This window comes from Roseovarius tolerans, from assembly GCF_900109855.1.
Classification (GTDB): domain Bacteria; phylum Pseudomonadota; class Alphaproteobacteria; order Rhodobacterales; family Rhodobacteraceae; genus Roseovarius; species Roseovarius tolerans.
The window spans coordinates 1-111,066 of the sequence record NZ_FOBO01000010.1 but is presented as its reverse complement, the minus strand read 5'-3'; the positions used below and the strand labels follow the sequence as shown (position 1 = coordinate 111,066).

The following is a 111,066-nucleotide window of genomic DNA, read 5'->3' as shown; positions in this document are numbered from 1 at the left end:
TCCAGGGTCGCCTCCTTGTTGTTGAGAAACACGTCGCGCCACATGGTCGGGTCCGACGCCGCGATGCGGGTGAAATCGCGGAACCCGGCGGCGGAATACTTGATCACTTCGCTATCGGTGACGCGGCGCAGATCGTCGGCCACGCCCACCATCGTGTAGGCGATGAGATGCGGCGCGTGGCTTGTCACCGCCAGCACAAGGTCGTGATGCTCGGCATCCATCTCGTCGGTATGGCTGCCAAGCGCCTGCCAGAACGCCTCCAGCCGCTCGACGGCGGCGCGGTCGCTGCCCGCTTGCGGCACAATCAGGCACCAGCGGTTGTCAAAAAGCTCCGCAAAGCCCGAGCGCGGACCGGAATGCTCGGTCCCGGCCAAGGGATGGGCGGGCACGAAATGCACGCCCTCGGGCAGATGCGGTGCCACTGCCTCGATCACCGCCTTTTTGACCGATCCCACATCGCTGACAGTGGCACCGGGTTTCAGCACCGCGCCGATCTCGGCAGCGACGTCGCCCATGGCTCCCACGGGCACGCAAAGCACGATCAGGTCTGCGCCTTCGCAGGCCTCGGCAGCGCTCTCGCAGACCCTGTCGCACAGGCCGATTTCGCGCGCGATGGCGCGGGTCTCGGGGCTGCGGGCATATCCCGTCACCTCGCGCGCCACTCCGGCGCGCTTGATCGCATGCCACATCGACGAGGCGATGAGCCCGAGCCCGATCAGGGCCACGCGGTCATAGATCACACTCATCTGGCACCGCCTTTGAACTGCCCTACGGCATGCGCCACGCGGCGACAGGCGGCCTCGTCGCCCACGGTGATACGCAGGCAGTTGGGCAGGTTGTAGCCGGCCACCTTGCGCACGATCAGGCCCTGCGATTGCAGATAGGTGTCGCAGGCCTCGGCCTCGTCGCGGCTGCCAAAGCGGGCGAGGATGAAATTCGCGGTCGAGGTGTCCGACGGCACGCCGTGTTCGGCCAGTGCCTCGGCCAGCCAGGCGCGCAGGCGGGTGTTGTCCTCGCGGCATTTTGCGGCCCAGGCCGTGTCGCGGATCGCGGCCTCGGCGGTAACCAGCGCGGCATGGCTCAGGTTGAAGGGCCCGCGCAGGCGGTTGAGCACGTCGATCACATGGGCTGGGCCATAGCCCCAGCCGACGCGCAAGCCGCCCAGGCCATGCAGCTTGGAGAAGGTGCGGGTCATCACTACATTGTCGCGGCTCTCGACCAGGGCCGCCCCGCCATCGTAGCCCTCGACGTATTCCGCATAGGCCCCGTCGATCACCAGGAGCGCGCGGTCGGGCAGCCCTTCGGCAAGGCGACGCAGTTCGGCCTCGCCGATCATAGTGCCGGTGGGGTTGTTGGGATTTGCGACAAAGACCAGCCTTGTGGACTCGGTGCATGCGGCAAGGATCGCATCGACATCTGTCACGCGCTCGCGCTCGGGCACCTCCACGGGGGTGGCCCCGTTCGCCAGTGTACTGATCCGGTACATGGCAAAGCCGTGCTCGGTATGGATCACCTCATCGCCCGGCCCGGCATAGCCCTGACAGAGAAAGGCGATGATCTCGTCACTGCCGACACCGCAGACGATGCGCGCAGGGTCGAGGCCGTGGATCTCGCCGATAGCGGCGCGCAACTGGCCGTGATCGGTCGAAGGGTAGCGGTGCAACTCGTAGGCGGCCTTGCGAAACGCCTCCTTGGCGGCCTCGGAGGGGCCGAACGGGTTCTCGTTCGAGCTGAGCTTGACCACATTGGCCACGCCCTCCACATGCCCGGCCCCGCCCTGATAGAGCGCGATATCCATGATGCCCGGCTGTGGCGTGATCTTGGTCATGTCGTCCCCCGTGTCTTGCAGGTGGTTCTAGCTTTGACATCCCGCCTTGACCAGCATCAAAAGAAAAAGGCCGCGGCGGTTCCCCGTCGCGGCCTCTTCGCATCTGGTCAGAACGTTTAGTTCTGGGCGTAGAATTCGATCACGAGGTTCGGTTCCATCATCACCGGATAAGGCACGTCCGACAGGCCGGGCTGGCGCACGAAGGTTGCCTTCATCTTGGAATGATCGGCATCGATGTAATCGGGCACGTCGCGCTCGGCGAGTTGTACGGCCTCAAGCACGGCAGCAATCTGCTTGGACTTGTCGCGGACCTCGATCACGTCGCCCTCTTTCACGCGGTAGGAGGGGATGTTGACGCGCTTGCCGTTCACCGTGACATGGCCGTGGTTCACGAACTGGCGTGCGGCAAACATCGTCGGCACGAACTTGGCGCGGTAGACCACGGCGTCGAGACGGCGCTCGAGCAGGCCGATCAGAAGCTCGCCGGTGTCACCGCGGACACGCTCGGCCTCAGCGAAGATGCGGCGGAATTGTTTCTCGGTCAGATCGCCGTAGTAGCCCTTGAGCTTCTGCTTGGCGCGCAGCTGCAGGCCGAAGTCGGAAATCTTCGCCTTGCGGCGCTGGCCATGCTGGCCGGGGCCATATTCACGGCGATTCACCGGGGATTTCGGACGGCCCCAGATGTTTTCGCCCATGCGGCGGTCGATCTTGTACTTGGCAGACGTGCGTTTGGTCACGGCTGATCTCCTTCTCTATGTGTCGAAGGGCGTTGTCCTCTGGATTGCTCCCGACAGGCATCCCCTTGCGGGGGCCACCAACACCAATGAAGCCGCGCTTATACAGGGGTGCGTGCGGGTGTCAACCGGGGTGTTGGATGATGCGAGGCGGGGGAGCATGGGTGGCCTGTTGCTGCCGTTGGAGTTAGCCGCGCATCGTCGTGCCGCGGTGTGGCGATCTTAGGCTAGGTGGGCAGTGCTTTATTCCAGCCAAGCTCGAAAAACATCAGAGCGCAGAGCAGGCTGCAGCCAATTCGCCGCGCCGGGGGGCGGCACGGCGGTGCGCGGCGGCCTTCGGCCGCGTTTCGCGCAGGTGCGTCAATCAGAGGTCCGCTTCAGGCCAAAACCAACACCGCCCTCAGTCGGCTCTCATCCCGTTCAACCTCAGAAACAGGCTTTCCTCGTCGTCGTTGCGGAAAAACGGCACCGAGGAAGGCGGCGCGCGGTCATGTGCCCGCGCCGTGACCTCTGCCAGTACCACCTCGGTGATGAAGGGCAGATCGAATCGGCGTGCATCCGCGAGGGGCACCCATTGCAGATGGCTCAACTCCTCGCAGGCGGCAGTGAAATCATCGGGGTCACCGGCGAGCGCCTCGGCATGGACCAGAAAGAACCGCGCGTCGAACCGGCGCGGGCGGCCCGGCGGCGTGATCGCGCGGAACACAAATTGCAGCGGGTCGGCACGTGGCACGAGACCGCGCGCGGCAAAGCCCTGCCAATCGGGCGGCACCGCGCCCGGCCAGTCACCGGCCTGACCCAGGGCAAGCCCGGTCTCCTCCCACAATTCGCGCACCGCAGCCGCGGCGAGGGCGTGGGCCAAGTCGCGCGGGCTATCCTCGCGCAGACGCTCGGCGCAGAGGGCGGGCAAGGGCCGGACAAACGGGATATCGGCATCGCCCGCATCCACTGCACCGCCTGGAAAGACGAACTTGTTCGGCATGAAGGCGGCCTGCGCACCGCGCTGCCCCATCAGGACATGCGGCCGCGCCTCATCGCGCAACACGATCACTGTCGCTGCATCGCGGATAGCTGTTTTGTCGATCTCGCTCATGCCGCCCTTTCGCGCGCAAGGGCCTAGTGGCTGTCGCTGAACCCGTGCATCAACCGTGCCCATTGAAAGGCCACAATGGCCCCTTTCAGACGGGGCAGAAGGTAGAGCGAGAGTGTGATCGTGCCAATAGCGAATATCGTGAACAGCACCAGCGGCTCGGGCCGAAACTGCACGAAGGAGATATGCAGAAGCGGTGCCATCAGATGCCCGACGATCAGGATCGTCAGATAGGCGGGACCGTCGTCGGCGCGCGCATGGCTCAGATCCTCGCGGCACACTGGGCAGGTCTCACGCAGCTTGAGATAGCTCTTGAGGATCGGACCGCTGCCGCAATTGGGGCATTTACGGGAAAACCCCCGGCGCAGGGCGGGCCACAGCGGGCGGTCTGTCTGATCGGCGGTGGTGTCCTGCATGGGGTGAGGCCTTTCGTTGCGTTGGCTCGAACATGGCGAAACCTGTACGGTATTTAAAGGTGACAGCCTGCCCTTGCGGCGCGATGTCGCAAATCACCCGCAAAGCGATGCAAAAAAATCATTCCTGCGCGCCGGAAGCGCGGTCCGTGCGCGTATCACTTTGCAGAAACGGCCCGACACGGTGGCGTTTCACGACAACAGGCACGTCACAAGAGAACTGGAGATGTCACGATGAACAATATGGTTTTGATCGCAGGTCTGGCCACTGCCATCACGCTTGGCGGGCTGAGCGCCGTCGAGGCGAGCAACCACAAGGGCGGCAAGCATCATGGCGGCATGCGGATGCAGCACAGCTTCGAGGAACTTGATACCGACGGCGATGGCAAGATCACGCCCGAGGAAATGTCCGGCCACATGCAGTCCCGCTTTGACGGGGCGGATACTGACGGTGATGGGGCGCTGTCGCGCGACGAGTTGGTCGCACGGATGATGGAGCGTCGGGCCGAGCGGATGGGCAACTATGCCGACCACATGATCGAGCGGCATGATGCCAATGCCGACGGCAAGCTGAGCATGGACGAAATGCGCGCCGACCGTCAGGGCAAGATGTTCAAGCGCGTCGATGCCGATGGCGATGGTGCGATCAGCGCCGATGAGTTTGCCAAGATGCGCGAGATGCGCGGCAAGCATCACGGCATGAAGCAGGGCGGCAAGGCGTCCGAGTAAGCGCGGTCCGCGTGGCAGGCATGGCACCCGTGCCTGCCACGCTGGTCAGGGACCGGTCTGAAGGATACGCTTGGGGGCCATGACGATGCCGTTCGACGCCCATGACGACGTGCCCGATGAGGCGCTGCTCGTGCTTTTCGCCAACGGCGACAGCGCGGCGGCGCGCGTGCTGGCCCTGCGGCTCACGCCGCGTGTGATGGCGCATGCGTACCGCCTGTTGGGCAACCGGGCGGAGGCCGAGGATGTGGCGCAGGAGGCGATGCTGCGGCTCTGGAAACAGGCCGGCGACTGGCGCCATGGTGAGGCGAAGGTGACCACGTGGCTTTACCGTGTCGTGGCCAATCTGTGCATCGACCGGCAACGGAGGGCGCGGGGCGGGTCGGTTACGCTCGATGCCATACCGGAGCCTGCGGACGGGCGGGCGAGCGCCGTTGAAGAAATGCAGGAGCACGCCCGCGCCGAGGCGTTGCAGACGGCCCTGAACGATCTGCCGGAGCGGCAGCGTCAGGCGGTGGTGCTGCGCCATATCGAAGGGCTGGCGAACCCCGAGATCGCCGGGATCATGGAGATCACGGTCGAGGCGGTGGAAAGTCTGACCTCGCGGGGCAAACGCGCGCTGAGCGCGGCCCTCGCCGGGCGGCAAGAGGAGTTGGGATATGTCGATGAGCGATAAGGATCAGGCGGACGGTGGGCTCGATGTCTTTTTCGAGGCGGCGCGTGGGCATGCTCCCATACCCTCGCCGGATCTTCTGGCGCGGGTGTTCGCAGATGCCGAGACAACGCAGCAGGCTGGTCCGAGCACCGCGCCCGCCCGCGTGTCCGCCACGCCGGACGGGTTGGCGGCGCGTCTTTATCGTCTGCTTGGCGGCTGGCCTGCCATGGCCGGGCTGGCCACGGCGGCACTGACCGGTATCTGGATCGGCACCGCCTTGCCCGAGGGGCTGATTGGCACCGCCGAGGCGGCCTATCTGGTGGATATCACGCCGGAAATGGCCTTTGATCTCGCCGGGGGGGATTTCTGATGACAGATCTGAACGAGCGGCAGGACAAGCCCGGCCCGGGGCGATGGATGCGCGTGCTGCTGGTGGTTTCGCTGGCTGTGAACCTCGCGGTTGTCGGGGTCGTCGCCGGATGGGCGCTGCGCCATGGCGGGCATCACGGGCACCACCCCTCGCGGCTTGATATGGCAGGCGGGCCGTTGACCCGCGCGCTCAACGACGAGGACCGGCGTGCGATCGGGCAGCGCATGCGCGAGGTCTGGCGCGAACGCGGCGGCAACCGCGCCGGTATTCGTTCAAGTTTCGATGCGTTGGTGGTTGACCTGCGCGCCGTTCCCTTCGATCCGGATCGCGTGGCCGAGCGCATGCGCGAACAGCGCGAAGGATTTGCCGCCCGCTTCGAGATGGGGCAAGAGGTGCTGATCGCGCATCTGGCGGCGATGAGCGATGCCGACCGTGCGGCCTATGCCGATCGGCTGGAGGCACGGATCGAGGACTATCGCGCGCGGAGATCGGGAAAAGACCGCGATTGATCGAATGATCGAAAACCGTGCGGCGCTGCACTAGCGGCGGAACGCCACCGGCAGGTTGAAGCTGTGGCTGTCCCCCGGCAGAGGGGCGGGCTTGGCGGGCAGGCGCGCGCCTTGCACCGCCTTCACTGCTGCCGTGTCGAGCGCACGGTCACCCGAAGATTGCCGCACACGCACCGCCATCAGCCGTCCGTTGCCCGACACTGTCAGCGCCAGATGAACCGTACCGCTTGACCGGGTGCCGCGTGGATAGCGCTTCTGTCTCTCGATCCGGCTTCGGATACTGCCGCCCCATTGGGCCATCAGGCTGTTGCGGGCGGCGGGATCGAGCGTCGTTGCAGGTGCGGTTCTGGCCGCGCCGCCGGCCTTTTGCCCACCATCTCCGCGCGCCACTTCCTTGGGGCGAGCGGGGCTGGATTGCGCGGGCTTGGGGGTAGGTCGCTCGGGGCGTGCCGTGGGCCGTTTGCGGGATGGGGCGGGGGCGGTATCGGCTTGCGGCAAGGCGTCGGTTTGGGTGGGGCTGCTGAGCCGGGCGGTCATCGTAGCGCGGGCGGGGGCCTGTTCTGACATTGCAGTGGGCCGCGTGTGATCGGCCTGCGGATTGGGAGCCGTTGGCTGAGGCGCGCGGTCGTTCAGCTCTGGCGTGGGCAGGGGCAGGGGGGTGGCCTCGACTGCGGGGAGGTCGGGTGCATGCGCCGCGATTTGCGGTGCGGTCGGCGCCGGGCCGCTGCGTGGCGCGGTATCGGAGCGCAGGCCGACCGGGGTTGCGTCCGGGCGCGGAGGGGACGTGGGCTGTGCTGCCTCTTGCGTCAGTTCAACCGGTCGCTTCCAGGCCTCGATCAGCGCGGCAATCTGCGGGCTTGAGGCCTCCAGCGTCACGCTCTCGGACCCCTGTGCGCCGCCTGCGCCGCTGCTGCCACCCGGCGCGGCGGTCCAAACCCCGGCATGCACGGCGGCGGCAAGGGCGAGGAAACCGGTGAATTCCAGACCGCGAATCATGGTGCCCCCGTCAGAAGTTCGATCTCCGCGATGCCACGCGCCGCCAGTTCCGGCAGAAGCCGGGCAAGCGCCTGCGCCTCGAGCCGCGCATCGGCGCGGATTTGCAGGGTGGCATCGGGCGTGGCGCGGGCGGCGAGCGTGTCAAAGACCGCCTCGCCCCGCGCCGCGTTGAAGGCGAGCCGCCCTTGTGCATCCATGTAAAGCGTGTCGGTGGGCTGTGCCGCGTTCTCGCTCGCACTTTCGGGCAGGGTCACGTCGAAGGGCGCGGGCGGCGTGATCTGCGCGCTCATCAGGAAGAAGATTAGCAGCAGGAACACCACGTTGATCATCGGCACGATGGCCTCGGAGGGGCGACGGCGTCTGGGGGTCGCGAAGTCCATGCGCCTACTCCACCACGATCAGTCGCGTGAGACCGGCAACGCGCAAGGCGTCGGTCACGGCGATCAACGATTGCAGGTCGGCCCCGGGCGCGGGGCGCAGCACGACGGCGTCGCCCCTGTCCGCCATCAGCGGGGCGAGGGCTTTGGGCAGGGTGTCGAGCGTCACGGGGTTTCCGTTGAGTGTGAGCCCTTCGGCCGCGATCCCGATCAGGCGGGGCGGGCCGTCATAGGTGGCATTACCGCTGCCGCCGGTGGACAAGGGCAAGGTCATGTCGTGGCCGAAGCGCGCGGCCAGCATGAAGAACACCAGCAGCAGGAACACCACGTCGATCATCGGCGTGAGGCTGGGGCGGCGCGGCGCGCGGGGCTGGCCAAAGCTCATCATGGCGCGCCTCGCACATGCGGAGTTGTGAAGATGCGGGTGGCGGCGTCTTCCATGTCGGCCTGCACGTGGTCCGCGACGCTCTCGAACCATGTCAGCGCCATCGAGGCCGGGATCGCCACCGCCATGCCTGCAGCGGTGGTCAGCAACGCCTCCCAGATGCCGCCGGCGAGGATCGAGGGATCGGCGCTGTTGCCGCTGTCTTGCAGCGCCTGAAAGGCGGCGATCATGCCCAGAACCGTACCGAGAAGGCCGATCAGTGGCGCGATGGTGGCGATGAGTTCAAGCGCGCGCAGCCCGGAGCGCGCCTCGTTCAGCAGCGACTTGGCGATGCGGGTGGTGTCTTCGCGCGCCTCGCGTTCGCCCCAGTGCGGGGCCGTGGCCGCCTCCATCGCGGCGAGGGCGAGCCGGGCGCGCAAGCTGCGGCGCGGGCGCAGGAGGGCCGTGGCCTCGGCGCCCTGCCCGTGCTGCCAGAGGGCCACCGCGCGCTCGGTCACCGCCCCGGACCACGCGCCGGTCAACAAGAGCCGCCAGACCTTCCACAGGATCAGCGCGAGGGTCAGCACCGAAAGCGCCGCGATCACCCAGAGCGCCGGGCCGCCCCGATCCAGAAATCCGATGAGCGCGGTGCTATCCATGCTGCGCCTCCTTTGCCGGTCGGGTCCATGCCTGCGCGCCTTGCCGGACCGCGTCAAGCACCGCGCGGCCCACGGCCTCGCCCGCCTCGGTGTGCAGGCCTGCATACCGCGTGGTGCCCTCGGGTGCTGCAATGGCGATGCAATCGGTGCCGGTGCCGGTGGCGAGGCCGGTCGCAAGGCGCAGCCCCGCTTCGGTAATGGCGACGGTGCGGGCCTGCGTGGCGATGCTCATCGCCTCCAGCCGGGCCGCGTCGGTCAGGCCGGCGTCAAGCACCACCGCGATGTTGATCGTGCCCCAGCCATGCGCCGAAGGTGGCAGGCGGCGGCCCACGCGTTCGGCATTCGACAGCCCGACGGTCGCCACGGCGCGGGCGGTGACGGCACCCGCCGTGGCGCGCGCCTCGCAATAGGTGCCTATATCGCAGGAGGTGAGAAAGCAGACGGCATCGCAGGCCTGCCGCGCCGCAAGGTCCCGGTCGAGCCAATCCTCAACATCGAGATCCTCGGGCAGATCGGCATTGCGCACCTCGCGCCACAGGATACGCCGGGCCAGTACCTGACCGGGGCGGTTCACGGCCCAACTGAGCACCGGCATGTCGCGGCCCAGATCGAGCGATAGCCAGGGGCGGTCCAGGTGCAGGCGGCTCATCGGGTCACCTCGAGCGGTTGAAAGACGGGGCCTTGCGCGGTGTGCGCGTAATGCGCCGAGACATGGAAGATGCGCGCAAGGTTGTCGGGCGTCAAAACGGCATCGGGCGGGCCATCGGCGGCAATGCCGCCCTCGCCCAGCAGAATGAGCCGGGTGCAATGGCGCGCGGCCAGACCCAGATCGTGGATCGAGACGATGACGGCGCGGCCTTCCTCTGCCAGCCCGGCAAAGACCTCCATCGTGGAAATCTGGTTGGCGGGATCAAGCCCCGCAATCGGCTCGTCGGCCATCAGGAGCGGTGTGTCCTGTGCCAGAGCCCGGGCGATCAGCGCCATCGCCTGTTCCCCGCCCGACAGGCGCGTGGCGGTGCGGTCGCGCAGAGCGTCGAGCCCCATCGTGGTGAGCGCCGCATCGACATGGGCGCGGTCGGCGTCGCTGATGCCCTGTAGCCCCGACAGGTGAGGGGTGCGGCCCAGGGCGACCAGCGTCTCGACGCTCACCGGCCAGGCGATATCGCGCGCCTGTGGCATCCAAGCGGCGGCGCGGCCACGGTCGCGCGGGGGCAGGGCGGCAAGGCTGCTATGGCCGCTATGCGGGACAAGCCCGAGGATCGCGCGCAAGAGCGTCGTCTTGCCCGCGCCATTGGGGCCGATGAGGCCGACGCATTCCCGTGGCCCGACGCTGAAGCTGACATCGCTCAGGACGGGACGCGCGCGCAGCCGCACCGAGAGGCTATCGACGCTGAGCAGGGTCATGCCATCTCCGCCCGTGTCTTGTAGATCAGGTGCAGAAAGAGCGGCGCGCCGACGAGGGCTGTGAGCACGCCGAGTTTCAGGTCACGCTCGGGCAGGACCAGCCGCACGGCGAGATCGGCGGCAAGCACCATCGCCGCTCCGCCAAGCGCCGAGGCCCAGAGCAGCCGCGAGGGCCGCGCGCCCACCAGCGGCCGCAGCAGGTGCGGCACCACGAGGCCGACAAAGCCGATGGCCCCGGCCACCGCGGTCGCCGCGCCCACCACGAAGGCGGTGCCGACCACGAGCGTCAGGCGCAGGCGGGTGAGGCGAATGCCCATGGCCTCTGCCGCGTCCTCGCCCAATGTCAGCGCATCCAGACCGCGCCCGAGGGTCGCAAGCCCGACCCAGCCCACCACCATCAGCGGCAGCGCCAGCCAGACATGCGTCATCGAGCGGTCAGCGAGCGAGCCCATCATCCAGAACACGATCTCGGAGGCGGCATAGGGATTGGGCGAAAGATTGAGCACCAGCGAGGTGAGGGCGGCGGCCAGTGCCGAGATTGCGATGCCCGCCAGGATCAGCGTGATCGACGCGCCGCGTGGCCCGGCCAGCATCAGCACCAGCAGCACGCCGGTGCCTGCGCCCGCCAGCGCCGCGAGCGGCAGGCCGAGGGTGAAGGCGGCGGCAAGCCCGGTATGGATGGCGAGCACCGCGCCGAGGGCGGCGGAGCCCGACACGCCAATCAGCCCCGGCTCGGCCAGCGGGTTGCGCAGGTAGCCTTGCATCGCGGCGCCTGCAAGTCCGAGGCTTGCGCCGATCATCAGGCCCAAGAGCGCGCGCGGCAGGCGGATTTCGCGCATCACCAGCGGCAGGGGGCCGTCACCGCCGAGAAAGAGCGCAGAGAGGTCCGACAGGGTGGAGGTGTCTGACGGTCCAGTGGTGAGCGAGGCGGCGAAGAGAACCGCCACGAGGGCCGAGAGGGCGAGGGCAAGGCGGCTCATTGCCCGCCCTCCGGCAGGGCGCGGCGCGCGTCGGTCAGGCGCTCGACCGCATTCAGCACATGCGGCGTGCCGCAGATCCAGTCGGGCGAGGTGATCCGCAGCCCGGCGCGCCCCTTGCGCAGTGCATCGAGCGCGGGATGACCCAGAACCGCCTCGGAGCGCGAGGCACCGGGCAGGGGGGCGGCACTGATCAACAGATCGGGCGCGGCCATGACAAGCTGCTCCAGCGGCAGGGTGCCGCCGCCGCGATGGCCCAGCTCTGCGGCGAGGTTGCGAAAGCCCGCAGCGCGCAGGATGTCATCAGCCAGCGTGCCACCGCCGAGCGTGTAGCCGTTGGGATGGTAGAGCGCGGCGCGCGGGTGATTGCCGGCCTTGGCCTTCAGTTCCGCCAGACGCGCGTCGAACTCTGCGATCAGGGCGGTGCCCTCGTCGTCACGCCCCAGAACGCGAGCCATCTGCGCGATGCGCTCGCGGGTGTCGGTCAGCGACTTGGCGGTGTCGAACTGCTCCACCCGAAGACCCACCCGGCGCAGCATGCCGATGGTGGCGGGATCGGTATAGGCCCCGGCGACCACCAGATCGGGGGCAAGCAGATAGACCTCCTCGGCGCGGCCCTGATTGACCCGATAGCCGCGCGCGGCGTCCGCCATGGCGGAACTGTGCGGATCGGCGGCCAGATCGGAAACCGAAATCAACTGCCCCGGTGCCGCCAGCAGCATCGCCAGCTGATCGGTGCACAGGTTGATCGACACGACCCGGCGCGGGGCCGGGTCGGCCCCGGTCTCGGTTGCGGTCACGGCCCCCGCGAGGGCGAAGGCCGCGCCAAGCGATATGAGCCTAGAAAGACGCACGCAGCCCCACATAGGCGGCGCGGCCCGAGGTGTTGAACCCACCGGCTGTCTCGTAATCCTCGTCAAAGAGGTTCTCGACCCGAAGGAAAGCATCGACATTGTCTGTCACCTGGTAGGCGGCATTGATGTGGACGAGGGTGTAATCCTGCACCTTGTTTGGCGTCGGGGCAAAGGTCGAAGGGGTCACGCCGGCGATATGCTGGAGCGTGAACTGTGCTTCGAACTGTGGCGTAATCTGTGCGCGGAGGCCAAGGGCCAAATCGTGCTCTGGCACGCGGGCGGCTGCGGCTCCGTTCTGCTCGGCATCAGTATATGTGTAAGCTCCGGATAGAGTGAGGAATTCGTTGATCGCGGCCTGTCCTGAAATTTCGACGCCGCTGCCCTCAAAATCGCCAGTTTCAAAACAACCGGTATTCGGAGGAGTTGCTGCAATGCACCGCGTAGAATTGCCGTCAAAGAAGATCTGGTTGTCGATTTCTGTGGAAAACAGGGTCACGCGGATGAAATCGTCGCCATCGAGCCGCTTTTCCAGCCCGAGGTCGTAGCTGACCGAGGTTTCCGGCTGAAAAGTCGGATCGCCGAAGAACGGGTCGAGTTGCGAGAGCGTTGGCGCTCGGAAGCCGTCGGATGCCGAGGCGCGCAGGATCAGGTCGTCACGGATGCGCCATGCGAGGGCGGCACGCGCCGACAACTCGCCAGAGAATTCGGAGTGGTCGTCATGCCGAACGGAGAGGGCGAGATCGAGCGCATCGGTGGGGGCGAGCAGAAGTTCAGCCTGCAGCCCTGCGATGTCGATCTTCTGATTGAGGTCCTGTTCCTCGGTATAATCGCCGCCGAAACTGAGCGCCCAGATCCCGCCCGTATCATAGCTGCCGCGATACTCGATGCGGTCGCGTTCGCCTTTGAACGGTGTGGGGGTGCCGTTGGAGAAGCTGACGCGGTCGGTCTCGAAGGTTGAATACGCCAGTTCATGACTGACCGGCCCGGTTTCGAGCTCGGTGAAGAGCCGCACGCCTGTGACCTCGCGCTCGTTGAATTCATCGAACGGCGCGGGCCCGTCGCCGCCGAACTCGTCGAACTCCGCGCGGCTGTCGATATAGAGAGCGCTGAGACCTGCGGCGAAGATGTCGGTGACCTGGTGGCGCAGATAGAGATTGGCCTGGGTCGAGTCGAACCCGTCATCCTCGGTTCCCGCCGCAGAGGCGGAAAAGCCGTCGCTTTCGGTGCGGCTGATGGAAAAGGCCAGATCGGTGCGGTCGGTGCGGGCGGTGAGGCCCAGCACACCGCGCCGGGTGTCAAAGCTGCCTGCCTCCACCTCGGCAAAGCCGTGCACGCCGTCCTCGGTGGGGCGCAGGCTCTCGATATTGACCACGCCGGCGACGGCGTTCTGACCGAAGCGCGCCGATTGCGAACCCTTGAGCACCTCGATGCGGCCAAGCCCGGCATTTGTCAGCCCGCCGAAATCGAAACCGCCGCCGCTACTGGCGGGATCGGTCACGTCGATGCCGTCGATCAGCACCGGCACATAGGCACCGCCAAGGCCACGAATGCGCAGCGTGGAGGTGGTGCCTAGCGGGCCGTTGCCAGAGGACGAGATGCCGGGCTGAAAGGTCAGAAAATCGCCAAGTCGCGCGGTCGGGGCATCGCGTACGTCATCGGCGGGCAGCACCTCGACGGTCGAGCCGCTGCGCTCGAGCGTGGTGTCGGTCTGGTTGGCTGTCACGGTGATCGTGTCGAGTTCAAACGCATCCTGCGCGATCGCGGGGGCGGTGCAGAGCGCGCAGAGCGCACAAAGGGCGGTGGTTCGCAGATATGTCATTTATGTCCCTCAATACCGGTCTCCGGCATCGGTGTTCCAAGGTGCGAAGTCATTGGAAAGGACATGGCCCCTCCGCAGACGGTGAAGCGCCACCACTACGGAATAGACCGTTATCCACGGCGCGCCCCGCGCCCGGATAGGGTGATCACCTCGGCAGGTCTCCTGACTCGCGGGTCGCTGCTTTACCGGGCCTTCCCGTCACATGGGGTGACAGTGGCATATGCCGGTATCGCTCGCCGCTTACAGTTGCGGGGGCAGTTACGGAATTGATCCAAGACGAGGATCGCACCGTATTCCCTTTTCACCGAAAATCTGCATTCCCGGACCGAAGTAAGTCTTCGGATAATCGTGATGCGGGATTCGCGCAAGGATAAAGATATCCTCTCGGGTAGTACGGCGCGGCTGAGGGAACGCGGCGTGCCACGAAGAAATCGCCTATTCTTGAAATGATTATGGAATTGAAATGCGTCAGGCCCGAGTAGCCCCGGGCCTGTGAAGATGGTGGCCGCGTTGCGAATTGCGCGTTCAGGCCTTGGCCTGCGTGCGTGGGGTGAGGCGCATTCGGGGGGTGAGGCTATCACCATGTGTGCGACGTTGCGGCGGCATTGTCTGTGCGTCGGGTTCGTCCTCTTCGGTCAGCGCCTCTTGCAGCCCATCGAGATCGCGGCTGTGGAACACGCGTGAGGACATCACGGACAGGAAGTAATAGGACATGTCTGTCTCCGAAGATTGGCCCGGGCTCAGCCGGTGCGGGCGCTGTCGGGGTTGTGGCGGTCGGCGATGGTGCGAGTTATCGCAATCGCGTCCTTGAGGCCGAGACGCTCCTGCTTGAGACGTTTCAGCCGGGCGATATCGGGCATCGGTCGCCGCTGCTCGTCATCGATACGTGCGTCGATTTTCGCATGACGGCGGCGCAGTGTGGCAATGCGGCTGATGAGCGATTGATGAGAAATCCGGCGATGCGGCATCATGGGTCTCCTCCCGGTTGGATCGGTCGCGGTTCAGGGTGCGACCCGATAGAGATGGGGATGCATTTCGTTTAGAAAAGCCGATGTTATATTTCAGTTTGATAGGAAATTCCTATATAAGTGTCTTTAGGAATGCGGAGGGCGAGAGATCATGCAGCAGGAGGTGACGCTTCGACAGTTGCGATATTTCATCGCCCTGTCGGAGGCTGGCCATTACCGCAAGGCTGCGGAAAGGGTGGGGGTAAGCCAGCCATCGCTCAGCCAGCAGATCGCCGGTCTTGAAACCGCGCTTGATCTGCCACTTGTGGAGCGTGGGCAGCGTGGCGCTGTTCTGACGCCGGGCGGTCGCGAGGTTCTGGAGCACGCCCGTAAGGTTGTGGAAGAGGCGGAAGCCTTGCAGGCACTGGCGCATTCCAGCCGGGAAGGTCTGAGCGGCACGGTCCGGCTCGGGGCAAGCCCGACGCTCGGCCCCTATTTCCTGCCTTACGTTGTGCGCCGACTCAGGCTGGTCTGTCCCGGCCTCAAGCTGATCATCCGCGACGCGGCACCGGATGTATTGCAGGACGAACTGTTGGCCGGGCGGCATGACCTCATTCTTGCGCAACTGCCGCTACACTCGCGCGATCTTGTCTCCGAACGCCTGTTCCGCGAGCCGTTGAAGCTGGCCGTTGCGCAGGACCATCCTCTGGCCGATATGGACCGCGCGGAGGACCGGGATCTCGCGGGGCAGGATATGCTGGCCTTGCCGCGCGGCTATCCGTTGCATGCCCAGATCGTTGGCCTCTGCGACGAGATGGGTGCCCAACTGCGGCACGATTACGAGGGCACCAGCCTCGATACGCTGCGGCAGATGACGGCGCTGAACATGGGGGTGAGTTTTCTGCCCGCGCTCTACGTGCGATCGGAAGTGTCGAAGGGAGCGGGAGACGTGGCGATCCTGTCGTTTCGCAACGACCGCTTCACCCGGTCGGTCGGGGTTGCGTGGCGCAGGCGCTCGGTGCATCGGGCGCTGCTCGATCGGATTATTCCGGTGATCCGGGCGGTTCTACAGGAGCATTTTTCGGATCTAGTGACGGTGGAGGGATAAATGCTGAAATTCGTGCCGGGAGAGGATGTGGGGCTGCTCGAGCATTGGCCCTTTGACGCACCGGAAAGCGATTACGTCATGGTGGCCGGAGACCCTGTTTGCCACGGGCGTCTGGATGCCGGTGGGCCGGGGCATGACACGCGCGCCGGTATCTGGCGCTGCACGCAAGGCGCGTTCAAATGCACCGAGCAGGGCGACGAGATGATGGTGATTCTCGAGGGGCGCTGTCAGATCACGGATCACGCAACCGGCGAGGTGCTGCGCCTCGGCCCCGGTGATTGTGCCTTCGTGAAAGACGGAATGCGCGTCACGTGGGAGGTGTCCGAGACCGTCACAAAGGCGTTCATGGGGTGGAAGCCGGGCGGATACTGAGCCGGTATCGCAGGCAGAGCATCGCAAAGACCGGCTTGAAATGAAACAGGCCCCGGAGTGATCCGGGGCCTGCGTCGTGTCGGTCTCATGCCGATCAGTGGGCTGGCTGCTTGTCCCAGTCCTCACGCTTGGGGAGCTGTTCGAAGGTGTGCTCCGGCGGCGGCGAGGGCAGGGTCCATTCCAGCGTGTCGGCGTATTCGTTCCAGGGGTTGGCTTGGGTGATACGCGCCCCGCGCAGGAGCGTGTAGATCACCAGCCCGAAGAAGAAGATGAACGACGCGAACGAGATGAAGGCCCCGATCGACGACCACCAGTTCCAGACCGCGAAGGCCTCGGGATAGTCGATATAGCGGCGCGGCATGCCCTGACGTCCCAGGAAGTGCTGCGGGAAGAAGGTCAGGTTGGCACCGATGAACATCGCCCAGAAGTGCAGCTTGCCGGCCCATTCGGGGATCATGCGGCCCGTCATCTTGGGGAAGTAGAAATAGATCCCGGCAAAGATGGCGAAGACCGCGCCAAGGCTCATCACATAGTGGAAGTGAGCCACAACGTAATAGGTGTCGTGATAGGCCCGGTCTACCGATGCCTGGCTGAGCACGATGCCCGTGACGCCGCCGACGGTGAAGAGGAACAGAAAGCCGAACGCCCAGAGCATCGGCGTCTTGAACTCGATCGAGCCGCCCCACATGGTCGCGATCCAGCTGAACACCTTGACCCCCGTTGGCACCGCGATCACCATCGTCGCCAGCATGAAGTAGCTCTGCTGGGTCAGCGACATGCCCACGGTGTACATGTGGTGCGCCCAGACGACAAAGCCCAGAACACCGATCGCAATCAGCGCCCAGACCATCGGCAGGTAGCCGAAGATCGGCTTGCGCGAGAACGTCGCGATCACGTGGGAGATGATGCCAAAGCCGGGCAGGATGATGATGTACACTTCCGGGTGGCCGAAGAACCACAGGATGTGCTGGTAGAGGATCGGATCGCCGCCGCCCGCCGGGTCGAAGAAGGTCGTCCCGAAGTTGCGGTCGGTCAGCAGCATGGTGATTGCCCCCGCGAGCACCGGCAGGGCCAGCAGGATCAGCCATGCGGTGACGAAGATCGACCACGCAAAGAGCGGCACCTTGAACAGCGTCATGCCCGGCGCACGCATGTTGAGGAAGGTGGTGATCATGTTGATCGCGCCGAGGATCGACGACGCCCCCGAGACGTGGACCGCGAAAATCGCGAGGTCCATCGACATGCCCGCCTCGTTGGTCGAGAGCGGCGGGTAGAGCACCCAGCCCACGCCAGAGCCAAGCTGACCGTTGCCACCCGGCGCCAGAAGCGAGGCCACGCCAAGCGACGTGCCGGCGATGAACAGCCAGAAGGAGAGGTTGTTCATGCGCGGGAACGCCATGTCCGGCGCGCCGATTTGCAGCGGCATGAAATAGTTGCCAAACCCGCCGAACAGGGCCGGGATGACGACGAAGAACATCATCAGGACGCCGTGATAGGTGATCATCACGTTCCAAAGGTGGCCGTTGGGCGTGCATTCGGCGACATCCGACGCGATGAAGCGCGCGCCTTCCATGCACATGTACTGAACGCCCGGTTCCATCAGTTCCATCCGCATGTAGACGGTGAACATGACCGAGATGAGACCGACGATCGCCGAGGTGATCAGGTAAAGGATACCGATATCCTTGTGGTTCGTGGACATGAACCACCGGGTGAAAAACCCGCGCTGATCTTCGTGTTCGTGGCCGTGAATGGCTGCGTCTGCCATTTGATGCCTCCTGCTGATGTTGTGACGGGCACGCAGAATCCAGCGTGGCTCACACGCCCGTGATCCTCTCAGGTTTTAGAATGTCCCGCCCGGCGCGGCAATGCGCGAAATTGATGCAGATCAAAGAATTTTGTCGCACCCCCCGGCGTTTGAGGGCGGGGATGCCCGATGTGGCCTGCGCCGCTTAAGCCTGCGCGGCGTAGATCTCTGTGAGCCGTGCGGCTTCCTCGCGCAGACCGTAGGGCGGGTTCACCACGAACATTCCAGAGCCCGCCATGCGGTGTCCCGCGCGGACAGGTGGAAAGCGGACCTCGTGGCGCAGAGCTTCGGGGAAGATCGCGCCGAGATGCGTGAGCATCGCGGTGTGGATGCCGCTGGTCAGGATCGGATACCAGAGCATCAGGATACCCACGTTCCATTTTCGGGCGATCTGGGCGAAGTGGCGGGGAATGCTGTCATATTCCGTCTTCACCTCATAGCTTGGATCGGCCAGCAGCAGCCCCCGGCGCGGCATGGGAGGGCAGAGGGTTTGGGCCATGGCGAACCCGTCCTCCTGACGCAGTCGCGCGCGGTAGGGGGCCAGATGCGAGGCGAGCAGGGCATGCTCGCCCGGGTGCAGTTCCGCGAGGTGCAGGCTGTCACCCGCGCGCAGGCTGAGCGCCGCGATGAGCGGCGAGCCGGGATAGGCGTGGGCCCCGTGTTTCGCGCGTGTGGCATCAAGGCGCAGGCGGTAGGGGTGAGTGGCGGCAATCGCCGTCTCCAGCCGCCCGATGCCCTGTGCGGCCTCCCCGGTCTTGTGGGCGGCCGCATCGCTCAGGTCATAGAGGCCCCGGCCCGCATGGGTCTCGATATAGCTGAGCGGTTTGTCCTTGCGCGTGAGGTAGTCCAGCGCCCACGCCAGCAGCGCGTGCTTGTGGACATCCGCCGGATTGCCCGCGTGGTAGTGATGTTGATAGCTCAGCATGCGGCCCAATAGCAGGCGGTTCCGGACGGGGGAAGATGGCATGAGGGGCGGGGTGTCGCAATCAGGACCAGGTGACCGCACGGTGGCGGCCACCTGATTTGCTGTTGCATACCATACAGGAAACAGATCACTCTTGAATATGTTACGTCACTGAATGTGCGGGTCGCGCTGCGTGGGATGCGTGCAGCGTGTCCCCCAACAAGGCTCATATGGCGTGTGTAATGTGGCGGAAATTGGGGTCTGCGCGGGTAAGGTTTTGGCATTCGGCCACGTTCGGGGCCTTGGGTTGCAAGGCGGCGCGGGGTTGTCGCGCAGGGGTTGAAGGTGCGGAGCGCAGGCTTGTGGCACGCAAGAAAAAGAGGAGAGAGGCATGGAAATGAACCTTGGCATGCGGCCGCAGATGCAGGACTTGCTGGATCGCGTGGCGGCGATGGTGCGCGACGAGATCATGCCGCTGGAGGCCGAGTATCACGCCGAAGTGGGCAAGGGGGACCGTTGGACCTACACGCCCCGGCAAGCCGAAATCCTCGAAGGATTGAAAGCGCGGGCCAAGGCCGAGGGGCTGTGGAATTTCTGGTTGACCGACAGTGCACGCGGCTTTGGCCTGACGACAGTCGAATATGCCTACTTTGCCGAAGCGATGGGGCGCACGCCGATGGGGGCCGAAGTGTTCAACTGTAATGCCCCCGATACCGGCAACATGGAGGTGTTCGAGCGCTACGGCACCGAGGCGATGAAGGCCGAATGGCTCGCCCCGCTGCTGGAGGGGGAGATTCGCAGCGCCTACCTGATGACCGAACCGGAGGTTGCCAGTTCGGACGCCACCAACATCGCCATGTCTTGCGCGCGCGACGGTGATCACTACGTGCTGAACGGTCAGAAATGGTGGGCCACCGGCGCGGGTGATCCGCGCTGCGCCGTTTATATCGTGATGGTCCGGACGGGGGGCGATGACCAGCCCAAACACCAGCGCCATTCGATGATCGTGGTGCCCGCCGACACGCCCGGAATTGAAAAGCTGCGCCCGATGGAAGTCTACGGTCGTGACGACGCGCCGCACGGGCATATGCATTTCAAGTTCGAGAATGTGCGCGTGCCCGCCGACAACATGCTGTTGGGCGAGGGGCGCGGCTTCGAGATCGCGCAGGGCCGCCTCGGGCCCGGCCGTATCCACCATTGCATGCGCGCCATCGGGCAAGCCGAGTCCGCGCTCGAGATGATGTGCAAGCGCAGCCTCGCGCGTGAGGCGTTCGGCAAGCCGCTGGCGCAGTTGGGGGCGAATTACGATATCATCGCCGAGTGCCGGATGGAGATCGAGCAGGCGCGGCTCCTGTGTCTCAAGGCGGCGTGGATGATGGATCAGGGCGATGCCCGCGCCGCAGCCCCGTGGATCAGCCAGATCAAGGTGGTGGCCCCGCGCGTGGCCCTCAAGGTGATCGACGAGGCGGTGCAGATGTTCGGCGCGCAGGGCATTTCACAGGACGTGCCGCTGGCCGCGATGTGGACCCATGTGCGCACGCTTCGGCTGGCCGATGGTCCCGACGCGGTGCACCGTCGGCAGGTGGCCCGCGCCGAATTGCGCAAGCACACGCAGGAAAAGGTCTGAGCGTTCGGCTCAGCCCCCCCGTATGCGGCTGACCATTTCTGTCGTGTCGCGGCTGAGGTTCGGGGTGGCAAGGATGCGGTCAAGCTGTTCCGCGATCAGCGCCCGCCGGTCCGCATCATAGCGCCGCCATGTCTCGAACGCCGAACACATGCGCGCCGTGGTCTGCGGATTGAGTGGATCGAGCGCGATGAGCCAATCCGCGAGCGTCCTGTAGCCCTTGCCCGACGCGTGGTGAAAGCCTGCCGGTGACATGGCGAGCGCGCCCAACGTGGCGCGGAAGCGATTGGGGTTGCGAATGGTGAAATCGCGGTGCTCGGTCAGGCGTGCGGTGGTATCGGCAGTGTCTTCGGGGGCGGCTTGCAGGATCTGCAGGCTGAACCATTTGTCGATCACCAGACGGTCGTGCTGCCACTGTTCATAGAACGCCTGCACCGCGGCTGCGCCTTCGCCCGCCTGTAGAAGGCAAGAGAGCCCGGCAAGCTGCTGGGTCATGTTGTCCGCTGCATCATATTGCGCCTGCGCCTGCGCGCCGCCGTCGCGGCGGGTGAGGATGGCAAGCGCGGCGTTGGCGAGCGCCCGCGCGCCGGTCTGCTCGGGGTCGGGACGGTAGGGGGCGGTGACCTGATGCCGGTCGTACAGCGCGCTTGCGGTGGCCTCCATCGTCACGGCGCGGGCGTCGCGCAGGGTCTCCAGCGCGTCCCAGATGGCTTGCGGGTCGGGGGTGTGCCCCGCGTCATGCAGCGATTGTGCGAGATCGTCCTCGCTCGGAAGCCCAAGTGCGAGGGCGCGAAAGGCCGGGTCAAGCGTCTCGTCGCGGGCCATGGTATGCACGGCGTCGAGATAGGCGGCATCTGGCGCGGCCCCCTCGCGGATCATCGCCAGCAGGCCGTTGCGGGCCAGGGCGCGCCCGGCCTCCCATTTGTTGAACGGGTCGGTGTCATGGGCGAGCAGGAAGGCGCGTTCTTCATTGCTGGTCTCGCGGTCCAGGATCACCGGGGCGGAGAAATCGCGCAGGATCGAAGGGACCGGCTTGGCGGCCAGCCCGTCGAAGGTGAAACTTTGCCGCGCCTCGGTCATCTCCAGCAGTTGCGTTTCTTTGACCTCGTCGCCGTTGGGCCCCAGAAGCCCCACCGCAATCGGGATCACGCGGGGGTCTTTCACCTCCTGCCCCGGCGTGGGCGGGGTGTGTTGCTCGAAATGCAGGGTGTAGGTGCCGCCCTCGTAGTCTTCGCTGACCCGCAGGCGCGGTGTTCCGGCCTGCGTGTACCAGCGTTTGAACTGCGCCAGATCGCGGCCGGTCGCATCCTCGAACACCTGCAACCAATCCTCGATGGTGCAGGCCTGCCCGTCATGCCGCTCGAAATAGAGGTCGAGCGCGCGTGCATAGGCCTCATCCCCCACGAGCCGCTTGAGCATGCCGATCAACTCGGCCCCCTTCTCATAGACCGTGGCGGTGTAGAAATTGTTGATCTCGACAAAGCTTTCGGGCCGCACCGGATGCGCGAGCGGGCCGTTATCCTCGCGGAACTGCCGCGCGCGCAGGGCGATCACGTCGCCGATGCGCTTGACGGGGGCGGAACGCATGTCGGCGGTGAATTCCGAGTCGCGATAGACGGTCAGCCCCTCCTTGAGGCAGAGCTGAAACCAGTCGCGGCAGGTGATGCGGTTGCCGGTCCAATTGTGGAAATACTCATGCGCAATGATCGCCTCGATGCGCTCGAAATTGGCGTCGGTGCTGGTCTCGGGGCTGGCCAGCACGCAGGAGGAGTTGAAGATGTTGAGCCCCTTGTTCTCCATCGCGCCCATGTTGAAATCATCGACCGCGACGATGTTAAAGAGGTCGAGATCGTATTCGCGCCCGTAGACTTCCTCGTCCCATGTCATGGATTTCTTGAGCGCCTCCATGCCGAAGGCGCATTTGCCCTCATCGCCGGGGCGCACCCAGATGTTGAGATCGACCTCGCGGCCCGAGCGGGTGGTGAAGCGGTCGGAATGCGCGACCAGATCGCCCGCCACGAGCGCGAAGAGATAGGCCGGTTTCGGCCAGGGATCGTGCCATTCGGCCCAGCCATTGCCTTGCGCTACCGGGTTGCCGTTGGACAGCATCACCGGCGTGTCGCCCTCGATCCGGACGGTGAAGACGCCCATCACATCCGGTCTATCGGGGTAATAGGTGATCTTGCGAAACCCCTCGGCCTCGCATTGGGTGCAATACATGGCATTTTCGGTTGGCAGACTTTCGCGTCCGCTCGCGGTGCTCGCTCCCACGTTCTGCGGCGACATATACAGCCCCTCAAGCGCGGTATTGCCCGCCGGGTTGATCTCGACCTCGGCCTCGAAGGTGAAGGGTGCGTCGGGCGCATCGGCGGTCAGGCCCTCGGGGGTGACCTCGGGGGTGATCGCCGCGCCGTCGATTTTCGCACCTATGAGGCGGAGGTTTTCGCCATGCAGGAAGAACGTGTGGCTCGATGATGCGGGGTTGGGGCGAAACTCTATCTTGCTGAGAACGCGGGTTTTTTCCGGTGAGAGGCGGAAGGTCAGGTGGACCTTTTCGACCAGAAAGGCTGGCGGAGTGTAATCCGCGAGATAGATGGTTTGGGGTGAGGCGTCTTTCATCGCGGGCGTCTCCGTCGGCTGGATCAAGAGGTTTGCCGGACGTTAGGGCGATGCGCGTGCAGCTTCAATGGGGGATGCGCGCGGATGGACGCATAGGAAAGGAGCCACAATGTCGGCACCCGAGACGAATGTCGAAAAGCAGAAGAAACAGCACAAGCCCGCGTTGATGGGGATACGGGGGGCGGTGCTTTTTGCGCTCGTGCTGCTTCTGGGGCTGATCGGCTGGGTCGCCTCGCAGGGACAGACGCCGGTCGACCCGGACGTGAAGATCGACGGACGCACCGGCGAAGGAGTGGTTGTAGAATGACCGAGGTCGCCTGACATGCCCGCACCGGTGATCTGCTGGTTCAAGCGCGATCTGCGGGTGCAGGATCATCCGGCGCTCGCGCATGCCGTGCGGCTTGGGCCGGTGATCCCGCTCTATATCGTGGTGCCGGAGATGTGGGCGCAGCGGGATGCCTCGGGTAGGCACTATGCGGTTTTGCGCGAGGCTTTGGAAAGCCTGCGCGAGGCATTGTTCGGGATCGGCTTGCCGTTGATTCTCCGCGTCGGTGAGGCCGTGCCAGTGCTGGAGGATCTGCGCGCCTTGCATGGCGTGACCCATCTTGTCAGCCATGAGGAAACCGGCAACGGCTGGAGCTTTGAGCGCGACCGGCGCGTCGCGGAGTGGGCGCGCGGGCAGGGGGTGACGTGGCACGAGATGCCGCAATGCGGGGTGATGCGGCGGCTGGACAACCGCGACCGATGGCAGGGCGCGCGCGATGCGTTCATGCGTGCACCCTTGGTGCCGACGATCTCAGGCGCTGTGGCCAGAGCCGGGATCACGAGCGACCCAATGCCCGAGGCGCACGCGCTCGGCCTTGAAGACCATTGCCCCGGTCGGCAGCGCGGCGGGCGGTGGGCCGCAGAGCGTGCCTTGGAGAGTTTCCTGACCACGCGCGGCGAGAGCTATACCCGCGCCATGTCCTCGCCCGTGACCGGCGCGCGGGCCTGTTCGCGGCTGAGCCCGCATCTCGCCCTCGGCACGCTTTCGATTCGTGAGGCGGTGCAGGCGGGGTGGCGCGCACCCACCGGGCGCGGTGCAGGCTGGGCGCGCGCGATGCGCTCGTTTCAGGCACGGCTGGCTTGGCGTGACCATTTCATGCAAAAGCTGGAGGATGAGCCGTCCATCGAGCATCGTTGCCTGCACCCCGCCTATGAGGATTTGCGCCCCAAGGAGCCGGACGCCGCGCGGCTTGGCGCATGGGCGCGCGGCGAGACGGGGCTGCCCTTTGTCGATGCCTGCATGCGCTCGCTGATTGCCACCGGCTGGCTCAATTTCCGCATGCGCTCGATGCTGATGGCGGTGGCGTCCTATCACTTGTGGCTGGATTGGCGGGCGACCGGGGCGGTGCTGGCGCGGTATTTCACCGATTACGAGCCGGGCATTCACTGGTCTCAGGTGCAGATGCAGTCAGGGACAACGGGTATGAACACGATCCGCATCTATAATCCCGTCAAGCAGGGTTTGGATCAGGACCCGACCGGCGCATTCACGAGGGATTGGGTGCCAGAACTGGCCGGGGTGCCGGATGCGCATTTGCAGCGGCCGTGGGATTGGGACGGGGCAGGCAGCCTGTTGGGCAAGCGATACCCCGCGCCGATTGTCGATCCGGTGGCGGCGGCGAAGGCCGCCAAAGAGGCGGTCTATGCCTGTTGCGCGGCGCATCGCGGCGATGCCGAGACGGCGCGGATCGTGCAAAAACACGCGAGCCGCAAGCGCCCGCGCCGCAAGCCGCGCAACGATGCACAGCTGAGCCTCGACCTCTAATGCCGCGCGGCCGCCGCAAATCCGACCTGCCGGTCAAGACCTGCGCCACGTGTGGTCGCCCGATGCAATGGCGGCGCAAATGGGCCAAGGTCTGGGACGAGGTGCGCCATTGCTCGGACCGCTGCCGTAGGATGCGCACACCGGCTGGTGTGGACGGGAAAACCACGGCCGGTCGGGATGCGTTTGACCGGTGACGCGACCCCCGCCCACGGCACGCAGCATCGCGTGGAAAGGTCAAGAAACCGTGCAGGGATTTTGGGCAAACCCGCATCAGCGCACGAGAATATGTGCGCGGATTGATGTTTTGTTATTTCACTCTGCGCTATATCTTAGGCAAATGGAACGCAACGCGCCTGACCAAGAAGGACCAATATGACTCGCCCGGTCGTCGGCATCATCGCAAACCAGTATCAGATCGACAATCGCTACCCCACCCATGCGGGCGGCACGATCAACTCTTCTGCCATGGCCGATGTGGCAGGGTGCCTGCCGCTGATCATTCCCGCTGACCCGCGCTATATCTCGGTGGCGGAGCTTATGGACGTGTGCGACGGCTTTCTGCTGACCGGCGGGCGGCCCAATGTCCACCCCGAGGAATATGGCGAAGAGCCGACCGAGGCGCATGGCGCGTTTGACCGGGCCCGCGACGCGATCACCCTGCCGCTGGTGCGCGCCTGTCTGGAGCGGGGGCAGCCGTTTCTGGGCATCTGCCGCGGTTTTCAGGAAGTAAATGTCGCCATGGGCGGCACGCTGCACCCCGAAATCCGCGATCTGCCGGGGCGCGACAACCATCGCATGCCGCCCGAGGGCACGATGGATGAACAGTTTGCCCTGCGCCACAAGGTTCGGTTCACGCCGGGCGGCGTGTTCCATCGCCTGATGGGGGCCGAGGAAGTGATGACCAACACCCTGCACGGGCAGGGCATCGTGCGGCCCGGACATGGCGTGGTGATCGACGGCTGGGCGCATGACGACACGCCCGAGGCGCTCTATCTCGACGGCGCGCGCGGCTTTACCCTCGCGGTGCAGTGGCACCCGGAGTACAACGCCACCAACGATCCCGTCAGCCGCCCGCTGTTCACCGCCTTTGGCGATGCGGTGCGGGCCTGGGCGGCGGGGCAGGTGGCCCCGGTGCTGCGCAGTGCCTGACCGACACGCGGCCTAGCGTGACCACGCCGGGGCAATTTCGTCCTCGTTGCACAGCAAGGCCGCTTCGTGCCGCTTGAGGCAGGGACGCGCGATCTCGCGATGGCGCCCCGGCGCGCTGCGCAATTCCGGGAAGATCGTGAACAATTCCTCGCGGGCGGCGGCATCCACGGCTGAAAGCGCGGAGTCTCCGGCATAAAAGCTCTCGGTTGCTATGCCACCGGCATAGATCACCTCGTGGCGGTCGAACATGATGTGGATATAGGTCACTGCCTCCTGTTGGGAGACCGTCACATCGCGCCCGTTCACCAGATGCTTGGCCGCGACGAGAACCTCGCTCTCGCCGAAAAGCAGCTCGGCGCGATAGCCGGTGAACAGCAACCGGTGCTGAGGCGAAACCAACAGAGCTTCATGCCCGCCCATCACGCTTGACGCGATGGAGATGGGGGCAAAAGCCCCTGTCGCGTGCACGGTTCGCTCGCCGATCCAACGCACCGGCTGCAACCCATGGTCGCGGGTCACCACCATGTCGCCAAGCCGCAGCATCTCGATCGGGCGCTCACCCCATTGGGTGAGGATCCGGGCACCGGGGGTGAAACAGATGATATTCTCGATCTCCGAGAAATTCACCACTGCGCCATTCAGGGTGAAGGTGCCGGAAAGGCCCCCGGCCGCGTCGTCGGTATTGGTGAAGGTGATGTCGTCGCGCCCGATATCGGGGGTCAAGACCAGCGTGTCGCCCGCCGTCTCGTCACCCTCGCCGCCGATGATCGTGATGGTGCCGGTGTCGGTCTCACCGAGATCCGTCAGAATAAACACATCGTCGCCGTCGCCGCCCTCGGCACTGTCGCCCTGGCTCACGTTGATCGTGTCGTTACCGTCTTGCCCGAACAGCTGATCATTGCCGGTGCCGCCGGAAATCAGGTCATCGTCGGCCTCGCCAAAGATCGTGTCCTCCCCGGCATCGCCGGAGAGGGTGTCGTTGCCGTTACCGCCGTTCAGGATGTCGTCGCCTGCGCCGCCATCCAGCAGGTCGTTGCCGTCATCCGCGTTGACGGTGTCATTGCCAGCCCCGGCAAGGATCGTGTCATCGCCCGCCCCTGCCTCTACGCTGTCGTCATTGTTTGCGGCAAGGTTGTCGTTGGCGTCGATGCGGTCGCCCTCGGGATCGCCGATATAGTCGATATCGATGAGTTCGCCCGCTGCCGTGCCTTCGACGATTCCGTTGAGAGCGACATCGAGGACAAGATTGTCGAGGGCGATACCTGTCAGGCTGCCGAAGGCCCCTGTATCGCTCGTGGTGGAGAGCGACAGGTTGCTGGTCGTCTCGGTCGCGGTGAAGTTGAAGGTCGCGGTCTGCCAGTAGGGGGCCGTTTGCCCGGTGCTGTCGATCGGGAGTGTCAGTGTTTGCGTGCCGATGGTGACGTTCAGGTTCGTGGCGCCCGCCTGATTGCTGGTGCCGTTCGAATCGTTGACGTAGAAGTCGAAGGAAAACGTATAGGTTTGGCCAGCGACAACGGATGTGTTGAGCGTGGTCGACAGCGCCTCGCGCGCCGTTCCGCCATCTCCGAACAACGTGATATAGCCGCCGCCCGAGGCGTCGAGATCGGCGGGCATCCAGCCCTGATTGGCCCATTCGAAACTGCCGTCGGTCTGAAGATCGGGTGAGCCCGAGGTGATCGTCCAGCCAGAGGGGGACTGCGACCCAGCCGTGGCGGTGTTGGTTTCAAAGACACCGTTCGTGATGTGGTTCGCCATCTTAAATCTCGTACTCGTTCAAAAGCCTTTCTTTGCCTGCCCGATCATCGGGGCAGGATTCGGCCTGACTTGACCAGCGCATAGCCCCCGTTCGCCCGTCTCCATCTTGTGTGGCGGTGCCGCGCAGCGGGGATGATCCCGAGGGGGTAGTCGGGATGCGGTGCCCATTGCTGGTTTGTTCTGAGTTGAATGGCATAACTATTTGTTCTTCCTCGTACTTAACACACGGCATGCTGGCAGCATCACGAAGCTAGGCAAAATGTCTGTTGATCGGGTTAAGCGGTCTGTCAGGCGGGTCTGTGGTGGCAATTCGACATCTCAACGGCAGCGCGCGGCTGTATTTCAGGGTCACTCAGGTGCAGGGTTGCAAAAGACGTGCCTCATGGCGTTTCAGGCAGGGGCGCGCCGTGGGTCCGTAGGCTTCGGGATGGGTGCGCAATTCAGGGAAGATGCGGAACATCTCCTCGCGGGATTGATCGGAAATCGCGGCCAGACCGATATCTCCGGCGTGAAAGCTCTCGGTTGCGGCACCGTCGGCATAAATCACCTCGTGGCGATCGAGCATGACGTGGATATAGGTGACCTCGGCCTGTGGTGCCTCGGTGACGTCGCGCCCATCCACCAGGTGTTTGGCCGAGACCAGCACCTCGTCGCAGCCGAACAGCAGTTCGGCCTTGTAGCCGGTGAAGAGAAACCGGTGTTGCGGCGAGACCAGAAGCGGTGCTGTCGCCCCGTCAAGCACATGCGCGGCCACGCGGATCGGGGCAAAGCGCTCGATACCCGGCACCGTGCGACGGCCGGTCCAGCGCACTGGTTGAGGGCCATTGTCGCGGGTGATGACCAGATCGCCCGCCCGCAGGCGCTCGACACGGCGCAGGCCGCGCGGCGTCAGAATGCGTGCGCCGGGGGTAAAGCAGATGATGTTCTCGATTTCCGAGAAGGTGACGAGGGTGCCATCGGCCAGCGTGAACGAGCCTGATAGCCCGCCCGCGGTGTCATCCGTGTTGGTGAAGGTGATGTCGTCCGGTGTCACGTCGGCATTGAGCTGAAGCGTATCGCCGGCTGTCTCGTCCCCCTCGCCACCCACGATATTGATCGTGCCCGCGCCTGCCTCGCCGAGATCACCGATCACGAAGAGGTCGTCGCCGTCACTGCCGAACGCCACGTCGCCCTCGGCCAGAAAGAACGCATCGTTCCCGGTGCCGCCATAGATCGTATCCGCCCCGGTGCCGCCGGTCAGAGTGTCATCTCCTTCGTTGCCGAAGATCTGATCGTTGCCCGCGCCGCCGTCGATAAAATCGCCGGTTTCGTCTGCCATCGGCACCTTGAAATCGGTATCGACACGGCTCGCGGCGAGCGAGCCGTTATCGGCGCTGGTCGAGTTGAGCGAGATCGACACGATAGGCTGCGCCGAGAGCGCCGCGTTATCGGCGTTGATCGCGAGTTCAGGGGCAAGGAATGTGTCACCGGTGGTGGTCTGGAACACCACTGCTGTGATGTTCGCTGTGCTGCCATCGGCATAGGTTAGGGTGGCGTTGTAGACCTGCACGCTGTCGAGCGTGACGCTTTGCCCGCCGATGGTCACGGTTTCGGGCGTGTTGCCGTTGTCATTGTCGTCGACATTGCCCGATCCGTTAGGATCGGCGGTCGTCATGTCGAGAAGGTTGTCATAGAGCGGTGCGTCGAGAGAGCCGTAGGTGCCGAAGAGATCGGCCATGTTCTCGGAAATGCCATTGGCCTCGTTGGGATCGATATCAGCGAAATTCCCCAGGTTTATGACCTGAAACGACGTGCTGAGCGTGTTCGTGCCGCCGGTGCCGGTGAACTGTGCGGGATCGTTGCCGCCATAGAGCGTGTCGTTGCCGGAACCACCGAGGATCGAATCCTGGCCACTGCCGCCGATCACCAGATCGTCACCATCGCCTGCATCCACGGTGTCGTTGCCGGGACCTGCCTGCACCTGGTCGTTGCCGAGACCCGACGCGACGCTGTCGTTGCCTGCACCTGCGTTGACCGTGTCGTCATTGCCGTCCGGGCCGCCACCCAGTCCGGTATCGACCGAGTCGCCATCCCCGTCAGTATAGGTGTCGTCGATGACGTCTGCCCCGGCGGTTCCATCCACAGGGCCATTGGAGATAGAGAAGGTCGGCGCGTCCTGCACCGTTGCGGATGTAATCGTGTCCACCGGGCCGAAATCCGGCACGAAATAGACATTGCCGTCGGTGGCGAGGAAAAAGACGCCTGGTTCGGACGTGTTGGTGAAGGTCTGCCCGTTCCAGGTGCCGGACCAGATCCAGTCCCCCGCACCAAGTTCGGTGTCGGTGGTGAATGTCACAAGCGGGTCGACAATGCCGTCGTTCGGATCGAGCGACCCATCGCCCAATTGTACCAGATACCCGTCGGGCATACCCGTCACTCCTGCCTCGCGGGGGTGTGTCCCCCGCCATTGTGTCAGACGCGCCAAGGCTCTTTGATGGCCTTGCTTCGCTAAGACGGGATGCGCTTCATGTGCTGTTGCATCCCGTTGTTTCCAAAATGGATACACAGCGTCTGCGGCGGCAATTGGCGGGGTTTTTGGTGAATTTGCGACAGATTGAGGCGAAAGCCTGGCTTTTCGAGCTCAGGGTTGTGTCGGCTTGTCTCAGGTGACCGCGTGGCGTGTCCGGTGCTCTGGAAGGTCCCAGAGACGGTTCTGCATCACGTCGGTCAAGATGCGAATTGCGGTCTCGACCTCGGCCTCCGAAATATAGAGCGGGGTAAAGCCGAAGCGCATGATATCCGGCGCGCGGAAATCGCCCATCACACCGCGTGCGATCAAGGCCTGCATGGCAGCATAGCCTTCTTCAAAGCGGAACGACACCTGAGAACCGCGCCGTGCCGGGTCTTGCGGGCTGGCCAGTGTCAGCATCGGGCAGGCGGCCTCGACCCCTTTGACGAACATCTCGCTCAGTTCGATCGAGCGGGCGCGCAGATCGTTCATGTCGACACCGTCCCAGACATCGATCGCCGCTTCCAGGGCCGCCATGGCCAGCACCGGCGGCGTGCCGACGCGCATCCGTTCGATACCCGCGCCGGGGCGATAGGCGGGTTCAAAGGCGAAAGGCGCGTCATGTCCAAGCCAGCCCGAGAGTGCGGGAAAGGCTGTTTCTGCGTGACGAGGCGCGACATAGATGAAGGCAGGCGCACCCGGGCCGCCGTTGAGATACTTGTAGGTGCAGCCCACGGCGAAATCCGCGCCTGCGCCCGCCACATCGACCGGCAGCGCCCCGGCGCTATGCGCCAGATCCCAGACCGTGAGGGTCCCCGCCGCATGCGCGCGTGCGGTCAGGTCCGCCATGTCGTGCAACCGCCCGGTGCGGTAATCCACCTCCGTGATCAATGTCACCGCGACCTCATCGGTGATCGCGCCTGCCACCTCTTCCGGGGCGACGATGCGCAATTCATGGCCTCGATCAAGCGTACGGATCAGCCCCTCGGCCATGTAGAGATCGGAGGGAAAATTGCCACTGTCACTGAGGATCACGCGCCGGTCGGGGCGCAGTTCGAGCGCGGCGGCAAGCGCCTGGTAAACCTTGATCGACAGCGTATCGCCCAGCACCACTTGGCCCGCCTCGGCCCCGATCAGTCGCCCGATCCGATCCCCAATATGCCGCGGCTGCGCCATCCAACCGGCGCGATTCCATCCGGTGATCAGCATCTCGCCCCATTCGTCATGCAGGGTGCCTTGCATCCGCTCGATTGCCGCGCGCGGCAGTGGGCCGAGAGAGTTCCCGTCGAGATAGATGACATCCTCGGGCATATGGAACATGGCGCGCGTCGCGGTGAAATCTGTCATCGTCGTCTCCGTTTTTCTGGTCACGTCTGCCCGAAGACCGACGGCAAATCGAGAGGGTGCGTCGTTCGACACCATGCCGCGCCCGCACTTTGCAGTCGAGAGCGGATCCTGCGCCGCGCCCCCGCGACAGCCGGATCAAATAAACCTGTCAGGTGTCTTGCGGGTCGCCGCAGGCATGCCCACTTGCCCCGTCACGGCGTGGTGTCGCCCATGGGAGTTAACGGATTGGACTATCTCTATCTTCTGGCCGGTCTTGCCGGTCTCTTGATCGGTGGCGAGGCGCTCGTGCGGGGCAGCGTGGGGATTGCGCGGCGGCTTGCAATGCCGCCCTTGTTGATCGGTTTGACCGTGGTCGGCTTCGGTACGTCCACGCCGGAACTGCTGGTTTCGGTGGATGCCGCCTGGCGCGGCGTGCCGGATATCGCGCTTGGCAATGTTCTGGGCTCGAACATCGCCAATATCCTGCTGATCGTCGGGATCTCGGCGCTGGTCTGGCCGATCAGGGTACAGGGGCGTGCGCTGTCGCGCGATCTGGGCGTGATGCTGGCCGCAGCCTTGACGCTGGTGCCGATCTTTGCACTGGGGCAGATGGGGCGGCCTGCCGGTCTGATCCTGTTCGCCGGTCTTGTGGCCTATCTGGTCTGGGCGTACCGCCAGCCGGGCGAGGCTGCGCCCGATCTGCCGGGGGCCGCCGGATCGGGGCTGATGTCAGCGCTTACGGTTCTGGGCGGGTTGATCGCGCTCATGCTGGGCGCGCGGTTTCTGGTGGACGGCGCGGTTTCCATCGCGCGGGGCTATGGCATTTCAGAGGCCTTCATCGGGCTGACCATCGTCGCCGTCGGCACATCACTGCCGGAGCTTGCCACGTCGCTGATTGCGGCGCTGCGGCGGCAGTCGGAGATCGCGATCGGAAATATCGTGGGCTCCAATATCTTCAATATCCTCGGAATTCTCGGGGTGACGGCGGTCATCGCGCCAATCCCGGTGGCCGGGCGGTTTCTGGCGTTCGACCTGCCGGTGATGATCGCGGTGTCGCTGTTGCTGGCTGGTCTGCTGCTGATGCGGCCGGTCATCGGGCGCGGCGTTGGTGCGCTGATGCTGGCGGGCTATGGGGCCTATGTGTGGCTGGCGCAGGGCTGAGCCTCTCAGAACTGCCCGCCCGCGATCTCGATGGCCTGACCGTTGACGCTGCCTGATCCCGGCCCGCAAAGCCAGAGCACCGCTTGGGCCACCTCGTCGGGGGCGATCAGGCGGTTGTGGCGGTTTGCGCTGATCATCATGGCGCGGGCCTCATCGGTCGAGACGCCCGCGCGTTCGGAGATCGCGGTGACGTTGCGGCTGACGATTTCGGTATCGACATAGCCTGGGCAGATCGCGTTGAAGGTCAGCGGCGTGCCGAGATAATCCTCGCTCAGGGCTCGGATCAGACCGATCATGCCGTGCTTGCTGGCACTATAGGCCGAGGCACCTTTCAGCCCCTTGAGCCCGGCAATCGAGGAGATCGCGATGACCCGGCCCCAATCGGTCTTGCGCATGCCGGTCAGGCATTCGCGCACGGTATAGAAGGCCCCGTCGAGATTGGTCGCCATCATATGCCGCCAGAACGCCGCGTCGGTCTTGTGCAGGGCGCGACCCTCGGCGATGCCCGCGTTCGGAATGCAGATTTGCACCGGGCCGCGCGCGGCGACCGCGGCGGCGACACCCTCTACCACCTGGCGCTCGTCGGTCACGTCCATCGTGAGCGGGTGCAGGCCGCCGCCCGCCACCTCTTCAAGAATCCCGGCGCGTCGCCCGGTGATCGTGACCTCTGCCCCCTCTGCCGCGAGCGCGCGGGCAATCGCCAGACCGATGCCGCTGCCACCGCCGGTGATCAGCGCGTGTTTACCACCAAGTGCCATATTGCCTCCCTAATATCAGGCGCTACTGTAGCAACGCGCCCGAGGGTGACAACCGCAGAGAAAAGGATGCCGTGCGAATGCTCAAATGGATCGACATGCCGCCGGTCTGGCTTTTGGCGTTTCTTGTCGTCGCGTGGGCGCAGGCCACGCATTACCCCATGGGGTTTGGCTTTGGTGAGACATGGGCGGATCTGCTGGGCGGGCTTATGGTCGGGGGTGGTCTGCTGCTGATCGTGATGGCGGCGATGGAATTCCGGCGCTACAAGACCACCATCGTGCCGCATGAGACGCCCGAGCGCCTGATTCAGTCCGGTATTTTCAAACGCTCGCGCAATCCGATCTATCTCGGGGACGCGCTGATCCTCGCCGGGTTGATCCTGAGATGGGACGCGGTTTTGTCGCTGCCGCTGATTCCCGTCTTCGTCTGGGTAATCGAAAAACGCTTTGTCATTCCCGAAGAGGACCAGATGCGCCGCACATTCCGCATGGATTTCGCCCGATATTGCGAAAAAACCAGACGCTGGGTGTAGAAACCGCGACAATCTTGATATCGCCACTCGTGAAATAGTGTGAAATAACGACCTTCGGGATAAGGAAACCGGCATACCGCGATAGCGGAGCCACAAGAACACGTGATCTGCCAAGGGGGGACACAGATTTGAAGATCGGAACGCCAAAGGAAGTGCTCGACGGTGAGAACCGGGTGGCGATGACGCCCGACTCGGCCCTGCAATTGCAAAAACTCGGATATGACTGCGCCATAGAGGCGGGGGCAGGGGGTGCCGCAGGCTTCTCGGACGCCGCCTACAAGGAGGCCGGTGTCGAGGTGATCAAGAGTGCGGCACAGCTCTACAAGGCCGCCGATGTGGTGGCCAAGGTGCGCCCGCCCACCGAGACCGAGGCCAAGCGCCTGCGCGAGGGGCAATTGTTGATCTCCTTCTTCTGGCCTGCTCAGAATGAAGAGCAGATGAAGACGATCGCCGACAAGGGCACGTCTGTCATCGCGATGGACATGGTGCCGCGTATCAGCCGCGCGCAGAAGATGGACGCGCTCAGCTCCATGGCCAATATTGCGGGCTATCGCGCCGTGATCGAAGCGGGCAACAACTTTGGCCGGTTTTTCACCGGGCAGATCACCGCAGCTGGCAAGGTACCCCCCGCGAAGGTACTTATCGTCGGCGCGGGTGTGGCTGGTCTGGCCGCCATCGGCACCTCCACGAGCCTCGGTGCGATCACCTACGCGTTCGACGTGCGCCCCGAAGTGGCCGAACAGGTCGAATCGATGGGCGCCGAGTTTGTCTATCTCGATTTCGAGGAAGAGCAGCAGGACGGCTCGGCTTCGGGTGGCTATGCGTCGGTCTCCAGCCCCGAATTCCGCGAGGCGCAGCTGGCGAAGTTCCGTGAACTGGCCCCCGAGGTCGATATCGTCATCACCACCGCCCTCATCCCCAATCGCGAGGCGCCCGAGCTTTGGACCGAGGATATGGTCAAGGCGATGAAGCGCGGCTCGGTGATCGTCGATCTGGCGGCGGAAAAAGGCGGCAATTGCAAGATGACGGTGATGGACGACAAGATCGTCACCGACAATGGCGTGACGATCATCGGATATACCGACTTTCCCAGCCGGATGGCGACGCAATCCTCGACGCTTTACGCCACCAACATCCGCCACATGATGACAGACCTCACGCCCGAAAAGGACGGTCAGGTCAATCACAACATGGAGGATGACGTGATCCGGGGCGCGACGGTGACCCATGCGGGCGAGGTGACCTTCCCGCCACCACCGCCCAAGGTTGCGGCCATCGCCGCGCAAAAACCCAAGGAAAAGGCCAAGGAGCTGACGCCGGAAGAGCGCCGCGCACAGGAAGTTGCGACCTTCAAGGCGCAGACCAAGAACCAGGTCATGCTGCTCACGGTCGGGGCGGTGCTGCTGCTGGCCGTGGGTCTGGTGGCCCCTGCCAGCTTCATGCAGCATTTCATCGTCTTCGTGCTGTCGGTCTTTGTCGGCTTCCAGGTGATCTGGGGCGTCAGCCACAGCCTGCACACGCCGCTGATGGCGGTCACCAATGCGATCTCGTCGATCATCATCCTCGGTGCGCTGATGCAGATCGGATCAAGCTCGATCCTGATTACCATCCTCGCCGCTGCGGCGGTGTTCATGGCCTCGATCAACATCATCGGCGGCTTCCTCGTGACACGGCGCATGCTCGCCATGTTCCAGAAATCCTGATCGGAGGCGACAATGGATTACGGATTTACCATTGCGGCCTACGTGGTCGCGGCGATTCTCTTCATCCTCAGCCTCGGTGGTCTGAGCGGGCAGGAAAGCGCCAAGCGTGCCGTCTGGTACGGCATCACCGGCATGGCCATCGCGGTCATCGCCACGCTGATCGGGCCGGGGCAGGGGCTGTGGCTCTTGTCGCTGATCCTGATCGCGGGCGGCGGCCTGATTGGCTATCAACTGGCCACGCGGGTGCAGATGACGCAGATGCCCGAACTGGTGGCGATCATGCACTCGTTGGTCGGCCTTGCGGCGGTCTTCGTGGGCTTCAATGCCGATATCGAGCTGACCCGCGTCGCGGCGGCCTTTGCCGATGAAGGCTTTGCCTTCCCGCGCCCCGAGACAGCAGTGGCCGAGGCCACGGCCTTTGCCAAGACCTTCTCCGGCTTTGCCGCCATCGTGGCCAAGAAGACGGCGGTGGAGGTCAGCATCCTGCGGGTCGAGCTGGTGCTTGGCGTGTGGATCGGCGCGGTGACCTTCACCGGCTCGGTGATCGCCTATGGCAAGCTGGCGGGCAAGGTCGACTCGGCCGCCAAGAAGCTGCCGGGCGGGCATATGCTCAATGCCACGGCGGCGGGCTTGTCGCTGCTCTTTGCCGCGATGTATCTGGGCGGGGCTGGCATCTGGACGCTGGTGGCGCTGACGCTTCTGGCGCTCTTTATCGGCTATCACCTGATCATGGGGATCGGCGGCGCGGACATGCCCGTGGTGGTCTCGATGCTCAACAGCTACTCGGGCTGGGCGGCGGCGGCGATCGGCTTCAGCCTCGGCAATGACCTTCTGATCGTGGTCGGCGCGCTTGTGGGCTCCTCGGGTGCGATCCTGAGCTACATCATGTGCAAGGCGATGAATCGGCAATTCGTCAGCGTCATCCTCGGTGGCTTTGGCGGCGCGTCGGGTCCGGCGGCGGAGATCGAGGGCGAGCAGGTCGCCATCGACGCCGACGGCGTGGCCAACGCGCTCAACGAGTCGGATTCAGTCATCATCGTGCCGGGCTACGGCATGGCGGTGGCGCAGGCGCAGGGCGCGGTGAGCGAGTTGACCAACAAGCTGCGCGCCCGTGGCAAGAACGTCCGCTTTGCCATCCACCCGGTTGCCGGCCGTCTGCCGGGGCATATGAACGTGCTCTTGGCCGAGGCCAAGGTGCCTTACGACATCGTCATGGAGATGGACGAGATCAACGACGATTTCCCGGATACGGATGTGGTGATCGTCATCGGCTCCAACGATATCGTCAACCCGGCGGCGCAGGACGACCCCAACTCTCCCATTGCCGGGATGCCGGTTCTGGAAGTGTGGAAGGCCAAGCAGGTGTTCGTCTCCAAGCGTGGTCAGGGCACCGGCTATTCGGGCATCGAGAACCCGCTCTTCTTCAAGGAGAACACCCGCATGTTCTACGGCGACGCCAAGGACAGCATTTCGAGCCTGCTGAGCAAGGTGGAGTGACGCCCGCGTTGATACGCGACCGAGACGGGGCGTCCTGCGGGACGCCCCTTTTCATATGGGCGGTCGAGACTGTAAGGCGCTCGCCAAGGTTCGCAGACGGGCGGGATAGCCGCACGCATGGGGGCGTATGCGGCGCGGAACAGGCGCGGATCGTGTCGGCATGGCCAGAATGGGCCTTTGCGTGCGATAAAAACCTTTCACTTCCACGCGGATCGGGCCGCTTGACGACCAGTTCCGGCCTTCACGAGCTAGAGCATCGGTGCTGTCTGGCGCGGCGGCCCCTTGGATCAAGGCATCCGGCCCCGCCGCTGTTGCGACGGCGCGCCGTCATTTTCTGACAATGGTCACCCCCGTGCCATGCTCTGGCCAGAAACTGCGCTTACCGCTGGAGCCAATGCAATGGAAAAGGTGGCCGCTGTTCAGGCACGGTGATGTAGTCCTATGTTGAAAAGTATCGTCGCGCTGTCTTTCGCGATCCTCCTGCCGAGGATCCTGTTGATTCCGGTCTTCGTGATCCTGCTTGGCCTTGCGATGCTGGCGCTGGTTCTGATCACTCTCGGGCTGGCGGTGATCTCCCCCTTCATCGCGGTCATCGTCGCCGTCATTCTCGGGCTGTCGCTGGCCATGATCCCGATCATTATCGGGATCAGGCTCGGGTTCACCGCGCGGGGTCACGATGTGACGGGGACTTATGGGGGCCTTGTCCTGCCGGGGGCGATTTATGGCGCTGTCGAGGCGATCGGCTATCTTGTCGTTACGCTGTCGGCCACCGTGATCCTGGTACTGATCTCATCGACGGTGCCGCCGGCCGAGCTTCTGGCCCTGCTGCGCGCGGGCGGTGTCGAGGCCATCGAAGACGTCCTGCAGACCGGCACTTTGCCCGCGGGCATTCTGGCCGTCATCAGCTTTCTGGCGGTCTCGGCGCTGCGGGCGGCGATTTTGGGCCGCTGGCCGGGGCGGCGTCGGGGCGCGATGCCAATGGCAGCCCGCATACCCCACTGGCGGGATTCGGCACCGGCTTCGTGCCACTGACGCTGCTTGTCTGCGCCTCTTACGTGCTGTTTCCGCTTCTGATCATGGGGTTTTTCGCGCTGCTGTCCTTTCTTGGCATGGGCGATGCCCTGCAGGAGTCCATGGCCGCCCTGCGCAGGCTGGAGGAGGGTGGCTGGTCGGCGATCGGCTGGCGCGAGGGGCTGATCCTGGCAGGGGTGTGGACCTGCTGGATCTGGATCTTCTGCCTGCAATGCGCGGGGGCGGTGCTGTTTTTCCTGCGCTGCGGCGATGGGACGGACGCCGCGCCACGCGCTGTGCGGCCCGAAGTGTCGCCCGCCTCCCACATGGCGCCGCAGGATCTCCGCGCGCTGCGCAAGAGCCGCTCGCAGCTCGGCTGACGCGTCATGCCGGAAGCTGAGCTTCAGGTTCTGGCGGAACACTCGAGCGCAGATTGCCTTTCCAACACGCGCCCGGGCCGATTACCTTCGCGCCATGGCGCGAATTGTGATCGTCTACCATGCCCGCACCGGGGGCAGATGGTCGAGGCGGCGGCGCAAGCGGCACGGCGCTTTTCATCAGCCGCCTGTAAGCGAAGGCGATCCAGATGCGGCCGCCCCGGGGTAGGCGCTCTCCGGGCAGGCGCAACACCGCCAGCAGGATGAGCGGGTTCATCGGGCGCTGTGCCTGTCGTTCGGTCGGTGGGGATGCGTCTGCGGTGCTCATGGTGCCTGATATGCCGGGAACGGGGCGCAACCGACGACCCGTTTCTCGCGTATTGGGCGTGCGCATTGCACACGCATTCGCCTTTGGCAGCAGGTGGGATTTGCAGTAGTTTGACCAAGAAGACGCCCAAGCGATGTGCAGTATACGGTTGTGTCCCGCTAAATCATTGGGGGTGAAGGAAAAAACGCTTTCACGCGCACTCCGGGCGCGATAAGCAGCGGCAAGGATCAGGAGACCGGCGCATGCCCCCAATCGAAGATCACCCGCTGCGCTATGACTTGGCGAATGAGCTGCACGCCCGCCCCTTTCCGTCGCTCAAGGCGCCCTGCACGGCCGTTTTCCTAGCGATCAAGCAGCCGAGTGACGCCGCCAAGCGCGACCGCGCAGCGGATCTTGCGCATCTGACAGCGTTGCTGGATCGCTACGGGGCCAAGCACCCGCAGCCCGGTGCGACGCATTATTTCGGAGAGATCGGACGGCACAGCCTGAAATGGGAAAGCCATACCGAGATGGTGACCTACACGGTCTTTACCGAAGGCGTCAGTTCGCGCCCCTTCGATCCGGTGGATTTCGAGGTCTTCCCGGAGGAATGGCTCGCCAAGGCACCGGGGGTGCGCATCACCTCGGCGATGATCCGGGTGGTGCCGTGGGCCAGCCGCGATGCGACGCGCGCCGATATCGACAACTGGTACGTGGATGAAAGCGTCGCTATGGCGCGCGTACTTGATGATGCCGCCGTGATGGCGGGGGATTTCCGGGTCGACCCGGCGGGGCATCTGCGGTTTTCCCTGCATGTCGCGCCCTCTACCGGGGAGCGGCGGATCGGGCGGGTGGTGCAGCGGATCTGCGAGATCGAGACCTATAAGGCGATGTCGATGCTGGGCTTTGCGCGGGTGCGCGAGATGGGCCGCCAGATGGGCGAGACCGACAGCCAGTTGAGCCGCCTGATCGACGACATGACCGGTGGCACGCAGCCCGCTGAGGAGACCTTGCAGAGCCTCTTGCGGGTCTCGGCAGAGCTGGAATCGCTGGTCGCGCAATCCTCGTTCCGCTTTGGTGCGACGGCGGCCTATGAGCAGATCGTCAATCAGCGTATCGCGGTCCTGCGCGAAGAGCGGTTCGAGGGTCGCCAGACCTTTGCCGAGTTCATGATGCGGCGCTACGAGCCCGCGATGCGCACGGTGCGCGCCACCAAGGACCGGCTCTCGGCGATGGCGGACCGGGCGATGCGCGCGGGCGAGCTGTTGCAGACCCGCGTCGATGTGGAGCGCAGCGCGCAGAATCAGGCGCTGCTGGAGAGCATGGACAAGCGCGCCGATCTGCAATTGCGCCTGCAACGCACGGTCGAGGGGCTGTCGGTGGTGGCGATCAGCTATTATGCCGTGTCCTTGGCGGGCTACCTGCTTTATCCGCTGACCGACATGCTGGACGTGAGCAAGGGCATGGTCACGGCTGCGGTGACCCTGCCTGTGGTGGGCCTGGTCTGGTGGATGGTGCAGCGCATCCGCAACAAGATCCACTGAGCGGTTTTGCGCGGCGGGCCCGCGCGTCGGGGGACGCTTGGCGTCAGATCACGTAATGGAGCCGGTCAAAGCTCTGCCGCCATTGTGACACCTCCGGCAGGAGCGCGCCGGGATCGTTCCCGCGGAGAGCGCGCGCGATGAGCGCGGCCATGCGCGGCGTGTCTTCGGGCGTCACGCCCCACCGGACGAGTTCCGGTGTGCCGATACGCAATCCGTTCATGTCGCCTGCAACCGGGTCGATGGGCAGCCCGATGCCACAGGCGAGAAAGCCTGCGAGACGCAAGCGTTTCGAGGCGGCCTGCCCGCCGCCGAACGCCGCTGCCTCGAGCGCAAACTGATGCGATTGCGTGGCCGTGTCTCGGGCCTTGAAGACCGGCAGCCCTTCGGCCTCGAGCGCGGTCGAGAGCGCCTGCGCGACGGCCACCATCTGGCTTGCATAGGCGCGTCCGTACACACGCCAGTCCAGCAGCGTGACGGCGAGCGCCGCCGATTTGGCGGCATCGAAATTGGCCGTCATGCCCGGGAAGGCGATGGCGTCGAGCCGTTCGGCGAGATCGGCCTCATTGGTGACGATAAGGCCACCTGCTGGGCCGCCAAGGCTCTTGTAGGTGCTCATCGTCATCAGGTGCGCACCCTCTGTGAGTGGGTTCTTCCATGTCCCGCCCGCGATGATGCCGCATTGATGCGCGGCGTCGAAGAGCAGTTTGGCCCCTATCGCATCGGCAATCGCGCGCACCTCACGCACTGGGTGCTCGAAGAGATTGAGACTGGCACCGAGCGTGATCAGACGGGGCCTTTCCGCCTGCGCCATGGCGCGCAATCCTTCAAGATTAACGGTATAGCCATCACGGTTCACCGGGGCCTCGAGGATGCGCAAGCCGTAGAGCCCGGCGCAGCCCGGCGCGTGGTGGGTGACATGGCCACCAATGGACGCAGGCGGCGCGATGATCGTGTCGCCGGGTCGGCAGGTGGCCATGAAGGCGTAGAGATTGGCAATCGCGCCCGAAGGCACGCGGATCTCGGCATAGTGCGCGCCAAAGATCTCGGCAGCCAGTTCCGCCGCGATCACCTCGATCTCCTCGATGGCCTCGAGCCCCATTTCGTACTTGTCACCCGGGTAACCCAGCGAGGGGCGCGAGCCGATGCCCGAGGCCAAGAGCGCCTCGGCCCGCGGATTCATCACATTGGTTGCCGGGTTGAGGTTGAAGCACTCGGCCTCGTGGATGCGGCGGTTGTTCTCGGCCAGCGCCTCGATGCGGGCGGCGATCGCGCTCGCATCCTCGCTCGCGGTGCGGGTGGCAAGTGTCTGGATCAGGTCTTCGCAAAGGCTGGGCACCCAATCGCGGTGGGAAAGTGTCATGATGATCTCCTGAAGATCCGTTTCCGGCAGGATGGCGCGGCACGATGGACGGCGCAAATCAGATTATGTAAAAATGAGCGTAGAAAAACTAAGGCTAGAAAATGTCGGTATCTCCGCCCCGCCCGAAAGGGCCACCGCTCAATGCGCTCCGCGCTTTCGAGGCTGCTGCGCGGTTGGGTGGTTTTGCCAATGCCGCCGAAGAGCTTTGCGTGACCCCCGGAGCGGTTTCGCAACATATCCGCGCGCTTGAGGACTGGATCGGCGCCGATCTCTTCGAGCGTCGTTCGCAGGGGGTGCGATTGACCGCGTTGGGGGCAGAGGCACTGCCGGGTTTTGCCACGGCTTTCGATGCGATGGGAGCGGCGGTGCATGGTCTGCGAAACGCCGCGCGGCATGGCACCCTGCATATCGCGGCGCTGCCCAGCGTGGCGCAACTCTGGCTCTCGCCCCGATTGCCGGCGGTGCGCGCGGCGCTGCCTGATCTGCGTGTGTCTGTCTCGGCCATCGAGACCCCGCCCAACCTGGCGCGTGATCTCTTTGATCTCAGTCTCTTTGTGCGTCCTCCGACCGGGGCGCGGGGCGAGCGGGTGCTGGCGCAGGATATGATCCTGCCGGTCTGTGCCCCCGAGGTTGCCACGCGGCTGTGCAGCCCCGCCGATCTGGCGGGGGAGACCCTGTTGCATGATGCGCTCTGGCCCGAGGATTGGGCGCTTTGGGCGCGGTCGGTTCTGCCGGGCACCCGGCTGCCCACCAATGGGCCGCGCTATTCGCTCTATGCCATTGCATTGGAAGAGGCGCGGCACGGGGCCGGGGTGCTGATGGGGCATCAGAGCCTTGTGCAGAGCGCGTTGGAGGATGGCAGCCTGATTGCGCCGTTTGCTGCGCCTGTGCCAACGGGCAAGGCGCTGGTGCTGGAACATCCTGCCTTTGATCCGCCCCGCGCCGATCTGGCGCAGGTGTTGAAGCTGCTTGCCGGGCAAGTCACGGGCTGATCCCCTCTGGCCATTGCCGCGCGCCTGCGATATCCGGGCCGGGTTGCAACACCCCCGGAGGACACGCCTATGTCCGATACCGTTCCGTTCGAGAAACCCGGCCCCGTCGAGGCCGATCTGAGCCATGCCATCGCGCCCACCGAAGAGATCATCGCGGAGGCGCGCAAGGGCCGGATGTTCATCCTCGTCGATCATGAGGATCGCGAGAACGAGGGCGATCTGGTGATCGCCGCCGAATTCGCGACGCCGGAGGCGGTGAATTTCATGGCGCTGCACGGGCGTGGCCTGATTTGCCTGCCGATGACCGCCGAGCGGATCGACCGGCTTGGCCTGCCGATGATGGCGGTGAACAATTCCTCGCGCCACGAGACAGCCTTCACCGTGTCGATCGAGGCGCGCGAGGGCGTGAGCACCGGCATCTCCGCCGGTGACCGCGCGCTGACCATCGCCACCGCGATCAACGAGCAGAACACCATGGCAGCGATTGCTACGCCCGGCCATGTCTTTCCCCTGCGCGCGCGGCGCGGCGGGGTGCTGGTGCGCGCGGGGCATACCGAGGCGGCTGTCGATATTGCGCGGCTGGCGGGGCTGAACCCCTCGGGCGTGATTTGCGAGATCATGAAAGAGGATGGCAGCATGGCGCGGCTGCCCGATCTCATCGAGTTCGCCAAGGCGCATGACCTCAAGATCGGCACGATTTCCGACCTGATCGCTTATCGCCACAAGCATGACAACCTGATCACCGAGACCGGGCGCGAGACCGTCACCTCGAGCCATGGCGGCGAATGGCAGATGCGCATTTTCGCCGACCAGATCACCGGGACCGAGCATGTGGTGCTGACCAAGGGCGACGTGTCGGACGGCCGCCCCGTTCTGGCGCGCGCGCATGCGCTCAACGCGCTGGAGGATGTGTTGGGCATCGGCCTTGCGGCGCGTGAGGGTGCGCCGACTGGTAAACTGCCCCGCGCGATGGAGATCATCGCGCGCGAGGGGCGCGGTGCGGTGTTCCTGTTCCGTCAGCCGCGCCCCAAGCTGGCGGGCGAGATGGAGGACGACGACACGCCGCGCACCGTCAAGCAGACCGGGCTTGGCGCGCAGATCATGGCGACCATGGGCATTCACGAGTTGATCCTTTTGACCGACAGCCCGAACACGCGCTATCTGGGCCTTGATGCCTACGGGATTTCGATCACCGGCACCCAACCCCTGACCGAGGAGTGAGAGCATGGCCGAGCACGAATACACCCTGCCGCGCGCCGAGTTCGACAAGCCTGTGAAAGTGTTGATCGTGGTGGCCCCGTTTTATCGCGACATCGCCGATAACCTGATCAAAGGAGCGGTGGCCGAGATCGAGGCCGCGGGCGGCACCTACGAGATCGCCGAGGTGCCCGGGGCGCTGGAACTCCCCACCGCCATCGGCATCGCCGAGCGGATGTCCAACTTTGACGGCTACGTGGCGCTTGGCTGCGTGATCCGGGGCGAGACGACGCATTACGAGACGGTCTGCAATGACAGCTCGCGCGGGCTGACGTTGTTGGGCCTGCAGGGGCTGTGCATCGGCAACGGCATCCTGACGGTCGAAAACCGCGCACAGGCCGAGGTGCGCGCCGATCCCGAGGCCATGAACAAGGGCGCGGGGGCTGCGGCTGCGGCCTTGCATCTGGTGGCATTGGCCCGTAAATGGGGCGGCCCACGCAAAGGCGTGGGGTTCAAGCCCGCGACCGAGGAAATCCGCCTCGCGGGCGATGTGAAGGACGACCCCAAGGCATGAGCACCGACCCCGCCCTTTCCGGCAACCGCCGGCGTCAGATGAAATCCGCCGCGCGCATGTATGCCGTGCAAGCGCTGTTTCAGATGGAGCATTCGCAGCAAAGTTCGACCGCCGTGCGGCAGGAGTTTCTCTACCACCGGTTCGGGGCCGAGTTCGACGACGGTGTCGACATGGCCGAGGGCGATGTCGATCTGTTTTGCAAGCTGATTGACGACGCGGTGAACTGGCAGGCGAAGATCGACCAGATGACCGATCGCGCGCTGGTCGCCAAGTGGCCGATTGCCCGGATTGATCCCACGCTGCGCGCGCTATTTCGCGCGGCAGGGGCCGAGATGATCCAGTCCGACACGCCGCCCCGCGTGGTGATCATGGAATTCGTGGACGTGGCCAAGGCGTTCTATCCCGAGGGCAAGGAATCAAAATTCGTCAATGCCGTGCTCGACCACATGGCGCACGAGGCCAAGCCCGAAGCGTTCTGAGGTCTCAGCGCAGCCGCAGCACCGGGGCCGGGCCAATCGGGATCGGGCCGAGGAGGATGCGGCCACCCCTGAATGTCAGCGGGATATCCAGCGTCTCGCGATTGCCATTCATCCGGGCCAGAAGGTCCAGACCATTCTCAACCGTCTGCGCCATCCCTTCGCGCAATGCGCCCGAGGCCTGCGCGAGCGCGATCATGTCGCGCCAGTTCCGCGCCTTGAGGGTGATCTCGCCTTCGGGCATCCCGTCCGGTGTCACGTCCACCTCGCCCGCCGCCTGCAGGTGCAACTGTCCCCATTTTCCATCGACCAGCGCAACCTTGATACGGGTGGGCTGCGGGCGCGCGACCTCGATCGCGGTGCGGTCCCAGACCTTGTCGAACGTGACCGTCAGATCAGCGGTGAGGTTCGAGATCTGCGCGGGCAGGCTGCCATCCGGGTCAAGCAGGTCGCGCCAGGGCGGTGCCAATGTCAGACCTTCGGCGGCCAGACCGAGGCGGTAGTCGCGGTCGGTTTCCTGCTGTTCGGCGGCCAGAGTCAGAGAGGTCAGTGTGCTGATTTCCTCGGGCCGGTCCTCGGGTGTGATCTGCAGGAACTCGGCGGTGAGGGTGACGTTGCGCGGGGCGAGCCGCGTGTCGGGGGCGATGCGCAGGCTGGCCCGCATGTCGCGTGCCTCCACGCGGAATTTCTCTTGCGGGGTGGCGATGAGCTGCGTCTCGGGCCAGACTGCGATCACGTGATTGGGCTGATAGCTGAGCGCGCTCAGCTGGAAATACGGGGCCTCCCACGCGAGGCCGGTGGCCGGGTCCGCGAGGATCAGGTCGGCAAATCCGGTGTCGAAGCGGTTGGGAAAGCCCCGCACGCTCAGGTCCGAGGTTTCGGCGACCCAGCCTTCGGACCGGCGGGCCTCGAACCAGCTGGAGAACGCGGTCTGCAGCCCGCGCTGTCCAATGTACCAGTAGCCCGACCAGCCAAGTGCCGCGATCACGATGACAGCCAGCAGAACTCTCATGAGGCGCGCCCCTTTCATGCCTGTTCGGAAACGTGTTTATAGGGGCCAGTACGCGAGGAACAGGGATAATCAATATGTGGGTCTTCGGCTATGGATCGCTGGTTTGGAACCCGGGCTTTGATGTCACGGAACGCGTGATTGCGCGGCTGCCCGAATTCCACCGCAGTTTTTGCATGCGCTCTGTCCATCACCGTGGAACGGATGACAATCCCGGCCTCGTTCTGGCGCTTGATGCCGCCCCCGGCGCTCTGTGCCACGGGGTCGCATTGCGGGCCAAGCCGGAGGAGGCCGAGTGCGTGCTCGCCTACTTGCGCGAGCGGGAATTGGTGTCTTCCGCCTATCTGGAAAAGCGTCTGGAGATTGCGCTTGACGATGGTCGGCATGTCGAGGCGCTGACTTATGTGGTCGACGCCGAACATGTGCAATATTGTGGCGGGCTCGACCTTGAAGAGCAGGCGCAGATCATCGCACGCGCGGTCGGCGGGCGGGGGCCGAATACCGAGTACCTCTTCAACACTACCGCACATCTCAAACAGCTTGGTATCCATGACAAGGAACTGGATTGGCTGGTGCGCCGGGTCCGGCATCTGTGTGGATAAGTCCTTGGCTTGACGGGCCAAGACGCGTAGGGTTGGGCGCATAAATCAACGTGTCGGGAGCGTCCAGATGGACCAGCCGGACCGCGAGGTCGAGCCGCAATTCTCATACCCCTATCGCCAGATCGTGCTGATGGTGATCGTTCTGGTGCTGACCGGGCTCGGCTCCTTCGTGGCGCTGCCGCGCGTGCTGCCGGTGTTCGAGGCCAACCCTTGGCTCAACGGCTTCATCTTCCTCGTCTTCGTGATCGGCGTGATCGCGACCTTCTGGCAGGTCTTTCAACTGATCGGCTCGGCCCGCTGGATCGAAGGCTTCGCCGCGCAGGTGCCGGGCCACGAAATGACGCGCGCGCCCTCGATGCTGGCCCCGCTGGCCACGATGCTGCGCTCGCGCGGAAAGCGGATGCAGATCGCCTCGACCTCGGCGCGCTCGATCCTAGACTCGGTTGCGCAGCGCATCGACGAGGCGCGCGAGATCACACGCTATATCGTCAGCCTGCTGATTTTCCTCGGTCTTCTGGGCACATTTTACGGGCTGGCCACGACCGTGCCGGCGGTGGTCGACACGATCCGAAGCCTCGCCCCGCAAGCGGGTGAAGAGGGGGTCGACGTCTTCAACCGCCTGATGACCGGGCTCGAGGCGCAACTGGGCGGCATGGGCGTGGCCTTTGCCTCGTCGCTTCTGGGTCTGGCCGGATCGCTGGTGGTGGGCCTGCTGGAGCTTTTTGCCAGTCACGGGCAGAACCGGTTTTACCGCGAGCTGGAAGAGTGGATGTCGACCATCACGCGGGTCGGCTTTGCTAGCGGTGATAGTGATGGCGACGGCGGCGGTGAACAGGACGCCGTGGCGCATGTACTCGACCACATGTCCGAGCAGATGGACGCGCTGCAGAACATGCTCAGCCAATCGGACATGAGCCGCGCCATGGTCGATCAGAAACTGGGCGTACTGGCGGATTCCATCGAGCGCCTGACCCACCGGATGAGCGATCAGAATCCGGTGCAGGTGGCGCTGATGCGGATGGCCGAGGGGCAGGAGCGGCTGATCGAGACGCTGGAGAACCGCGAAGTGGCCCCGAACGAGGGGCTCGATGCCGAGAGCCGCATGCGCCTGCGCTCGATCGACGTTCAGATGCTGCGGATCCTCGAGGAAATCAGTGCCGGACGGCAGGAGACCATGACCGAGTTGCGCTCCGATCTGGCGGCGCTGACACGGTTGCTCGGACAGGCGCGCGACTCTGCCCCACGCCGCGTGCGCGCTGCGTCTCGCCCTGAGACGGATCGCGGCGGGGAGGGCTGAGCATGGCGCTCTCGCGGCGCACAGGAAGCCGGTTTCAAGGCGCGATCTGGCCGGGTTTCGTGGATGCGATGACCGGGCTGTTGCTGGTCCTGATGTTTGTTCTGACGATCTTCATGATGGTGCAATTCGTGCTGCGCGAGGAAATCAGCGGGCAGGAAACGCAGCTTGACGCGCTGTCGGCCGAAGTGTCGGCCCTGTCCCTTGCACTCGGGCTGGAGCAGGACCGCAACGCCACGCTGCAAGAGCGCGTTGGCGCGCTCACCACGACCTTGGGCGATGCGCGCGAGCGGCAGGAACAGCAGGCCGCCCTGATCGAGAGCCTGCGCGCGCAGAGTGCCGAGCAGGCGCAGGCCTTGCAGACCGCGCAGGGCCGCATTGCAAGTTTCGAGGAACAGGTGGCGGGCCTGTTGTCGGATCGGGAAACGGCGCAGGGGCGCATTGCCGATCTGGAAGACCGTCGCGACGCATTGCTGAGTGAGGCCGAGCAACTCAACCTCGCCCTTGCCAGCCTGCGCGATGAGGTGGACGCCCAGGCCGAGGCCGCCCGGCTTGCCGCCGCCCGGCGCGAGGCGCTCGATGCGCTGGTCGCGGATTTGCGCGTGCGCAATGCCGAGGCCGGAGAGGCGCAGGCGGCCCTGAGCGCCGAGGTTGACGATCTGCAAGCGCAGTTGAGCGAGGAAGAACAGACGCGCCTCGCCGAGGCCGCCGCCGCCGAGGCCCTGCGAAAGCGCCTGGAAGCATCGCAGGCAGAGTTGACCTCGATGACGCTCGCATTGGAGGAACAGCGCCAGCAGGCCGAGGAAACGCTGACCCTGCTGGCCGCTGCCGAGACCGCGCGCGAGGACCTGAATAGCCAATTGGCGCAGGCGCTCTTGCAGGCCGAGCAAGGGGCCGAGGCCCGCGAGGCCGAGATTGCGCGCTTGGAGGCCGCACTCGACGCCGCCCAGAGTGGCGAGGCCACGGCCACCGGCACGCTGGAGGACACCCGTGTGGCGCTTGCCGAGGCACAGGAGTGGGCGCGCAGGCTGGAGGAACAACTGGCGCAGGCCTTGGCCGAGAAAGAGGCCGTGGAAGGTGAGGCGCTAGATGCCGAAGAGGTGCGGGCGCAGTTGGTGCAGGCACTCGCGGCACAGCGCGCCGCCGAGGCGGAGACGCAAGAGCAGATGAGCGCCGCGGAGGAGCGCGCGGCGTTGCTATCGCAGGCCCGCGAGCAGCTGGCTGAGGAGCAGCAAGCAGCAAGCGCCGCGCAACGGCAGCAGGCGCTGCTCAATCAGCAGGTCGCGGCCCTGCGCGATCAGTTGTCGCAGTTGCAGGGGTTGCTGGATGAGGCCCGTGAAAGCGAGGCCGAAGCCGAGGTACAGTTGCAGTCGCTTGGCAATGAGCTCAATACCGCGCTGGCCCGGGTGGCCGCCGAGGAACGCCGCCGCCGACAGGCTGAAGAAGAACGCGCGCGCCTGCTGGAGGCAGAACGCGAGCGGTTGGAGGCCGAGAAAGAGGACTTGGAGAAGTACCGCTCGGAATTCTTTGGCCGTCTGCGCGACGTGCTGGGCGATCAGGAGGGCGTGCAGATCGTGGGGGATCGGTTCGTCTTTTCCTCAGAAGTCCTGTTTGCTCCGGGTGCGGCCGATCTTTCTCGCGCCGGGCAATTGGAGATTGCCAAGGTTTCAAACATTCTGCGCAGCGTGATCGACGAGATCCCAGAGGGCATCGAATGGGTGTTGCAGGTGGACGGTCACACTGACGACGTACCGGTCATCGAGGGTGCGCGCTTTGCCGACAACTGGGCGCTGAGCCAGGCGCGGGCCCTCTCGGTGGTGCGCTATCTCACGAATTTCCTCGGCTTTCCGCCAGAGCGCCTTTCGGCCAACGGGTATGGTGAGTATCAGCCGGTCAACCCCGCCGATACGCCCGAGGCCCGTGCCCAGAACCGGCGCATCGAGTTGAAGCTGACCACTCGGTAGCGCGCGTCAGGGCGTCACCGTGATATCGGCGTGACGCGCGGCAATCAGCGTATCGCCGCGGATGAGGCGCACATAGCCGCGATAGGCCCCGGCGCGCCAGCCCGCAGCCGGGGCCTTGCGCCCGAAGGCGCGGAAAAGCTGCACCTTGGGGGCGTCGAGCGTGATCTCGTGGCGGAAAACCTCGCCCTCGGGGCCGTGGGCCGTCAGGATCAGTTGATCGCCCGGTTGCGCGTAGAAGACATGACCGTAGAGCACCAGCGGCTGATCTCCTGCCGTCGCGCCCATGCGTGCCGCGCCGGATTGCACCGCTTCAAAGCTGGGGACAGCGGTGGAAAATCCGGCCGTGAAGAGGCCCGCGCGGGTGTACGCGAGTGGTGTTTGCCACAAGCCGCCATCTGTTGCTTCGCCGCATTGCGTGATGTTGTCGGGATGGAAGGGATCGACGATCTCACCATCCTTGAGCACGCCGAGATGCACATGCGGGGCGTTGGTCAGTCCGCTCAATCCGACCTCGCCCAAGACATCGCCGGTCATTACCTCTTCGCCTTTGCGGACTTGGATCGACCCGAGTTTGAGATGGCAATAGAGCGTTTGCCAGCCGTCGCCGTGATCGACGCGCACTGCATTGCCGCATTCGCGGCCCCGGATCGCCTCGCGCGTGGCGGCTGTGACGGTGGTATCGGCCATGTCGTCGCGGGTGGCGGCGACGGTGCCGGGGGCGGCGGCCAGAACATCAACGCCGGTCTGCATTGCCTCGAAAGACGGGAGCATGAAATCGGTGCCGCGATGGTCGTCACGGCTGTTGAGGCCACACATGTAATCACGCTGACCGGGGCCGGGATCGGTATCGACGTAATCCTCGATATAGCAGGTCTGGCCAAGGGTGCAGTCGAGCGGCAGGGCGAGCCGAAATGCGTCGGCGGCGGCCGTTTGGGCCGCCGCCAGTGTCAGTATCGAAGCGAGGGCATAAGCCCGCCGCATTATTCCGCCGTGAGTAACGGCGGCTTCTTCTTGCCGGTCAGACGGCGTGCGGCAGGGCCTTCGATCTCCAGATCGATCTTGCCATCCTTGACGCTGACCTTGACGACGCCACCCTTCGACAGCCGCCCGAAGAGCAGCTCTTCCGCCAGCGGCTTCTTGATGTGCTCCTGAATGACGCGACCCAAGGGGCGCGCACCCATCTTGTCATCATAGCCCTTGTCGGCAAGCCATTCAGCGGCCGGTTCCGTCAGTTCGATGGTCACGTCGCGATCCATAAGCTGCGCCTCAAGCTGCAGCACGAACTTTTCGACCACCTTGAGGATCACCGATTTCGGCAGCGGGCCGAAGGAGATAACGGCATCCAGACGGTTGCGGAACTCCGGTGTGAAGGTCCGCTCAATCGCCGCCGTGTCCTCGCCCTCGCGCCGGTCGCGGCCAAAGCCGATGGCGGATTTCGCCAGTTCGGTTGCACCGGCATTCGAGGTCATGATCAGCACGACGTTGCGGAAATCCACGCTGCGCCCGTTATGGTCGGTGAGCGTGCCGTGATCCATCACCTGCAAGAGGATGTTGAACACGTCCGGATGCGCCTTTTCGATTTCGTCGAGCAGCAGCACGCAATGCGGGTGCTGATCGACCCCATCGGTCAGAAGCCCGCCCTGATCGAACCCGACATAGCCCGGAGGCGCGCCGATCAGGCGCGAAACCGCATGTTTCTCCATGTATTCCGACATGTCGAACCGCAACAGTTCCACGCCGAGGGAATCCGCCAATTGCTTGGCGACCTCGGTCTTGCCGACACCGGTCGGACCGGCGAACAGATAGTTGCCGATGGGTTTTTCCGGCTCGCGCAGGCCAGCACGCGCCAGCTTGATCGCGGAACTGAGTGCAACGATGGCGTCGTCCTGACCGAACACGGTCCGTTTGAGTGCGCCTTCGAGATCCTTGAGCACCTCGGCGTCGTTCTTGGACACGTTCTTGGGCGGGATGCGGGCGATCTTGGCCACGACATCCTCGATCTCCTTGACCCCGATCGACTTGCGCCGCTTGGAGGCGGCCACAAGATGTTGCGCCGCACCGGCCTCGTCGATCACGTCGATGGCCTTGTCGGGCAGCTTGCGGTCGTTGATGTAGCGCGCCGAGAGATCGACCGCGGTGCGGATCGCGTCATTGGTGTATTTGACGCTGTGGTGATCTTCGAAATAGGGCTTGAGGCCCTTGAGGATTTTGACCGCATCCTCGACCGTCGGCTCCGCCACGTCGATTTTCTGGAACCGCCGCGACAGCGCGCGGTCCTTCTCGAAGTGCTGACGGTATTCCTTGTAGGTGGTCGATCCCATGCAGCGCAGCTTGCCGCCCTGCAGCGCGGGTTTGAGCAGGTTTGAGGCGTCCATCGCCCCGCCCGAGGTGGCTCCTGCACCGATCACCGTGTGAATCTCGTCGATGAAGAGCACCGCGTCGGGATGTTTTTCAAGTTCTGTGACCACAGCCTTGAGCCGCTCCTCGAAATCACCACGATAGCGGGTGCCTGCGAGAAGTGCGCCCATGTCGAGCGAATAGATGGTCGTGCCCGACAGGACCTTGGGCGTCGAGCCGATGACGATCTTGTGTGCGAGGCCCTCGGCGATGGCGGTTTTGCCGACGCCGGGATCGCCCACGAGGATCGGGTTGTTCTTGCGCCGACGGCACAGCACCTGAATGCAACGCTCCACTTCCGAATCGCGGCCGATCAGCGGATCGACATCGCCGGTGCGCGCCTTTTCGTTGAGATCGACGCAGTATTTCGCGAGTGCCGAATCGCCGGCTTCGACCGCGTCGCTTTCGGCCTGTTTCGTGGTGCCGTCATCATCGAGGTCGGTCGCGCCGGACACCGGGCGGGATTCGCCGTAGGCAGGATCCTTGGCCACGCCATGTGCGATGAAATTCACCGCGTCATAACGGGTCATGTCCTGTTCTTGCAGGAAATAGGCGGCGTTCGATTCGCGCTCGGCAAAGATCGCAACAAGCACGTTGGCCCCCGTCACCTCGGTCCGGCCCGAAGATTGCACATGGATCGCCGCACGCTGGATCACGCGCTGGAACGCGGCGGTCGGCACCGCCTCGGAGCCGTCGATATCGGTCACGAGATTGGCAAGGTCGTCGTCGATATATTCCACCAGAGTGGTGCGCAGTTCCTCGGTATCGACGCTGCACGCCTTCATCACGCGGGCGGCGTCAGGCTCGTCCACGAGGGCGAGCAGAAGATGTTCCAATGTCGCGAATTCGTGCCTGCGTGCATTGGCCAGAGCCAACGCCGCGTGGATTGCCTGTTCGAGTGTGTTCGAGAATGAAGGCACGGTCGTGCTCCTTCTGATCTTGGCCGGGGCGGGACGCCCACAAACCTTGGCCTCATAGTCTTAAAGTTTGGTCGATACCGGCCATGCTTCAAGGATTTTTTCGTAAAACCGGGTCACTTTTCGTGATACGGGTCGCGATTTCGATCACATCCGCCTCAGAACCGATCCTTTCTTGCACGGATTTCCGCAAAGACCATCTCCGGCGCGGCTCCGGTCATGCCGAGGTGGCTCTGAATATCTGGATCAGAGGCACGCAGGAACGGGTTGGTGGCAAGTTCCTCCGCGAGGGTAGAGGGAACGGTGGGTTTGCCGGTTGCACGCTTTGCATCGATCTCTTTGATCCTTGATTTAAGCCTTGGATTGTCGGGATCAACGGTCAGGGCGAATTTTGCATTGTTTAGTGTGTATTCATGGCCGGAATATACCACAGTTTCGGGCGGTAGTGTGGCAAGTTTTGCAAGGCTCTCGTGCATTTGCGGCATGGTTCCCTCGAATACCCGGCCGCAGCCGAGGGCCATCAGGCTGTCCGCTGTAAACACCGCGTCGCTCTGTGGAAAGTGAAATGCGACATGGCCGACAGTATGCCCCGAGACGTCGATTGCGCGACCGTCTTCCTGACCGATACGCACGGTGTCGCCTTCGGCTATCGCGATGTCGAGCGGTGGCAGGCGATGCGCGTCTGCCGCAGCCCCGACGACGCGGGCGGGTGCGAACGCGAGAAGATCGGGCAGACCCTGCACGTGATCCGCGTGGTGATGAGTCAACAGAACGTCCGAGAGCGTCCAGCCCTGTGTCTTCAACTCGGCGATAATGGGGGCCGCCTCGGGTACATCCACCACCGCCGTTGCCCCTGTTGCGGGGTCATGAGCGAGATAGGCATAATTGTCCGACAGGCAGGGAATGGTAACGATTTGCAAAGTCATGGTATTTTCCCGGTCGCCAGTTGGTGATACGGTCAGAGTGACCGATAACGGGATGCTCTGCAATGCATCTGGACGTGCAGGACTTGCGAAATTTCTACTACCGCAGCCCCTTGGGCCGCGCGGTGCAGAAGACGTTGCGCGCGCAGCTTTCCTCATTCTGGCCCGAGGCGCAGGGCCAGACAGTCGCGGGGTTCGGATTTGCGGTCCCGTTCCTTCGCCCTTATCTGGCCGATTCGCGGCGGGTGGTGGGCCTGATGCCCGGCCCGCAGGGGGTGATCGGCTGGCCGCAGGGCATGCCCAATATCTCGGTTCTGTGCGAAGAGACCCTTTGGCCGCTGGAAACCGGCCATGTCGACAAATTGCTGGTCGTGCATGGATTGGAGACTTCTGAACAGCCCGGCGCATTGCTGGAGGAATGCTGGCGCGTGCTGGGGCCGGGAGGATCAGCGCTTTTCGTGGTGCCTAACCGGGCTGGGCTGTGGTCGCGATCAGACCGCACGCCATTCGGCTTCGGGCGGCCCTACAGCCAGACACAGCTGGAAAACCAGTTGAAGCTGCACAATTTCCTGCCCGAGCGGCATGCCACTGCCCTCTATCAACCACCTTCGGACAAGCCCTTCTGGCGCAAGACTGCGGGGATGTGGGAGAAGATGGGGATACGGCTGTCGATGGTCGCGGCGGGCGGCGTTCTGATGGTCGAGGCGACCAAGCGCGTCCAGGCTCCGAGCGGGCCGGGATTGCGCGACAAGGTACGTAAACCGCTTGGTGTGTTGACCCCGCAGCCCGAGGCCAAGCCGGTCTGACGCCGCTCAGCCTTTGCGTCGGATGCCGATCTTGCGTCCTACGCCGTCGGGACGGGGAAGCGCCGCATGAGCCTGTGCCATCGCCTCGACCCGGCTGCGGACATCCTCGGGCATGGGCGTCACGCGCGGGCCGCCGAGATCGACGTGCAATGTCAGCCCTTCGCCGGTGGCGGCCAGCCATCCATCCTCGTGGTAGAGTTCCTGAAACGAATGAAATCGTTTCTCGTCGTGATCCAGAAGGTAGAACGTGCTGCGCACCCGGTCGCCCAGCTTGACCTCGCGCAGGTAGCGGATGTGAAACTCGGCGCTGAAGGTGGTGAGGTTGCGCGTTGCGACGTAATCGGGGCCGAACCCCATCTCGGCAAAGGCCTCATCGGCGCAGCGGTCGAAGAGCACGGTGTAATAGCCCATGTTCATATGCCCGTTGAAATCGATCCATCCCTCTTCGACCGCGTGGTAGCTGGAGAGAAATGGCGCGGCGTCGGACATTGGAAAGACCTTTTCAAGACCGGAATATCGCGGGCGTTCTAGGCGGTTTCATGGCATGATGGCAATGGTTGCGTGGCAAGGATGACATGCACCCCGCGTTTTCGTGATTTGGACTTGCGGGTTGCGTGCCTAAATCAAGGCGAGGCGCATCTCAGGAGGATACCATGCCAAACGTGACACGACGGAGCCTTTTCATTGCAGCGGGGGCCGTGGGCGTGGTGGCGATTGCCGCCTTTGCGTCTCAGCGGTTTCTTGGCGGGTTCGAGGAACTGGCTACGGCACCGGTCTATGCGCCGAAGGGTGTGGCGATCCGGGGCACTGATCCGGTGGCCTATTTCACCGAAGGCCGCGCCGTGCCGGGCACTCAGGCGCACAGCCTCGATTGGAATGGCGCGACATGGCATTTCGCCAGTGCCGACAATCGAGATACCTTTGCAGCGGAGCCCGCGCGCTACGCGCCGCAATATGGCGGCTTTTGTGCCTGGGCCGTGGCGGAAAAGGGTGAACTCTATTCCACCCAGCCCGACAACTGGAAGATCGTCGATGGCAAGCTCTACCTGAACTACAACGACGACATTCAGGCCCGCTGGCAAGACGACATTCCCGGCTTTATCGCGCAGGGTGACGAACGCTGGCCCAAGATTCTACAGGACGGCGTGTGACCTAACCCCAGGGCCCGTTGCCCGTGCCCGCCATCTCGCGCAGGGCGCGGATGCGGTTTTCAGCGGCGGGGTGGGTAGAAAAGAGCTTGTCCCGCGCATGGGCGTGCAGCGGGTTTATGATGAACATGTGCGCCGTGGCCGGGTTGCGCTCGGCGCTTTCATTGTCGATGCGTGACGCGAGGCCGGAAATCTTTTCCAGCGCCGAGGCGAGCCAGAGCGGGTTGCCGCAAATCTCGGCCCCCACACGATCGGCCTCGTATTCGCGGCCCCGGCTGATCGCCATCTGCACCAGCGCCGCGCCGAGCGGGGCCAGGATCATCAGTGCCAGCGTGCCAATGAGCCCGAGCGGGTTGTTGCGGTTGCCGCCGAAGAACAGCGCAAAATTCGCCAGCATGGAGATCGCACCGGCAAAGGTCGCGGTGATGGTCATGATCGTGGTGTCGTGATTGCGGATATGCGCCAACTCATGCGCCATCACCGCGGCGATTTCTTCGCGGCTGAGGTTCTGCAACAGTCCGGTGGTGGCGGCGACGGCAGCATTTTCGGGGTTGCGCCCGGTGGCGAAGGCATTGGGCTGTGCGTTCTCGATGATGTAGACAGTGGGGCGCGGCATCCCGGCGCGATCCGCCATGTCATGCACCATCTGCTCCAGCGCGCTGCCTGCCTGCCCCGAGGCTAGGTGCGCGCCGTGCATTTTCAAGACCATCCTGTCGGAATTCCACCAGGTATAGGCGTTCATCGCCACGGCGATGACGAGCGCGATCAGGGCGCCGCCCATGCCACCCAACAGTGCGCCGATCCCCAGAAACAGCGCGGTCATAGCGGCCATCAGTATGGCGGTCCGCAGATATCCCATGTCTCACCCTCTTCTTCGGTCCGTCAAATATGGCACTTGGCACGCCCCTTGCAAGAGATCGGCCCTAGGCACAAGCGAGAGGAAACGGGTCATGGTCGCGGCTTCGGAATTGACGATCAATACATCCGCCACAGCGCTGGACATGGCGCAGGCGATGTTCGGAAATGGGATCACGGTGCTCGGTGCCAGCTACACTGGGGCGAACAGCGCGTCAGGTGTCTATAGCAACGGGGACAGTATCGCGCCGACGCTCACGCCCTCTGATAGCGGTGTGATCCTGTCCACCGGCAGAGCCTCGAGCGTGACCAGTGATTTCGGTCTCGACAATCTTTTGGGCCTGACCAACGTCTCGCACGAGACATCGACGAATTTCTATCGCGCGGGGGATGCAGACCTTAACGCGATTTCGGGGCAGACCACTTTCGATGCTGCCGTACTCGAGGCGGAGTTCGTGCCCGAAGGCAGCGTTTTGACCATGCAGGTCGTGTTCTCGTCCGAGGAATATCTCGACTATGTCGGCGCCGGGTTCAACGATGCGGTCGGCGTGTGGGTCAACGGGGTGCAGGCTGAACTTACGGTCGGAAGCGGCGATATTACGGTCAACAACATCAACACCACAATCAACGAGAACCTCTATATCGATAACCCGGTTGGCTCCAATGACTATAATACCGAGATGGACGGCTTTACCGTCACGCTGACGCTAAAGGCACCGGTCATTCCCGATCAGACCAACACCATAAAGATCGCGATCGCGGATGCCGGTGACGGTAAGCTCGATAGCAATCTGCTGATCGCGGGCAATTCGGTGCAGACGGCCCTTGTGGCAGGAGATGACACCGTCGAGGGTGTGGCGGGTGACACCATCAACGCCGATCTTCTGGCCAACGATTTCAGCAGCGTCGGCGGCACGCTCACCATAGTCGAGATCAACGGTCAACCTGTCGGAATCGGTGACACTGTCGACCTTTCGACGGGCGAGAGCATCCTTCTGACCGACACAGGCATGATTTTGGCCACCGCGACACAGAGCGTCGGCAGCAACAGTTTGTCCTATACGGTACAGGACGCGGCGGGAAATACGGACGTTGCCTTTGTCACGCTGATCACGACTGCCCCCTGTTTTACCGCCGGGACGTTGATCGACACGCCTAACGGGAAAGTGGCGATTGAAGCCTTGAAGCCCGGTGACGAAGTCCTGACCTGTGACAACGGCGCGCAGCGCGTACGCTGGATCGGGCAGACGGAACGCCGCGCGGTGGGCGACGACGCGCCGGTCGTCTTTGATCGGAATGCCTGTGGCAGGCATGACGCGCTGGAGTTGTCGCCAAATCACCGTGTGCTGGTGTCGTCCCCGCTGGCAGAGCTATATTTCGCCAGCCATCAGGTTCTGGTCAAAGCCAAGGATCTGGTCAATGGGCGCACCATTCGGCGGCGGTGCGACGGGGCGCCGGTGCACTACGTTCACCTGCTGTTTGACCGGCATGAGATCATTCATGGCAACGGCTTGCCAAGCGAGAGCTATCACCCCGGTGAACAGACCCTCCGCAGCTTTGACGCCGAGACAGAGGCCGAGTTGCAGCGCCTGTTTCCCGAGTTGTTCGAGACCGGCCCAGGGGCCTATGGCCAGACCGCGCGCTACACCTTGCGCAGTTTTGAGGCGCGGGCATTGCTGGGGGCAATCCCTTTGGAGAGCATCGCCGCGCATCCGTGAAAGGGGCTGTGCGCCAGTGCGCGACCGGGTAAAGTGACCGCATGATCATCTCGCGTGGCCGAAACTACATCTTTGTCCACATCCCCAAGACCGGCGGCACATCTATGGCGCAGGCGCTGGAAGGCCGTGCCATGGCGGATGATATCCTGATCGGCGACACGCCCAAGGCACGGCGCAGGCGATCACGGCTCGACGGGCTTGTCGCGCAGGGACGCCTTTGGAAACATGCGACGCTCAGCGATATCGACGGGCTTCTCTCGCCCGCTGAAATTGCCGATGCATTTACCTTCACGCTGGTGCGCAACCCGTGGGATCGCATGGTCAGCTATTACCATTGGCTGCGCGGGCAAAGCTTTGATCACCCGGCGGTGCGACTTGCCGCTTCATGTGATTTCGGCGGGTTTCTTGAGGCCCCCGAGACGCAGATCGCCTGGGCCGCGCAACCCGCCCGGCATTACATGACCACGTCGGACGGGGTGGAGCGCTGCACGCTCTATCTACGGCTGGAGCATGTTGCCGAGGACGCCGGGCCACTCTGGTCACATCTGGGTTTTCAACTTGATCTGCCGCGTGTGAACATGTCGGCGCGGGGCGCGTATCGCAGCTATTATTCTGATGATCAGGCCGCCATCGTCGCGCGAATCGCAGCCGAAGATATCACGCGATTCGGCTATCGGTTTTGATCACGTCTGTGTGTGATTGCATCCGCCATCCGGCCCAATACGGGGCGTTGCAACCGGCTGTTCACATGTGGAAAACGCTGCCCGATTCTCGCCACAAAGCAAGCAAGAACCGAACACGTTAACCATTCTTAAAGGTTGTGTTCGAGGTGTGGGGGCATCCGTCAAGCGGGCGCGTTTGGCCAATGAGTGGACAAGTGAATGCTGGGTTGGAGTGATCTTGGAGCGAACCGCGAGGCGGGGACAACGGACGCCACCGACGTGAGCGGCGCACCGCATGCCGCGCAGAGCGGGCTGTTGTCCGGGACGCGGGTCGCAACGGCGTTTGGCTGGCGTCCGGTTCAGGCGCTTGCGGCCGGGGATCGCGTGCTGACGTTCGACCACGGCCTGCAACCGCTCGCGGACGTGACCCGGCGCTTGGTCTGGACCGGAACCTCCGCCCCTCCGCAACGCTTTTGGCCGTTGGAGATAGAGAGGGGCGTTTTGGGCAATCGTGGGCCGTTTCGGATCATGCCGGGGCAGGCTGTCATGATCGAAAGCGACATGGCCGAAACCATGTATGGCGATCCCTTCGCGCTCTTGCCGGCGCTTGCGCTCACGCAGATGACAGGGGTGGACCGCAGTCCGCCGCCGGACGGGGCCGAAGTGGTTTTGCTGCATTTCGAAGAGCCGCAGGTGGTTTTTGCCGATCACGGCATGATGTTCCTGTGCCCGGCGACACGGAACCTGCTGGACTACGCGCTTGGCGCGGCACCCGCCGATATATACGACATCCTGCCCCCGCCCGAGGCGCAGCGCCTGATTGCCGCGATTGATCGGACCGGAGCCATGATGTCGCCTGCGGAGTGTCCCGGTGGGGCCTGATCCGCTGTCAGCCGTTATTTGATCAAATATTGTTTCGCCTCTGGTCAATCCGGTGGCCGCGCATCAATGTCAGCCTCGTTGACCTGTCATGCCGGAGGACCCATGCCGAACCGTCCTATTCGCATCGCCATAAACGGGTTTGGCCGGATCGGCCGAACACTGCTGCGCATTCTCATGCAGGAGGGCAGCGAGTTTGAACTCGTCTGCATCAACGACATCGAGCCCCTCGCCACCTGCGCCTACCTGTTCCAATACGACAGTGTTTTCGGCCCCTGGCCGGGGCAGGTAGGCACCCGCGACAGTGTCCTGATCGTGGATGGCCGGGAGATCCCCTTTCACGCCGAACGCGATCTGCGGGCGCTGGATCTGTCGGGTGTCGATCTGGTGCTGGAATGCACCGGCATGGGCGGCAAGCGCGCCATGGCCGAGCGCGGGATCGAGGCAGGCGCGCGCGCGGTCCTGGTGTCGGGCCCGTCCGCGGAGGCAGACGTGACACTGGTAATGGGGGCGAATGATGACGATCTGACCGATCAGCGGATCATCTCCAACGCGTCGTGCACCACCAATGCGCTCGCTCCGTTGGCGAGGTTGCTGGACGAGGCCTATGGTATCGTCAGTGGCCAGATGACCACGGTGCACTGCTATACCGGCAGCCAGCCCACCGTGGACAAGCCCCGCGACCGGCCCGAGCGCAGTCGCGCCGCCGCGCTCTCCATGGTGCCCACCACCACCAGTGCGCAACACCAGACCGGCCTTGTCCTGCCGGGCCTGAAAGACCGGATCGAGGCGCGGGCGATCCGCGTGCCGACGGCCAGTGTCTCGTGCATCGACCTGACGCTCCAGACCCGCGAAACGGTAAGCGTGGAGGCGGTCAACGCGATGCTGCACGGCGCCGCGCAAACCCATCACTGGCTGGGATGGACGGACGACCCGCTGGTGTCGTCCGATCTGCGCGGACGGCCCGAGAGCGTGATCGTAAGCGGCCCGCAGACTTCGGTATCGACCGGTGGGCTCTTACGGGTCTTTGGCTGGTATGACAATGAATGGGGGTTTTCTTGCCGGATGCTCGACATGGTCCGGCGGATCGGGCGGCGGGTCTGAGCCCGCCGCGCGCCGTTACTTGCGCAGTTTTACATTGGAAAACCCGAGACCCTGAAGCCGCGCGACCCCGCGATCAAGCTGCGTCTGCGTCTGGAACGGCCCGGCCAGAACCAGCGTCAACTCGCGGCCGTCCCGGGTCAGCGTCCCGCGCCGTGCGGGCAGCCCTGACCGGGCGATCTTTTGCGCCGCAGCCTTGCTCTGTTCTGCATCGGCAAAGATACCGGCCTGCGCGTATCTGTGGCTGGCGGATGGAACGGCTTCGGGGGCAGAGCGGGTCGAAACCGTGGTGTTGCCGGCCGACTGCGCTGTGGCGGTGCGGGTCACCGTCGTGCCACGACGCACGGTTTGCGGATCTGACAGCACGCGGCCCTGCGTGGCGACACGGACGCCTGCGGCACGCTGATCCTCGAAGCTGGTGAACGGCGGTTGCAGGCCGGGATATTTGTGGATCACGTCCCCGCCCGTGCGCCGGTCGATCAGGCGGCGCGGTACGGTGTTGGTCCACATCACCTCCATGCGGGCCTTGCCTTCAAAGGTCTGATGCGCGCGCTGCGGGTTAAGACGGTCATCCTCCCAGACCGGTTTCATACCCTGCGGTACGTATACTCCGGCGAGGCTACGTTGCTGGCTCTCATAAACCTTGCGCGGTGCGACACGTGTCCGGGGCGGCACGGTGTCGGGCGTGGCAATGGTTCCGGGGACTGGGACGGTGGATGACGCAAAACGCCCATTGCTGCCGGTGACATAGGTCACATGCGCCGTCCGTTGCGGGCCACAGCGCACTGGAGAGCCGTTGTGCTGCACCATGTAAGCAGCGGACACCCCGGTTGCGTTGGCGCAGGCGGTGCGGCTTGGATCGGGGGGCGTGATGACCCGCGCACGGCGGGCCTGCGGGGCGACGGCGGGTGCCGGGGTCGCGACCGGCTGTGGTCTTGGGGCCGGGGCGGCAGTTGTCTCAGCCGGGGCTGGTGCGCGGCGCACGGTGCGAGCTGGTGTCGCGGTCGGACGCGGGTTCTGCACCTGAGGCGTTGTGCGGGGAACGGGCGCGACTGGTACCGCTTGTTGACGCGGGGCAGACGCAGCCTGCTGACGCGGGGCCGGTGCCGGTTTTGGTGCCGCTTCTGGTGCGGCGCGGGCCGTCAGGCTTGGTTGGAACCCGCAGAGTGGCTCCCGGTCGCGCGTCATGCGCGGCACCCAGCTTACATTGCCCGCAACTCCCGCACGCACGAAAACGCAGCCATTGCTATCGACATACTGCCGACCGTCATAGGAACTGGGCGGAAACTCAGCGGGTATCGGCGCGTCGCGCAATGATTGCGCGCCCGCATGTCCCACCCCCAAGGCAGTGACGGCGCAGGCCAACAGGGCAAACTTTTTCAGAGACATGTAACCCCCCGGTTCAATTCCCTGAATCGTGCCTTATTTTTGACGCGTAGTAAACAGTTATTGGCTTATTTTGTGCCAAACATCCGGTCACCCGCATCCCCTAGTCCGGGCACGATATATCCCTTGTCGTTCAGCCGCTCGTCGAGCGCCCCGGTCGTGATCGGCACGTCGGGATGCGCTTGGGCCATCCGCGCGACACCTTCGGGGGCCGCGAGCAGGCACAGAAAGCGGATATCTCGTGCGCCTTTGGCCTTGAGCATCGACACCGCCGCCGCAGAGGAGTTGCCGGTGGCCAGCATCGGATCGACCACGATGGTCCGGCGTGTCTCCAGCCCGGCAGGGAGTTTGGCGTAATACTCCACCGGTGTGAGCGTTACCTCGTCACGGTAGAGCCCGATAAAGCCGACACGGGCGGATGGAATAAGATCCAGCATACCGTCGAGCAGCCCATTGCCCGCCCGCAGGATCGACACCAGCGCCAGTTTCGGCCCGGCCAGCACGGGGGCGTCCATCCCGACCAGCGGCGTCGTTATGCGTTCGGTCGTAAGCTCCAGGTCGCGCGTCACCTCGTAGGCCAGAAGCTGGCTGATCTCGCGCAGCAACTGCCGGAACTGCGCGGTCGGCGTGTCCGCCTTGCGCATCAGGGTCAGCTTGTGCTGTACCAGCGGGTGGGTGACGATGGTCAGGTGATCGGACATGCGGCGGGCTCCGGTCTGTGGCGGCGTGCTCTTCTGTGTTCCAGAAAAGAACGCGCAGGGCAACGCCGGGATTGCGGCGAGGCGCGGCAAAGTGCAAGCTGCCCTTGCATGATTGACGCCGCGTGATATGGATGATGGCGATATAGTTTAGCATTAAACTACATTCGCGGCAGGGAGGGTGGCCATGACCGACAACCAGAACGATGCCCCGCGTCAGGCGGCGCTCGACTACCATGAATTCCCCAAGCCCGGAAAGCTGGAGATCCGCGCCACCAAGCCGATGGCCAATGGCCGCGACCTCGCGCGCGCCTATTCTCCGGGCGTCGCCGAGGCCTGTCTCGAGATCAAGACAGACCCCAAAACTGCCAGCCGCTACACCGCACGCGGCAATCTGGTGGGGGTCGTCACCAATGGCAGCGCGGTTCTGGGGCTTGGAAACATAGGCGCACTCGCCTCCAAGCCTGTGATGGAGGGCAAGGCCGTGCTCTTCAAGAAATTTGCCAATATCGACTGCTTCGATATCGAGCTGGACGAAACCGACCCCGAAAAGCTGGCCGAGATCGTCTGCGCGCTCGGACCCACATTCGGTGCGATCAACCTCGAAGACATCAAGGCCCCGGATTGTTTCATCGTTGAACGAATTTGCCGCGAGCGGATGGATATCCCGGTTTTCCATGATGACCAACACGGCACGGCCATTGTCGTGGGGGCGGCAGCCACCAACGCGCTGCATGTCGCTGGCAAGCGGTTCGAGGATATCAAGATCGCCTCGGCGGGCGGCGGTGCGGCGGGGATCGCCTGTCTCAACATGCTGCTCAAGCTCGGGGTCAAGCGCGAGAATATCTGGCTCTGCGATATTCATGGGCTGGTCTACGAGGGCCGCGCCGAGGACATGAACCCTGAAAAGGCTGCATTCGCGCAGAAAAGCGACCTGCGCAGCCTCGATGAGGTGATCGCGGGGGCGGATCTGTTCCTCGGGCTGTCGGGTCCGAATGTCGTGACACCTGACATGGTGCGCAGTATGGCCAAGCGCCCGGTGGTCTTTGCCCTCGCCAACCCCAACCCCGAGATCATGCCGGATGCCGCGCGCGCGGCCGTCCCGGATGCGATCATCGCCACGGGCCGGTCGGATTTTCCCAATCAGGTTAACAACGTGCTGTGTTTCCCGTTCATCTTTCGCGGCGCGCTCGACGTGGGTGCGACCGAGATCAACGACGCGATGCAGGTCGCCTGCGTGCAGGGAATCGCCGAACTGGCCCGCGCCTCAACTAGCGCCGAGGCGGCCGCGGCCTATCGCGGCGAGCAGATGACATTCGGGGCTGATTACCTCATTCCCAAGCCGTTCGACCCGCGCCTGTCGGGCATTGTGTCCTCTGCCGTGGCCGGCGCCGCGATGGAGACGGGTGTGGCCGCGCGCCCGATTGCCGATCTGGAGCAATACAAGGCCGATCTGGATGCCAGCGTGTTCAAGTCGGCGCTGCTCATGCGCCCGGTCTTCGAGGCGGCCCGCACCGCCGCCCGGCGCATCGTCTTTGCCGAGGGCGAGGATGAGCGCGTGTTGCGTGCCGCTCAGGCGATCCTCGAGGAAACCACCGAGCAACCGATCCTGATCGGTCGCCCCGACGTTATCGCCCGGCGCTGTGAGCGTGCGGGGCTCTCGATCCGCCCGGAGCGGGATTTCAACATCGTGAACCCGGAAAACGACCCGCGCTATCGCGATTACTGGGAAACCTATCACCGCGTCATGGCACGGCGCGGTGTCACCCCCGACCTGGCTCGCGCGATCATGCGCACCAATACAACCGCCATCGGCGCGGTCATGGTGCAGCGCGACGAGGCCGATTGCCTGATCTGCGGCACGTTCGGGGAATTCCGCTGGCACATGAATTACGTCAATCAGGTGCTGGGCAGCGAGATGCATCATCCGCATGGTGCGTTGAGCCTGGTCATTCTCGAGGATGGGCCGCTCTTTATCGCTGATACGCATGTTCGAGTGCGCCCCGAGCCGGCCGATCTGGCCGAAACGGCGATCGGGGCAGCCCGCCATGTCCGCCGCTTCGGGATCGCGCCCAAGGTCGCGTTCTGCTCGCAATCGCAATTCGGCAATCAGCAGGATGAAGGCGGCAAGCGCCTGCGCGCGGCCTTGGCCCTGCTTGACGAGGCGCCGCGTGATTTCAGCTATGAGGGCGAGATGAATATCGACGCGGCCCTTGACCCCGAGTTGCGCGAGCGGCTTTTGCCCGGCAACCGGATGGAGGGGGCGGCGAATGTGCTGATCTTCGCCAATTCCGACGCCGCCTCTGGGGTGCGCAACATCCTAAAGATGAAGGCGGGAGGGCTGGAGGTCGGGCCGATCCTGATGGGGATGGGCAACCGCGCGCATATCGTGACGCCGTCGATCACAGCGCGGGGGTTGCTGAACATGGCGGCCATCGCGGGCACTCCGGTGGCGCACTACGGATAGAATCGCAGATTTGCAGTAAAATATTTGCACATTTGCAAATCCGTCTCAGTGTTTGAGCTGTGCGCATAAAAGCTTGAGATTTGCAAAAATTTGCAGACCCTAAACCCTGATTTCTGCAAAATTTCTGCGGCCTTGTGTCCCGAGGTCATCCATGACGCTTGCCCGATGGCAGGGTGATCCGTAACACATGTGCAACGGATCGGAGGAGGATACGATGGGATACAACGAGGTTTATGACCGCTCTATAGCGGACCCCGAGGGCTTCTGGCTGGACGAGGCGGACAAGATCGACTGGGTTCAAAAACCCTCCAAGGCCCTGTTTGACGACAACGCCCCGATTTACGAATGGTTCAGCGACGGGCTGGTGAATACCTGCTGGAACGCGGTCGATCGGCATGTCGAGGCCGGGCACGGTGCGCAGGCGGCGATCATCCACGACAGCCCTGTCACCGGCACCAAGCATCGGATCAGCTATGCGCAGCTGCGCAGCCGGGTGGCCCGTTTGGCGGGGGCGCTGCGCGCGAAGGGCGTGGAAAAGGGCGACCGCGTCATCATCTATATGCCGATGGTGCCCGAGGCGCTCGAGGCGATGCTGGCCTGCGCGCGGATCGGCGCGGTGCATTCTGTGGTCTTCGGTGGGTTCGCCGCGCACGAGTTGGCGGTGCGGATCGACGATTGCACCCCCAAGGCGATCATCGCCGCCTCCTGCGGAATCGAGCCGGGGCGCGTCGTGCATTACAAGCCGCTGCTGGACGGTGCCATCGAGCAGGCCGCCCACAAGCCCGATTTCTGCGTGATCTTCCAGCGCGAGGAAGAGGTGGCCAAGCTCATCGAGGGCCGCGATTATGACTGGCACGCCTTTCAGTACGGGGTGGAGCCCGCCGAGTGTGTGCCGGTCGAGGGCAACCACCCGGCCTATATCCTCTACACCTCTGGCACCACTGGCGCGCCCAAGGGCGTGGTGCGGCCCACCGGCGGGCATCTGGTGGCGCTCAACTGGACGATGAAGAACATCTATAATGTCGATCCGGGCGAGGTGTTCTGGGCCGCGTCGGACGTGGGTTGGGTCGTGGGACACAGTTATATCTGCTACGGGCCGCTCATCCACGGCAACACCACGATCGTGTTCGAGGGCAAGCCCGTCGGCACGCCCGACGCGGGCACGTTCTGGCGGGTCATTTCCGAGCATAAGGTAAAGAGTTTCTTCACCGCCCCCACGGCGCTGCGCGCGATCAAGCGTGACGACCCGGAGGCCAGGGAACTGCAGAACTACGACATCTCCTGTCTGCGCGCGCTCTATTTGGCGGGGGAACGCGCCGATCCCGATACGATCAACTGGGCCGCCGACAAGATGGGCGTGCCGGTCTATGACCACTGGTGGCAGACGGAAACCGGCTGGACCATCGCCGGTAACCCTGCAGGCGTCGAGGCGCTGTCGGTCAAGGTCGGTTCACCCACCGTGGCGATGCCCGGCTACGACGTGCAGATCCTCGACGAGGGCGGACACGAGGTGCCGGCGGGCACGCTCGGGGCCATCGCGGTCAAGCTGCCGCTGCCCCCGGGAACGCTGCCGACCCTGTGGAACGCCGAAGACCGCTACCGAAAATCCTATCTCACCACCTTTCCCGGCTACTACGAAACCGGCGACGCGGGGATGAAGGACGAGGACGGCTATCTGTGGATCATGGCGCGGACCGATGATGTGATCAACGTCGCAGGTCACCGGCTCAGCACCGGCGCGATGGAGGAGGTTCTGGCCTCGCACCCGGACGTGGCCGAATGCGCTGTGATCGGGGTCAGCGACACGCTCAAGGGGCAGGCTCCGGTCGGCTTTGTCTGTCTTACCAAGGGCGTGAACCGCCCGCATGCCGAGGTGACTGCCGAATGCGTCAAGCTGGTGCGGGATCAGATCGGGCCCGTGGCCGCGTTCAAGCTGGCCGTGGTGGTGGACCGTCTGCCCAAGACGCGCTCGGGCAAGATTTTGCGCGCGATCATGGTCAAGATCGCCGACAGTCAGGATTACAAGATGCCCGCGACTATCGACGATCCGGCCATTCTGGATGAGGTCAAAGAGGCTCTGCAGGGCATCGGATTGGCGAAATAAGCGAACGCGCGCCGGAACAGCCCCGGCGCGCGCCTTGTGACGTCAAGCCGCCGCGCGATCCATGTCGCGCAGGGCTGAAAGCATGTGCTCGGCCACCCCGGCAGAGGAATCGGGGTTCTGACCGGTCACGATCCGGTCGTCGCGCACCGCGAAGCCGCAGAAATCCTCGACACCGGATTCGAACTCCGCGCCTTGTTCGCGCAGCGCATCCTCGAGCAGGTATGGCACGACATCTGCGAGGCCCGCGGCACGCTCTTCGGAATTGGTGAAGCCGTTGACGCGCCGCCCCTTGATCAGCGGTGTGCCATCGCTGCGCTTGGCCTCGATCAACCCGGCCGGACCGTGGCACACCGCACCCACAACGCCGCCGTTTTCATGCACTGTTGCAACCGCCTTGGCCACCGCAGGGGTCTGGCGCAGATCCCACATGGTGCCATGCCCGCCGGGCAGGAACACCGCGTCATAATGTGACGCATCAACCTTGCTCACGGCGGCGGTAGCGTTCAGGGCCTGCATGGCCTGTTTGTCCTGCATGAACCGTGTCACGGCTTCGGCGCGTGCGCTCGGGTCCTCGTTGGATGAAGGATCGGCCGGGGGCTGACCGCCAAGCGGACTGGCCAGATCGACCTTATAGCCCGCATCGCGGAACGCCCAATATGGCACGGCCATCTCCTCCCAGTAAAAGCCGGTCGGCGCGCCGTCCTCTCCCATTCGGTCGCAGGATGTGAGGATCATCAGTATGCGTGTCATCTTGAACACTCCTTTTCGGTTCGGTTGGTTGTGTGACGCCCGGGACTAGCCGTGGGCGTGATCTGTGTTGCGTGGGTCCATCATGCCTGCCTTGACGCCGAGGCGGATCAGGATGACGTTGACCGGGTAGGCGGCGATCAGCCCGCAACTCAGCGAGACGATCATCGAGGACCAGAACAGAACCTGACCTGGCCCTGCACTGCCTGCGAGCGTCAGGTCTACGCCGATGGCCACGATCTCCATGATGGTGATGCTCGGGGTTTCCGAATAGACCGCATCACGCGCCGCCTGACCAAAACTCGTGCCCTCCTGCATGAGCGGGCCAACGGTCAGCGCGAAACCCGCCGCGTAGGCAAAGGCAAAGGTGATGAGCGCGGTCGCCACGGTTGGTGCCGCCAGTACACCGACCGCCAGCGTGAGACCCACGATCTCACCCAACCCGCAGCCGGAATAGCAATGCGCCACCGACCGCGCCGCGCGGCGCCATTGGCCATCGGCGGCGATCTCCTTGCGACCCGACCACCAGTAGACCGCGAGGCCCAGAGGCCCGGAATAAAAGACCGTGAGCGCCCAGACCCATTTCATCAATGGCATGAGATGCGCATTGCGCATCCTCAAGTCTCTGATCACGATGGCGAGGCTGGGCACCATCAGTACGGCCCACGCTGCCAGAAACCACGGGCTTTGCAGAAGAGTAACGAATTCTGTGTAACTCTGCTTCATGTCCCGTCACGTAAGCAGGCACGCAGGTCTTTAAACCCCTGAGCAGACGTGGGGCGGATATGCGCTGATCACGCTTTTACTGGATCATATTAAACGCCGCGCTGGCCCGGTCGCTACGGAATACCCCGCGCGGGGTGTCCGCGCGGGGGCCAAAGCCCGGCAAGCCGGGCAGGAGGAGGACCGGTACTCGCCTAGGATGAACGCGCGCTCAGAACCGATACTTCAACGGGGCTTGGAACGAGGCTGGTCAGCGCGGCTGGATCGCTTTGACCCGGCGTGTCCCGCTCCTGATACGCAACACTCCCCATGATCATAAGACCTCCCAGAAGGAGTAACCTGACGGTGTTCTTGACCCGCATGACCGCGCTCCTCTTTATCCTGGCGTCACAGACCTGCACGTGGCAGGTGAGGCCAGATTGTGGTGGCGCGCGCGGACAGGCAATAACGCGGGGTTGATATTGGATAACACAGGGTCTTTTCGCCGCGGTGCAATAGTTTATCTATGCTTCAGGAGATTGCCGATGCGCCTTGTTTTCATGACCCTTCTTGCCTGTCTGGTCTGTGCCATGCCCGAAACACCCCATGCCGGCCCAGACGTGAGCGGCTATGCTCCGCCGCCGCTTGGCGAATACCGTTTCATCAGTGATCAGGTGATGGGCGGTGTGTCCGAAGGCGAGGCGCGGGTCGAACGGGAGGGCGACGTGCCGTATCTGCATTTGACCGGCACAGTCAGCACCGCCAATCGCGGTGGCTTTTTGCAGGCGCGGGTCAAGCTTGACGCACCGATTCCGCAGGAGGCACGGGGCGTTGTGCTGCGGGCCAAGGGCACGGGCGGGCGATATTTCGTGCATTTGCGTACACGCGGCACGCTATTGCCGTGGCAATACTATCAGGCCGGTTTCGAGACGACGTCCGACTGGCAGGACGTTCGCATTCCCTTCACAGCCTTTGTCGCCTCGGGTGCGCTCTTGCGCGATACGCCTGACCCCACGAGCGTCACCAGCCTTGCGGCAGTGGCCTATGGACGGGATCACGTGGCGGATTTGTCGTTTCGGTGGGTTGGGCTGTATTGAGCGGCGTGTGCACGGCGGACCGTGCCGGCGTCAGGTGAATTGCTCGCGCAGCAGCCTTTCCTCCAGACCATGGCCCGGATCGAACAGGATTCGATGCGTGACGCGGGTTTCCGAGCGGATTTCCACCCAAAGCACATTTTCGACCCATCGGCTGTCGGCATCGGCCATGACCGGGCGCTTTTCGGGGTCGATCACATCGAACCGTACCTGCGCGGTTTTCGGCAAGAGCGCCCCGCGCCAGCGACGCGGACGAAAGGCCGCCACCGCCGTCAGCGCAAGCACGTCCGAACCGATTGGCAGGATCGGACCGTGGGCGCTGTTGTTATAGGCTGTCGATCCAGCCGGTGTGGCGACGAGCGCGCCGTCGCAGACCAGCTCTTCCAGCCTTAGACGCCCGTCGATGCTGATCCGCAGCTTGGCCGCCTGCGGGCCTGCGCGCAACAGCGACACCTCATTGATCGCCAGCGCCTCGTGGATCGTGCCGTCGGGGGATTCCGCCGTCATGCTCAGAGGGTTGATGACCTCTTCTTCTGCAGCCGTAAGCCGCTCCATCAGGTCGGTTTCGCTGTATTCATTCATCAGAAAGCCGACGGTGCCGCGGTTCATGCCGTAAACCGGTGCGCCGAGGCCCTGGGTGCGGTGCAATGTGTGCAGCATGAACCCGTCGCCGCCAAGCGCCACGATGACATCTGCGTTCTCTTCAGGCACATGCCCAAAGCGTGCAACAAGCGCCGCGCGGGCGGTTTGTGCGACGGGCATGTCGCTGGCGACAAAAGCGATCTTGCGGCTCATGCCAAAGTCCTGTTTCCCAAAGGCGATGCATTGGCGTGGATCGAACCACAATTCCCGCACCAAGACCAGCCGTGCCGGTCCTGCAATTGAATTCGTCGCTTTACATTCTTTCAAAACGGACGAGTTTCCTTTAGGAAATCGAAAATTCACCCTCTGCCGGAGTTGTTCACATGCCCCATGACGGAAATCAGCCTGTAGCGGATAAAGGCTTTTTCACTGAATCTCTCGCCTCTCGCGATCCCGATCTTTTCGGGGCGATCCGACAGGAGCTGGGTCGTCAGCGCGACGAGATCGAGCTGATCGCCTCCGAGAACATCGTCTCTGCCGCCGTGATGGAGGCGCAGGGCAGCGTGATGACCAACAAATACGCCGAAGGATACCCGGGTCGGCGCTACTACGGTGGCTGTCAATATGTCGATATCGCAGAAAACCTCGCCATCGAGCGGGCCTGTGAACTGTTTGGCTGCGGTTTCGCCAACGTGCAGCCCAATTCGGGCAGTCAGGCCAATCAGGGCGTGTTCACGGCCTTGCTGAAACCCGGCGATACCATTCTGGGCATGAGCCTTGATGCCGGTGGGCACTTGACCCATGGGGCGGCGCCGAACCAGTCAGGCAAGTGGTTCAACGCGGTGCAATACGGCGTGCGCCGCCAGGATAACCTGATCGACTATGATCAGGTGCAGTCACTCGCCACCGAGCATCAGCCCAAGCTGATTATCGCCGGTGGCTCGGCCATCCCGCGCCAGATCGACTTTGCCAAGATGCGGGAAATCGCTGACTCGGTCGGGGCTTACCTGCATGTGGACATGGCGCATTTCGCCGGTCTCGTGGCCGCGGGCGAGCATCCCAGCCCGTTCCCGCATGCGCATGTGGCGACCACCACGACGCACAAGACGCTGCGCGGGCCGCGCGGCGGCATGATCCTGACGAATGACGAGGCGCTGGCCAAGAAATTCAACTCGGCGATCTTTCCCGGCATCCAGGGCGGGCCGCTGATGCACGTGATCGCGGCCAAGGCCGTGGCGTTTGGAGAGGCGCTGCGCCCCGAATTCAAGACGTATATCCAACAGGTTGTTAAAAATGCGCAGGCGCTGTCGGATCAACTGATAAAGGGCGGGCTGGATACGGTGACCCACGGCACCGATACCCATGTCGTTCTGGTCGATCTGCGGCCCAAGGGCGTCACCGGAAATATCGTCGATAAGGCACTGGGCCGCGCGCACATCACCTGCAACAAGAACGGCGTGCCGTTTGACCCGGAAAAGCCCACTGTGACCAGTGGGATACGGCTTGGCAGCCCGGCGGGCACGACGCGTGGTTTCGGCGAGGCGGAGTTCCGCCAGATCGCGGACTGGATCATCGAGGTGGTCGATGGTCTGGCGGCGAATGGCGAAGAGGGCAACGCCGCGGTAGAGTCCAAGGTGAAGGCCGAGGTCGAGGTGCTCTGCGCGCGCTTCCCGCTTTATCCGAACCTCTGAACCGGATCATAGATGATAAAACCCCGCGCTGCCTCTGTGCTGCGCGGGGTTCTCTTTATCTCAACGTTGAATTGTAGGTTTCCTAGCCTGCGCCCTGCCAGCGGATGAGGGCATAGACCAACCCGCCCAAGACCATCAGGTTCAGCACGATGCCACCCAAGAGACGCAAGACTGCGGTCTTGCGCGCCTCGCGCGGGTCCAGCGTGTCGAGATAGCGATGCAGATCGGTGAAGGCATTGTTCACGCCCGACATATCCAGAACCCGGGCAAGTTTGGGATGGGCCATCCAGTCTTGTGCGCCGAGGATAATTTGACCGGCGCGGCGTTGACGGCGGGGCAGACGCCGTCCGGCGCGGCGCAACTGTCGCTCGAGCGTCGCACCGCGCAGGCGCATCCTGTCCGATAGTGCGGTTTGCAGTCGCACAACTTTCGCCTGAAACTCTTCTGTATCAATCACTTGGCCGCCCCTTTGGCCAGAGTGTAGCGGTCTGTTGCGGGTCGCTCAAGGGGGCTGGTCATTGATCCTGCGGGGCGATATTCAAGTCCTATGTTGAACCGGATCGAACATGGTGCACCGACTGACAGGCCCGGTCTAGTGATCGTTCACGGACTTTATGGCTCGGGTCGGAACTGGGGGGTGATCGCGAAACGCCTCGCGGACAGCCGTCATGTGGTTGCCGTGGATCAACGCAATCACGGGGCAAGCCCTTGGTTTGACACGCACTCCAACGAAGACATGGCCGCCGATCTGGCCGAGGTGATCGAGGATATCGGAGGCCCCTGTGACCTGTTGGGACATTCGATGGGGGGCAAGGCGGCGATGGTGCTGGCGCTGACCCGGCCCGATCTGGTCAACAGCCTGATCGTGGCAGATATAGCACCTGTCGCCTATGAGCACACCCAGATACAGTATATTGAGGCGATGAAAGCGGTGGATCTGTCGCGGGTCGAGCGGCGCTCTGACGCCGCCGAGCAATTGCGCGAGACGGTGGATAACCCCGCGCTTGTCCCATTTTTCTTGCAGGCGATCGACGTGACCGAGAAACGCTGGTTGCTGAACCTCGACACGTTGGCGCGCGAGATGCCGAAGATCCTGAGCTTTCCCGAGATGTCAGGCGCTTATGACGGGCGCACCCTGTTCCTGAGCGGCGCGGAGTCGGACTATGTCGGGCGCGCGCATCGCGACCGGATCAAGGCGCTTTTTCCGGCGGCGCAGTTTGCCAAAATCCCCGGCGCGGGCCACTGGCTGCATGCCGAGAAGCCGCGCGAATTCGAGGCGGCAGTGCGCACATGGCTTGAGGGCTGAGCGCGGTGATCAGCCGTCCTCGTAGAGCATTTTCGTGACCACCCATGTCACCGGAATGGCCGCGACAAAGCCGATGGCGGCGGCGATCAGGATCGGGATCAGCGTGTCCTGTCCTATCACGAGAGCCGCGATGACGGCGGATCCCGCGATGGTGGAGCCGATGAAAAGATGCAGGATGAAACCAAGGCGCAGCATGGGGTTCTCCGGGTCTGAGGATCGTTGCGGCGATTATTAGGCGCGGTTTTCGGTGCGCGCCTTGATCTGGGTCACGATTGTCCGGATTTACAGGCGCGGGTCGCGCGGGCTATCCTTGTCGGATAGCTACATGCGGGAGACGCCCCATCACCGATAAACGCAGCCATGTGGACAAGGTCCTCGAACAGTCGCAATCGGCCTCGGCCCCGGCGCGGTCGCGGGTGGTTGCGTCGTGGCGGCGCTCGATGCTCACGCATGGGCTGGACCCCGCAGAGCGGCGCGCGCCCGAACGGGTGGAGGAGACCGAGTTGCGGCAGCGGCAGGCGGGGTTGGAGCAGTTCCTGCAAGTGGCCGCGCCGAAGCTGGATCAACTTTTCGGTCTGCTGGGACATTCGGGCTGTGCGGTGCTGCTGACCGATGCCGAGGGGGTTGTGCTCGATCAGCGCTGTGCCGAGGGAGATGCGTCGATCTTCGAGGATTGGGGGCTGTGGCAGGGGGCCGACTGGTCCGAGGCGGCAGAGGGCACCAACGGGATCGGCACCTGCATCGCCGAGGATCGCCGCGTCATCATCCATCGCGACGAGCATTTCCTGGCGCGCAACACCGCGATGAGCTGCATGGATGCGCCGATCTACGGGGCCGATGGCCGCATCATGGCGGCGCTCGACGTGTCCTCGGCGCGGTCGGATCAGACCGAGGCATTCAACCGGCTGATTGGCGCAATGGTGGCGCAGACCGCGCGGCAGATCGAGGCCGACAATTTCCGCGCCGCCTATCCGCGCGCCCGCATCCTCTATGCCGACCATGACGACAGCGAGGCGGCGATGCTGCTGGCGGTGGATGGCGACGATATCGTCGTGGGGGCCACACGTGCCGCGCGCAAGGCGTTCGGTCTGGGGCAGGCGGTGGCGATCCGACCGGTGCCCGCGAGCGATATTTTCGGCCGTGAGGACGGGCCACGCGGCTTTGAGAAAGCCGAGCGCGCGGCGGTGATTCGGGCGCTGGCACGGGCCGGGGGCAATGTCTCGGAGGCCGCGCGCGCGCTCGGGATCGGACGCGCGACGCTCTATCGGCGGATGAAACGGCTGGGTTTCAACGAAAGCATCGGCGACCTGTCTCAGGATTGAGACAGGTGCGCCCGCCCGTCCTCCGCGCATGGGGTGACGCGGGGTGGTGTGGTGCGCAGGGTAGCCTCATTCCCCGGCGGAGGACCGGGGACAACCGGAGGAAACCCAATGAACGAGATGACACAGGTGGCGGGCCAGCAGGGCGCGCCCTTCAAATCCCATTACGACAATTTCATCGGCGGCGCGTTCGTGCCCCCCGTGAACGGGCGCTATTTCGAGAATATCACGCCCATCACCGGCGCGGTCGTCTGCGAGGTGGCGCGCTCGGACGCGGCGGATGTGGAACTGGCGCTCGATGCCGCCCATGCCGCAAAGGACGCCTGGGGCCGGACCTCGGCCACCGAACGGTCGAACATCCTGCTCAAGATCGCCCATGTCATGGAGGCCAATCTTGAGATTATCGCGCAGGCCGAGACATGGGACAACGGCAAGCCCATCCGCGAGACGATGGCCGCCGATATTCCGCTGGCGGTTGACCATTTCCGCTATTTCGCAGGCGTTTTGCGCGGGCAGGAAGGCAGCATGTCCGAGATCGACCAGGATACGGTCGCCTATCACTTCCACGAGCCGCTTGGCGTCGTGGGGCAGATCATCCCGTGGAATTTCTCGATCCTGATGGCGGCGTGGAAGCTCGCGCCGGCGCTGGCGGCGGGCAATTGCATCGTGCTGAAACCGGCGGAACAGACGCCTGCCGCGATCATGGTTCTGGCCGAACTGATTGACGATCTGCTGCCTGCGGGCGTGCTCAACATCGTCAACGGCATGGGGGCCGAGGTGGGCGCGCCGCTCGCGAGATCGCCGCGCATCGCCAAAATCGCCTTTACCGGCTCGACCGAGACCGGGCGCAAGATCATGCAGGCCGCGACCGAGAACCTCATCCCCGTCACGCTGGAGCTGGGCGGCAAGTCGCCCAACATCTTCTTTTCCGACGTGATGGCGCAGGATGATGCCTTCCTCGACAAGGCGGTCGAGGGGTTCGTGCTTTTTGCCTTCAATCAGGGTGAGGTCTGCACCTGCCCGAGCCGCGCGCTTATTCAGGAGGATATCTACGAGGAATTCATCGCCCGCTGCATCGCGCGCGTTAAGGCGATCAAGCAGGGCGATCCGCGCGACCCCGAAACGATGGTGGGCGCACAAGCGAGCGCCGAGCAGCAGGACAAGATCATGTCCTACCTGACCATCGGTGTCGAAGAGGGGGCCGAGGTGCTGGTCGGCGGGCAGGCCGCGCGCTTCGACGGTGACCTCTCGGGCGGCTATTACGTGCAGCCCACGATTCTCAAGGGGCACAACAAGATGCGGGTGTTTCAGGAGGAAATCTTCGGCCCCGTCGTCAGCGTCACCACCTTCAAGGACGAGGCCGAGGCGCTCGCCATCGCCAATGACACGATGTACGGGCTTGGGGCCGGTGTCTGGACCCGCGACGGCAGCCGCGCCTACCGCTTTGGCCGCGCGATCGAGGCGGGGCGTGTCTGGGTCAACAACTATCACGCCTATCCGGCACATGCGGCCTTTGGCGGCTACAAGCAGTCTGGCGTCGGGCGCGAGAACCACAAGATGATGCTCGACCACTATCAGCAGACCAAGAACATGCTGGTCAGCTACAATCCCAACAAGCTCGGTTTTTTCTGAGGCTGTAAGCGTAACGAGTGCTGGCCGTCGGGGAAACCCGGCGGCCTTTTTCGTGGGGCGGCATGGGGGTTTGCGGGCCGTGCTGCGGGGCTATAAAGAAGACAAAGACAAATGGGAGAGACGCGACATGAAATGGCTGATGATCGGGCTTGTCGCCTGCACGGGTCTGGCTGCCTGCGAGACGGTGCAAGGTGCCGGGCGCGACCTGCAGAACGCAGGCCGCGCGGTGGAGCAGGCCGCAGAGTAAGCCGGTCTCAGACCTCGGGTTTCGAGGGATCTGGGATCAGGCCGCCTTCTTGGGTGTGATCGAAATTCGGGTCCTTGCGCTTGACCCGGCGGGAGATCAGATAGGCCAACGGCCATGCGGCAAGCGCGCCCACAGCGGCAGCGCCGCCAATGGCGGGCCAAGTGTAGTAGCCGAATGCCATAACGGTGATGACCAGCCCGCCTACGGTTACGGGCCCGGTGGCAAGGGTGAGATACAGACTCAGACGGTCCATGATGGTCCTCCTTTCGCTGCACCCTTAGACGTGGGAATGTAGGAGGGGCCGTGTCAAGGGGGGCGCTAGATGCGCTTCTTGACGAACTCCGTCAGGATCACGATGCGCTGGCCTTCGACGCGGCCTTCGATGTGGGCCGGATTGTCGGGAACAAGCGAGATGCCGCGTACCGCCGTGCCGCGCTTGGCGGTGAAACTGGCGCCTTTTACGGGCAGGTCCTTGATCAGCACCACGGTATCGCCCTGCATCAGCGGTACGCCGTTGCTGTCGCGATGGCCGCTATCACGGGCGATGTTCTCGACCCAGGCGCGGGTGTCGTCATCGAGCCAGAGCTGCCCCGCCAGATCGCGCGCCCAGTCGTGCTCTGAAAGGCGGTCCAGCATGCGCGCGGCGAGGACCTGCGTGGCGGCATTCTCGGACCACATCGCGGCGGCAAGACAGCGCCAGTGGTCGGGGTCGGGCGTACCCGTGATCTGGTCCGTACAGGTTCCACAGAGCGCGGCACTCGCCCCGTCCGGGCCGCCGGTCACGGGGGTGTCTGTCAGCGGGGCATCGGCAGAGCAAAGCGCACAGGTCATGGGAGAGATGTCCGGGATACGGGATGTGTTGCCACCGCTATAGGCGCAATGCAGCGGCGGGGGAAGGGGATAACCCACCTATGCGAGCGGTGCGGGATGGCGGTTTGGCAGCCATCCTAAAGGGGCGTTGGACATCCGTGACATCACGCCCCCAAACCCTCAATCATCCATCTTCAATGCCGAAATGAACGCCTCCTGCGGGATCTCCACCCGTCCGAACTGGCGCATCTTCTTCTTGCCGGCCTTCTGCTTTTCCAGCAGCTTCTTCTTCCGCGTGGCATCGCCGCCATAGCATTTCGCCGTCACGTCCTTGCGCAGCGCCGAGATTGTCTCGCGGGCGATGACCTTGCCGCCGATGGCCGCCTGAATGGGGATCTTGAACATGTGGCGGGGGATCAGGTCTTTCAGTTTCTCGCACATCGCCCGCCCGCGCTGTTCGGCGCGGTCGCGGTGGACCATCATCGACAACGCATCGACCGGCTCGTCATTGACGAGGACCTGCATCTTCACGAGATTGTCGGCGCGGTAGCCTTCGAGCTGATAATCGAAGGATGCATAGCCCTTGGTCACCGATTTCAGCCGGTCGTAGAAGTCGAACACCACCTCGTTCAAGGGCAGGTCGTAGACCACCATCGCGCGGGCCCCGGCATAGGTCATATCAAGCTGAATGCCGCGCCGGTCCTGGCAAAGCTTGAGCACGTCGCCGAGATACTCGTCGGGCACCAGGATCGTCGCCTTGATGCGCGGCTCCTCGACATGGTCGACATGGCTGGGGTCGGGCATGTCGGCGGGGTTGTGCAATTCGCGTTCTTCGCCATCCTTCATGAAGAGGTGATATACGACCGAAGGCGCGGTGGTGATCAGTTCGATATCGTACTCGCGCTCGACCCGGTCGCGGATCACCTCAAGATGCAGGAGCCCCAGAAAGCCGCAGCGGAAGCCGAACCCGAGCGCGGCGGAACTTTCCATCTCGTAGCTGAAGGAGGCGTCGTTCAGCGCCAGTTTCTCGATCGCGTCGCGCAGGTCTTCGAACTGCGCGGAATCGACCGGGAAGAGGCCGCAGAACACCACCGGCACCGAGGGTTTGAAGCCCGGAAGCGCCTTGTCGCAGGGGCGTTTGACATGGGTGATTGTGTCGCCGACGCGGGTGTCGCGGACCTGCTTGATCGAGGCGGTGATGAAGCCGATCTCGCCCGGACCCAATTCATCGACCACGGTCATGGCCGGGCGGAACACGCCGATGCGCTCGACATTGTAGGTGGCATCGGTCTGGAGCATGCGAATCCGGTCGCCCTTTTTCATCACGCCGTCCATGATCCGCACCAGCACGACCACGCCAAGATAGAGGTCGTACTTGCTGTCCACCAGCATCGCCTTGAGCGGCGCGTCGCGGTCGCCTGCGGGCGGCGGAAGGTGGGCGATGATCGCCTCCAGCACCTCGCGGATGCCTTGGCCCGTCTTGGCTGAAACCGGTATCGCGCCCGAGGCGTCGATGCCGATCACCTCTTCGATCTGTTCCGCCACCCGGTCGAGATCCGAGGCGGGCAGGTCGATCTTGTTGAGCACCGGCACCAGCTCGTGACCCGCGTCGATCGCCTGATAGACATTGGCCAGCGTTTGCGCCTCGACACCCTGCGTGCTGTCGACCACCAGGAGCGAGCCCTCGACCGCGCGCATCGAGCGGCTGACCTCGTAGGAGAAATCCACGTGACCGGGCGTGTCGATCAGGTTGAGCACGTATTGCTGACCGTCGTCGGACGAATAGTCGATGCGGACGGTGTTGGCCTTGATGGTGATGCCGCGCTCGCGCTCGATATCCATACTGTCGAGCAACTGCTCTTTCATGTCCCGTTCGGCGACCGTGTCCGTCATCTGGATCAGCCGGTCGGCAAGGGTGGATTTACCGTGGTCGATATGCGCCACGATGGAGAAATTGCGGATGTGCGAGAGCGGTGTCATGGCTCTCGCATATGTATGGGAATGGGGGGTTGGTCAAGGTGGATTGCGGGAATGGGGCGCCTGAGCCGCATGGATTCCGCGCGCGTCGGAGGGGCGATATGTGATAGGCTCGGATCAGGCAGACAAGGAGGCGATCATGGCGGAGGTCAAGGCGGTGTCGGTGCGTGTCGAGGGCCGGGTGCAGGGAGTGAGCTTTCGCGCCTGGACGCAGGTCGAAGCGCAGGGGCGCGGGCTGTCTGGCTGGGTGCGCAACGCGGCCGATGGCTCTGTTCTGGCGCATCTGGAAGGGCCGGGCGCAGAGGTCGACGCGATGCTTGCGGCGCTGCACAAGGGCCCGCCTGCGGCGGTCGTGCGTGCGGTGACGGTGGATGACGCGGCACCCGAGGGCGCGTCGCATTTCGATATCCGGCGGTAACGGTGGGGAGTCGGGCGGTGGGTCAGTTTGGCCTGAACCCGACATACGCACCACCCGCGCGAAACGCACCGAAGGTGCCGCGCGATCGCAGGGCCGTCCCGCGGCCTGGCGATTTGATAGCTTGCGCAACGTGTTGAGTTCAGGATGACTTGGCTGGGATAAAGTGCGGGCATCAGCCGTTGCGTCGCCAGTCCCCGGCCCTGCGACCGCGCGGCACCTTCTGGCGGGGTGCTATGTCCGCTTCAGGCCAACACCTCCCTCGCCGCTCAGTCCCGCGTGCCTGAGAAACGCGCCTGCCAATCCTCGCGCTGATCATCGGCGATCTTGGAAAAGAGCACCTCGGGCACCTCGAAGGCATGGCCGGGGGCGAGGACACCAAGCTTGCCGGGCACGTCATCGGGCCAGTGGGTATCCTCGGTCTTTATCGCCGCCAGCATTGCGGCGGCGGCATCGGGAATGAACGGGGCCGAGAGCACCGCGTAAAGCCGGATGAGGTTGAGCGCGAGGCGAATCTGCATCGCGGCCTGTTCGGGGTCGGTCTTGAAGGTGGACCACGGCGCGGCCTCTTGCAGGTATTCGTTGCCCTCAACCCAGATCGCGCGCAGCGCGGTGGCGGATTTACGCACCTCCATCGCCTGCATGTGGCCCTCGTACTCGCGGATGCGGTTGGTGAGACGTGCGATCAGCGCTTCTTCCTGCGCGCCGTAAGCCCCGCCCTCGGGCACCTCTTCGCCGAATTTGGAACGGCAGAACTTGGTCACGCGGGAGACGAAATTGCCAAGGACATCGGCCAGATCCTTGTTCACCGAGGCCTGGAAATTCTCCCATGTGAACTCGGCATCCGAGCTTTCGGGCGCGTGGCTCAGCAGCCACCAGCGCCAGTAATCGGCGGGCAGGATTTCGAGCGCCTGATCCATGAACACGCCGCGCCCGCGCGAAGTGCTGAACTGGCCGCCATCGTAATTGAGGTAGTTGAACGACTTGATGTAATCCACCAGCTTCCAAGGCTCGGCTGAGCCGAGGATCGTGGCCGGAAAGCTGAGCGTGTGGAACGGCACGTTATCCTTGCCCATGAACTGGGTATAGGTGACGTCATCGGCGCCCTTGTCGGTGCGCCACCAGCGTTGCCAATCGGTGCCGTTGCCCGCTTCGACCCATTCCTGCGCGCAGGCGATGTATTCGATGGGGGCGTCGAACCAGACGTAGAACACCTTGCCCTCCATTCCGGGCCAGTCTTCGTCTCCACGCTTGACCGGAATGCCCCAGTCGAGATCACGGGTGATGCCGCGATCCTGTAGCCCGTCGCCATCATTGAGCCATTTCTTGGCGATTGAGGTGGTGAGGATCGGCCAGTTTGTCTTGCTATCGATCCAGGCTTCCAACTCGTCTTTCATCTGCGACTGGCAGAGATAGAGATGCTTGGTCTCGCGCATCTCCAGATCGGTCGCGCCCGAGATCACCGAGCGGGGGTTGATCAGATCGACGGGATCAAGCTGCTTGGTGCAATTGTCGCATTGATCGCCGCGCGCGGACTCGAAGCCGCAATTGGGGCAGGTGCCCTCGATGTAGCGGTCAGGCAGGTAGCGCCCGTCGGTGGGTGAATACATCTGGGTTTCCGAAACCTCGCGGATCAGCCCCTGTTCATGAAGGCGCTTCGCGAAATACTGGGTCAGGCGATGGTTCTGCGGGCTCGACGAGCGACCGAAATGATCGAAGCTCAGGCGGAAGCCGTCGGAAAGGCGCTTTTGCACCTGCCACATCTCGGCGCAATACTCGGCCACCGGCTGGCCTGCCTTTGCGGCGGCGAGTTCGGCTGGGGTGCCGTGCTCGTCGGTGGCGCAGAGGAACAGCACCTCATCGCCGCGCGCGCGGCAGTAGCGGGCGAAAAGATCCGCAGGAAGCTGCGAACCCACCAGATTGCCGAGATGCTTGATCCCGTTGATATAGGGAATCGCCGAGGTGATCAGATGACGTGCCATCGGGTGTGTCTGCCTTTGCCGGACCGCGTTCTTGCCCACGCGTTTACCTGTCTCGCGCCCAAAGGGCCAGAGGGCGCGCCCGGGCGTGCCGCATATTTGCGCAAGCCGGTGATTTGCCGGGTTAGGAGCCGCGAAACCGGTTTGACGCGCGCGCCCGGTCAGTGGTAGCGGCGCCGGCATACGGGCGGCGCGCGCCCGCAATGTCAGGCAAGAGGAAAGCCCGCCATGTTCAAGGTTCTGGGATCGGTCTGGGCGCTGTTGCTGGGCATGACACTGATCATGATCGGCAACGGCATGCAGGCCACGCTGATGGGTGTGCGCGGCGGCATCGAAGGTTTCGGCACGCTGCAACTGTCGGTCATCACCTCTGCCTATTTCCTTGGCTTCCTGGTGGGCAGCCGGGTGACGCCCGAGATGATCCGCCGGGTTGGGCATGTGCGGGTCTTTGCTGCGCTCGGGTCGTTCATCTCGGCGGGGCTGATTGCCTTTCCGGTGCTGACCGATCCATATAGCTGGACGGTGATCCGCATCCTGCTCGGGTTTTGCCTGTCGGGCGTGTATGTCACCGCCGAAAGCTGGCTTAACAATGCCGCGACCAACACCACCCGGGGCAAGATCCTGTCGGCCTATATGATCGCTCAGACCACTGGCATCATCGCGGCGCAAGGGCTGATGAACCTGGGTGAGGCGGCCGGATATTTCCTTTTTGTTGTGCCGTCGATCCTGGTGTCGCTGAGCTTTGCGCCGATCCTGTTATCGGCGACGCCGACGCCCGCCTTCGAGACCGACAAGCCGATGACCCTGCGTCGGCTTTATGAAAGCTCGCCGCTGGCCAGTGTCGGGATGCTGATCCTTGGCGGGATTTTCGCGGCGCAGTTCGGCATGGCCTCGGTCTATGGGGCCGAGGCGGGGCTGAGCGTGGGGCAGATCAGTGGATTCGTGGCGTCGATCTTTACCGGGGCGATGGTGTTTCAGGTGCCGGTGGGCTGGCTTTCGGACCGGCTGGACCGGCGGCTGCTGATCCTGGGCGTATCGGCGGTGGGCGCGGTCAGCACCGGGGTCGGCGCGTTTCTGGGGGTGGATTTCGAAACGCTGCTGGTGCTGGGCTTTGTCATGGGGGGCATGGCGTCGCCGCTTTATTCGCTGTTCATCGCCTATACCAACGATTTCCTCCAGATCGAGGACATGGCCGCCGCCTCGGGGGGGCTGGTCTTCGTCTACGGGATGGGGGCGATTGTCGGACCTGTGGCCACCGGGCAGTTGATGAACGTGGTCGGGCCGCACGGGTTCTGGCTGTTTCTTGCGGGGCTGTTCACGCTGATCGCGGTCTATGCGGCATGGCGGATGACGCGGCGGCCCTCGGTGCCGGTGGACGAGACCGGCGCCTATCTCGGGGTCAGCCCGACAGGCTCGCCGGTGGCGCTGGCCGCAGCACAGGAGTGGTATGTGGATACGGCCGAAGAGACCGCTGAGGACGAGGCGCGCGAGGTGTGAGGCGCGCGCCGGCAAGCGGCGAATGGCCGTCGCCGCGAACGATGGTCAGGGCCCGGACATCACCGTGATCTGCATCGCGATGGCGCAGGCGTAGAGGCCGAGCAGCGCCATGCTCTCGGCCCCGATCCGGGCCGGTCCGACGCGTTGGCGCAGGACCAGCCCCCCCAGCAGGACGGCGGTCATCAGGATGGCGGTGAGGTTCCAGAACTGGTCCCCTGCGCCTGCCGCATGGTAGAGCGAGCCATCGCGGAACGAGATATCCGCCGCGCTCAGGAACAGCGTGTCGAAGCTGTTGCCGCCGATGATCCCGCCGACCGCCAGTTGCAACGCGCCGCGCCGCACAGCGGCGACGGTGGTCACGAGTTCTGGAAAGGACGTCACGACGGCAGTCGCGAGGGCCCCGACCAGCGATTCTGACAATTCGAGGCGCCCGGTGAGTGTCCCGGCTGTCTTGGCGATGACCCATCCGGCGATGCCCATGATCAGCATGAGCAGGGCGAGGTCGAGGAAAAGCCGCCCTGTGCTTTTCCGGCGATCGGCTTCGGGCTCTGGTTCGGGCAGGTCCTCGCGTGTCTCGGCGGTGGATACGGGCTGCCACATTGGCTTTTCGCGCAGCGCGCGGGTGGCAATGAGCCCGCTGACATAGAGAATCGGTATGATCAGCGAGACCGGATGAATGGCAAGAAACGTGGTCTCTGCCCAGTTTGATGCGAGCAGTGGCAGCGTCAGCAGCACGATCAGCGTGATCGACTGGAAAATATTGCCGAGATCGGCCGCAGCATGTTCCAGATTGGCCTTGCGATAGACCAGATCGGCGATGGCGAGAAAGGCGGTCTGGGCGGCAATGCCACCGATCCCGTTGGAATAGGCAAGCGACGCCTGCCCGTCGAGCGCGGCGGTGATCGACACGATGGTGCCGCTCAGGGACGTAGCCGCGCCTAGCAGAACAGCGCCGGCGAGGGCCTCGCCGATGCCGGTCCGGTCGGCCAGTCTGTCCACCAGCCGGGTGATGCGAAGGCCGGTGAACAGTACGATAACCGCCCCCAGCAGGAAGCCTGCGACCAGATATGGGGTCGACCAGCTGGCAAGCATCGGGCGCGGTCCTTTTCCGTCTCAAGCATGGGCGAGCCTGTCCGGCATTCTCGAAGCAGCCGGTTCCATGCTCAGCGTATCATCCTTGTGCATTGGCTTGAAGATCGTCGATGCGACGGGTGCGCCGTGAGGGAGGGCGGTGCGGATCAGATCAGGGTGCGTTCGCGGCTGATCATCGCCGCGTGCGCGCGATTGCGGGCACCCTGTCGGATCGCATGGACGAGATGCGCCGGGATTTCGACTGGCTGGTCAGCGACCGCATGATCGAACAGGCGGTGGACATGGCGCGTCTTGGCCAGAGCCATGACAGCATCGCACAGACCACCGGCGTCAGCAGCGCCGAACTTGACGCGATCCGGAAACTGCGTCGTCACTAAGCCATTATACGGTCGGCCCCAGACATGGCCGGCAGTCCTGCCTGAGGATCGCCACCCGCTCTGCCATTGCCTTTCGGAGAAAAGTGAACTTATCTCCCCGACAAGGTAGCAGCGACAGGAAAAGGGAGGGCTGACGTCATGGCGCGCACGGTTATTATCGAAGAGGCAGGCGGCCCCGAGGCACTCAAACTCGTTGATCGCAAGGTAGGTGAACCGGGACCGGGCGAAATCCGCATTCGGCACAAGGCCTGCGGTCTGAATTTCATCGATGTTTATCAGCGCACCGGTCTCTATCCGCTTACCCTGCCGCATGCGCTGGGAATGGAGGCCGCAGGTGTTGTCGAGGCCGTGGGCGAGGGCGTCACCCATCTCAAGGAAGGCGACCGCGCCGCCTATGCCGCGACCCCGCCGGGGGCCTATTGCGAGGCGCGGGTCATGCCCGCTGCACAGGTCTGCCCGCTGCCGGATGGCATTTCGTTCGAGGACGCGGCTTCGATCATGTTGCAGGGGATGACGGTCGAATATCTTTTTCACCGGGTTTGGCCACTGGAGACAGGGCAGACCGTGCTCTTTCATGCCGCCGCCGGCGGCGTGGGCCTTCTGGCCTGTCAGTGGGCGCGCTCTGAGGGGATCAGGTTGATCGGAACTGCGGGAACAGACGAGAAATGTCAGCTTGCACTCGATAACGGCGCCTCGGCCTGCATCAACTATCGCGACAAGGATTTCGTGGCCGAGGTCAAGGCGCTGACCGATGGCGTAGGTGTCGATGTGGTGATGGACGGCGTCGGCAAGGATACGTTCGAGCGCTCGCTTGATTGTCTCAAGCCGCTCGGGATGATGATGTCCTTCGGGAATGCCTCGGGTCCGGTCGAGCCGGTGAGCCTTTTGACGCTCGCTGCCAAGGGATCGCTGAAACTTACGCGGACCACGCTGTTCACCTTCCTTGCCGATCATGCGCGCTGTCAGAACATGGCGCAGCATCTCTTCGACAAGGTCGAGAGCGGGGCGATCAACGTCAATATCGGGCAGACCTTTCCGCTCGAGGAGATCACCGAGGCGCATCGCGCGCTCGAAGGGCGGCTAACCACCGGATCGACGATCCTGACGCTTTGATTGAACCGTGCTGAGATCAATGCCGATCCGACGTTGCGGCTGGAAGGGATGGTGCCCGGGTGTCAGCTCGCCCGGCACCTCCCAAATCTTCGATAACATTCTGTAAGATATGGTGAGTATGCTGCGCCCGCTCGTGATCATGTTACGGGTTGGAAACCATTTGTTACATAAACTGCAAGATGTTGCCGATGTCTTTTGGCGGCAATATCGGAGGGTTTAGGCATGCGCCCACGGCGCGCGATGCTGGGTGTTGGGCGGGGCTGTCGGGTGTTGTCCTGAACGGTGCCGTTATGGCCCGCCATGCGGATTTCCATCGCAACTGGACGCGGCTTTGACGGTGGCGGCGCAGGGCCTGATGGTCACTGGCAATTTTACAAGATTGCCCCTGCTTTGGTGGTCCCGGGAAGCCGCCTGTTGAGCCGGATTAAGTAACTGTAATATAATACAATATATGATTTCTTTGTGGCGGGGTATACTACTGGAAACACGCGTTTCGCGGGTCACGCTGATGGTGCCGCACGCGGTGGAAAGGTGCATGATCCGGTGGGCCAGGGGGCATCAGGTTTGCGTTTCGGGGGCGTGGTCGTGGCATTCGCATGCGCCCGCTCGGAAGGCGGAGCAGCGGCCGACAGTTCGGCACCGTGCCCGATCGCCTGCTGCGTGCTGGTTTCGCGGCTTTTTCGTGACGCGCCCGGCCCGATTGAGCCCGTTGGCCCTGACTTGACCTGAAACCTCGGCTTGTGCCAGTAGAACGCCACATGCGATACACTTGGTGTTATGACGTGAGAACCGAAGATATTCGGAAACCAAACAAGGATAATTGAGATGCAGGCGACAGGCAGTTCGCACGCCCTCGCTTTGCGACGGGCAGACTTCCCGACTCTGAAAGAGGCACTCGACTATGCCGCGCAGGGGACGACCGGCGTCAACTTCTACAACGCCAGGGGCGAAGTCTATGCCAGTTCGACATATGCCGACCTTCAGCAAGACGCCATCGCGCTTGCGCGTCGCCTGCTGGGACTGGGCCTAGAGCCCGGAGCGCGGGTCGCGCTCGTTGCAGAGACGTCACTGCATTTCGTGCGGTTTTTCTGGGCCTGCCAATATGCCGGGCTGGTGCCCGTGCCGCTGCCTGCCACGATGCATATCGGTGGTCACGCGGGCTATGTTGCACAACTGCGCGGCCTGATCGAGAATTGCGGCGCTTCGGTGGCGATGGCCCCCGCGGAATGGATGCCATTCCTCGAAGAAGCGAAGGCCGATATCGACCTGACCTTTGTCGGCACGCCCGAAGATTATGATGAGTTGGTTTCGGCCTCGCAGGACCTGCCAGAGATCGCCCCCGACAGTATCGCCTATATCCAGTACACATCAGGTAGCACCCGTTTCCCGCGTGGTGTCGTGATTGATCAGGCCACCGTGCTGGCGAATATCCAGGACATGTCGACCCACGGCCTGAAGATGACACCCGAGGATCGGTTCGGTTCGTGGCTGCCATTCTATCATGACATGGGCCTTGTCGCCTTCATCATGATGCCGATGGCGACGCAACGGTCGGTGGATTTTCTTGGCACCCAGGATTTCGCGATGCGGCCGCGCAAGTGGTTGGAAATGATGTCGGCCAACCGCACCACGATCACCTCCGGCCCTCCGTTCGGCTATGATCTGGCCGCGATGCGGGTGCGCCCGAGCGATGCTGAAAAGTGGGACCTGAGCGCGCTGCGCGTTGCCTGCGTGGGCGCCGAGATGATCAATCCCGAGCCGCTGCAACGCTTTGCAGAGGCGCTGGCGCCTGCCGGGTTCAAGTCGACCGCGTTCCTGCCGTGCTACGGCATGGCCGAATGCTCGCTTGGTATCAGCTTTGCCGGGTTGGATGAGGAACTCAAGATCGACTACGTCGATGCCGAGAACATGCAGCATGAGAATGTGGCAGAGCCTCTCAACCCCGAAGCGGCTCTGAAGGAAAAGCGCCGCGTCGCGCGCTACGTCGATTGTGGCGCATTGCTGCCCAGCTTCGACATCGCGATCCGCGACGAGGATGGCAACGACCTGCCCGAGCGTCGTGCCGGTGTTGTCCACCTGCGCGGCCCCAGCGTGATGAGCCGCTACTTCCGCGAAGAGGCGATGACGCGCGAGACGCTGAGCGCGGATGGTTGGCTCAATACCGGGGACATCGGGTACATGGCCGATGGCCGTCTGTTCGTGACCGGGCGCAAGAAGGACATGATCATCATTCATGGCCGCAATATCTGGCCAGAGGATCTGGAATACATCGCCAAGACGCAGCCCGGTGTGAACTACACCGACGCCGCCGCGTTCTCGGTGCCGTCGGAGAAGGATCAGCAGGAGACCGCTGTTCTTGTGGTGCAATGCCGCGAGCGTGACGAGATCAAGCGCGCGCGTCTGGTCAAGACCATCGCGTCGCTGGTGCGTTCGGAATACGGGATCGACTGCATCATCGAACTGGTTCCCACCCGCACCTTGCCACGTACCTCGTCGGGCAAGCTGGCGCGGGCGCGGGCGCGGCTCGATTTCCTTGGGCGGCGACGTGCAGCGGGAGTGGAGGTCAAACCCGAGGCCATCGACACCGCGCCGGTGGATCACGACAGGGCACCGATCCGTAATATCGCATGAGCACAGCCGTTGCCGTGACCGGTGCGTCAGGCTTTGTCGGGCAGGCCCTTGTCGCACATCTGCTTGCGTGCGGGCGTCCGGTCAGGGCGCTGGTGCACCGGCAAGCTATTGCGATCAGTCACCCTGATCTGGTGACCGTGACAGGGGGGCTTTCTGACGCGGCGGCGCTCGGAGATCTTATGGATGGGGCCGGTTCGATCATCCATCTCGCCGGGCGTGTACGTGGCCGCGATGACGCGGATTTCATGCCCGTCAACGCCGAGGGCGTCGCGCGTGTTGCCAGCGTGGCGCGGGAAAGTTCATCAGTCGCGCGCTTTGTCCTGGTCTCGTCATTAGCCGCGCGTGAGCCCGCGCTGTCCCCCTATGCGGCAAGCAAGCGGGCGGGCGAGGCGATGCTGGCAGAGGTCGCCGAAGGCAGTGAGCTGCGCTGCGCGGTTCTGCGCCCCCCAGCGATCTACGGACCCGGCGACAAAGAGCTTTTGCCGCTCTTGCAATTGATGGCGCGTGGGGTCGTGCCGATGCCGGGGGTCGTGGGGGCGCGTGCCTCGCTCTTGCATGTCAACGACCTGGCGAACGCCGCGGTCAAACTTCTGGACAGCCCGGCGCAGGGTACTTATGAACTCCACGATGGTCACGATGCCGGATACAGCTGGGAAGAGATCGCGACGATCGTCGAGAGCGTGGCAGGTCGGGGTCGCGGCTGGCACCTGAAGCTGCCCGAGGGCGTACTGCGATCCGTTGCCGCGATAAATCTGCTAGCGGCCCGTCTCTTCGGCTACCTGCCGATGATGACGCCCGGCAAGATCAACGAGCTTCGTCACCCTGACTGGGTGTGCGACAACACGGAAATAACACTGGCCACCGGCTGGCAGCCGAATATCTCTCTGCAGGACGGTCTGTCTCCGCTCTTGCCGGGACGCACTGTGAAACCCTTGTGAAGGTAAATCGAATGTCACATGAGACCCAAGACCTAGACCAGGAAATCATGCAGACGCTGCTGACGCATCTGGCGCGGTTTCCCACCAAATCGGACGAGCTGAACGCACAGACCGACCTTGCCGCTGACATGAACATCGACTCGGTCAACATGATGGAGCTGCTGATGGAAATCGAGGACACGTTCGACGTCAGCTTTCCGTTGAACATGATGGCCAACGTCAATACGGTTCAGGATCTTGCCAATCAAATCAAGCAACTGGTTGAGAACAGACCATGAGTATTTCAGACCGCTTCGCCGAACTTGCGCATATTCGGGATTCGCTGGGGGCCGTCGAGGCCGATCCCAGCAGGATCGTCATGGAAAAGATCCTGTCGCCTACCGAGGCGCTGATCGCGGGTAAGCGCACAATCCTTGTGGGTACCAACAACTATCTTGGCCTGACCTTCGAGCCCGAGTTGCTCGATGCAGCCTGCGCCGCGATGCATGAGCAGGGCAGCGGCACCACCGGGTCGCGCATGGCCAATGGCAGCTTTGCCGGTCACGCGGCGCTGGAACGCGACTTCGCGGAGTTCTACGACGTGCCGTCGGCGATGATCTTCTCGACCGGTTACCAGACCAATCTGGGCCTCTTGATGGCCATCCTGCGCCCGGGCGACAAGGTCGTGCTCGATAGTCACAGCCATGCCTGTATTTATGACGGTTGCCGGATCAGCGGCGCCGATTTCCTCGCGTTCCGGCACAATGACCCCGAAGACCTGCGCAAGCGCCTGCGCCGTCTTGGCGGCGACGCCGAGGGTGCGCTGGTCATCGCCGAGGGTCTTTACAGCATGCTGGGCGATATTGCCCCGCTGGCCGATCTGTGTGCCGTGGCCAAGGAATACGGCGCATGGTTCATGGTCGATGAGGCGCATTCCTTCGGCGTTTACGGCGAAAGAGGCCTTGGCCTTTGCGAAGAGGCGGGCATTCTCGATCAGGTCGATTTCATCACCGGCACGTTCAGCAAGAGCCTCGCCTCGCTCGGTGGTTTCTGTGTGAGCCGCCACCCCGAGATGCAGCTTTTGCGGTATGGCAGCCGCCCCTATATCTTCACCGCGTCGTCAAGCCCGGCCAATATCGCCGCCGCCGACGCCGCGTTGCGCGCGATCCGCACCCGCCCCGAGATCAAGGACAAGCTCTGGGCCAATGCCAATCGGCTCTATGATGGGCTCAAGGGGCTGGGCTATGAGCTTGCCTCGACCGTCAGCCCGGTGATCGCGGTGCGCGTGCCCTCCAAGGAAGAGGGCGCGCGGCTCTGGAACGCGCTGCTCGACGAGGGGGTCTATGTCAACCTGGTCCTGCCGCCCGCAGCGCCGGACTCTGCGGCACTCTTGCGGTGCAGCCTGAGCGCCGCGCACAGCTTTGAGCAGATCGACGCCATTCTGAGCGCGTTCAAAGCGGCCAGTGCCGGATCGGACAGAGCCGTCGGCGCAAGCGCGCATTAGGCATCCGGCCCGCGCGCCCGGCGCGCGGGACCCGTTTCGGAAATGGTGGCGATGGCAATGCAGGGACCCGAAAGCAACACACCCGCAGGGGTGACGCTCGCGCATATTTCGGACCCGCATCTGCCTTTGCCGGTGACGGTGCCGTTGCGCGAGGTGCTGAACAAGCGCCTTCTCGGGCTGCTGTCCTGGCGCACCAAGCGGCACCGCCGCCACCGCCCCGAAATCCTGGCGCGTCTCATCGCGGATATGCAGGAGCATGCGCCGGATCTGGTCATGGTCAGCGGTGATCTGACCAATCTCGGCCTCGATAGCGAGTATCGCGCGGCGCGGCACTGGCTGGACGCCTTGGGCGATCCGGCCCGCGTGATGACGATTCCCGGCAATCACGAGGCGCTGGTGACCGGGTCCTGGGACAAGGGCGCCGCGCAATGGCAGCCCTATTGGCAAGGCGATGCCGCACCTGAAAGCGCCGATGTGACATGCGCCTTTCCGGTGTTGCGCCGCCGTGGTGCGCTTGCTCTGATCGGCATATCCAGCGCGGTGGTGTCGCCGCCGGGGTTCGCTGTTGGAGAGGTGGGGGTCGCACAACGTGACCGACTTGCCGCGCTCCTGCGCCAGACGCGGGAGGAGGGATTGTTTCGCCTGATGATGATCCATCATCCGCCGCTTCTGGGTACGGTGTCACCGCGCAAGCACCTGCGCGATCACGTGGAGTTCTGCGCGCTGCTTGAGCGTGAAGGTGTCGAGATGGTCCTGCATGGCCATAGCCACCGCAGCCATCACCAGAGCTTGCCCACGCGCGACGGACCGGCCCCGGTGATCGGCGTGCCGTCGGCCTCGTCGATGCATCACGAACCGGCAGCCTACAACCTCTACCGGATCACGCAGAGCGCTGACGGTTGGGAGGTCGAATTGAGCGCCCGGCACGTGGGCGCGGATCAGCGCATGGAGACAGGTCGATGTGCCACCATGGCAATCGCACGCGGGCACGCAGGATGAGGCGTGACGCGCGGTTTCATGCCCCGCGCAGGCGCGTGAAAGTGGCGGTCGCTTTGATCTCGTGTTACCGACGCGCAAGACTGGCGCACCGCGTGCGTCAGATGTCCGGCCAATTGACGAAAGACCACCCATGCGCCTGATGATCGATCTCTTTCGCGCCTATCCGATGGCCAGTTTTCTCATGGTCCTGGCGCTGTTCTTTTCCGGTCTGGCCGAGGGGCTGGGCCTCTCGGCGCTGCTTCCGATGCTCAAGATCGCACTCTATTCCGGCGAAGACGCGGCGACAGCCGAGCCGCCGGGCGAATTGGAACAGGCGGTCATGGACATCATGATATGGCTGGGCATTCCGGTCACGCTCGGCGCGTTGCTGATCGTGATCGTGGTCGCCGCCTTCTTCAAGGCGATTCTGCTTTTGGTGGCACAGCGTCAGGTCGGCTACACCGCCGCGCAGATCGCCACCGATCTGCGGCTGGAAACCCTGCGCAACATGATGCGTAGCCGTTGGCGTTTTTTTCTGCATCAGCCTGCGGGCAGGCTAACCAATGCGCTGGCAACAGAGGCGCAACGCTCGGCCGACGCCTATATGTATGGGGCGACTGCGCTGACGTTTCTCATTCAGGCGCTGGTATATGGCACCGTCGCCGTTCTGGTGTCCTGGGAGGCGACGCTGCTGGGGCTGGTTGGCGGGACGGTGATCATCTGGCTGTCGCATTTCCTGGTACGCGTGACCCGCAAGGCGGGCAAGAAGCAGACCGATCTGATGGTGTCGCTGATGTCGCATCTGACAGATACGCTGCAATCGGTGAAGCCACTCAAGGCGATGGCGCGCGAGAACCTCGCCGATCAGCTTTTGCATCACGAGACCAACCGCCTCAACAAGGCATTGCGCCGTCAGGTTCTGGCAAGTGCAGGGCTCAATTCCGGGCAGGACCTGATGTTCGTGATCGTCATCGCCTTCGGGATTTACATGGCGTTGGGTGTGCTTTCCATGGAGTTTGCAACGGTGCTCATTCTTGCGGTGACATTGGGGCGGGCCTTCAATTTCATCGGAAAGGTTCAAAAGCAGTACCAGAAGCTTGCGCAGAGCGAGAGCGCGTATTGGTCTTTGATGGAAACCAACCGCCGCGCGCAGGAAGAGCTGGAACATCTGGGCGGGCATGTGGCACCGGCTCTGAAATCAGGTCTCGTGCTGCGCGACATCGGCTTTTCCTACGATGGGCACCCGGTGATTTCCGGCCTCGATCTTGATATTCCCGCACACCAGATGACGACGCTCGTGGGGCCCTCGGGATCGGGCAAGACCACGATCGTCGACCTTGTGATCGGGCTCTTGCGGCCCGACGCAGGCGAGATCACCGTTGATGGCGTTCCGTTTCAGCAGATTGATCTCAAGGCCTGGCGGCGGATGGTGGGATACGTGCCGCAAGAGACGGTGCTGCTGCACGATACGATCGCTCACAACGTCACGCTTGGTGATCCAGAGGCGACGCAGGCGCGTGTTGAAGAGGTTTTGAAAAAGGCCGGGGCCTGGGGCTTCGTCAGCGACCTGCCCGAGGGGGTTCACACCGTGGTCGGGGAACGGGGCGGGCGGCTTTCCGGCGGGCAGCGGCAGCGCATCGCAATCGCGCGGGCCCTGATCAATGACCCGAAGCTGCTGATCCTGGATGAGGCGACAAGCGCACTCGACGTCGAAAGCGAGGCGGCCATCATCGAGACGCTACGCGCCTTGCGGGATCAGTTGACGATCCTCGCCATCACCCATAACAGCCGCCTTTCGGATGCCGCCGATATCGTGCATCAGTTAGAGCCCGGGGGCGACTTCAAAGCTGGCTGATGCGTTCCGCGCGGTGACTTTCTCCGGGCGTGCCGGACGGCTCGGTTTCCATAAGCTGACCGATGCGGGCAATGGCGCGTTCCATATCGCTTGGCGGCGGAGTATGCTGTGGCGCCCTCGGTGCCGGGTCTCCCAGCCAGCCCATGCGGCCGGACTGCACCAACCGCAGGTGCATCTGGCTGATGTCGCGTGACAGGTGCTGCCAGCCCCACCGCATCAGGGCACGATAGGCCAATGGGCCAAGTGCCAGGTCGGGGCGATCTCTGTCATCTCGGGCCAGGGTTTGTGCGCGCTCCGTCTCGCCAAGGGCCAGCGCCATGTCGCGGCGCATGCTCAAGTGTCCTGCGCCCGGATCGAACATATGGACGGGTTTGCCTGTGGCATAGGCCTCTGACAGCATCGAGATGCTGTCTGCCGTGACGATGATCTCGTCCGCGAGGGCCAGAAAACCCAGATAGGGATTGTCGGGGTCACCCGGTTGCCAGCGATAGAGTTGCATCGGTACCTCGGACTGAGCGGCAAAGGCGGCAATGGCCGGGGCCGGTGTCCGTGCGCTCGAGCTGATCAGAAGCGATGCACCGCGTTGTCGCGCCAGGGCCAGGGTGTCGCGCACTAGCCGCTCTGCGGCGCGCGGGCCAAAAGCATAAGGCCCGCTGGTGCCGCCGATGTTCACCGTCAGATAGGGGCGCGGAAGATGTGACAGGGCCGGACCCCAGCGGGCTGCGGCCTTGGCCATTGGTCCGGGACCCAGAGGGTGTAGCGGCAGGGCATTCCGCAAGACGTTGGGCCGATCCGGCACACGGTATTGCGGAGTGGTAATCACCAGGTCGAACTGTTCAGGGTCAGACCAGAGACGGCCGAGAAAGACCAGCCGCGTGCGCCCACCCGACTGGTCGCGTATCCAGCGCGCGACCGGTTCGTTACGCATGCCCATCGAGAGCACGAGATCGGGCCAGGGAGGCGCGAGCGCGTCGGAATTTGCGCGGTCCACGCCGCGCAGGTCGCTGCCGCGCAACAGGTTGGTCCGCATCTCGAACTTGCGATAGCGCAGGGTCTTTATCTCATAGGGCCAGCCCAGCCCCTCAGCGAGCGCGCGCAACTGCGTCTTTTCGCCGGAGCGGTGGGAGTCCACGACCCAGACGCGCGGGGGGCTTTCCTGCTTATACATCGGGGGATTGGGGCACGACGGCGGCCTTGGGCCAGCGCCGTTTCATGCACAGCCATTGGTCGGGATACTCGCTGATCCAGGCCTCGAACCGCTGGTTGAGTTGATGGGTGAGATCAATGATCTGCTCTGCACGCGGGGCTTGTGGGTTGCGCGGCGAGAGCGGGGCCTCGACTTCGATCAGGAACCGCCAGTTTGGCAAACGCACCGTGCGAATGGGCAGCAAGGTATAGCCGCGCATGGCCAGCATTGCGGGCAGGGTGCTGGTCGGGGTGGGGATGTCGAAAAACGGCACCATCTCCCCCTGATCGATCCGGGTATCAAACGCCGCGCCGACCGAGTTTCCGGCGGCCAGTTCGCGCAGGAAAGTGCGTGCGCCGCCAGCACTTGGCACCATCGGGCCACCAAATGCGCGCCGCCTGGCGAGAAAGAAACGGTGCAGCCAAGGGTTGGCTTCCTGTGTGTAGATTACCGAGATGGCCAATTCGTGCTCGCGACCGATCAGGTTGCAGAGCTGCCAAGCGCCGACATGTGCGGTGGCAAAGATAATCGCCTCTTTCCGGGCGATGATGTCCTGTGCCTCTGGATGAATCGAGAATTCAAGATAGTGCGCTCGCCGCCGCCAAATCCGTCCGAGCAGGAACAGTTCGGCTGCCGCGAGTCCGGTGACGCGAAATATCCGCCGTACCACGGTCTCGCGCTCGCGCTCGCGGGTCTGTGGCAGAACTACGGACACGTTGCGTCGCACCACGCGGCGCTTTTGAGCATTCCGGTAGCCAAAGCTGCCAAGAAAACGTCCGAATATCGTCGCGACGACCGGAAACGGCAACGCTTTGGCAAATCCCAGAAGCATATAGAATGCCGCCGCCTCAACCAGCCAGATCGGCGTCTGCACCCAGTTAAACCGGTTCACCAGCCCTTTGGGCAACAGATAGTTCTTGGCCATCGACAGACCCCAACCCGGAGCGGCGGTATGGAGAAGAGAGAGGCGGGCGGGCCCTAGCCTCTGTTCGGTTTCTCCGGCTTGGACGGGTAGGTGTTGAACACCCAGTCCCAGAACGGGGTGCTGACCCCGTAGCGCCCGTCATCATCCGAGAAGTGATGCCGCATGTGGTAGTGCTTGAGGAACTTCAGCAGTGGATGCCGCATCGGAAAGTGATGCGTCGCATAGTGGATATAGTCGTAGATCAGGTAACCGATGATGAAGAACCCGGTAAAGGGCTCGGCCCAGGGGTAGGGCAGGACCAGCCAGAACATCAGGTAAAGCACGGCGATGATCGGCAACGCACCGGCGGGCGGCATGAGCAGGCGCGTCTTGTCCTGCGGCGTGTCGTGATGCACTCCGTGGAACAGGTAGATGAACCGTCGGCCCAGATCGGTCTTTGGCTCGAAATGGAACAGGTAGCGATGCAGCAGGTATTCAGCCAGTGTCCAGGTCAAAAGCCCCGCAACCCCGATCACCGCCATACCTGCAAGACCGATCTGATGAACCGTCACCGCGCGCACCAGAAGCCAGATCGCGACGGGTCCCCAGACCAGAAGCGGGACAATCGGGTGAACATGGCTCAGTTTCTCGAGGATCGGATTCTTGAACAGGCGCACCGACTCGTCGACGCGGTGGGTGCGACTCGGTTGATGGTTCGACATTGTGAAACTCCAGTTATTCGGCTGCTCTGCGCACTTCCGTATATATGTCTGTTTTAGCTTGGAGAACAGCAGATGGCCAGATTTTGCTGGTGCAAAGCCATTCGCCGGGGCGGGCTGTGATCCACTGTTCAAATTTGTCGTTGACCTGATGCGCAAGGTCAACGGCCTGATCGTCGCGATCGGCCTCCGGATCGCGGGGGTGCAGGGGCGCGTGAAAGCGCACGCGAAACCTGGCACTGGGCAGACGCATGGCCTGAACGGGCACCAAAGGCACGCCGAAACGAAGGGCAAGACGCGCGGGCAGGATGGACGATTCCTTGTCTTCGCCGAAGAGCGGGATCTGTTTGCCACCCTCTATACGCCTGTCCGTGATGATAATCGGCGATTTTCCGGCTTTGAGCGCATCGAGGAACCCCCGCAGCCCCGCGTCACGCGAGATCAGCTCACAGCCGAGCGCGTTGCGATAGCTGCGCATCTTGCGGTCAAGCCATGGGTTCGAGAGCGGTGCATACATCGCGCAGGACGGGATGCCCATCCGGGTGATCGCGGCACCGATCACCTCCCAATTGGCCAGATGCGCAGCCACGAAGACCACCGGCCGGCCGGGGGGCTGATCGGCGGAGATATGCTCATCGCCCTCGATTTCGAGCCGGTCACGGCGCGGATCCCCGAAGGCGGGAAGATTGGGGTATTCGGCCATCACCGCGCCTGCGTTCTCCCAGACCTCCTGCGCCAGCAGGTCAATCTCGGCCGGCGACTTTTCGGGTAGGGCGAGCGACAGGTTGGCGCGAATGTGCCGGGTCCGTTGCTTGGCGATCTTGCCGAAGATGCGACCGACGCGGGCCCCGAGCGCAGACCCCCAGGTCACGGGCAGCACTCGGAAAAGCCCCAGAACCGCGCCCACGAAAACGAGATCGGCGAACCACAGGATGTTGCGCGCGAGTGCGTTGTTGAACGCTGTGTTCCGATGTGCATTTCCGAGGATGAATTTGGCCAAGGAGACTCGACTTCTTCTTTTTCAAAGTGGATAGTTGCGCCGTTATTTGAGGTTGGGTGCGGGAATTGCAAGCAGTTTCCAAGGTTTGTCTGTCCGGTTCCAGTGCAGGAATGCTGGCCTGTGCGCAATGCGACCTCAACGTGTCCCGGACCATATCGTGGACGACTATGATAGTACCTTTTGTCGGCCTGTCGTGCAAATGCGCGTAAGGTCACAGTCACTGCAAGAAAGGCCCCCCATGTCATCCGACACGTCTGATCGCGATCAGATTACTCTCGTCGAGGCCAAGAGCCGTCAGACGGTAAATGACTTCCTGCACCTGCCAGAGCGGATTTACGCCGGTGATGCTGCTTGGGTGGCACCACTGATGTTCGAGCAAAAGCAGCGCGTGTTCGAAAACAAGCCGCTTTTCGCCCATTGCGAGGTCGCCGCCTGGGTGGCTTACCGCGACGGCACGCCCGTTGGGCGGATCACCGCGCAACTCGATCAGATGCAGCCCGAGGACGAGGCGGGCAAGATCGGCTATTTCGGCATGCTTGAGGCGATCGACGAGAGCGCTGTCTTCGATGCGCTGTTCGAGACGGCACAGGACTGGCTGCGCGCGCGGGGCGCGGCCTCGGTGCGGGGCCCCTACAATCTCTCGATCAACGAGGATCTTGGCCTTCTGGTCGATAATTTCGAAGATCCGCCGTTCATCATGATGGGCCATGCGCCAAGGTATTATTCCGGGCGGGTGGAGGAGCAGGGCTTCGAGGCGGTCAAGGACCTGCTTACCTACAAGGTGCGCCCCGATTTCGTGGCCCCTGATGTGATGCAGAAACTGGCCACCCGCGCCAGCCGGACCGTGAAGATCCGCACGCTTGACCGCAAGAACAGGGCCGCCGATTTCGAGGCCATGCGTGATATGTTCAACGATGCGTGGTCGGACAACTGGGGTTTCGTGCCCTTCACCCACGAGGAATTCGAAGAAACCGCCAAGGTATTGTCTCTGCTCTTGCCCGACGATTTCATTCAGATCGCCGAGATCGAGGGACGCCCGGTCGCCTTTATCACCGCGTTCCCGAACATCAATGAGTTGATCGGCGATCTGCGTGGCAGACTGCTGCCGTTTGGCTGGGCGAAACTGCTGTGGCGGATCAAGGTCAGGGGCGCGCGCAGCGCCCGGGTCGCGCTGATGGGCGTGCGCAAGGAATACCAGTATTCGCGGCTTGGTCCGACACTCGCCTTTCTGGTCATTGACGCGGTGCGCAAGGCGATGGTGAAACGGAACGTCACATCCGTCGAAATGGGCTGGGTTCTGGAAGACAATGATGGCATGCGCCATATCATTGAGGCGGTCGGCAGTACGATCTACAAGCGGTATCGCGTCTACCAGAAAACCTTGTAGGTCGACCGAGAGCAGACCAAGATCGCAGCCGCTATGAAAGTGAGACCGTGAAAGACTTTACCTCCGTAATTCTAGCCGGTGAGAGAGCCGACCGTGATCCGCTGCGCGATGAAACCGGTGTCGCCTGCAAGGCGTTGCTCGATATAGATGGAACCATCATGATCCGGCGTGTGATCAACGCGTTGGACGATGCGGTGTCCATTGGCTCGATCCATCTGAGTGGCCCCACCGAGGCCTGCGTCAAAAGCGATGCCGGGCTTGTCGACCTCATCGACGAGAAGCGCATCGACTGGACCCCGCCCGGCCCCTCGCCAAGCACCAGCGCCTATGACATGCTGGGCCGGTTCCCAGAATCCCAACCGGTTCTGATCACCACCGCTGATCATCCGCTGCTGACCGGCGAGATCGTCGATCATTTCTGCCGCGACAGCGCGCAATCGGGCTGCGACGTTGTCGTCGGTCTCGCCCCGTATGATCTGGTCCGCCAGACCTATCCCGATCTCAAAAAGACCGTTCTGAGATTCCGGGATGGTGGGTATTGTGGCTGCAATCTCTTTGCCTTTCTGACTGAAGACGGACGGCGTGTGGCAGATTTCTGGCGGCAGGTCGAAAAGGACCGCAAGAAGCCGTTGGTGGTCATTCGCCTGTTGGGGCTTTGGGCGCTGTTGCGCTACAAGATGGGGTGGCTGAGCCTCGATGCGGCGCTCGCCGGTCTGTCGCGCCGGGTCGGGCTGCGCATCGGCGTGGTGATCCTGCCCTATGCGCATGCCTCGGTGGATGTGGATTCGGTGTCGGATTACCTGCTGGTGCAGCGCTACAGCAAGGAAGCGTCGGCGCGTGGAGCAGAGCCGGAAACGGGCGCGGGTTGATCGGTTCGTGGTGCGTGCCGGTGGGAATATTGGCCTGGAGCAGACGTTAGAGTTCAGCCCCAATGCGCGGAATCAAGGTGCCGCAGGCACCGCCGCGCAGCGCCCGACCGCCCCCTCGGGCGGGCGCTTTTGCAACGTTTCAAGCCATTGAAAACGCGGGAGTGTTGGCTGGCATAAAGTGCGATCCACATAGGTTGCTGCGCCCACCCGGCGGTCGGGCACGGCACGGCTTGTCTTTGAAACCGCCAACGGCAGTTCCAGATCAACATCGCAAACAAATGCGCCTCCGCCTGCCCCTGACCGCTCGAGTCAGGAGGCGTTGTAGCCAAAGGACGGGTCCAGCGCGTCATCGACCATCGCATCGACAATCTTCACTTGCTCAGGCGTGAAATAGTCGCGATAGCCGCCGACCTTGCCGCGCCGGACCTTGAAGGAATCGGGGTTCGCCGTGTCGCCGGGTTTGACCCGCTGACCGCTGCCGCGCATGCCGTCCTTCTTGGCCTCGCGCTTTTTCATGTTCTCGTAATCGGCATACTCGCGTGCGGCCTCGATATGCTCGGGGCTGCCCTCGGTCCCGGTAAAGGCCACGACCTGTCGCAAAACTTCCGCAGGGTCGCGACGCAGATCCTCGTAGCGGACAAGCAACACGTCATCACCCAATGCCGGCATCGAGCGGGCCCAGGTGTTGAACGCCTCGACGATGCGGGGAATACCGCAATCGCGATTGCAGACGAAATCGAAAATATCGACATCCGTTCCATGGGCCGGATAGGCGTTCAGGGCCTTCTTGCGCGGGCGCATGCGGTAGCGCCACTGGAAATACTGCGACACCGCCACGTCGCGCGGATCACGCACCAGCAGGACCAGTTTGCGCCCCTTGTAATAATCCAGATTGTTCCATGCGCCGAGATAGTCGCGGATGTAGTTGTTATGGCTGAACAGGACCTTGGGGGCCTTCGGATTCAGCTGATGGAAATTGTCGAACTCCAGCATGTAATCGGTGTCGAGCCCGAAATGCAGTTGGTAGAACCGTGACAGCATCACCCGGAACCACGTGCGCCCGCTCTTGCCCCATGACACGAGCGCCCAGTCGGCCTCTTGCAGGTAGGCATATTCCTGTTTGCCGCGCAGGCGGCGTTCCAACGCGATCTTTTTGGCCTTGGGCAGAAAGAACAAGGCGGTGAGGATCAGGTGGCGCGTGGCAACGGCCGATGCCTCGCGATAGGAGACGTTGAACATGGGCGGGCAATCTGGTCTTGGGTCAGGGTTTCGTACCCTGCTCTTAGAGGGTATCGCTCCGGGTTTGTATGGGTAATTTTGCGCGTGGCTGTTTCAGGCTGAAATTTGTGGCATTGACCGCGCAACAGGGCAGGATGGCGGGCATGATCCGCATAGAGCGAAAACGAGAGAGATTTTGGACAAGGACGGGACGGTGAAACCGGCAAAGGTCTGGTGCCTGCTGGGGCGCAAGGCGGGCGACAACACGCAGGTGTTGGCGCTGGCCGAGGCATTGGAATGGCCGTTCGAGGAGAAACGTATTTTCGCGCGCAGTTGGGAATTGCTGCCACACCTGCTGTTGGGGCCGACGCTGATGGGGATCGACCGGCAGGCGTCGAGCCCCCTTAGCGCCCCTTGGCCGGATCTGGTGATCAGCGCCGGGCGTCGCAACGAGCCGGTCGCGCGCTGGATCAGGCGACAAGCAGGCGGCGGCGTGCGGCTGGTGCATGTTGGGCGTCCCTGGGCTCCGCCTGACTGCTACGATCTGATTGTCGGCACGCCGCAGTATTTCCTTGAGCCTGCGCCCAACATCCTGGTCAATCCGCTGCCGATGCACCGGTTTACCCGTGCGCGCGTCGATGACGCCGCACAACTGGCAAGGCCGATGCTCGCGCAACTGCCGCGTCCCTTCACCACGGTGCTGATCGGGGGCGATAGCGGGCCGTTCGTTTTCACCCCTGCCAAGGTGCGCCGCCTGGCGGAGGGGGTTAACCGGCTGGTCGGCGCAAGCGGGGGGGCGGCCCTTGTCACCGGCAGCCCGCGCACGCCACCTGCCGTGGCGCAGGCGTTTTGCGACGCGCTCCACGTGCCTGCGCAAACCTATTGGTGGCATGAACGCGTGGGCTCAGAGGAGAACCCCTATTCCGCCTTTCTGGGTCTTGCGGATCGGTTTGTCGTCACCGGCGAAAGCATGTCGATGCTGGCCGAGGCGGCAAGCCTTGGGCGGCCGCTTTATATCTTCGATCCCGGTGATTCGCCGGGCAGTTGGTGGAGCCATCCCCATAATTTCCGGCACAAGCCGCTGAGCCATGCGCTGGCGATGGGCCTTGCGCCGGTGCGGATGCGGCGGGATATTTCGCGCATTCAGGATGCATTGGTGCGCGACGGGCGGGCGCGCTGGCTGGATGAGGCGCCAAAACTGGTGGCGCAGGGCGAGGGATGGACAAAAGAAATGCGCCCCGACCCATCGGGCGGAGCGCAAGACGCGAGCGAGAGAATTCGCGCGCTGTTTTGATCGGCGCGGGCCTGGGCCCGCACCCATGTCTTGATCAGGCCGCCTTGGCAAGATTACCGGTGCTCAGCGGATGCGCGGTGCCTGCGGGCAGGTCTGGCACATTCTTGAGAATCTCAAGCGCATCGTGGCGGACGTGGTTTTCTTCCATTTCCTTGCGCAGGAACTCTTCGGTGAGCTTGCCCTCTTCGACGCATTCCTTGACCAAGCCCCAGAAGAAGTTCTCCTGGTTCTTGTCGGGATGCTCCTTGTAATTGCCCATCAGGCCGTATTCGCCAAAGATCTTGCGACGCATACGAAGCACCCACGCCGCTGGCGGGAATAGGCGGAATTTCTCTGCGGGGCGCCAATCGACCGGCAGGCCGGTCTTCCACGGCTGGGTCTTGCGGCGGGTGGTGTGTAGCATCTTGGTGTCGGTGTTGAACTTGTCGAAATCGTTCCACTCGTTCTCGATGAATTCGATCTTGCTGGGGTCTTCGTTACGCAGACCGATCCAGCGCGAATAGTCATGATCACCGTCGAACATCGCGTTGAACTGTTCTTCGACCTTCCAGTGGGTCAGCTGGGCGCAGTCGAGCAGCATCACCGAGCTGGCGTAGGCCTTGTCGATCAGGCCCTTGGTGCCCGAGCGCATGCGCGCCATGATCGCATTGCCCTTCATGTCACGGTTCAGCAGTTCCCAGATATCGGCACAGGCGAACACGTCGGGATCGATGACCACGGCGCGGCCTTCGTAGCCCATCAGTTCGGGCGGCATGAAGCGGGTGGGGGTAAAAGATTGCAGGTCTTCGTTCAGCCAAACCCGCTTGACCCCGTCGCGCATGTATTCTTGGCCTTCGCGGGCCAGGAAGAACGGGTAATCCCGGCTGTTGACGATATGCACCTCGAACTTGTCGTTGTTGGTGGAATAGCGGCGCAGCGCGTGCTCGGCGGCAATCGCGCCGACGATCTGCTTGTGGTTTGACTGGATGAATACGGCGTGTTTCATGATGTGTATCCGCAACCTCGATTTTGTTTTTTCTGCGGCGCTCTATACAGGAGAATTCCGGCAGACGCCATGTCTCAGGAACACAATTGAACACCTTACTGTTTTGATCTGGATCACGTAAAAGCCGAAAAACGTCGTGAAACTGTCATTGTGTTTCAGTTTGTGCGCGGATTCTTGCGTGGGCCTTGCGGCAAACGCGGGGTCAGCGAAAAACACCCCGGGCATAAAGCTGGCGCATGAAGCCCCAGATATGGATCAGCGGGCGGCGGCGGACCTTGTCGGGTATCACCACCTCTTGCCCGGAATGGCGCGACAGTTTCCAGGCGAGGTAATCGAGCCCGCCTTCGAAGGTGAACAGCCCCTTGATCAGCCTCGCCACCGAGAGCGCCTTGCCCTGCACCCGCCGCAGTGCCCAGAGCATCGGGGCAAGGCGGCGGGCGCGGCGGCTTGCGTAGCTGCGATAGTGCAGGGTGCCGTCGTCGTTCCCAATCTGCAAGAGCCCACCGAGACGCGGCTCGAGGCACTGGGTCAGCGCCTCAAAGAAGGCCTGCCCATGCCCGGCGAGTTCGGCGGCGCGGCCCTGACGTTCGGCGCGCAGTTCTGTGCCATAGCTGAGTGCCAGCGCCCCTCGCCACAGGTCCGACAGTCGTCCCTCGGGTGGCAGCGCCGGGATGGCGCGGCGCAGCAGGGTTTCGCCCGCACGCAGGAAGGCCGCGTGCAGCCGGGCGCGGGTGGCGGGGCTGTCGCACCAGACCGGTTTCACGGGCTGCGCAAAGCGTCCCCAGAGATAGGAATGAAACCAGCCCGGACCGGTGCCGCGTTCGAATTGCGCGAGGCTGAGCACGGCGTATTTGCAACGCACGGTCTGATCCCCCAGAGGGGTTTCGAGGTAATAGACATTGGGCGGCAGGATACGCCCGCCAAGCCGCAGCCAGAGCCGGGGTTCGGCGCGCGGCGTGTTCTCGACCAGCACATAGAAATCGACGAGCCCATCCAGAAGGTCGGTGCTGCGCAGGCAGGAGCCGTAGAGGATGACCGCCTGAAGCCCGTCGCCGAAGCGCTCTTGCAGCGCCGTCACCAGCACGCGCAGGGCGGCGGAGGTCTCAAGATCGGGGCCGTCCGGGGTGGGATACTCTGCCGGTGTCTGCTGGCCAGTCATGGGATGCGCGTGCCTTGCATGGAAAATCACCTGCCCTCTATAGGCCCGGGGCGGGCTGGCAAACAAGCGCCGCGCCCTAGCGTGGACGCAGAAAGCGCAATGGTCCCTCGGCGGTGATCACGAGCGGGACATCGGGGCCGGAGCTGGCGAACAGCTCTCCGTCGAGATTGAGTTCCCCCTCGAAGCGGAGCGCAATCTGCCCGGCGCGAAAGCTCTCATAGCCGTTTTCCGCCGTCACATGGCGGTTCGGATGCCCGCGCAGCACCGACGGGAAGGCGCGGGCAAAGCGCGCGGCGCCGCCACGGATCGTGGTGAGGCCGATGGGGGCCTTTTCGCTGGACCAGAAGGGTCGGATGCCAAGAAACAGCCGTTCGAGCGTGCTGGCCACGAGGATCAGCATCGGGGCTTCGTCGCGGCTGACCTGCGCGCCGCCCGCGCCGGTCATCCGCATGCGCACATGGGTCGGCTGGTAGAACTTCGGGTCCTGACGGATCAGCCCCCAGACCGAGCGGATAAGGATCATCCCGAGACTGATCTCGCCGCCTAGGCCGCGCGAATGCACCTCGCTATGGGCGAATTTCGTGGCCTGCATGATCGCCCCGGTTCCCATGAACATGCCGTAGCGCACCTGCCCGTCGGCGGCCCCGTCGACGCGCATGATGTGACGCTCGCGGATATCGCCGTCGAGCGGCGCGCCCCGGTCAAGCCAGGCAAAGAACCGCTTGAGCGCACGGCGATGCGAGGACGCGGTGCCGATATCGCCCGCCGTCATGTTGGCGGTGCCGCCGGGCAGCACGATGATCAGGGGCAGGCGATCGGGGACCCAGTGATCGAGGATCATGCCAAGCGCCGCCGCGATGGTGCCGTCGCCGCCATTGATGACCACCACGTCGGGTTGCATTGCCGCAAGGTCCGGCACCAGCGCCTCGGCCTCTTGCGGGGAGCGGGTGACATGGTGGCGGACATGGTCGTAGCGGGCGAGGCGCTCCTCGATTCGGGTCTGCCATTTGCGGTTGTTGCCGCTGGTCGGGTTGCTGATGACGCAGATGTTGGGATGGGTCATGTCACACCCCGCGCAAGAGCGGGTCGATCCGGGCGAGGATGCGGGTCACGTCATCCGCGCTGGCCGTCGGGATCGGCTGATCGGTCGGGGTGTCCGCCTCGGCGTCACCGGCCCAACTGGCCAGACCGCGATCAATGAGGATCTGGTGAAACCGTGGGAAATGCCGCGTCTGTTGCATCAACCTCAGATGATAGAGCCCGCGCGCCATGGCAAGGCGAGCCGCCTCGGCGGGGTGACCGGCGCGTGCCGGTTGGAACATCCACGCCGCGAGCCGCCGCCGCGCATCGTCGAGCCGCCCCAGCCAGCCGAAGGGCAGCGGCAGGATTTCGAGCGGCTTGCCAAGCCGGGCCACTTCGACCTGCATGGAGATGCTGTCGCCGGTCACGACGAACCGGTCGCCGAGGGCCAGAAGGCCGGTATAGGGGTTCTCGCCCTCGGGGCGGGCCCAGTCGAACACGCGAAGGGTGTCGGGAAATCCGTCTTGCAGACGATCCAGAAACCCTGACGGCGTGCGCCGCGAGCCGACGAGATAGGGTGTGCCGCCTCGCGCCAGAACCTGCGCGATGCGTTTGCGCAGGCGGGTCTCGGCCTCGGAGTTGTAGACATAGGGGCTGGTCGGCCCGCCGATCAGGAATGCAACCAAAGGCCGGGGCAGGGGGGCAAGCGTATCCTGCCATTCGACACGCCCCGCTTCGAGCCGGTCGGCCCCGATCTGCATCAGCGGCAGGTCGATCTGCATGACGTTGTCAAAGGGCGGCGGCAGGGTTTCGGAACTGGTGATGACGAGGTCGAACTGAGACATGTAATGCGACAGCCAGCCCGCGGGCTTGCCCAGAAGCACGATGCGCGTGCGCCCGCCGGATTGCCGTTTGATCCAGAGCGCGACATTGGACGGGCGGCGCCCGCGCGTAAGGATCAGGTCGGGCCAGGGCGGTTCCAGCGGGTCGCTGCGCGCGCGGTCGATATGGTGCAGGGTGGGCGCGACGCGCGGCTTACCCTTGACGTATTCCGGCAGCATTTCCAAATGGCGCAGCTCTGACGTCCAGCCGCGTGTCTGTTCCAGCGCCTCTGCGATCACGTCAACCTGACTGTTATCGCCCTTCTTGTCGCCCAGAACCCGCCAGATGCGAGGGGATGCTTCGGAAGGCGTCATTTTGCCTTGCTGTCGGCTGTGGCGTCCGCGTCGTAGCGATAGACGGGGTCGAGGGTCTTGGCCGTAAGCCCGTTGATCGCCTCGATCTGGTCGTCCTCGAAATAATCGCGAAAGCCGCCGACCTTGGCGCGACGGGTCTTGTAGCTGTCGGGATTGCTCTTGTCGCCGGGGGCCAAGCGCGTGCCGCTCATGCGGAAGCTGCTCTCGGCCTCTTTTTTCTTCATGTTCTCGAACGAGGCGTAATCCACCGCCTCTTGTATACGCGCGGCATCGGCGGGGATGTCGAGGAATTCGGCCACCTGCGTCAGGGTCTCGTGCGGGTTGGCGCGCATGTCCTCGTAGCGGATCACCGAAAGTGCGCGCAGATTGTCACGCTCGCGGGCCCAGATGTTCATGAAGTCGATGACCTTGGGCAAGCCGCCACCTTCGTGCATGACAAAATCATAAACGGATCTGTCATCCCCGTCCGGTGGATATTCATTCAAAAGCTTCTTTTCGGGCCGCTGGCGAAAACGCCATTGAAAGAACTGAGATACCGCGACATCACGCGGGTCGCGCACCATCAAGAGCACCTTCTTGTCGTAGAAATCGACCTTGCTGTCGGTATGGCCGGTATAGTCGCCGATATAGTTGTCATGGGTGAAGAACAGCCGAGGCACACGGCGATCCATGTTATGAAAATTGTCAAACCCGATTAGCGTGTCCTCAGGCAGATCATAGACCTGCTGATAGAGGCGCGAGACCATCACGCGCAGCCAGGTTCGACCGCTTTTGCCGAAAGACACCACCACGGCGTCGGCTTTTTGAAGACTGCGGTACTGCTCGCGACCGCGCTGATAACGCTCGGCGCGGATGCGCTCGGCCTGATCCGCTCCGGTGAGGTCGAGCCTGAGCTTGAGTAGGCGGCGGGTCGCCTTGCGCCAGACAACCTTGCTGGCCTCTGGAAAGCTGGCGCGAAGAATTCGTATCGTGTCGTTCATTTGCTGATCAAGAGGCGGACTGGGTTCGGGGTCCGGTCCGCGATCTTGCCTTTTGCGTGCCATCCAACTCGTGTCGCGACAATCCCTTGGCCGTCCGGGTCGGGCATGTCACGTAGGGCCACTGGCCTGTTCGGTTTCACCGCGTCCATCCGGCCGGGCATTGTCTTGGAGTGGGGATTACTCATTTCACCACGGATTTGCCACCGCAAAAGAATAACGGTTTCATCCTGACATGCATCGTGAACGTCGTAATGCCCCCTCCCAACGCCAGAGTGCGCCGGGGCGAGGGGCATGGGTCGCGGACGTGGCGGGCGCTAGCGTCCCTGATGCGCCACATACGCCTCTGCATCGGTCAGCGAGAACCGCCCGAAATAAGCCTCTGGCCCGATCTCCACGAGATCGACATCCATGTATTTTTTCAAGATCTCGTCGTAGTGCTCGAACAGGGTGTTGTTCGTCGGGTCGAGGTTCTCGATGCAGCCGAGGCCGGTCGCCTCGGCGTTGAGAACGTTGATCTCGAGGTCGGGTCGGTAGTCCAGCAGGGCTGCGATCACCTTCCAGACATCGCCCGTCCAGGGACGTTTGAGCACGTTGGTGTAATCTGTGTCGCGCGTTGTCATGGCGGCGTTGTAGGGGCTGACGTCATGCAGGCAGACGAGGCCACCCGGTTTCATGTTCCGTTCGCAATTCATGAAATCCCGCAGGGCGAATTCGAAATGGTGCAAGCCGTCGACGAATGCGAGATCCGGGGTGATGGCGTTGCGGGACAGGAACTCCCCCCCGAAGAAATCATCGCTGCTTTGCTGAAAGAACATCATCTGCTGCGCGGTGTTGAACGTGTCGTGCTCGACCTTGAACTCGATATCGATCGCGATGTAATTGCACGGACACAAGGACAGGGAGCGTCCGTCGCGCGAGCCAATTTCGAGATACCACTCGGGCGCGCGGAGCTTGAACAGGTTCTCCAGCACCTTGCGATAATGCGTGCCGGTGTTCTCGCCGAACCCGGCTTCCTTGTGACGCCCCGGTTTCTTTTTCTTGAAAAGTGCCATTTACCCTATCCCGAATTCCTTGAGTGCTGTGCTCAGCTGTTGCGCGAGCGCCTTGGGTGATACCCGCGTCTTTACCGTCTGCATGATCGATTGCGCCCTGAGCCAATCCGCATCGCCATAGCTGTGTTTTGCCCGCTCGATCATTGACAGGACTTCGTCCGGTCTGTCGCCGTCAACCAGAAACGGATAGTCGGACCCGAGGAATTCCTCAACATCCTCGGTGCGCCGGTGCGCGATGACATTGGCCCCGCAGGCCGCCGCCGTAAAGCCCTTGGTGAAGGGTTTCGATGAAAGCGGGGCGGCGATGTCCTGGTTTCTGATGCAATAGTGCAGGTTGTAACCCGCGAGGCGTGGCAGCACCGCCTGCATCTCGTCGGATTCGGATATCTCGATCACATCCATGGTTTTCTCGATCCCTGCCTTGAGGTTCGCGTTTCGCGGGTCGCCAAAATAGACCATTCGCGCATGATCCAATTCGCGCGGCGTGAAGTTTTCGAGCCGCAGATCATAGCTGTGCAAGAGCAGCATCGGCTCACCTTTGAATCGAGGATTTTCCTTTTTGTGGCGTCGTAGCTTTTCCAGCTGGGCATATGAGCTGCAGAACTGGATGTCGGCATAGAGCCGGGAGGTCACGCCATGATCGTTATCGACCTGGTCAAAGCAGATCAGGCTGCCGCGCTGGCGTAACCACCAGACCGTGCTGGCGAACAACTTGTTGATGGCGGCCTTGGAGAACACAAAAATCGTATGCCGGGCCTGGCGTTTGGCCCAGAGCAACTGTTTGAACGGTGAATTGCCATCCGGCATCTCAAGCACGTCTATGTCGAAGCGATCCTCGAGATAGGGCCGGATCATCGCGCTAAGTTGGAAGCAGCGCATGAAAGTCGAGCCCTGCGACTCTTTTCCTGACCTGTACACAAATCGTATTGATGGTTTCGTTTGCATCTATTTAATCATCATCGGCTACCACAGCTTCATTCGTTTTGTCCCCGCATGTCCTCATCAGGTCGGGTCGTAGGGTGCAGGCCCGTAGGTGGCGCATGATCCCGTGGATCATTTCAATACTCGCTAGGTCTGGATTTCGGGTCCTAGCCAGGCCGCACATAGCGCTCATAAAGCGTAATCAGCGGTGTTTCGACATCAAAATCGTGTGGCTGCCCATCAATTCGGCGAAACGCCGCAGTAGGTTGCGCGCCTTTGGCGCGTCTTTCAGGTCAATTTCTGCAAGTCTTCACACGGGCTTGTGGTCTGCCCCCACTGAGTGGTCCAGTTTAAATGTTAGTGCATGGTCGGCCTTTGGTCTATGGGAACGATGCTTTCGGGCGCTGGTGGGCGGTATCCCAGAGCGCTGTGCGGTCTGACTGTGTTGTAGTGGCGGCGCCACTTCTCGGTCAGAATCTGGGCCTCGCGTAGCGAGTAGAAGACCTCACCGTTCAGAAGCTCATCCCGGAACCTGGCATTGAAGCTTTCGCAGTAGCCGTTCTCCCACGGAGATCCTGGCGCAATAAAGGCCGTCTTGGCGCCCACCGCG

General features: G+C 63.6%; 109 protein-coding genes and 1 riboswitch (1 of these 110 only partly in view). Of the genes, 54 read left to right on the top strand and 55 right to left on the bottom strand.

What is annotated here, in order from left to right; genetic code table 11:
* The 5 genes from BMX04_RS11365 to BMX04_RS11345 all read right to left on the bottom strand — a co-directional run.
* Positions 1-746 carry the 5' portion of a prephenate/arogenate dehydrogenase family protein gene (locus BMX04_RS11365; protein ID WP_050661682.1) on the bottom strand. The gene continues 172 nt to the left of window position 1, outside the view, so only the first 746 of its 918 coding nucleotides appear in the window; it begins with the start codon at positions 744-746; its stop codon lies beyond the left edge, outside the window.
* Positions 743-1,828, bottom strand: coding sequence for a histidinol-phosphate transaminase (gene hisC, locus BMX04_RS11360; RefSeq protein ID WP_050661681.1), 1,086 nt, complete (start codon positions 1,826-1,828; stop codon positions 743-745). Before hisC ends, BMX04_RS11365 begins: the two co-directional genes overlap by 4 nt.
* A 116-nt stretch (positions 1,829-1,944) precedes the next feature.
* On the bottom strand, positions 1,945-2,565 hold the full coding sequence (gene rpsD / locus BMX04_RS11355; RefSeq protein WP_050661680.1) for a 30S ribosomal protein S4: 621 nt from the start codon (positions 2,563-2,565) through the stop codon (positions 1,945-1,947).
* A 397-nt stretch (positions 2,566-2,962) separates the two neighbouring features.
* Complete coding sequence (locus BMX04_RS11350) at positions 2,963-3,655, bottom strand: NUDIX hydrolase (RefSeq protein WP_050661521.1); 693 nt, start codon at positions 3,653-3,655, stop codon at positions 2,963-2,965.
* Positions 3,656-3,678: 23 nt separating this feature from the next.
* Positions 3,679-4,068 carry a DUF983 domain-containing protein gene (locus BMX04_RS11345; protein ID WP_050661520.1) on the bottom strand — a complete coding sequence of 130 codons (390 nt, stop codon included), beginning with the start codon at positions 4,066-4,068 and terminating at the stop codon, positions 3,679-3,681.
* 16 nt (positions 4,069-4,084) lie between these two features.
* Between BMX04_RS11345 and BMX04_RS19065 the strand changes: the two genes are divergently transcribed.
* The 5 genes from BMX04_RS19065 to BMX04_RS11325 all read left to right on the top strand — a co-directional run bounded on the left by BMX04_RS19065 (position 4,085) and on the right by BMX04_RS11325 (position 6,325).
* Positions 4,085-4,303 (top strand): hypothetical protein, encoded by a 219-nt coding sequence (locus BMX04_RS19065; protein ID WP_139194541.1) that lies wholly within the window; start codon positions 4,085-4,087, stop codon positions 4,301-4,303.
* On the top strand, positions 4,300-4,794 hold the full coding sequence (locus BMX04_RS11340) for an EF-hand domain-containing protein (protein ID WP_074786584.1): 495 nt from the start codon (positions 4,300-4,302) through the stop codon (positions 4,792-4,794). Before BMX04_RS19065 ends, BMX04_RS11340 begins: the two co-directional genes overlap by 4 nt.
* 79 nt (positions 4,795-4,873) lie before the next feature.
* Positions 4,874-5,467 (top strand): RNA polymerase sigma factor, encoded by a 594-nt coding sequence (locus BMX04_RS11335; protein WP_074786581.1) that lies wholly within the window; start codon positions 4,874-4,876, stop codon positions 5,465-5,467.
* The gene (locus BMX04_RS11330) at positions 5,451-5,816 is read left to right on the top strand and encodes a hypothetical protein (protein ID WP_244888531.1); all 366 of its coding nucleotides are present in this window, start codon (positions 5,451-5,453) and stop codon (positions 5,814-5,816) included. Before BMX04_RS11335 ends, BMX04_RS11330 begins: the two co-directional genes overlap by 17 nt.
* A complete protein-coding gene (locus BMX04_RS11325) occupies positions 5,816-6,325 on the top strand; it encodes a periplasmic heavy metal sensor (protein WP_074786579.1) in 510 nt (169 codons plus the stop codon). The genes BMX04_RS11330 and BMX04_RS11325 overlap by 1 nt, the downstream gene beginning before the upstream one ends.
* Before the next feature lie 30 nt (positions 6,326-6,355).
* On the opposite strand, the gene BMX04_RS11320 is transcribed toward BMX04_RS11325, so the two are convergent.
* The 11 genes from BMX04_RS11320 to BMX04_RS11270 all read right to left on the bottom strand — a co-directional run bounded on the left by BMX04_RS11320 (position 6,356) and on the right by BMX04_RS11270 (position 14,746).
* The gene (locus BMX04_RS11320; RefSeq protein ID WP_074786576.1) at positions 6,356-7,321 is read right to left on the bottom strand and encodes an energy transducer TonB family protein; all 966 of its coding nucleotides are present in this window, start codon (positions 7,319-7,321) and stop codon (positions 6,356-6,358) included.
* Positions 7,318-7,701 (bottom strand): ExbD/TolR family protein, encoded by a 384-nt coding sequence (locus BMX04_RS11315; protein WP_074786573.1) that lies wholly within the window; start codon positions 7,699-7,701, stop codon positions 7,318-7,320. Before BMX04_RS11315 ends, BMX04_RS11320 begins: the two co-directional genes overlap by 4 nt.
* A 4-nt stretch (positions 7,702-7,705) precedes the next feature.
* Complete coding sequence (locus BMX04_RS11310; protein WP_074786570.1) at positions 7,706-8,083, bottom strand: ExbD/TolR family protein; 378 nt, start codon at positions 8,081-8,083, stop codon at positions 7,706-7,708.
* Positions 8,083-8,721 carry a MotA/TolQ/ExbB proton channel family protein gene (locus BMX04_RS11305; protein WP_074786567.1) on the bottom strand — a complete coding sequence of 213 codons (639 nt, stop codon included), beginning with the start codon at positions 8,719-8,721 and terminating at the stop codon, positions 8,083-8,085. The genes BMX04_RS11310 and BMX04_RS11305 overlap by 1 nt, the downstream gene beginning before the upstream one ends.
* Positions 8,714-9,370 carry an adenosylcobinamide amidohydrolase gene (locus BMX04_RS11300; protein WP_074786564.1) on the bottom strand — a complete coding sequence of 219 codons (657 nt, stop codon included), beginning with the start codon at positions 9,368-9,370 and terminating at the stop codon, positions 8,714-8,716. The genes BMX04_RS11305 and BMX04_RS11300 overlap by 8 nt, the downstream gene beginning before the upstream one ends.
* Positions 9,367-10,125 carry an ABC transporter ATP-binding protein gene (locus BMX04_RS11295; RefSeq protein WP_074786561.1) on the bottom strand — a complete coding sequence of 253 codons (759 nt, stop codon included), beginning with the start codon at positions 10,123-10,125 and terminating at the stop codon, positions 9,367-9,369. The genes BMX04_RS11300 and BMX04_RS11295 overlap by 4 nt, the downstream gene beginning before the upstream one ends.
* The gene (locus BMX04_RS11290; RefSeq protein ID WP_074786558.1) at positions 10,122-11,105 is read right to left on the bottom strand and encodes a FecCD family ABC transporter permease; all 984 of its coding nucleotides are present in this window, start codon (positions 11,103-11,105) and stop codon (positions 10,122-10,124) included. The genes BMX04_RS11295 and BMX04_RS11290 overlap by 4 nt, the downstream gene beginning before the upstream one ends.
* Positions 11,102-11,968 carry an ABC transporter substrate-binding protein gene (locus tag BMX04_RS11285; RefSeq protein WP_074786556.1) on the bottom strand — a complete coding sequence of 289 codons (867 nt, stop codon included), beginning with the start codon at positions 11,966-11,968 and terminating at the stop codon, positions 11,102-11,104. The genes BMX04_RS11290 and BMX04_RS11285 overlap by 4 nt, the downstream gene beginning before the upstream one ends.
* Complete coding sequence (locus BMX04_RS11280) at positions 11,943-13,775, bottom strand: TonB-dependent receptor plug domain-containing protein (RefSeq protein WP_083398165.1); 1,833 nt, start codon at positions 13,773-13,775, stop codon at positions 11,943-11,945. The genes BMX04_RS11285 and BMX04_RS11280 overlap by 26 nt, the downstream gene beginning before the upstream one ends.
* Before the next feature lie 135 nt (positions 13,776-13,910).
* Positions 13,911-14,120, bottom strand: a riboswitch (cobalamin riboswitch).
* Between the two features lie 180 nt (positions 14,121-14,300).
* Positions 14,301-14,489, bottom strand: coding sequence for a hypothetical protein (locus tag BMX04_RS11275; protein WP_050661508.1), 189 nt, complete (start codon positions 14,487-14,489; stop codon positions 14,301-14,303).
* Between the two features lie 26 nt (positions 14,490-14,515).
* A complete protein-coding gene (locus BMX04_RS11270; RefSeq protein ID WP_217644463.1) occupies positions 14,516-14,746 on the bottom strand; it encodes a YdcH family protein in 231 nt (76 codons plus the stop codon).
* A 148-nt stretch (positions 14,747-14,894) separates the two neighbouring features.
* Between BMX04_RS11270 and BMX04_RS11265 the strand changes: the two genes are divergently transcribed.
* Both BMX04_RS11265 and BMX04_RS11260 read left to right on the top strand, forming a co-directional pair.
* Complete coding sequence (locus BMX04_RS11265) at positions 14,895-15,830, top strand: hydrogen peroxide-inducible genes activator (protein ID WP_074786553.1); 936 nt, start codon at positions 14,895-14,897, stop codon at positions 15,828-15,830.
* Complete coding sequence (locus BMX04_RS11260; protein WP_074786550.1) at positions 15,831-16,202, top strand: cupin domain-containing protein; 372 nt, start codon at positions 15,831-15,833, stop codon at positions 16,200-16,202.
* 94 nt (positions 16,203-16,296) lie between these two features.
* Here the strand turns inward: BMX04_RS11260 and ctaD are convergent, their stop codons facing one another.
* Positions 16,297-17,970 carry a cytochrome c oxidase subunit I gene (ctaD, locus tag BMX04_RS11255; protein WP_074786547.1) on the bottom strand — a complete coding sequence of 558 codons (1,674 nt, stop codon included), beginning with the start codon at positions 17,968-17,970 and terminating at the stop codon, positions 16,297-16,299.
* A 184-nt stretch (positions 17,971-18,154) separates the two neighbouring features.
* Positions 18,155-18,934, bottom strand: a complete 780-nt coding sequence (gene rlmJ, locus BMX04_RS11250) for a 23S rRNA (adenine(2030)-N(6))-methyltransferase RlmJ (RefSeq protein WP_074786544.1) — start codon at positions 18,932-18,934, stop codon at positions 18,155-18,157.
* Positions 18,935-19,304: 370 nt separating this feature from the next.
* On the opposite strand from rlmJ, the gene BMX04_RS11245 reads away from it, so the two are divergent.
* A complete protein-coding gene (locus BMX04_RS11245) occupies positions 19,305-20,540 on the top strand; it encodes an acyl-CoA dehydrogenase family protein (protein WP_074786541.1) in 1,236 nt (411 codons plus the stop codon).
* A gap of 9 nt (positions 20,541-20,549) precedes the next feature.
* Here BMX04_RS11245 and pepN read toward each other — a convergent pair whose 3' ends face one another.
* A complete protein-coding gene (pepN, locus tag BMX04_RS11240; RefSeq protein ID WP_074786538.1) occupies positions 20,550-23,156 on the bottom strand; it encodes an aminopeptidase N in 2,607 nt (868 codons plus the stop codon).
* Positions 23,157-23,265: 109 nt separating this feature from the next.
* Here pepN and BMX04_RS11235 point away from each other — a divergent pair, with 109 nt between their 5' ends.
* From BMX04_RS11235 to BMX04_RS11220, 4 genes are all read left to right on the top strand, one after another.
* Positions 23,266-23,463 (top strand): hypothetical protein, encoded by a 198-nt coding sequence (locus tag BMX04_RS11235; protein WP_074786535.1) that lies wholly within the window; start codon positions 23,266-23,268, stop codon positions 23,461-23,463.
* Positions 23,464-23,478: 15 nt separating this feature from the next.
* Positions 23,479-24,966, top strand: coding sequence for an FAD-binding domain-containing protein (locus BMX04_RS11230; protein ID WP_074786532.1), 1,488 nt, complete (start codon positions 23,479-23,481; stop codon positions 24,964-24,966).
* The gene (locus BMX04_RS11225) at positions 24,966-25,160 is read left to right on the top strand and encodes a DUF2256 domain-containing protein (protein ID WP_074786529.1); all 195 of its coding nucleotides are present in this window, start codon (positions 24,966-24,968) and stop codon (positions 25,158-25,160) included. Before BMX04_RS11230 ends, BMX04_RS11225 begins: the two co-directional genes overlap by 1 nt.
* 178 nt (positions 25,161-25,338) lie before the next feature.
* Entirely contained in the window at positions 25,339-26,115 is a 777-nt protein-coding gene (locus tag BMX04_RS11220; RefSeq protein ID WP_074786526.1) for a gamma-glutamyl-gamma-aminobutyrate hydrolase family protein, read from the top strand.
* Between the two features lie 12 nt (positions 26,116-26,127).
* On the opposite strand, the gene BMX04_RS11215 is transcribed toward BMX04_RS11220, so the two are convergent.
* The 3 genes from BMX04_RS11215 to kynU form a co-directional block, all read right to left on the bottom strand.
* A complete protein-coding gene (locus BMX04_RS11215) occupies positions 26,128-27,870 on the bottom strand; it encodes a Hint domain-containing protein (protein ID WP_074786523.1) in 1,743 nt (580 codons plus the stop codon).
* A 352-nt stretch (positions 27,871-28,222) separates the two neighbouring features.
* Positions 28,223-30,277, bottom strand: a complete 2,055-nt coding sequence (locus BMX04_RS11210) for a Hint domain-containing protein (RefSeq protein ID WP_074786520.1) — start codon at positions 30,275-30,277, stop codon at positions 28,223-28,225.
* A gap of 234 nt (positions 30,278-30,511) precedes the next feature.
* Positions 30,512-31,705, bottom strand: a complete 1,194-nt coding sequence (kynU, locus tag BMX04_RS11205) for a kynureninase (protein ID WP_074786517.1) — start codon at positions 31,703-31,705, stop codon at positions 30,512-30,514.
* 210 nt (positions 31,706-31,915) lie between these two features.
* On the opposite strand from kynU, the gene BMX04_RS11200 reads away from it, so the two are divergent.
* On the top strand, positions 31,916-32,845 hold the full coding sequence (locus tag BMX04_RS11200) for a calcium/sodium antiporter (protein ID WP_420876404.1): 930 nt from the start codon (positions 31,916-31,918) through the stop codon (positions 32,843-32,845).
* A 5-nt stretch (positions 32,846-32,850) separates the two neighbouring features.
* Here BMX04_RS11200 and BMX04_RS11195 read toward each other — a convergent pair whose 3' ends face one another.
* The gene (locus tag BMX04_RS11195; RefSeq protein WP_074786512.1) at positions 32,851-33,603 is read right to left on the bottom strand and encodes an SDR family NAD(P)-dependent oxidoreductase; all 753 of its coding nucleotides are present in this window, start codon (positions 33,601-33,603) and stop codon (positions 32,851-32,853) included.
* Between the two features lie 77 nt (positions 33,604-33,680).
* Here BMX04_RS11195 and BMX04_RS11190 point away from each other — a divergent pair, with 77 nt between their 5' ends.
* From BMX04_RS11190 to BMX04_RS11165, 6 genes are all read left to right on the top strand, one after another.
* Positions 33,681-34,133 carry a methyltransferase family protein gene (locus BMX04_RS11190; protein WP_244888529.1) on the top strand — a complete coding sequence of 151 codons (453 nt, stop codon included), beginning with the start codon at positions 33,681-33,683 and terminating at the stop codon, positions 34,131-34,133.
* Positions 34,134-34,261: 128 nt separating this feature from the next.
* Positions 34,262-35,836 carry a Re/Si-specific NAD(P)(+) transhydrogenase subunit alpha gene (locus tag BMX04_RS11185; protein WP_074786509.1) on the top strand — a complete coding sequence of 525 codons (1,575 nt, stop codon included), beginning with the start codon at positions 34,262-34,264 and terminating at the stop codon, positions 35,834-35,836.
* Between the two features lie 12 nt (positions 35,837-35,848).
* A complete protein-coding gene (locus BMX04_RS11180) occupies positions 35,849-37,333 on the top strand; it encodes an NAD(P)(+) transhydrogenase (Re/Si-specific) subunit beta (RefSeq protein ID WP_074786505.1) in 1,485 nt (494 codons plus the stop codon).
* 441 nt (positions 37,334-37,774) lie between these two features.
* Entirely contained in the window at positions 37,775-38,365 is a 591-nt protein-coding gene (locus BMX04_RS11175; RefSeq protein ID WP_074786502.1) for a hypothetical protein, read from the top strand.
* Entirely contained in the window at positions 38,356-38,724 is a 369-nt protein-coding gene (locus BMX04_RS11170; protein ID WP_074786499.1) for a hypothetical protein, read from the top strand. The genes BMX04_RS11175 and BMX04_RS11170 overlap by 10 nt, the downstream gene beginning before the upstream one ends.
* A gap of 567 nt (positions 38,725-39,291) precedes the next feature.
* A complete protein-coding gene (locus tag BMX04_RS11165) occupies positions 39,292-40,572 on the top strand; it encodes a DUF3422 family protein (protein WP_074786496.1) in 1,281 nt (426 codons plus the stop codon).
* Positions 40,573-40,615: 43 nt separating this feature from the next.
* Here BMX04_RS11165 and BMX04_RS11160 read toward each other — a convergent pair whose 3' ends face one another.
* Positions 40,616-41,932, bottom strand: a complete 1,317-nt coding sequence (locus BMX04_RS11160; RefSeq protein ID WP_074786493.1) for a serine hydroxymethyltransferase — start codon at positions 41,930-41,932, stop codon at positions 40,616-40,618.
* Between the two features lie 101 nt (positions 41,933-42,033).
* Between BMX04_RS11160 and BMX04_RS11155 the strand changes: the two genes are divergently transcribed.
* From BMX04_RS11155 to nusB, 4 genes are all read left to right on the top strand, one after another.
* The gene (locus BMX04_RS11155; protein WP_074786490.1) at positions 42,034-42,924 is read left to right on the top strand and encodes a LysR family transcriptional regulator; all 891 of its coding nucleotides are present in this window, start codon (positions 42,034-42,036) and stop codon (positions 42,922-42,924) included.
* 69 nt (positions 42,925-42,993) lie between these two features.
* Positions 42,994-44,145 carry a 3,4-dihydroxy-2-butanone-4-phosphate synthase gene (gene ribB / locus BMX04_RS11150; protein ID WP_074786487.1) on the top strand — a complete coding sequence of 384 codons (1,152 nt, stop codon included), beginning with the start codon at positions 42,994-42,996 and terminating at the stop codon, positions 44,143-44,145.
* Between the two features lie 4 nt (positions 44,146-44,149).
* Positions 44,150-44,695 carry a 6,7-dimethyl-8-ribityllumazine synthase gene (locus BMX04_RS11145; protein ID WP_074786484.1) on the top strand — a complete coding sequence of 182 codons (546 nt, stop codon included), beginning with the start codon at positions 44,150-44,152 and terminating at the stop codon, positions 44,693-44,695.
* Positions 44,692-45,174 carry a transcription antitermination factor NusB gene (gene nusB / locus BMX04_RS11140; RefSeq protein WP_074786481.1) on the top strand — a complete coding sequence of 161 codons (483 nt, stop codon included), beginning with the start codon at positions 44,692-44,694 and terminating at the stop codon, positions 45,172-45,174. Before BMX04_RS11145 ends, nusB begins: the two co-directional genes overlap by 4 nt.
* A 4-nt stretch (positions 45,175-45,178) precedes the next feature.
* Here the strand turns inward: nusB and BMX04_RS11135 are convergent, their stop codons facing one another.
* Entirely contained in the window at positions 45,179-46,183 is a 1,005-nt protein-coding gene (locus tag BMX04_RS11135; RefSeq protein ID WP_244888528.1) for a DUF2125 domain-containing protein, read from the bottom strand.
* Between the two features lie 74 nt (positions 46,184-46,257).
* On the opposite strand from BMX04_RS11135, the gene BMX04_RS11130 reads away from it, so the two are divergent.
* From BMX04_RS11130 to BMX04_RS11120, 3 genes are all read left to right on the top strand, one after another.
* On the top strand, positions 46,258-46,782 hold the full coding sequence (locus tag BMX04_RS11130; RefSeq protein ID WP_074786475.1) for a gamma-glutamylcyclotransferase: 525 nt from the start codon (positions 46,258-46,260) through the stop codon (positions 46,780-46,782).
* Between the two features lie 67 nt (positions 46,783-46,849).
* Positions 46,850-48,079, top strand: a complete 1,230-nt coding sequence (locus BMX04_RS11125) for a biopolymer transporter ExbB (protein WP_074786472.1) — start codon at positions 46,850-46,852, stop codon at positions 48,077-48,079.
* 2 nt (positions 48,080-48,081) lie between these two features.
* Entirely contained in the window at positions 48,082-50,040 is a 1,959-nt protein-coding gene (locus tag BMX04_RS11120) for a peptidoglycan -binding protein (protein ID WP_074786469.1), read from the top strand.
* Positions 50,041-50,046: 6 nt separating this feature from the next.
* Here BMX04_RS11120 and BMX04_RS11115 read toward each other — a convergent pair whose 3' ends face one another.
* From BMX04_RS11115 to gloB, 3 genes are all read right to left on the bottom strand, one after another.
* Positions 50,047-51,021, bottom strand: a complete 975-nt coding sequence (locus BMX04_RS11115) for a M23 family metallopeptidase (protein ID WP_074786467.1) — start codon at positions 51,019-51,021, stop codon at positions 50,047-50,049.
* Positions 51,021-53,357 (bottom strand): ATP-dependent Clp protease ATP-binding subunit ClpA, encoded by a 2,337-nt coding sequence (clpA, locus tag BMX04_RS11110; RefSeq protein WP_050661477.1) that lies wholly within the window; start codon positions 53,355-53,357, stop codon positions 51,021-51,023. The genes BMX04_RS11115 and clpA overlap by 1 nt, the downstream gene beginning before the upstream one ends.
* 155 nt (positions 53,358-53,512) lie before the next feature.
* Entirely contained in the window at positions 53,513-54,280 is a 768-nt protein-coding gene (gloB, locus tag BMX04_RS11105; protein ID WP_074786465.1) for a hydroxyacylglutathione hydrolase, read from the bottom strand.
* Between the two features lie 62 nt (positions 54,281-54,342).
* On the opposite strand from gloB, the gene BMX04_RS11100 reads away from it, so the two are divergent.
* On the top strand, positions 54,343-55,083 hold the full coding sequence (locus tag BMX04_RS11100) for a methyltransferase domain-containing protein (RefSeq protein ID WP_074786462.1): 741 nt from the start codon (positions 54,343-54,345) through the stop codon (positions 55,081-55,083).
* 6 nt (positions 55,084-55,089) lie between these two features.
* On the opposite strand, the gene BMX04_RS11095 is transcribed toward BMX04_RS11100, so the two are convergent.
* Entirely contained in the window at positions 55,090-55,572 is a 483-nt protein-coding gene (locus tag BMX04_RS11095) for a thioesterase family protein (protein ID WP_074786459.1), read from the bottom strand.
* A 164-nt stretch (positions 55,573-55,736) separates the two neighbouring features.
* Here BMX04_RS11095 and BMX04_RS11090 point away from each other — a divergent pair, with 164 nt between their 5' ends.
* Complete coding sequence (locus BMX04_RS11090; RefSeq protein ID WP_074786456.1) at positions 55,737-56,234, top strand: YHS domain-containing (seleno)protein; 498 nt, start codon at positions 55,737-55,739, stop codon at positions 56,232-56,234.
* A gap of 1 nt (position 56,235) precedes the next feature.
* Here the strand turns inward: BMX04_RS11090 and htpX are convergent, their stop codons facing one another.
* Positions 56,236-57,090, bottom strand: a complete 855-nt coding sequence (gene htpX / locus BMX04_RS11085; protein ID WP_074786453.1) for a zinc metalloprotease HtpX — start codon at positions 57,088-57,090, stop codon at positions 56,236-56,238.
* A gap of 91 nt (positions 57,091-57,181) precedes the next feature.
* Between htpX and BMX04_RS11080 the strand changes: the two genes are divergently transcribed.
* From BMX04_RS11080 to BMX04_RS11065, 4 genes are all read left to right on the top strand, one after another.
* Positions 57,182-58,804 (top strand): choice-of-anchor L domain-containing protein, encoded by a 1,623-nt coding sequence (locus BMX04_RS11080; RefSeq protein WP_074786450.1) that lies wholly within the window; start codon positions 57,182-57,184, stop codon positions 58,802-58,804.
* A 41-nt stretch (positions 58,805-58,845) separates the two neighbouring features.
* The gene (locus BMX04_RS11075) at positions 58,846-59,487 is read left to right on the top strand and encodes a sulfotransferase family 2 domain-containing protein (RefSeq protein ID WP_074786447.1); all 642 of its coding nucleotides are present in this window, start codon (positions 58,846-58,848) and stop codon (positions 59,485-59,487) included.
* A 198-nt stretch (positions 59,488-59,685) separates the two neighbouring features.
* Positions 59,686-60,348: a Hint domain-containing protein gene (locus BMX04_RS11070; protein ID WP_074786444.1), complete on the top strand. Its 663-nt coding sequence runs from the start codon at positions 59,686-59,688 to the stop codon at positions 60,346-60,348.
* A gap of 102 nt (positions 60,349-60,450) precedes the next feature.
* Entirely contained in the window at positions 60,451-61,449 is a 999-nt protein-coding gene (locus BMX04_RS11065) for a type I glyceraldehyde-3-phosphate dehydrogenase (protein ID WP_074786441.1), read from the top strand.
* 15 nt (positions 61,450-61,464) lie between these two features.
* Here the strand turns inward: BMX04_RS11065 and BMX04_RS19655 are convergent, their stop codons facing one another.
* Positions 61,465-62,256, bottom strand: a complete 792-nt coding sequence (locus BMX04_RS19655; protein ID WP_244888527.1) for an SPOR domain-containing protein — start codon at positions 62,254-62,256, stop codon at positions 61,465-61,467.
* 61 nt (positions 62,257-62,317) lie between these two features.
* On the opposite strand from BMX04_RS19655, the gene BMX04_RS19650 reads away from it, so the two are divergent.
* Complete coding sequence (locus BMX04_RS19650) at positions 62,318-62,473, top strand: hypothetical protein (RefSeq protein WP_244888526.1); 156 nt, start codon at positions 62,318-62,320, stop codon at positions 62,471-62,473.
* A gap of 427 nt (positions 62,474-62,900) precedes the next feature.
* Here BMX04_RS19650 and upp read toward each other — a convergent pair whose 3' ends face one another.
* Positions 62,901-63,533: a uracil phosphoribosyltransferase gene (gene upp, locus BMX04_RS11055; RefSeq protein ID WP_074786436.1), complete on the bottom strand. Its 633-nt coding sequence runs from the start codon at positions 63,531-63,533 to the stop codon at positions 62,901-62,903.
* 184 nt (positions 63,534-63,717) lie between these two features.
* Between upp and BMX04_RS11050 the strand changes: the two genes are divergently transcribed.
* Positions 63,718-65,997, top strand: a complete 2,280-nt coding sequence (locus BMX04_RS11050) for an NADP-dependent malic enzyme (protein WP_074786433.1) — start codon at positions 63,718-63,720, stop codon at positions 65,995-65,997.
* Positions 65,998-66,211: 214 nt separating this feature from the next.
* Entirely contained in the window at positions 66,212-68,101 is a 1,890-nt protein-coding gene (prpE, locus tag BMX04_RS11045) for a propionate-CoA ligase PrpE (RefSeq protein ID WP_074786430.1), read from the top strand.
* A 42-nt stretch (positions 68,102-68,143) separates the two neighbouring features.
* On the opposite strand, the gene BMX04_RS11040 is transcribed toward prpE, so the two are convergent.
* Complete coding sequence (locus BMX04_RS11040) at positions 68,144-68,851, bottom strand: type 1 glutamine amidotransferase domain-containing protein (protein WP_074786427.1); 708 nt, start codon at positions 68,849-68,851, stop codon at positions 68,144-68,146.
* Positions 68,852-68,896: 45 nt separating this feature from the next.
* Positions 68,897-69,574 carry a DUF4396 domain-containing protein gene (locus tag BMX04_RS11035; RefSeq protein WP_074786424.1) on the bottom strand — a complete coding sequence of 226 codons (678 nt, stop codon included), beginning with the start codon at positions 69,572-69,574 and terminating at the stop codon, positions 68,897-68,899.
* Between the two features lie 521 nt (positions 69,575-70,095).
* On the opposite strand from BMX04_RS11035, the gene BMX04_RS11030 reads away from it, so the two are divergent.
* Entirely contained in the window at positions 70,096-70,647 is a 552-nt protein-coding gene (locus BMX04_RS11030; RefSeq protein WP_074786421.1) for a CIA30 family protein, read from the top strand.
* Positions 70,648-70,677: 30 nt separating this feature from the next.
* Here BMX04_RS11030 and BMX04_RS11025 read toward each other — a convergent pair whose 3' ends face one another.
* Positions 70,678-71,439 carry an NAD kinase gene (locus tag BMX04_RS11025; protein WP_050661527.1) on the bottom strand — a complete coding sequence of 254 codons (762 nt, stop codon included), beginning with the start codon at positions 71,437-71,439 and terminating at the stop codon, positions 70,678-70,680.
* Between the two features lie 170 nt (positions 71,440-71,609).
* Here BMX04_RS11025 and glyA point away from each other — a divergent pair, with 170 nt between their 5' ends.
* Complete coding sequence (gene glyA, locus BMX04_RS11020) at positions 71,610-72,917, top strand: serine hydroxymethyltransferase (protein WP_074786418.1); 1,308 nt, start codon at positions 71,610-71,612, stop codon at positions 72,915-72,917.
* A gap of 82 nt (positions 72,918-72,999) precedes the next feature.
* Here the strand turns inward: glyA and BMX04_RS11015 are convergent, their stop codons facing one another.
* On the bottom strand, positions 73,000-73,374 hold the full coding sequence (locus BMX04_RS11015; protein ID WP_074786415.1) for a hypothetical protein: 375 nt from the start codon (positions 73,372-73,374) through the stop codon (positions 73,000-73,002).
* A gap of 90 nt (positions 73,375-73,464) precedes the next feature.
* Between BMX04_RS11015 and BMX04_RS11010 the strand changes: the two genes are divergently transcribed.
* Positions 73,465-74,223: an alpha/beta fold hydrolase gene (locus tag BMX04_RS11010; protein WP_074786413.1), complete on the top strand. Its 759-nt coding sequence runs from the start codon at positions 73,465-73,467 to the stop codon at positions 74,221-74,223.
* A 9-nt stretch (positions 74,224-74,232) separates the two neighbouring features.
* Here BMX04_RS11010 and BMX04_RS11005 read toward each other — a convergent pair whose 3' ends face one another.
* Positions 74,233-74,418, bottom strand: coding sequence for a CTP synthetase (locus tag BMX04_RS11005; RefSeq protein WP_074786410.1), 186 nt, complete (start codon positions 74,416-74,418; stop codon positions 74,233-74,235).
* Between the two features lie 245 nt (positions 74,419-74,663).
* On the opposite strand from BMX04_RS11005, the gene BMX04_RS11000 reads away from it, so the two are divergent.
* From BMX04_RS11000 to BMX04_RS18875, 3 genes are all read left to right on the top strand, one after another.
* The gene (locus BMX04_RS11000) at positions 74,664-75,545 is read left to right on the top strand and encodes a GAF domain-containing protein (RefSeq protein ID WP_050661526.1); all 882 of its coding nucleotides are present in this window, start codon (positions 74,664-74,666) and stop codon (positions 75,543-75,545) included.
* Between the two features lie 108 nt (positions 75,546-75,653).
* Entirely contained in the window at positions 75,654-77,174 is a 1,521-nt protein-coding gene (gene adh / locus BMX04_RS10995; protein ID WP_074786407.1) for an aldehyde dehydrogenase, read from the top strand.
* Between the two features lie 127 nt (positions 77,175-77,301).
* Positions 77,302-77,421, top strand: a complete 120-nt coding sequence (locus tag BMX04_RS18875; protein ID WP_139194539.1) for an entericidin A/B family lipoprotein — start codon at positions 77,302-77,304, stop codon at positions 77,419-77,421.
* A gap of 7 nt (positions 77,422-77,428) precedes the next feature.
* Here BMX04_RS18875 and BMX04_RS10985 read toward each other — a convergent pair whose 3' ends face one another.
* From BMX04_RS10985 to lepA, 3 genes are all read right to left on the bottom strand, one after another.
* Positions 77,429-77,674 carry a hypothetical protein gene (locus tag BMX04_RS10985; protein WP_050661458.1) on the bottom strand — a complete coding sequence of 82 codons (246 nt, stop codon included), beginning with the start codon at positions 77,672-77,674 and terminating at the stop codon, positions 77,429-77,431.
* Between the two features lie 65 nt (positions 77,675-77,739).
* Entirely contained in the window at positions 77,740-78,252 is a 513-nt protein-coding gene (locus BMX04_RS10980) for an alkylphosphonate utilization protein (protein WP_050661457.1), read from the bottom strand.
* A gap of 159 nt (positions 78,253-78,411) precedes the next feature.
* On the bottom strand, positions 78,412-80,211 hold the full coding sequence (gene lepA / locus BMX04_RS10975; protein ID WP_074786404.1) for a translation elongation factor 4: 1,800 nt from the start codon (positions 80,209-80,211) through the stop codon (positions 78,412-78,414).
* Between the two features lie 136 nt (positions 80,212-80,347).
* On the opposite strand from lepA, the gene BMX04_RS10970 reads away from it, so the two are divergent.
* Positions 80,348-80,626 carry an acylphosphatase gene (locus BMX04_RS10970; RefSeq protein WP_050661525.1) on the top strand — a complete coding sequence of 93 codons (279 nt, stop codon included), beginning with the start codon at positions 80,348-80,350 and terminating at the stop codon, positions 80,624-80,626.
* A gap of 266 nt (positions 80,627-80,892) precedes the next feature.
* Here BMX04_RS10970 and metG read toward each other — a convergent pair whose 3' ends face one another.
* Entirely contained in the window at positions 80,893-82,605 is a 1,713-nt protein-coding gene (gene metG, locus BMX04_RS10965; protein ID WP_050661524.1) for a methionine--tRNA ligase, read from the bottom strand.
* Between the two features lie 225 nt (positions 82,606-82,830).
* Between metG and BMX04_RS10960 the strand changes: the two genes are divergently transcribed.
* Complete coding sequence (locus tag BMX04_RS10960; RefSeq protein ID WP_074786401.1) at positions 82,831-84,099, top strand: MFS transporter; 1,269 nt, start codon at positions 82,831-82,833, stop codon at positions 84,097-84,099.
* 45 nt (positions 84,100-84,144) lie between these two features.
* Here BMX04_RS10960 and BMX04_RS10955 read toward each other — a convergent pair whose 3' ends face one another.
* Complete coding sequence (locus BMX04_RS10955; protein WP_074786398.1) at positions 84,145-85,191, bottom strand: sodium:calcium antiporter; 1,047 nt, start codon at positions 85,189-85,191, stop codon at positions 84,145-84,147.
* 110 nt (positions 85,192-85,301) lie between these two features.
* Between BMX04_RS10955 and BMX04_RS10950 the strand changes: the two genes are divergently transcribed.
* From BMX04_RS10950 to BMX04_RS10915, 8 genes are all read left to right on the top strand, one after another.
* A complete protein-coding gene (locus BMX04_RS10950; RefSeq protein ID WP_050661453.1) occupies positions 85,302-85,568 on the top strand; it encodes a hypothetical protein in 267 nt (88 codons plus the stop codon).
* Positions 85,569-85,706: 138 nt separating this feature from the next.
* A complete protein-coding gene (locus BMX04_RS10945) occupies positions 85,707-86,681 on the top strand; it encodes a quinone oxidoreductase family protein (RefSeq protein WP_050661452.1) in 975 nt (324 codons plus the stop codon).
* 825 nt (positions 86,682-87,506) lie between these two features.
* A complete protein-coding gene (locus BMX04_RS10940; protein ID WP_050661451.1) occupies positions 87,507-89,312 on the top strand; it encodes a fatty acyl-AMP ligase in 1,806 nt (601 codons plus the stop codon).
* On the top strand, positions 89,309-90,250 hold the full coding sequence (locus BMX04_RS10935; protein ID WP_074786395.1) for an NAD-dependent epimerase/dehydratase family protein: 942 nt from the start codon (positions 89,309-89,311) through the stop codon (positions 90,248-90,250). Before BMX04_RS10940 ends, BMX04_RS10935 begins: the two co-directional genes overlap by 4 nt.
* A gap of 11 nt (positions 90,251-90,261) precedes the next feature.
* Positions 90,262-90,528, top strand: a complete 267-nt coding sequence (locus tag BMX04_RS10930; RefSeq protein ID WP_050661450.1) for an acyl carrier protein — start codon at positions 90,262-90,264, stop codon at positions 90,526-90,528.
* Positions 90,525-91,733 carry a serine palmitoyltransferase gene (gene spt / locus BMX04_RS10925; protein ID WP_050661449.1) on the top strand — a complete coding sequence of 403 codons (1,209 nt, stop codon included), beginning with the start codon at positions 90,525-90,527 and terminating at the stop codon, positions 91,731-91,733. The genes BMX04_RS10930 and spt overlap by 4 nt, the downstream gene beginning before the upstream one ends.
* Before the next feature lie 51 nt (positions 91,734-91,784).
* A complete protein-coding gene (locus BMX04_RS10920; protein ID WP_235575666.1) occupies positions 91,785-92,732 on the top strand; it encodes a metallophosphoesterase family protein in 948 nt (315 codons plus the stop codon).
* 130 nt (positions 92,733-92,862) lie between these two features.
* On the top strand, positions 92,863-94,566 hold the full coding sequence (locus tag BMX04_RS10915; protein WP_050661447.1) for an ABC transporter ATP-binding protein: 1,704 nt from the start codon (positions 92,863-92,865) through the stop codon (positions 94,564-94,566).
* Here BMX04_RS10915 and BMX04_RS10910 read toward each other — a convergent pair.
* The 4 genes from BMX04_RS10910 to BMX04_RS10895 are packed head-to-tail and all read right to left on the bottom strand — an operon-like array spanning position 94,553 to position 98,375.
* A complete protein-coding gene (locus BMX04_RS10910; protein ID WP_074786392.1) occupies positions 94,553-95,734 on the bottom strand; it encodes a mitochondrial fission ELM1 family protein in 1,182 nt (393 codons plus the stop codon). The two genes, BMX04_RS10915 and BMX04_RS10910, sit on opposite strands and share 14 nt — an antisense overlap.
* Positions 95,727-96,677 (bottom strand): lysophospholipid acyltransferase family protein, encoded by a 951-nt coding sequence (locus tag BMX04_RS10905; protein WP_050661446.1) that lies wholly within the window; start codon positions 96,675-96,677, stop codon positions 95,727-95,729. The genes BMX04_RS10910 and BMX04_RS10905 overlap by 8 nt, the downstream gene beginning before the upstream one ends.
* 53 nt (positions 96,678-96,730) lie before the next feature.
* Positions 96,731-97,378, bottom strand: a complete 648-nt coding sequence (locus tag BMX04_RS10900) for a sterol desaturase family protein (RefSeq protein WP_050661445.1) — start codon at positions 97,376-97,378, stop codon at positions 96,731-96,733.
* 13 nt (positions 97,379-97,391) lie between these two features.
* Positions 97,392-98,375, bottom strand: coding sequence for a lysophospholipid acyltransferase family protein (locus tag BMX04_RS10895; RefSeq protein ID WP_074786389.1), 984 nt, complete (start codon positions 98,373-98,375; stop codon positions 97,392-97,394).
* Positions 98,376-98,613: 238 nt separating this feature from the next.
* Here BMX04_RS10895 and BMX04_RS10890 point away from each other — a divergent pair, with 238 nt between their 5' ends.
* On the top strand, positions 98,614-99,762 hold the full coding sequence (locus BMX04_RS10890) for an N-acetyltransferase (RefSeq protein WP_074786386.1): 1,149 nt from the start codon (positions 98,614-98,616) through the stop codon (positions 99,760-99,762).
* Between the two features lie 47 nt (positions 99,763-99,809).
* Positions 99,810-100,631: a nucleotidyltransferase family protein gene (locus BMX04_RS10885; protein ID WP_074786383.1), complete on the top strand. Its 822-nt coding sequence runs from the start codon at positions 99,810-99,812 to the stop codon at positions 100,629-100,631.
* A 309-nt stretch (positions 100,632-100,940) separates the two neighbouring features.
* On the opposite strand, the gene BMX04_RS10880 is transcribed toward BMX04_RS10885, so the two are convergent.
* Positions 100,941-101,870 (bottom strand): sulfotransferase domain-containing protein, encoded by a 930-nt coding sequence (locus BMX04_RS10880; protein ID WP_074786380.1) that lies wholly within the window; start codon positions 101,868-101,870, stop codon positions 100,941-100,943.
* 193 nt (positions 101,871-102,063) lie between these two features.
* Between BMX04_RS10880 and BMX04_RS10875 the strand changes: the two genes are divergently transcribed.
* Complete coding sequence (locus BMX04_RS10875) at positions 102,064-103,143, top strand: mitochondrial fission ELM1 family protein (RefSeq protein WP_244888524.1); 1,080 nt, start codon at positions 102,064-102,066, stop codon at positions 103,141-103,143.
* 34 nt (positions 103,144-103,177) lie between these two features.
* On the opposite strand, the gene BMX04_RS10870 is transcribed toward BMX04_RS10875, so the two are convergent.
* The 8 genes from BMX04_RS10870 to BMX04_RS10835 form a co-directional block, all read right to left on the bottom strand.
* The gene (locus BMX04_RS10870) at positions 103,178-104,128 is read right to left on the bottom strand and encodes a hypothetical protein (protein WP_050661440.1); all 951 of its coding nucleotides are present in this window, start codon (positions 104,126-104,128) and stop codon (positions 103,178-103,180) included.
* A gap of 202 nt (positions 104,129-104,330) precedes the next feature.
* Complete coding sequence (locus BMX04_RS10865) at positions 104,331-105,287, bottom strand: hypothetical protein (RefSeq protein ID WP_074786378.1); 957 nt, start codon at positions 105,285-105,287, stop codon at positions 104,331-104,333.
* A gap of 76 nt (positions 105,288-105,363) precedes the next feature.
* Entirely contained in the window at positions 105,364-106,350 is a 987-nt protein-coding gene (locus BMX04_RS10860; protein ID WP_074786375.1) for a diacylglycerol/lipid kinase family protein, read from the bottom strand.
* Position 106,351: 1 nt separating this feature from the next.
* Positions 106,352-107,503 (bottom strand): mitochondrial fission ELM1 family protein, encoded by a 1,152-nt coding sequence (locus tag BMX04_RS10855; RefSeq protein ID WP_074786372.1) that lies wholly within the window; start codon positions 107,501-107,503, stop codon positions 106,352-106,354.
* Complete coding sequence (locus BMX04_RS10850) at positions 107,500-108,483, bottom strand: sulfotransferase domain-containing protein (RefSeq protein ID WP_074786369.1); 984 nt, start codon at positions 108,481-108,483, stop codon at positions 107,500-107,502. Before BMX04_RS10850 ends, BMX04_RS10855 begins: the two co-directional genes overlap by 4 nt.
* Positions 108,484-108,797: 314 nt before the next feature.
* A complete protein-coding gene (locus tag BMX04_RS10845) occupies positions 108,798-109,535 on the bottom strand; it encodes a class I SAM-dependent methyltransferase (RefSeq protein WP_074786366.1) in 738 nt (245 codons plus the stop codon).
* Positions 109,536-110,480, bottom strand: coding sequence for a hypothetical protein (locus BMX04_RS10840; RefSeq protein WP_139194538.1), 945 nt, complete (start codon positions 110,478-110,480; stop codon positions 109,536-109,538).
* 333 nt (positions 110,481-110,813) lie between these two features.
* On the bottom strand, positions 110,814-111,066 hold a 253-nt coding region (locus BMX04_RS10835), incomplete at its 5' end, for an integrase core domain-containing protein (protein ID WP_139194537.1).

Coding starts and splice junctions, on each gene's coding strand:
- hisC (WP_050661681.1), bottom strand. CDS start 1,828: ATGACCAAGATCACGCCACAGCCGGGCATCATGGATATCGCGCTCTAT.
- BMX04_RS11350 (WP_050661521.1), bottom strand. CDS start 3,655: ATGAGCGAGATCGACAAAACAGCTATCCGCGATGCAGCGACAGTGATC.
- BMX04_RS11345 (WP_050661520.1), bottom strand. CDS start 4,068: ATGCAGGACACCACCGCCGATCAGACAGACCGCCCGCTGTGGCCCGCC.
- BMX04_RS11340 (WP_074786584.1), top strand. CDS start 4,300: ATGAACAATATGGTTTTGATCGCAGGTCTGGCCACTGCCATCACGCTT.
- BMX04_RS11335 (WP_074786581.1), top strand. CDS start 4,874: ATGACGATGCCGTTCGACGCCCATGACGACGTGCCCGATGAGGCGCTG.
- BMX04_RS11330 (WP_244888531.1), top strand. CDS start 5,451: ATGTCGATGAGCGATAAGGATCAGGCGGACGGTGGGCTCGATGTCTTT.
- BMX04_RS11325 (WP_074786579.1), top strand. CDS start 5,816: ATGACAGATCTGAACGAGCGGCAGGACAAGCCCGGCCCGGGGCGATGG.
- BMX04_RS11320 (WP_074786576.1), bottom strand. CDS start 7,321: ATGATTCGCGGTCTGGAATTCACCGGTTTCCTCGCCCTTGCCGCCGCC.
- BMX04_RS11315 (WP_074786573.1), bottom strand. CDS start 7,701: ATGGACTTCGCGACCCCCAGACGCCGTCGCCCCTCCGAGGCCATCGTG.
- BMX04_RS11310 (WP_074786570.1), bottom strand. CDS start 8,083: ATGAGCTTTGGCCAGCCCCGCGCGCCGCGCCGCCCCAGCCTCACGCCG.
- BMX04_RS11305 (WP_074786567.1), bottom strand. CDS start 8,721: ATGGATAGCACCGCGCTCATCGGATTTCTGGATCGGGGCGGCCCGGCG.
- BMX04_RS11300 (WP_074786564.1), bottom strand. CDS start 9,370: ATGAGCCGCCTGCACCTGGACCGCCCCTGGCTATCGCTCGATCTGGGC.
- BMX04_RS11295 (WP_074786561.1), bottom strand. CDS start 10,125: ATGACCCTGCTCAGCGTCGATAGCCTCTCGGTGCGGCTGCGCGCGCGT.
- BMX04_RS11290 (WP_074786558.1), bottom strand. CDS start 11,105: ATGAGCCGCCTTGCCCTCGCCCTCTCGGCCCTCGTGGCGGTTCTCTTC.
- BMX04_RS11285 (WP_074786556.1), bottom strand. CDS start 11,968: ATGTGGGGCTGCGTGCGTCTTTCTAGGCTCATATCGCTTGGCGCGGCC.
- BMX04_RS11280 (WP_083398165.1), bottom strand. CDS start 13,775: ATGACATATCTGCGAACCACCGCCCTTTGTGCGCTCTGCGCGCTCTGC.
- BMX04_RS11275 (WP_050661508.1), bottom strand. CDS start 14,489: ATGTCCTATTACTTCCTGTCCGTGATGTCCTCACGCGTGTTCCACAGC.
- BMX04_RS11270 (WP_217644463.1), bottom strand. CDS start 14,746: ATGATGCCGCATCGCCGGATTTCTCATCAATCGCTCATCAGCCGCATT.
- BMX04_RS11265 (WP_074786553.1), top strand. CDS start 14,895: ATGCAGCAGGAGGTGACGCTTCGACAGTTGCGATATTTCATCGCCCTG.
- BMX04_RS11260 (WP_074786550.1), top strand. CDS start 15,831: ATGCTGAAATTCGTGCCGGGAGAGGATGTGGGGCTGCTCGAGCATTGG.
- ctaD (WP_074786547.1), bottom strand. CDS start 17,970: ATGGCAGACGCAGCCATTCACGGCCACGAACACGAAGATCAGCGCGGG.
- rlmJ (WP_074786544.1), bottom strand. CDS start 18,934: ATGCTGAGCTATCAACATCACTACCACGCGGGCAATCCGGCGGATGTC.
- BMX04_RS11245 (WP_074786541.1), top strand. CDS start 19,305: ATGGAAATGAACCTTGGCATGCGGCCGCAGATGCAGGACTTGCTGGAT.
- pepN (WP_074786538.1), bottom strand. CDS start 23,156: ATGAAAGACGCCTCACCCCAAACCATCTATCTCGCGGATTACACTCCG.
- BMX04_RS11235 (WP_074786535.1), top strand. CDS start 23,266: ATGTCGGCACCCGAGACGAATGTCGAAAAGCAGAAGAAACAGCACAAG.
- BMX04_RS11230 (WP_074786532.1), top strand. CDS start 23,479: ATGCCCGCACCGGTGATCTGCTGGTTCAAGCGCGATCTGCGGGTGCAG.
- BMX04_RS11225 (WP_074786529.1), top strand. CDS start 24,966: ATGCCGCGCGGCCGCCGCAAATCCGACCTGCCGGTCAAGACCTGCGCC.
- BMX04_RS11220 (WP_074786526.1), top strand. CDS start 25,339: ATGACTCGCCCGGTCGTCGGCATCATCGCAAACCAGTATCAGATCGAC.
- BMX04_RS11215 (WP_074786523.1), bottom strand. CDS start 27,870: ATGGCGAACCACATCACGAACGGTGTCTTTGAAACCAACACCGCCACG.
- BMX04_RS11210 (WP_074786520.1), bottom strand. CDS start 30,277: ATGCCCGACGGGTATCTGGTACAATTGGGCGATGGGTCGCTCGATCCG.
- kynU (WP_074786517.1), bottom strand. CDS start 31,705: ATGACAGATTTCACCGCGACGCGCGCCATGTTCCATATGCCCGAGGAT.
- BMX04_RS11200 (WP_420876404.1), top strand. CDS start 31,916: ATGGGAGTTAACGGATTGGACTATCTCTATCTTCTGGCCGGTCTTGCC.
- BMX04_RS11195 (WP_074786512.1), bottom strand. CDS start 33,603: ATGGCACTTGGTGGTAAACACGCGCTGATCACCGGCGGTGGCAGCGGC.
- BMX04_RS11190 (WP_244888529.1), top strand. CDS start 33,681: ATGCTCAAATGGATCGACATGCCGCCGGTCTGGCTTTTGGCGTTTCTT.
- BMX04_RS11180 (WP_074786505.1), top strand. CDS start 35,849: ATGGATTACGGATTTACCATTGCGGCCTACGTGGTCGCGGCGATTCTC.
- BMX04_RS11175 (WP_074786502.1), top strand. CDS start 37,775: ATGTTGAAAAGTATCGTCGCGCTGTCTTTCGCGATCCTCCTGCCGAGG.
- BMX04_RS11165 (WP_074786496.1), top strand. CDS start 39,292: ATGCCCCCAATCGAAGATCACCCGCTGCGCTATGACTTGGCGAATGAG.
- BMX04_RS11160 (WP_074786493.1), bottom strand. CDS start 41,932: ATGACACTTTCCCACCGCGATTGGGTGCCCAGCCTTTGCGAAGACCTG.
- BMX04_RS11155 (WP_074786490.1), top strand. CDS start 42,034: ATGTCGGTATCTCCGCCCCGCCCGAAAGGGCCACCGCTCAATGCGCTC.
- ribB (WP_074786487.1), top strand. CDS start 42,994: ATGTCCGATACCGTTCCGTTCGAGAAACCCGGCCCCGTCGAGGCCGAT.
- BMX04_RS11145 (WP_074786484.1), top strand. CDS start 44,150: ATGGCCGAGCACGAATACACCCTGCCGCGCGCCGAGTTCGACAAGCCT.
- nusB (WP_074786481.1), top strand. CDS start 44,692: ATGAGCACCGACCCCGCCCTTTCCGGCAACCGCCGGCGTCAGATGAAA.
- BMX04_RS11135 (WP_244888528.1), bottom strand. CDS start 46,183: ATGAGAGTTCTGCTGGCTGTCATCGTGATCGCGGCACTTGGCTGGTCG.
- BMX04_RS11130 (WP_074786475.1), top strand. CDS start 46,258: ATGTGGGTCTTCGGCTATGGATCGCTGGTTTGGAACCCGGGCTTTGAT.
- BMX04_RS11125 (WP_074786472.1), top strand. CDS start 46,850: ATGGACCAGCCGGACCGCGAGGTCGAGCCGCAATTCTCATACCCCTAT.
- BMX04_RS11120 (WP_074786469.1), top strand. CDS start 48,082: ATGGCGCTCTCGCGGCGCACAGGAAGCCGGTTTCAAGGCGCGATCTGG.
- BMX04_RS11115 (WP_074786467.1), bottom strand. CDS start 51,021: ATGCGGCGGGCTTATGCCCTCGCTTCGATACTGACACTGGCGGCGGCC.
- gloB (WP_074786465.1), bottom strand. CDS start 54,280: ATGACTTTGCAAATCGTTACCATTCCCTGCCTGTCGGACAATTATGCC.
- BMX04_RS11100 (WP_074786462.1), top strand. CDS start 54,343: ATGCATCTGGACGTGCAGGACTTGCGAAATTTCTACTACCGCAGCCCC.
- BMX04_RS11095 (WP_074786459.1), bottom strand. CDS start 55,572: ATGTCCGACGCCGCGCCATTTCTCTCCAGCTACCACGCGGTCGAAGAG.
- BMX04_RS11090 (WP_074786456.1), top strand. CDS start 55,737: ATGCCAAACGTGACACGACGGAGCCTTTTCATTGCAGCGGGGGCCGTG.
- htpX (WP_074786453.1), bottom strand. CDS start 57,090: ATGGGATATCTGCGGACCGCCATACTGATGGCCGCTATGACCGCGCTG.
- BMX04_RS11080 (WP_074786450.1), top strand. CDS start 57,182: ATGGTCGCGGCTTCGGAATTGACGATCAATACATCCGCCACAGCGCTG.
- BMX04_RS11075 (WP_074786447.1), top strand. CDS start 58,846: ATGATCATCTCGCGTGGCCGAAACTACATCTTTGTCCACATCCCCAAG.
- BMX04_RS11070 (WP_074786444.1), top strand. CDS start 59,686: ATGCTGGGTTGGAGTGATCTTGGAGCGAACCGCGAGGCGGGGACAACG.
- BMX04_RS11065 (WP_074786441.1), top strand. CDS start 60,451: ATGCCGAACCGTCCTATTCGCATCGCCATAAACGGGTTTGGCCGGATC.
- BMX04_RS19655 (WP_244888527.1), bottom strand. CDS start 62,256: ATGGTGCAGCACAACGGCTCTCCAGTGCGCTGTGGCCCGCAACGGACG.
- BMX04_RS19650 (WP_244888526.1), top strand. CDS start 62,318: ATGACCCGCGCACGGCGGGCCTGCGGGGCGACGGCGGGTGCCGGGGTC.
- upp (WP_074786436.1), bottom strand. CDS start 63,533: ATGTCCGATCACCTGACCATCGTCACCCACCCGCTGGTACAGCACAAG.
- BMX04_RS11050 (WP_074786433.1), top strand. CDS start 63,718: ATGACCGACAACCAGAACGATGCCCCGCGTCAGGCGGCGCTCGACTAC.
- prpE (WP_074786430.1), top strand. CDS start 66,212: ATGGGATACAACGAGGTTTATGACCGCTCTATAGCGGACCCCGAGGGC.
- BMX04_RS11040 (WP_074786427.1), bottom strand. CDS start 68,851: ATGACACGCATACTGATGATCCTCACATCCTGCGACCGAATGGGAGAG.
- BMX04_RS11035 (WP_074786424.1), bottom strand. CDS start 69,574: ATGAAGCAGAGTTACACAGAATTCGTTACTCTTCTGCAAAGCCCGTGG.
- BMX04_RS11030 (WP_074786421.1), top strand. CDS start 70,096: ATGCGCCTTGTTTTCATGACCCTTCTTGCCTGTCTGGTCTGTGCCATG.
- BMX04_RS11025 (WP_050661527.1), bottom strand. CDS start 71,439: ATGAGCCGCAAGATCGCTTTTGTCGCCAGCGACATGCCCGTCGCACAA.
- glyA (WP_074786418.1), top strand. CDS start 71,610: ATGCCCCATGACGGAAATCAGCCTGTAGCGGATAAAGGCTTTTTCACT.
- BMX04_RS11010 (WP_074786413.1), top strand. CDS start 73,465: ATGTTGAACCGGATCGAACATGGTGCACCGACTGACAGGCCCGGTCTA.
- BMX04_RS11005 (WP_074786410.1), bottom strand. CDS start 74,418: ATGCTGCGCCTTGGTTTCATCCTGCATCTTTTCATCGGCTCCACCATC.
- BMX04_RS11000 (WP_050661526.1), top strand. CDS start 74,664: ATGCTCACGCATGGGCTGGACCCCGCAGAGCGGCGCGCGCCCGAACGG.
- adh (WP_074786407.1), top strand. CDS start 75,654: ATGAACGAGATGACACAGGTGGCGGGCCAGCAGGGCGCGCCCTTCAAA.
- BMX04_RS18875 (WP_139194539.1), top strand. CDS start 77,302: ATGAAATGGCTGATGATCGGGCTTGTCGCCTGCACGGGTCTGGCTGCC.
- BMX04_RS10985 (WP_050661458.1), bottom strand. CDS start 77,674: ATGGACCGTCTGAGTCTGTATCTCACCCTTGCCACCGGGCCCGTAACC.
- BMX04_RS10980 (WP_050661457.1), bottom strand. CDS start 78,252: ATGACCTGTGCGCTTTGCTCTGCCGATGCCCCGCTGACAGACACCCCC.
- lepA (WP_074786404.1), bottom strand. CDS start 80,211: ATGACACCGCTCTCGCACATCCGCAATTTCTCCATCGTGGCGCATATC.
- BMX04_RS10970 (WP_050661525.1), top strand. CDS start 80,348: ATGGCGGAGGTCAAGGCGGTGTCGGTGCGTGTCGAGGGCCGGGTGCAG.
- metG (WP_050661524.1), bottom strand. CDS start 82,605: ATGGCACGTCATCTGATCACCTCGGCGATTCCCTATATCAACGGGATC.
- BMX04_RS10960 (WP_074786401.1), top strand. CDS start 82,831: ATGTTCAAGGTTCTGGGATCGGTCTGGGCGCTGTTGCTGGGCATGACA.
- BMX04_RS10955 (WP_074786398.1), bottom strand. CDS start 85,191: ATGCTTGCCAGCTGGTCGACCCCATATCTGGTCGCAGGCTTCCTGCTG.
- BMX04_RS10950 (WP_050661453.1), top strand. CDS start 85,302: ATGCGACGGGTGCGCCGTGAGGGAGGGCGGTGCGGATCAGATCAGGGT.
- BMX04_RS10945 (WP_050661452.1), top strand. CDS start 85,707: ATGGCGCGCACGGTTATTATCGAAGAGGCAGGCGGCCCCGAGGCACTC.
- BMX04_RS10940 (WP_050661451.1), top strand. CDS start 87,507: ATGCAGGCGACAGGCAGTTCGCACGCCCTCGCTTTGCGACGGGCAGAC.
- BMX04_RS10935 (WP_074786395.1), top strand. CDS start 89,309: ATGAGCACAGCCGTTGCCGTGACCGGTGCGTCAGGCTTTGTCGGGCAG.
- BMX04_RS10930 (WP_050661450.1), top strand. CDS start 90,262: ATGTCACATGAGACCCAAGACCTAGACCAGGAAATCATGCAGACGCTG.
- spt (WP_050661449.1), top strand. CDS start 90,525: ATGAGTATTTCAGACCGCTTCGCCGAACTTGCGCATATTCGGGATTCG.
- BMX04_RS10920 (WP_235575666.1), top strand. CDS start 91,785: ATGGCAATGCAGGGACCCGAAAGCAACACACCCGCAGGGGTGACGCTC.
- BMX04_RS10915 (WP_050661447.1), top strand. CDS start 92,863: ATGCGCCTGATGATCGATCTCTTTCGCGCCTATCCGATGGCCAGTTTT.
- BMX04_RS10910 (WP_074786392.1), bottom strand. CDS start 95,734: ATGTATAAGCAGGAAAGCCCCCCGCGCGTCTGGGTCGTGGACTCCCAC.
- BMX04_RS10905 (WP_050661446.1), bottom strand. CDS start 96,677: ATGGCCAAGAACTATCTGTTGCCCAAAGGGCTGGTGAACCGGTTTAAC.
- BMX04_RS10900 (WP_050661445.1), bottom strand. CDS start 97,378: ATGTCGAACCATCAACCGAGTCGCACCCACCGCGTCGACGAGTCGGTG.
- BMX04_RS10890 (WP_074786386.1), top strand. CDS start 98,614: ATGTCATCCGACACGTCTGATCGCGATCAGATTACTCTCGTCGAGGCC.
- BMX04_RS10880 (WP_074786380.1), bottom strand. CDS start 101,870: ATGTTCAACGTCTCCTATCGCGAGGCATCGGCCGTTGCCACGCGCCAC.
- BMX04_RS10870 (WP_050661440.1), bottom strand. CDS start 104,128: ATGAAACACGCCGTATTCATCCAGTCAAACCACAAGCAGATCGTCGGC.
- BMX04_RS10865 (WP_074786378.1), bottom strand. CDS start 105,287: ATGACTGGCCAGCAGACACCGGCAGAGTATCCCACCCCGGACGGCCCC.
- BMX04_RS10860 (WP_074786375.1), bottom strand. CDS start 106,350: ATGACCCATCCCAACATCTGCGTCATCAGCAACCCGACCAGCGGCAAC.
- BMX04_RS10855 (WP_074786372.1), bottom strand. CDS start 107,503: ATGACGCCTTCCGAAGCATCCCCTCGCATCTGGCGGGTTCTGGGCGAC.
- BMX04_RS10850 (WP_074786369.1), bottom strand. CDS start 108,483: ATGAACGACACGATACGAATTCTTCGCGCCAGCTTTCCAGAGGCCAGC.
- BMX04_RS10845 (WP_074786366.1), bottom strand. CDS start 109,535: ATGGCACTTTTCAAGAAAAAGAAACCGGGGCGTCACAAGGAAGCCGGG.
- BMX04_RS10840 (WP_139194538.1), bottom strand. CDS start 110,480: ATGCAAACGAAACCATCAATACGATTTGTGTACAGGTCAGGAAAAGAG.